The sequence below is a fragment of the Streptococcus sp. FSL L8-0526 genome (assembly GCF_038007145.1).
Lineage (GTDB): Bacteria > Bacillota > Bacilli > Lactobacillales > Streptococcaceae > Streptococcus > Streptococcus thermophilus.
The window spans coordinates 346,029-459,216 of record NZ_JBBOWP010000002.1; the positions used below are offsets into that span (position 1 = coordinate 346,029).

Sequence of the window (113,188 nt, forward strand, 5' to 3'; positions counted from 1 at the left end):
CAGAGAACTCGATAATACCGTCAAAACGGTTCATGAATTCAGGACTGAAGAAATCTCCAAGGTGGTTGATAACAGAATTGGTACGATTCTCACGAGCAGCTCCAAAACCTACACTTGCTTCCACTTTACCAGTACCAGCATTTGAAGTCATGATGATGATGGTATCTTTGAAACTTACAGTTCTCCCTTGACCATCAGTCAGACGACCATCGTCAAGTACCTGAAGGAACATGTGAAGCACATCTGGGTGAGCTTTTTCAACCTCATCAAGGAGAATGAGTGAATAAGGGTTACGGCGGACCTTTTCGGTTAATTGCCCAGCTTCGTCGTAACCAACATAGCCTGGAGGAGCACCGACCAATTTAGCAACAGCGTGTTTTTCCATGTATTCTGACATGTCAAAACGAATCATACTATCAGATGAACCAAAGAGCTCGATGGCTAACTGTTTAGAGAGCTCAGTTTTACCGACTCCTGTAGGGCCTACAAATAGGAAGCTACCAATTGGGCGGTTTGGTGCACCAAGTCCAACACGATTACGGCGGATAGCTTTGGCAATCTTATCAACTGCGGCATCTTGGCCAATAACATGCGCCTTAAGGTCATCGGCGAGGTTGAGAAGTTGAGATTGTTCTTTTTCTTTTAAATCACCGATAGGAATATTGGTTTTTTGCTCGACAATGGCTTCGATATGTTTTTCAGTAATGATAGGCATATCTTGGTCTTTGATGGTTTGCTGTTGCATTTCCTTGTATTTAGCAATTTGGTCACGGAAATAAGCAGCTTTTTCAAAGTCTTCGTCACGAGTAGCCTGAGCTTTAAGATTCTCAGCTTCAATCAAACGTTTATCGAGGTCCTTAGGATCGATAAAGTTGAGGGTTAAATTCATCTTAGAGCCAGATTCATCGAGAAGGTCGATGGCCTTGTCTGGCAAGAAACGGTCCTGAATGTAGCGGTTGGATAATTCTGCAGCTGCAGTAATGGCTTCATCAGTGTATTTGACATGGTGGTAGTCTTGATATTTAGGCTGGATACCACGCAAAATTGTGATTGTTTCCTCAACTGTTGGCTCATCTACCTTAACAGGTTGCATACGACGTTCGAGTGCCGCATCTTTCTCAATGATACGGTATTCGTTGAGTGTTGTTGCTCCAACAAGTTGAAGCTCTCCACGGGCAAGTGCAGGTTTTAAGATGTTTCCAGCATCCATATTGCCGTCCCCAGTATTACCAGCTCCTACAATTTCATGGATTTCATCAATAAAGAGGATAACATCCTGACGTTGGCGGATTTCCTCCATGAGCTTTTGCATGCGTTCTTCGAACTGGCCGCGGATACCAGTCCCTTGAACTAGGCTTACAACATCAAGACGGATAACTTGCTTGCTTTGGAGTTTTTGTGGCACATCTCCATCAACGATTTTTTGGGCAAGTCCTTCGACTACTGCGGTCTTACCAACACCAGGTTCACCGATAAGAACAGGATTGTTCTTGGTACGGCGGTTCAGAATTTCGATGACGCGAATGATTTCTTCGTCACGACCAATGACAGGATCAATGTCTCCACGACGAGCAATATCTGTGATATTAATTCCAAATTCTTCGAGAAGGCCTTGAGGTTGTTGAGGGGATTGTTGACGTGGTCCTCCAGGACGGCCTGGACCACCGTTTCCACGGTTACCTCCCTCTTGTGTTGGAGGTGTATTAGGAAGGTCTCCGTTAGAAGAACGGAAGTTGTTTAGGTCACTGAAGAAATCGTCGAAGAAGTTGGAACCTCCTGCTTGATTGAATTGGTTAAGGGGGTTCTCTGGATCAGATTTTATGATTTTATAACAATGTTGACAGAGGTCAACTTGTTGCTGATTACCATTTACGTTGGTATACAAATGGATACTAGCTTCATTAAGGTTACAGTTTTGGCAGAGCATATCAGTACCTCTTTCTATCTGAGTTGGGAAAGACCTTTATTTGAAAATATATTGGTCAAAAAAGGTCAAATCTATGATTCTATTATAGCATGCAGTAGTTATATTGCAAGTAAAAAGCATCTATTTTTGGTACTTGAGAAACACGATTGCTAAAAATGAATTTTAATACAAAATTACTTGTTAAACATACATAAATATAATATAATATTTTATATTATTCAAAATGAAAGAGAGATACCTATGACACAAACTAAATCCTTCTTGAAAGAAATCGACTTTACTAAACAGGAACTAGAGGAGTTGATTGATTTATCTATAAAATTTAAACAGTTAAAGAAAAATAGAATTCCGCATAAATATTTAGATAGTTTAAATATTGCATTGATTTTTGAAAAAACATCGACAAGAACCCGTTCAGCCTTCACTGTGGCTGGTCAGGATCTAGGAATGAATGTAACCTATCTTGGTGCTGGAGACATTCAGCTGGGTAAGAAGGAATCGGTTGTTGATACGGCCAAGGTCCTTGGTTCTATGTTTGATGGAATCGAATACCGTGGTTTTAAACAAGAGGATGTTGAGGACTTGGCTAAGTACTCTGGTGTTCCGGTTTGGAACGGTTTGACAGATACTTGGCATCCAACTCAGATGATTGCGGATTTCATGACCTTGAAGGAGCACTTTGGTAGTCTAGAGGACTTGACCATTGCTTATATTGGAGATGGTCGTAACAATATTGCTAATTCTCTCTTGGTGACATCGGCTATCTTGGGCGTTAATGTTAAGATTATTTCGCCAGAAATACTTCAGCCAGAGGCTGATATTGTAGAGCTAGCTCAGAAACATAATAATGGGGCTGACTTAACCATTTCAGATGATATCTCAGAGGTTAAAGGAGTGGATATACTCTATACTGATGTCTGGGTTTCTATGGGCGAAGAGGTAGATTTTAAATCAAGGATAGATTTACTATTGCCTTATCAAATTAACGTAGGCTTACTTGCTAAGGTCGAAAATCCAGATGTCATCGTTATGCATTGTCTCCCAGCATTTCATGATCTTAATACTCAAATCGGACAAGAAATTTATGAAAAATATTGTCTGGCTGAGTTAGAAATTACAGATGAAGTATTTCATAAATACAGTGAAATCATCTTCCAAGAAGCTGAGAATCGTATGCATTCAATCAAGGCTATTATGTACAATTCCTTGAAAAATATTTAAAATTCCCCCATTTTTCCCGTAAGTGTGATAAAATAAGTAGGAAATACACAATTTATAGGAGAGATAACATGGAATCACATTTGGTGAGAATCATTAACCGTCTGGAAATGATGGCGGCTGATGGTGGTAATTCGAAACGTAATTTTGAACGTGAAGGAGTAGTTGTTGCTGAAGTATCATTTAGTAACGATCCTGAAAATGGTCCAGTGTACATATTGCGTGACGTTGAAGCTCGCGAGTCATACTCATTTGATAGCATCGACTTGATTGCAATGGAAATCTACGATTTGCTTTACTAATAATTAATTTGGATCCTCAGATAGGGGTCCAAAAATTCAAAATGCCTGGGACTCAATAGTTTCAGGTGTTTTTTTAGGGCGAGAGTTTCGGTTTATGCTTGTTTTAATTGCAAAAAAAAAAATGGAGTCACTTCAAAAGTTTTCGTAGAGTTTTTGATTGCTATGTCAATCATTATTTTTTTATACCGAAATATCGCATTTATAAGAAAAATACTTTATTATTATACAGTCTTCTGATATAATATTGAAGAATATTAGTAAGGAGTATCTTGATGAATTTTTCATTTCTACCACAGTTTTGGTCTTACTTTAACTATGGTGTCTTAGTAACAATTATGATTTCAGTCTGCGTGGTCTTCTTTGGAACCATCCTTGGTGTCTTGGTATCCTTGGCCAAACGTTCTGGAATCAAACCATTGGAGTGGTTAGTAAGCCTTTATGTTTGGGTTTTCCGTGGAACACCTATGGTTGTACAGATTATGATTGCTTTTAACCTTATCCATATGAATCTTCCAACTGTTCAGTTTGGGATTTTGAATCTTGATTTATCACGTATCGTTCCAGGTATTATCGTCCTTTCTTTGAACAGTGGTGCTTATATTTCTGAGAGTGTGCGTGCAGGTATTGAGTCTATTCCTAAAGGTCAGATTGAAGCAGCTTACTCACTTGGTATCCGACCATGGAATACCATGCGTTATGTGGTCTTGCCTCAAGCTATTAAAAATATCTTGCCTGCCTTGGGTAACGAGTTTGTTACTATTATCAAGGATAGTTCACTCTTGCAAACTATCGGGGTTATGGAGTTGTGGAATGGTGCACAAACTGTTGCAACGACAACCTACTTGACTTTGACACCACTCTTGTTCGCAGCCTTCTATTATTTGATTGTGACAACGGCTATGACTGCACTTTTGAAACAAATGGAAAAACGACTTGGGAAGGGACGTAAATAATGGCAGAAACAATTATTGAGATTAAAAATCTCCACAAGTATTTTGGTAAAAACAAAGTTCTCAAAGGGATTGATTTAGATATTAAAAAAGGTGAAGTAGTGGTTATCATTGGTCCTTCAGGATCTGGTAAATCAACTTTCCTACGCTCAATGAACTTACTTGAAACGCCTACAAAAGGGGTGATTTCCTTTGAAGGTGTAGATATTACAGACAAGAGCAACGATATTTTCAAAATGCGTGAAAAGATGGGAATGGTTTTCCAACAGTTCAACCTCTTCCCGAATATGACGGTTAAAGAAAACATCACTTTGTCACCGATTAAAACTAAGGGTGTTTCTAAAGCTGATGCTGAAGCTAAGGCTATGGAGCTTTTAGAAAAGGTTGGGTTGAAAGATAAGGCAGATACCTACCCAACGAGTCTATCAGGTGGTCAGCAACAACGTATTGCGATTGCTCGTGGTTTGGCTATGGATCCAGACGTTCTCTTGTTTGACGAACCCACATCAGCCCTTGACCCAGAAATGGTTGGTGAAGTTCTTGCAGTTATGAAAGACCTCGCTAAATCAGGGATGACAATGGCAATTGTTACCCACGAAATGGGCTTTGCCTATGAGGTAGCTGACCGTGTCATCTTTATGGATGGCGGTGTTATTGTCGAAGAAGGCACGCCACGAGAAATTTTCGACAATACCAAGGAAGAGCGTACTAAGGATTTCTTGAGTAAGGTTTTGTAAGATATCTATTAAGCATATAAACATTGTCTGTGAAGACTGGAAGCTTTCCAGTCTTTTTCTGTTTGTATTTTTTCTTTTCTAGAATAATTCTTGTTTAGGATAATATTACGGAAAAGATGGATAAATATGCTATAATGATGTCATATCAAAACTAATTAAGTAGGTAAAGAAAGATGTTCATATATGATGCGGCCTTAAAAACACCTTACCGAATTCTTGGCATTAACCTCCCTAAGGATAGTCTTTTGCATTTATCTAACCTAGGGCTGGCTGCCGGTGAAACTATTGAGGTGGTAACTAAGACCAAGAACAGTGCTATTATTATTGTTAAAGGTAGTCGCTTAGCCTTTGATGCTTCGATTCTGGATAAAATTGATTTGGCTCCTGCAGAGGAGGACCAGAAAAAAATCCCTCTTTCTGAACTACCAGTTGGACGTTCTGCCATAGTTACGGATATCTTCTCAGCAAATGAAACCAAACGACGTCTTATGGATATGGGAATTACAAAGCGTACACGTGTTTTGTTGCGTAAAGTAGCTCCTTTTGGAGACCCTCTAGAGATTAGTTTGAGAGGATATGAATTAACCTTACGCAAGTCAGAAGCGCAAATGATTAGTGTAGTCATGTTGGACGAGGGAGAGGAAAAATGACAGAAATTGCATTAATAGGTAATCCTAATAGTGGTAAAACCAGTTTATTCAACCTAATAACAGGACATAATCAGCGTGTTGGGAACTGGCCAGGGGTTACTGTTGAGCGAAAGAGTGGTTTGGTCAAAAAGAATAAGGATTTAGAAATCCAAGATTTGCCAGGAATTTACTCAATGTCACCCTACAGTCCTGAAGAAAAGGTGGCTCGTGATTATTTGTTAAGCCAAAGGGCTGACAGCATTTTAAATGTGGTTGATGCGACAAATTTGGAGCGTAACCTTTATCTGACAACGCAGTTGATTGAGACAGGTATTCCAGTCACTATTGCCCTCAATATGATTGATGTTTTGGATGGTCAGGGAAAAAAGATTAATGTAGATAAATTGTCTTACCATCTAGGTGTGCCAGTAGTGGCCACCAGTGCCCTCAAACAAACTGGTGTGGATCAGGTAGTGAAAAAGGCAGCTCATACAACGACTTCTACGGTTGGTGACCTTGCCTTTCCAATATACAACAATAGGTTGGAAGCTGCCATTTCGCAAATTTTAGAAGTCTTGGGGAATTCGGTGCCACAAAGGTCTGCGCGTTTTTATGCCATTAAACTCTTTGAACAGGATTCTTTAGTTGAGGCTGAGCTAGACTTGTCCCAATTCCAACGAAAAGAAATCGAAGATATCATTCGTATCACTGAAGAAATTTTCACAGAAGATGCGGAGTCAATTGTCATTAACGAGCGCTATGCTTTTATCGAGCGTGTTTGTCAGATGGCTGAGAGTCATACAGAAGATTTCGCTTTAACCTTGTCGGATAAGATTGATAGGATTGTTACCAATCGTATTTTGGCTTTGCCAATTTTTGCAGTAGTCATGTATTTGGTCTACTTCTTATCTATCCAGACCGTTGGAACCATGTGGACAGACTGGGCTAATGATGTCCTCTTTGGTAAGTATGTTCCTGATTTGGTATCTTCTGGTCTTGATTATCTCCAAGTTCAGGATTGGCTTAAGTCTCTGATTGTTGATGGTATTGTAGCTGGGATTGGGACGGTACTTGGTTTCCTTCCTCAAATCTTCGTGCTATTTATCTGTTTAGGTGTGCTTGAAGATATTGGTTATATGAGTCGTATAGCCTTTGTTATGGATCGTATTTTCCGTCGTTTTGGACTATCTGGAAAATCCTTTATTCCCATGCTGATTTCAACAGGATGCGGTGTTCCAGCAGTTATGTCTAGCCGGACTATTGAAAATGAAAGGGATCGTCGGATTACCATTATGACAGCAACCTTCATGCCTTGTTCGGCCAAGTTGGAAATTATTGCTTTAATTGCAGGGGCCTTCTTCCCTGGTAATTCTTTTGTGGCACCAAGTACCTATTTTATTGGGATAGCTACCATCATCTTATCAGGTATCGCTCTCAAAAAGACTAGTTTTTTAGGTGGTTTGACAAGTCCTTTTATCATGGAATTACCTGCTTACCACTGGCCAAAAGTCCTATCAGTCTTACGTTATGCTTTTGGTAAGGCCATGAGTTTTGTTAAACGTGCGGGAACAATTATTTTCAGTTTGACTGTCCTGATTTGGTTCATGTCCAACTACAACTTTATGTTACAGAACGTTGATACGGAAGTGAGTATCTTAGCAACTTTGGGTAAAGGCTTGTCCTGGATTTTTGAGCCTCTTGGCTTTGGGAATTGGCAGGCAACAGTTGCTGCTCTCGCAGGTTTAGCAGCCAAGGAGACAGTTGTTGCCACCTTCGGGATTCTCTATCATAACAGTAGTGAAGCTGGTTTGGCTACGGCTCTGCAAGCAGATTATTCAGCTCTAGCTGCTTATTCTTTCTTGATTTTTAACCTACTTTGTGCACCATGTTTTGCAGCTATCGGGGCTATTAAGCGTGAAATGGCTAATCTGAGATGGACGGTTGGAGCTATTGGTTTTCAAACAGGTTTGGCTTATTGTGTCAGCTTGATTTTATATCAATTTGGTCAAGTTCTCCTTTATGGTAATCCAATATCGCTTTGGACACTTGTAGCAGTCTTATTTTTAGTGACTATGATTTACTTCGTTGTTCGTAAACCGCGTCAAATTAAGGATAAGATTATTACCTTGGAAAATCTTCAAGAAGCTAATAGTTAGGAGAAGTTGTTATGTCTACATTTATCATTGCTTTTATTATTTTCGCTTTGACTGGTTTAGGTATTCGTTACTATATTAAAGGAAAAGGATCTTGTGGAGATTGTGAGTGCTCTTGCCCGGTCAAAGAAGAAATGCATAAAGCTAATCACTAATGGAATATAAGAAAATGATCTCTAATTTGGATAAGGGGTCATTTTTTCTTACAATGCAACTTGTGTAAATTTGAATATTATAATACAATTAAATGTTAATAAGGAGGCTTTATGATTTTAAAAAGTAATAATATGTCAACTTCGACTTCTGAGATTGATGGACTCTATATTATCCAACCAAAGACAGTGACAGACGAGAGAGGAACCGTACGCGAACTGTTTCGTTTTAGTGCTTATTCTGATATTTTACCCTCTACAACTTGGTCTCAGATTAATCTAACTCAAACGAAAAAAGGTGCTGTAAGAGGGTTACATGCTGAGTCAATGTCTAAATTAGTAACTGTAGCCAAAGGATCAGCTTTCGGTGTCTATGTTGATATCAGAAATGACAGTACCAGTTTTGGTAAAATTGTAACAGTGGATTTATATCCTGGAGTTCAAGTTTTTGTTCCTAACGGCGTTTGTAACGGTTTCCAAGCTTTAGAAAACAATACAGAATACCTTTACTTTTTTGATAGCGAATGGATTCCTGGTATGTCAGGGCAAGCACTTTCTCCTTTAGCATCTGACCTTAAAATTGAGTGGCCAATACCAATTAATCCAAATAACCTTGAACAAATTTCTGAGAAGGACTTAAAGGCTCCAACCTTACAGGATATTATTGATCAAAATAATCAATCTACCTAAAATTATTTACTGTATTTTGTTTTATTTGATTTACTATACTATATTTCATTTCCTTTTGATTGATAATGGTCTTGCGTCCCAAATCTGACATAATATCGTTCACTACAAACACATTATATCTCTTTGTCAACTGTAGTGGGTGATGAAAAGCTAACATCTAGAGAGGACCGGATAGGTCCTCTTTTTATGTATGTTCAGAGTGATGAAGACACGTTTCTTAAAGTTAATGAAGTTTCTAGTGCGTTTTTGATGTATTGCTTGTGTCTAAGGAAAGTCCTAAAGACCGAAAGTATAAGTCTTTAGAGTATCTAGAGACTTATGTGTACACCTAAGCATTTTAACCACCGATAATGATATCCAATACCAGCCAGAAAATTGGGCAAATTTTTGAAATCTTCTTCATAAACTTCCTTTCCGTTTTTATTTATTGTACAATAAATAAAAACTAAGTCATCTTTTTGTTAGGAAAATGGAAAATCATGAAATCAAAACTTGGTACCACACTTAGAAAAGTTCGCAAAGGAAAGCAAGTCAGTCTCTGTTCTGTTGCAGATGAGCACCTTTCTAAGTCTCAAATATCGCGATTTGAACGCGGAGAATCAGAGATATCGTGTATTCGACTCATCAATATTTTAGACAAGTTACACATTACTTTAGATGAGTTACTTATTTTACATGATAAGGACTATATCAATACCGAATCGTTTGCTAACCTCGTTCAGTACATTCGTAAACAATACTCGTCTCAAAGTATCGATAATATATCTCGTCTGTGAGGAATGTATAAAGGTTGCCTAAGAGAAAGTATGATATGATGACATTGAAAGAATCTAGCGTGACTTAATAAAGGCGAAATGAAAGAAATGGGTTTAAACAGAGAGATTGTCCTAATTCATGAGACCTGATGTGCTGGTAATATCTAGAGAGAATTTGCGACAGGTCTCCGTCAGATGGAGTATACGGTGCATACACCTAGCTTTCGTTACTATGACTTACCATATCAAGACTGTCTGAATAAAGTTGGTACCGTAACTTTGCAGGATTATCGAGATGATTTGGTGGCTTTGATTGAAAGTTTAAATCAGCCACTGCTTCTTTTGGGACACTCTTTAGGTTTTCTAGTGGCACAAATGGCTGCTAAAAAGATAGAGATTGATGGTATGATTTTCATGTGACCAGCTCTGATAGATAATATTTTTGCCTTTTATCCAACCATGCTAGCTTGTTTCGGCAAACACTTTTTACGTTGGTTTTTTTGGAAAAAAGCCATTCCGCCTTATAAAAAAGAATTTTTTCAAGTATTGTATGAATGAGCAAGAGGAGTCTTTGAAAGAAGAAGTCTTTGCGACACTAGTGTCTGAGTCGGGTAAAGTTTACACTCAGATGGCCCTTCATTGATTTGAAAAGAGAAAGGCGGCTTACGTGGATTTTAGTAACACTTCATGTCTTGTTCTTGTGATTGCGGGGACTAAGAATAAAATGACTCATCCTAATATTGCTAGAAGAACAGCTAAGAACTACCGTGACTCAGTTCTTGTTTCACTAACGGGTGCAGATCACATGTATGAAAGTGGTAAATTCCAGCAAAAGACCTTAAGAGTTATTGAGGGGTAGAGTCAGCAAAATGGTTTTGTAAATTAATTATGAAGAATAATCAGACGAAATTTGGACAAGTTCCCAGCTTTTTGTGTTTCATCTTAAATGTCTTTTTGAAAATTTTGAAAATTAAGTCACAAAGAGGCCTTCCTATGGTATAATTGAAAAAAAGTATGTATTGGAGAACACCATGGCGATTATAATGGACGGTAAGGCCCTAGCTGTTAACATGCAGGAGCAATTGCAAGAAAAGGTAGTACGTCTAAAAGAAAAGGAATGGACTGTTCCAGGACTAGTGGTAATTATGGTTGGAGAAAACCCTGCCAGTCAAGTTTATGTGCGTAATAAGGAACGAGCTGCTAAAAAAGCTGGCTTCCATAGTAAGACAGTCAATCTTTCTGAGAGTATCAGCGAGGAAGAATTGATTGAGGTCATTGAAAAGTACAATCAGGATCCGTTTTTCCATGGGATTTTGGTTCAATTGCCATTGCCAAATCATATTAATGAAATGCGTATCCTTTTGGCTATTGATCCTAAAAAGGATGTGGATGGTTTCCATCCTATGAATACAGGGAACCTCTGGAATGGACGTCCTCAAATGGTGCCTTGTACACCAGCGGGAATTATGGAAATTCTCCGTGAGTACAATGTTGAATTGGAAGGTAAGACAGCAGTTATCATTGGACGCAGTAATATTGTAGGTAAGCCTATGGCACAGCTTCTCTTGGAGAAAAATGCCACAGTTACTTTGACCCACTCACGCACGCCACATTTGGCTAAAGTTTGTAACAAGGCCGACGTTTTGATAGTGGCTATTGGCCGTGCAAAATTTGTAACAGAAGAATTTATCAAAGAGGGTGCTGTTGTCATTGATGTGGGAATCAACCGCGATGAAGAAGGTAAACTCTGTGGTGATGTTGATTTTGATCAAGTGAAAGAGAAGGTTAGCATGATCACGCCTGTCCCAGGAGGTGTAGGACCTATGACTATTACCATGCTGATGGAACAGACCTACCAAGCTGCTCTTCGTAGTTTGAAAGGATAGCTTATGAAAGTTGATGATGACTTAGTTAGGCAAGTGATAAGACCTAGATTGAGAGAGTCTCACAAGGGCTCTTATGGTCGAGTGCTTTTGGTTGGTGGACTTTATCCTTATGGTGGCGCCATCATTATGGCTGCTATTGCCTGTGTCAACAGTGGTGCGGGCTTGGTTACAGTTGCTACAGATCGTGAAAACATCATAGCTCTTCATGCTCACCTTCCTGAAGCTATGGCCTTTGACCTAAGGGAGACTGAAAGATTTCTTGTTAACCTTAGAGCAGCAGATGTTATTTTAATCGGCTCTGGTCTAGGTGAGGAGGAGACAGCTGATTGGGCTTTGGAGTTGGTCTTGGCAAATATTAGGTCAAACCAGAACTTGGTTGTTGATGGTTCTGCTCTTAACCTTTTGGCAAAGAAAAATCGGAGCAGCTTGCCAAGGTGTCACCTTATACTAACTCCCCATCAAAAGGAATGGGAAAGACTGTCTGGTTTAGCTATTTCAGAGCAGTCGGTTTCCAATACTAAAAGAGCCTTAGAGGAGTTTCAAAGTGGGACAATTCTAGTTGCCAAGAGCCATAAGACAGCTGTTTATCAGGGAGCAGAAGTAGCCCATTTAGAGGTCGGTGGACCCTATCAGGCAACGGGTGGAATGGGAGATACCTTGGCTGGTATGATTGCTGGATTTCTTGCCCAATTTGCCTCAACTGACTCTTACAAGGCGGTCATCATTGCGACCTGGCTCCACTCAGCTATTGCGGATAATATCGCTGAAAATGCTTATGTGGTTTTGCCGACTCGCATTAGCAAGGCTATTCCTAGCTGGATGAAAAAATTGTCATTATAAATCTGAAAATATGTCTCAAATTGAGGCAAGTTTTTTTAAATTTCGATATTTTTTTAAGTTTGCTGAAGATGATTTGTGATAAAATATAATAAAATTCTTATAAGAACATAGAGGAGATAAAGTGACATCATTTTGGGAAAAAAATAGTCAAAAATGGAAAAAATGGCGTCAGAAGAGAAAAGAAAAACGAGCGAATAAACCTAGAAAGCCAGTAAACATCTCGCGTCGTGTTTACTTGCTTTTTGGTGTCGTCTTTGTTCTTTTTTTGTTACTTTTTGCGCGTTTGACCTATATGCAGGTTTATAACAAATCTTTTTATACTAAAAAATTAGAGGATAACTCCAAGTATACGGTTAGGATTGCAAGCGAACGTGGGCAAATCTTTGATGCCAAGGGGATTGCTCTTACGACCAATCAGAGTAAGGATGTTATCACCTTTACGCGTAATAATCTAGTGTCATCAGATACCATGAAGAGTGTTGCGGAAAGATTGGCAACTTTGGTGACACTGACAGAGACTAAGGTGACAGATCGCCAGAAACGTGAATTTTATTTAGCTGATTCTGCTAACTATAAGCGTGTGGTTAATGATCTTCCTAATGACAAGAAGACAGATAAATTTGGTAATAAATTAGCAGAAGCTACTATCTACAATAATGCTATTAATGCGGTTCCTGATGAAGCTGTTGATTATTCTGAGGACGAGCTAAAGATAGTCTACATTTATTCTCAGATGAATGCTGTTTCTAATTTCTCAACAGTCATACTGAAGACGGCGGACTTGACTCCTGATCAGATTGCGATTGTGGCAGCTAAGCAGAAGGAACTTAATGGAATTAGAGTTGCTAAGGATTGGGAACGTCACACGTCTGATTCGTCCTTGTCCCCTCTTATCGGTAGGGTTTCAAGTTCAGAAGCAGGACTGCCTCAGGAGGATGCTAAGGATTATCTAAAAAAAGGGTATGCCCTAAATGACCGTGTAGGTACCTCTTATTTGGAAAAAGAGTACGAAGAGGAGCTCCAAGGAAAACATACTGTTCGTGAGATTACTGTGGACAAGGAAGGTAAGGTTGATAGTGATAAAATCATTCAGAAAGGTAGCAAGGGGAACAACCTGAAGTTGACCATCGACCTTGATTTCCAAAAGGGAGTTGAAGATATCCTTGGCCAACAACTATCTTCAGAGATTTCAGAGAATAAAGCGACCTATTCTGAAGGTATGTACGCAGTAGTTATGAATGCGGATACTGGTGCTGTCCTTGCTATGGCAGGACAAAAACACGAGCAAGGGGCACAGGATTTTAAGGCTGATGCCTTAGGAACCATCACCGATGTCTTCACTCCAGGTTCTGTAATTAAGGGGGCTACTTTAACCGCAGGTTGGCGCTCGGGTGCTATCTATGGGGACCAGGTATTAACTGACCAACCTATTAATATTGCTGGTTCGCCCCCAATTACCTCTTGGTTTACAGATAAAGGTAGTCGTGCTATTACCGCAACTCAGGCCTTAGAATATTCCTCAAATACCTATATGGTTCAGGTTGCTATCAAACTTCTTGGGCAACAGTATGTTCCAGGAATGTCCTTGTCGACTGATAATATGGAAAAGGCGATGACGACGCTTCGTGATACTTATGCTGAGTTTGGAATGGGTGTGTCTACGGGACTTGATTTACCAGGAGAATCAGAAGGTTACATTCCCAAGAATTATAATGTTGCCAATGTCTTGACAGAGGCTTTTGGACAATATGACTCTTATACAACTATCCAGTTGGCTCAGTATGTTGCCTCAATCGCAAATGGTGGAAAACGTGTAGCACCTCACATCGTCGGAGGTATCTATGATGCTGGTGAAAATGGTAGTCTAGGAACTTTATCTTCAACTGTAGACACGCGCGTCCTTAACAAGCTATCCTTAGATTCTGAGCAATTTGGGATTATCCAACAAGGGTTTCATGACGTGGTTAACTCAGGTTCTAGTCTTGCAACCGGTAAAGCCATGGCAAGTTCTATTATTCCAATTAGTGGTAAAACAGGGACAGCCGAAACCTATGCAACAGATGATTCAGGAAATTTAGTAACGACAGTTAACCTTAATGCTGTCGCCTATGCGACAGCCAAAGATGGTACTAAGTTGGCGGTTGGGATTATGTACCCACATGCTTTAGACTCGAAGAGTACGGCCCATCAAAATGCCGTTAAAGCTATCATGGAACTTTATCAAAATACTCACTAATAATATAAAATCTCTTGTGCCTTGCATGAGAGATTTTTCTGTGATATAGTGTTTGAGTATTTGTTCTTTAAGATATGAGTTGAGAAATATAAAAGAAATGGAGGACCTCATGCTTTATCCTACTCCAATTGCTAAACTGATTGATAGTTTTTCAAAACTTCCAGGAATTGGGGCTAAGACGGCGACACGTCTGGCTTTCTATACCATTAGCATGTCTGATGAAGATGTCAATGATTTTGCAAAAAATCTTTTAGCAGCAAAACGTGAGTTGACCTATTGTTCAGTTTGTGGTCGCTTGACTGATGATGACCCATGTATTATTTGTACGGATGAAACTAGAGACCGTACTAAGATTTTGGTTGTTGAGGACTCCAAAGATGTTTCTGCTATGGAAAAGATTCAGGAATATCGTGGTCTCTACCATGTGCTTCAAGGGCTTATCTCCCCTATGAATGGTGTTGGACCAGATGATATTAATTTAAAAAGTTTGATTACCCGTCTTATGGATAGCGAGGTTGACGAGGTCATCATCGCAACTAATGCAACGGCCGATGGTGAGGCAACCTCTATGTATATTTCACGGGTCCTCAAACCTGCAGGTATTAAGGTGACCCGCCTAGCGCGTGGGCTGGCTGTTGGTTCTGACATCGAGTACGCTGATGAAGTAACCTTGCTAAGAGCCATCGAGAATCGAACAGAACTGTAGAAAAAGTGTTGGTATAGCCAACCCTTTTTGTTTATTGTCATTAGGTTTCTCATTAAAAACTTTGTAAAATAAAAAAAGGCTTAAATGATGAGGGATTATGATGTAAATTGAAAAAATTAAATAACAATGTTGTCCAAGCCATGGATAATGACGTAGAATACATCGTTATGGGTAAGGGACTTGGCTTTCAAAAAAAGATCGGAGAGACGGTTAATAAAGAGAAGATTGAAAAGACCTTTGTCTTGGAAAATCCGGAGACAGTGGCCAAATGGACTCGTGTTTATGTAGATTTGCCTGATGGTGAAATGCAGGTCTTTTTGAATATCATCACTTTTGCTGAAGCTGTTCTGCAAACCAAGTTTGATCCCTCTTTTTTTATTGCTCTTGCAGACCATCTTCATTATGCTATTGAACGCAGTAGAGAAGAAATATCCCTACAAAATCCTTTGGCTTGGGAAGTTAGAAATTTTACCCTCGGGAGTATGAAATTGGAAAACAAGTCCTTCGTTTGATTGCCAATGATTTAGAAGTGGAATTGGTAGATGATGAGGCAGCCTCAGTCGCTTTGCACTTTGTCAATGCATAAAAGGATGCGGGTCTCCATGAAAAAGACTGACAGATGACTCAAATTGTGGTTTGCATTAGTGAGATTGTCCGTCTTCATTTTGCTTGTGACTTGGAGCAAGATAGTTTTTCTTTTAACCGTTTTATTACTCATCTTCGGTATTTAGCGCAACGTATTGTGAGTGGGGTTAGTGGTGGTAAAAACGATGCTTTCCTATATGAACAAGTCAAGACTAACTACCCAAAATCTTTTATCTGTACCCAAAAGATTGTCACCTATATCAAGTCAAGTTATGCTTTTGAACTTAGTTTAGACGAATAGGTCTATTTGACCATTCATATCCAACGCTTTAGAGATAATATCGATAAGTAAGCGATTCTCATAGATACTATATAAAAAGCAGACAATTAGGCTCAAGTCTGCTTTTTCTGTGTCCTTGTGATATAATGAATTGGTCGATATTGTACTGAAATTATTCGGTGAAAGTATTGAATGCAATTTAGTATTCGTCATAAAAAGCTAATTTGTTAGTGAAAGGAAGGGAGCAGCTCTGTCCTTTAAGTAGGCTCAACTGTTCCGAAAAAGCATGCTATGTACGTTGAAATGATTGATGAGACTGGACAAGTTTCAGAAGAAATAAAAAAACAAACCTTGGAATTACTTGATTTTGCAGCGCAAAAACTTGGCAAGAAAGACAAGGAAATGGCGGTTACATTTGTAACTAACGAACGTAGTCACGAATTGAATTTGGAGTATCGTGATACGGATCGTCCAACCGATGTTATTAGCTTGGAGTATAAGCCAGAGTTAGATATTACCTTTGATGAAGAAGATTTGGCTGAAAATCCTGAATTGGCTGAAATGATGGGGGAATTTGATAGTTATATCGGCGAACTCTTTATTTCTATTGATAAGGCTCGCGAACAAGCTGAGGAATATGGGCATAGCTACGAGCGTGAGATGGGATTTTTGGCTGTTCACGGATTTCTTCATATCAACGGGTATGATCACTACACCCCAGAAGAAGAAGCGGAAATGTTTGGATTACAGGAAGAAATTTTGACTGCTTATGGACTTACGCGACAATAACCCACAAAAAAAGTGGAAAAACAGAGAATTTACGACCAGTTTCGAGTTTGCTCTGACAGGGATAATAACGGCTGTTAAAGAAGAACGCAACATGCGTAAACATTTGGTATCGGCTATCTTAGTGGTATTGGCTGGCTTGGTTTTTCGTGTGTCAGCGATAGAATGGATTTTTCTCCTGCAGGCAGTTTTTCTAGTAATTGCCCTAGAGATTGTTAATTCTGCCATTGAAAATGTTGTTGATTTAGCCAGCAATTATCACTTTTCCATGCTAGCTAAAAATGCTAAGGATATGGCTGCAGGAGCGGTTCTGGTTGTCTCTTGTTACGCACTCATTACTGGTATGATTGTTTTCATACCTAAAATTTGGGATTTGATTTTTAACTAAAAAATAGAAAGAAGATATATGACTTTTAAATCAGGATTTGTGGCCATTCTTGGTCGACCTAATGTAGGAAAATCAACTTTTTTGAACCATGTTATGGGGCAAAAAATTGCTATCATGAGTGATAAGGCTCAAACAACCCGTAATAAAATTATGGGGATTTACACAACAGATAAAGAACAGATTGTTTTTATTGATACACCGGGTATTCACAAGCCCAAGACAGCACTTGGAGATTTCATGGTGGAATCTGCTTATTCAACCCTTCGTGAAGTGGATACAGTCCTCTTCATGGTTCCAGCCGATGAACCGCGTGGTAAGGGCGATGATATGATTATCGAACGTCTTAAGCAAGCCAAGGTTCCGGTTATATTGGTGGTTAATAAGATTGATAAGGTCCATCCAGACCAGCTCCTTGAGCAGATTGATGATTTCCGTAAACAAATGGATTTCAAGGAGATTATCCCAATCTCAGCTCTTCAAGGAAATAATGTTTCCCACCTTGTAGATGTTTTAAGTGATAATCTTGAAGAAGGTTTCCAGTATTTCCCATCGGATCAAATCACAGACCATCCAGAGCGTTTCTTGGTATCTGAGATGATTCGTGAAAAAGTACTACAGTTGACGCGTGAAGAAATTCCGCACTCAGTTGCTGTTGTCATTGATTCTATGAAGCGTGATGAAGAGACTGATACGGTTCACATTCGTGCGACCATCATGGTTGAGCGTGATAGCCAAAAAGGTATTGTCATCGGTAAAAAAGGTGCTATGCTTAAGAAAATTGGTACTCTTGCTCGTAAAGATATTGAGCTCATGCTTGGGGACAAGGTCTTCCTTGAAACCTGGGTGAAGGTTAAGAAAAATTGGAGGGATAAAAAACTTGATTTGGCCGATTTTGGTTATAATGAAAAAGAATACTAAGAAAAGCTGGGCATTTGCTCGGCTTTCTTACTAGAAGGAGGGACATATGCCTGAGTTACCTGAGGTAGAAACAGTTAGACGAGGTTTAGAAAAACTGTTACTAGGAAGGACTTTTTTGTCACTTGAAGTTAAGGTCCCGAAAATGATCAAGACATCATACGATAGTTTTTTACATGATTTGCCTGGTCAGACGATTCAAGCCATGCGACGTAGGGGAAAGTATCTCATTTTTGATTTTGGTCAGTTGATAATAATTTCTCACTTGCGCATGGAGGGAAAATATCTGCTGTTCACAGACCAGGTTCCAGACAACAAACATTTTCACCTCTTTTTTAAGCTAGATGATGGCTCAACTCTGGTTTATCAGGATGTACGCAAGTTTGGGACTTTTGATTTATTGGATAGGAAACAAGAAGAGGCCTATTTTACAAGGAAAAAACTTGGCCCTGAGCCTACCAAGAAGACCTTTAAATATGTACCGTTTGAGAGAGCCTTAATGCATTCTGGTAAGTCTATTAAGCCCTTACTCTTGGAGCAGAAGTTAGTGGCTGGTCTAGGAAATATCTACGTTGATGAGGTGCTTTGGGCAGCCAAGGTTCATCCTGAGACACCAGCAAATAAACTTAGCAAGGCAGCCATGAAACGGGTTCACGATCAAACAATTGCCATTTTACAGCTGGGGATTGCTAAGGGTGGTTCCACTATAAGGACCTATCGTAACGCCCTTGGTGAGGATGGGACCATGCAGAACTATCTACAGGTTTATGGAAAGACAGGTCAACCTTGTCCACGTTGCGCAAGCATGATTGTGAAAATCAAGTTAGGAGGAAGAGGAACACATTTGTGTCCTCATTGTCAAAAACGATGATTATAGGATTAACTGGAGGCATTGCTTCAGGGAAATCAACCGTAGCTGAAATAATTAAAGATGCAGGTTATAAGGTCATTGATGCTGATCAACTGGTGCACGACATGCAGGTCAAAGGGGGAAGATTGTATCAAGCCTTGCTTGATTGGTTGGGAGATGGGATTCTTCTTCCTAATGGGGAATTGAACCGTCCTAAGTTAGGGGAACTGATTTTTTCAAGTGAAGAAATGCGACATCAATCTGCTGAAATTCAGGGAAAGATTATTCGAGAAGAACTGGCAGCAAAAAGAGACTGCTTGGCTAAAGAAGAAGACGTCTTTTTTATGGATATTCCTTTACTTATTGAAAATGATTATCAGGATTGGTTCGATCAGATTTGGTTGGTGGCGGTGTCACCTCAAGTGCAAGGCCGACGCTTGATGAAACGGAATCACTTAAGTGCTGAGGAAGCAGGCATGCGTATTGCTAGTCAAATACCTTTAGCCGAAAAACTGCCCTATGCTAGTTTAGTTATCGACAACAACGGGAACATCGATGATTTGAAGAAGAAGGTGAAGGGTGCCATAAAAGATTTAGTTAACCTCGTATAGTTAGTCATTGTGTTATAATGGATAGTAAATTTTAGAAAGAAGATGATTATTTGCGCCAAAAAGAGCTTGAAACCGCTGATTGGCAACGAAATCTTAAAATTGCTTGGATAGGAACTTTTTTTACTGGGGCTAGTTTTTCTATTGTCATGCCCTTCATGGCTCTCTATGTAGAAGAACTAGGGGTTAAAGGTGCTATGGTAGAATGGTATACTGGTTTATCTGTTGCCTTATCTGCTTTAGCTTCAGCCTTGGTTTCACCAGTTTGGGGACACTTGGCGGACCGTTATGGTCGAAAGCCCATGATGATTAGAGCCAGTATGGTCATGACCTTTACAATGGGAGGCTTAGCCTTTGTGCCTAATGTCTTCTGGATGCTTTTTTTGAGAATCTTGAATGGATTGTTTGCAGGTTATGTGCCAAATGCAACAGCTTTGATTGCCAGTCAGGCTCCTCGGCAACATTCTGGCTATGCCTTGGGCACATTATCAACTGGTCTCACAGCTGGTGTTTTGATTGGCCCTTTGCTAGGTGGTGCCATATCTGAGGCCTTTGGTATGCGAGGGACCTTTCTATTAGTTGGGTTGATTTTATTTATCTGTTGTCTCTTGACTATCTTTGGTTTGCGAGAGGACTTCCAATTGATTGAAAAAGGAGAGATAATGAGTCTTTCGCAAGTATTTGCTAAAATTCCTAGCAAATCGCTTTTAATTGGCCTCTTTGTGACTAGTATGATTATCCAGATTTCTGCCCAATCAATTGCTCCAATCTTGGCGCTTTATATTCGTTATTTGGGTCAAAGTGATAATATCCTTTTTTACTCAGGGCTAATTGTGTCCACTATGGGCTTTTCAAGTCTTTTAAGCACTCCTTATTTAGGACAACTTGGTGATCGCATTGGGAATCATCGTTTGCTCTTAATGGGCTTATTCTATAGTTCTCTCTTGTATTTCCTTTGTGGTTTTGCAGGTTCAGCCTTGCAACTTGGCCTTTTACGCTTTGCCTATGGTTTTGGTGTAGGTGCCTTGACGCCTAGTGTCAATTCCTTATTGACCAAGATGACCCCAAAAGAAGGAATTTCAAGAATCTTTAGCCTTAATCAAAGTTTTTCATACATTGGACAAGTTTTAGGACCCTTTGTGGGTTCAGCTGTTGCAACAGGATTGGGCTATCGTTGGGTTTTCTTTGTGACAGCAGCCATCGTCTTTGGAAATTTTGTTTGTTCCTTAATCATCTTTAGAAAATCGCTAGGAGTTAAGAATATAGGTGAGAGTTAAAATCAATTTAAAGTGTAGTGAATGTGGGAGCCTCAATTATCTCACAAGTAAAAATAAACAGAATCATCCCGAGAAAATTCAGGTACCTAAATTCTGCCCCAAGGATAGAAAAGTAAACTTACATGTTGAATCTTAAGGGATTCTATGGTAGAATGAAAGGGACTTTTTCGGAGGAATAACTATGTACAACTTATTATTAACGCTGCTCTTGGTTATGTCAGCTATTATTGTGATTGCGGTATTCATGCAGCCACAAAAAAATCCAAGTAGCAATGTCTTTGATGGTGGGGGGTCAGAAGCACTATTTGAACGTAGTAAACCACGTGGCTTTGAAGCCTTTATGCAACGCTTTACAGGAATCATGGTTTTTCTATGGATTGTAGATGCAATCGTCCTTTCCATTCTCTCAAGTAAGTAATGAGTTGACTGAGGTTGACTCATTTTTTGCGTTATAGTCAATAAAAGTAAAGGAAAATTATGAAAGAATCTATTATAAATTATTTGAAAGAACATGGGAAATCCAGTGTAAATGACATTGCCCACGCTCTTAATCACACTGGCGGTGAAAAGTTCCCACAGCTTATCAAAGTCATATCAGCTATGGAAAGGAAGAGACAGTTGCGCTTTAATCGAGACGGCTCTGTATCCTTACGTCCTAAGAAAGAACATCCCAATCAGGTTACTGTAGAGGGTGTTTTTCATGCCAATAAGAATGGTTTTGGTTTCTTACATGTCGATGACAGTGAGGACGACATGTTTATTGGTCGTAATGACGTTGGCCATGCCATTGATGGTGACACTGTTGCCGCAGTCATTAAGAAGCCAGCAGATCATTTGCGTGGGATAGCGGCAGAAGCAAGAGTTGTTGAAATTGTCGAACGCTCTCTTAAAACGGTTGTCGGGAAATTTATCCTCAATGACGAGAAAGAACCTTATGTAGGTTACATTAAGGCTAAGAATCAAAAAATTCAGCAACCAATCTATATCAAGAAAGGACCAGTTGCTCTTGAGGGGACTGAGATTATTAAGGTTGATATTGAAAAATACCCTAACCGCCATCACGATTATTTTGTAGGAAGTGTTCGAGATATTATTGGTCATCAAAGAGATGCTGGTATTGATGTCTTGGAAGTTTTGGAATCAATGGATATTGTTTCGGAGTTTCCAGAAGATGTTATGGCTGAAGCAGAGGCTGTGCCGGATGCACCTAGTCAAGAAGATCTAATTGGTCGTGTTGACCTTCGTCAAGAAGTGACCTTCACCATTGATGGAGCTGATGCCAAGGACTTGGATGATGCAGTTCATATTAAACGTTTACCAAATGGTAACTATGAGCTAGGTGTCCACATTGCAGATGTGTCTTATTATGTCAAAGAGGGTTCTGCCCTCAACCGTGAGGCTGCAGCGCGTGGGACTTCTGTTTATGTGACAGACCGCGTGGTTCCAATGTTGCCTGAGCGTCTTTCAAATGGTATTTGTTCTCTAAATCCCAATGTTGACCGCTTGACTCTGTCAGCTATTATGGAGATTACTCCTAAAGGCAAGGTGATTAATCATAAGATTTGCCAATCTGTAATTAAGACAACCTTCCGTATGACCTATAGTGATGTCAACGAAATGTTGGCTGGAAATCCAGAAAAGATTGAACAGTTTAAGCCTATCATGGATTCTGTGTCAGCTATGGCAGAACTTCATAAGATTTTAGAAGATATGCGCGAACGTCGTGGTGCCCTTAACTTTGATACATCTGAAGCTCGTATCTTGGTTAATGATAAGGGGATGCCAGTTGATATCGTGGTGCGTGAACGTGGGACGGCTGAGCGAATGATTGAGTCCTTTATGTTGGCTGCCAATGAATGTGTGGCAGAGCATTTCGCTAAGGCTAAGTTGCCATTTATTTACCGTATTCACGAAGAGCCTAAGGCGGAGAAATTGCAACGCTTTATGGATTATGCTTCTATCTTTGGTATTCAAATCAAAGGAACAGCTAATAAGATGGATCAGCTAGACTTACAAGATTTCATGGCGCGAGTTCAAGGCAAACCTGGAGCAGAAGTCATGAATATGATGTTACTTCGTTCAATGCAACAAGCTCGTTATTCAGAACAGAATCATGGGCACTATGGACTTGCGGCTCAGTATTATACTCACTTCACCAGTCCAATCCGTCGTTACCCAGACCTTTTGGTTCACCGAATGATTCGTGAGTACACCAACAATATGTCTCAAGAAACGCGTGAACACTTTGAAGAGGTTATTCCAGAGTTAGCTACTTCATCTTCAAACCTTGAGCGTCGTGCTATTGAAGCTGAACGTGTCGTTGAAGCTATGAAAAAAGCAGAGTACATGGAAGAGTTTGTTGGTCAAGAATTCGATGGTATTGTCGGAAGTGTGGTTAAATTCGGTATGTTTGTGGAATTGCCAAATACCATCGAAGGTTTGGTTCATGTCACAACACTTCCAGAATTCTACAATTACAATGAACGCACCATGACCTTTCAGGGTGAAAAATCTGGTAAGACTTTCCGTGTTGGCCAACCTATTCGAGTTAAGTTAATTCGTGCAGATAAGGAGACTGGAGACATTGATTTTCAATACCTTCCAAGTGAGTACGATATCATTGAAAAAGTAGATCACAAGGCTCGTCAGGAACGTGAAGAGAAGGCTAAGTTCTTCCGTAATAGAGGACCACGTCGCGATCGTCAGAATGGTGATTTCGAAAGTCGTGGTAAACGTGTAAATAAGAGTAGCGGTCAAGATAGTAGTGGTTACAAAGGCTCTTATGATGAAAAGCGTAAGTCATCTAAGAAACCAGACAAGCATAAGAATCAAAACCGTCCTCATAATGATAATAAGGGACGTGAGAGTGGTCGTCGTTAGAAAAAAGGAAACAAACCTTTCTACAAGAACGTTGCAAAAAAAACGAAAATAGGATGAGAATGGAGGGACTGCTATGCCAAAAGGTGAAGGCAATGTTGTTGCTCAGAATAAAAAGGCGAGACATGACTATAGTATTGTAGATACTATTGAAGCAGGTATCGTGCTGACAGGGACAGAGATTAAGTCTGTTCGTGCGGCTCGCATCCAGCTAAAGGATGGTTACGCCCAAATAAAAAATGGGGAAGCTTGGTTAATCAATGTTCATATTGCTCCTTTTGAGCAAGGGAACATCTGGAATCAAGATCCAGAACGTACTCGGAAATTATTGCTCAAGAAAAAGCAAATCACCAAACTTCAAAATGATCTTAAAGGAACAGGGATGACCCTAGTCCCACTTAAGGTTTACCTAAAAAATGGTTTCGCCAAGGTTCTACTGGGTATCGCCAAAGGGAAGCACGATTACGATAAACGTGAGTCAATCAAACGTCGCGAACAAGAGCGTGACATTAAACGTATTATCAAGAGTGTTAACCGTTAGAACACCTATCAACTAAGACTGACCTGGTATTAGATGATTTTTTGCTTTTTAGCTTTAAGAAATGATATAATGGAAACATCGTATGAGATCTTTCGTTAGGGCTGTCTTGAATAGTACCTAGCGCTAGATTTTGATACTGTAAAGGAGATTTACGATGCCAGTAGATGCAAAAACAAAATATAAGGCTAAGAAGATTAAGATTGTTTTCTTTGATATTGATGACACCCTTCGTGTCAAAAAAACAGGTTATATCCCAGAGTCTATTAAGGCTGTTTTCAAAGGACTTAAAGAAAAAGGAATCTTGACAGGGATCGCTACAGGACGTGGCTACTATGGTGTAGTTGAGGAAATTCTGGACCTAGAACCTGATTATTTTGTAACAATCAATGGAACTTATGTCATTAACCGAAAAGGGGAAGAAATTTATAATCAGCCCCTTGCTCGTGAAGTTACTGAAGCTTTTGTTGCTTGGTGCAAAGAGATTGGTATTGCTTGGGGCTTCGCTGGTAAGGATAAGCCAGTTGTCTCAGAACGTTCAGAATTGATTGATGATGCTATGGTGCCTATCTATGGTATTTGTGACGTTGAGCCAGACTTCCATTTGACTAATGATGTTTATCAGATGTGGACTTTTGCAGAAAATGATGGTGACCTTGAGTTGCCGGAGGAACTCGCAGCCCACGTTCGCTTGGTGCCATGGCACGAACACTCATCTGATGTGGTAGCAACTGGTATCTCAAAGGCTTCAGGTGTCGGTCATGTCTTGGAGCATGAGAATCTTACACCAGTCAATGCTATGATGTTTGGTGATGGGCCAAATGATATGGAAATTTTTGACTATGTTGGTCTTAAAATTGCCATGGGGAACGCCATACCAGAACTTAAAGCCAAAGCTGATTATGTAACTGGAACAGTAGAAGAAGATGGCATTTTCAATGCCTTGGAGGAACTCGGATTGGTAGAAAAAGAACTTCATTTCCCACAACTTGACTTGGATACAGTAGAAGGTCCAGTCGCAACAATTAAAACAAATCATGGTGATTTGGTCATCAAGCTTTTCCCTGACCATGCGCCATTGACTGTCACTAACTTTGTCAATTTGGCCAAGAGCGGCTATTATGATGGTGTGATTTTCCACCGTATTATCAAGGACTTTATGATTCAAGGTGGTGACCCAACTGGTACTGGTATGGGTGGTGAATCAAGCTTTGGTGGTAGCTTCCAGGACGAGTTTTCTGAAGAACTCTATAACCTCCGTGGTGCACTTTCAATGGCAAATGCTGGACCAGATACTAATGGTAGCCAGTTCTTCATTGTTCAAGCACCTGAGATTCCTTATGCTAAAAAGGAACTTGAACGTGGTGGATGGCCAGCACCAATTGCAGAAGCTTATGCTGAAAATGGTGGTACACCTCACCTAGATCGTCGTCACACTGTTTTTGGTCATTTGGTAGATGAAGCCTCTTACAAGGTGCTTGATGAGATTGCCAATGTTGAGGTTGGAACTCAAGATAAGCCGCTTGAGGAAGTTGTTATTGAAACGATTGAGGTAACAGACTAAGATGAAAATTGGAGACAAGCTTAGGGGGATTATCACGGGTATCAAGCCTTACGGTGCCTTTGTTTCATTGGATAATGGTACCACAGGCTTGATTCATATCTCGGAGATTAAGACAGGTTATATCGACAACATCTACAACACACTAAAGGTAGGCCAGGAAGTCTTGGTTCAGGTAATTGATTTTGATGAATTTACTCAAAAGGCCAGTCTTTCTTTGAGAACACTTGAGGAAGAAAAAAATAAAATCCCTCACCGTCATCGTTTCTCAGATAGTCGTTTGAACTATGGCTTTAAACCTTTGGCAGAAGCGATGCCAGGATGGATTGAAGAAGGGCTTGACTATCTTAGACAAGAGCATGAAGGAGATAAATAGCAAAAGCTGACACATGATGGGTTAGCTTTTTAAATGGCATTTGAATTTTAGTGTAAACGAAATGGCCCTCAACTTAATTGAAGGCCATTCTGGATTAATTAAACATCAAAATAGAGAAGTTCTTTTGGTGTGTGTGTAAAGACTTCGAAGCCATCTTTTGTAACGTAGCCACAGTCTTCGATACGAACACCAACTTTTTCAGGAATGTAAATTCCTGGTTCAACAGAGAAGCACATACCTTCTTCGATAACCAAGTCATTTCCTTCCATGATTGACGGAAACTCATGGACATCCATACCAAGACCATGTCCCAAACGGTGGTTGAAGTATTCGCCGTAACCAGCCTTTTCAATAACATTACGAGCTGCAGCATCAATTTCACTGGCTGTTACGCCTGGTTTGATAAAATCAAGGGCAGTGAGTTGAGCTTCCAAACAGATATTGTAGATATCTTTCTTGAATTGGTCAGGTTGACCGACAGCTACAGTACGTGTCATATCTGAAACATAGCCTTGACTGACAACACCTAAGTCAAAGAGGAGTAGGCTATCATTTTCAATGCGGTTAGTTCCTGGAATACCATGTGGGTTTGCTGCATTGTTACCTGTAAGGACCATAGTTTCAAAGGCCATTTGATTGATGCCAATTTTCTTCATACCAAATTCGATTTGAGCAATGATATCTGTCTCAGTCACATCAAGAGAGATATTGTCGAAACCGATATTAACAGCTTTATCAGCATAATCACCAGCAACAATCATTTTTTGAATTTCATCAGCTGACTTGATGACGCGCATTTTGTGGATGAATGGTGTTAGGTTCTCGAAGCGACCCTCAAAGACTGTTTGCAATCCTTGAAATTTAGTCACATTGAGATTATCAAACTCTGCATAAATTATAGGACTATCAGTACTTGCTAGACCGGCCTTAATTTTTTGCCATGGATTTTCAGAGTCCACATAACCGAAGACTGGGAAATCGAGAATAGAAGAGGCACGTGCGATCTCCAACACTGGAACAAAGAGGGCTGGCTCACGATTCTCGTAGACGAAAAGAAACATTTGGCGTTCATGCGGGTCACAATCAAAACCAGTAAGATAATTGATAGTCACAGGATCCGAGACAATAGCTAGTCCCGCTTTATTTTCATTTAAGAAATAACGAATGCGATCAAGTTTAGACATAGAAAAAAACTCCTTTGTTTTTCTGATACTCATTCTGTCACTTTTATAGGGAAAATGCAAGCTGTTTTTGGATTTTCATTAAATCATTTGCTTTCATTTAGTTTTTTCAATCTTATAGGTTGTAAGCGATGAATAATCATGAAAATGCGAAATGATAGCCCAATATTTGAAACGGCTTTCTTTACCTTAGCTATCGAAAGAGAGTCCTTTTCATTTTTTTGTAAAGGATCAGTTAAAAACATTTGAAAGTGTTTTCAAATTTTGCTATAATTATTATGAAGAACTGTGCGTTAAATTTAGAAAGGAAGTGTTTCTTATGAATACTGATGAAACAATCACAATTTATGATGTAGCGCGTGAAGCTGGAGTATCGATGGCAACTGTTTCTCGTGTTGTAAATGGTAACAAAAACGTAAAAGAAAACACCCGAAAAAAAGTGCTCGAAGTCATTGATCGTTTGAATTACCGTCCAAATGCGGTTGCGCGTGGCTTGGCGAGTAAAAAAACAACTACTGTAGGAGTTGTCATTCCAAATATTGCAAATAGCTATTTTGCTACTCTAGCTAAAGGTATTGATGACATTGCAACCATGTATAAGTATAATATTGTTCTTGCTTCCAGTGATGATAATGAGGATCATGAAGTTACAGTCATTCATTCTCTAATTTCTAAACAAGTTGATGGTATTATTTTTATGGGACACCATCTGACAGAAAAAATCCGTGCAGAATTCTCTCGTACCCGTACACCGATTGTTCTAGCAGGAACAGTTGATCTCGAACACCAATTACCAAGTGTTAACATCGACTATAAAGCTGCCGTTGAGGATTGTGTAACGCAACTTGCTAAAAATAATGAAAAGGTTGCCTTTGTATCAGGACCACTAATCGATGATATTAATGGCAAACTACGTTTGGCTGGGTATAAGGCTGGACTTGAAAAGAATGATTTGCGTTACAACGAAGGACTTGTCTTTGAAGCCAAATATAGCTATAAAGATGGCTTTGAGTTAGCACAACGTGTCTTGAACTCTGGTGCTACTGCTGCCTACGTTGGAGAAGATGAATTGGCTGCAGGTCTCTTAAATGGCCTCTTTGCTGCTGGCAAATCAGTTCCAGAAGATTTCGAAATCATCACAAGCAATGATTCACCGATTACAAGCTATACACGTCCAAACCTTTCTAGTATAAACCTTCCTCTCTATGATTTAGGGGCAGTTAGCATGCGTATGTTGACTAAAATTATGAATAAGGAAGAACTTGAAAATAAAGACATTATTCTTAATTATGGTCTAACTTTACGCCAATCAACAAAATAAAAAAGGAGTTGGGACATTAGTTTGTCTCAACTTCTCTTTTTTTAGAAAAAGGGAGAATGAATGACTTTTGAGGATGCTTATTTTAAACAGAAAGTCCTAAAACATGATAGCCTAGAGCCTTTTGGTTTTATAACTAGTGAGAAAGGCTACGAGTTCAGAAAACCACTAATGGCTGAAGGACTTGAGGCTCGACTATTCATTGATTTTGAAGGTAAATTGACAGGGCAGGTTGTTGATGTTGATTTTGATGAGTCTTATGACACTTTCCGAAGCCCTCACGCAACTGGAACCTATGTTGGTCAAGTCAGAGAAGCTTATGGAGATCTGCTGTCGCAAGTAGCTGAGTTTTGTTATGATGATCAATTGTTTTCATCCCCGCAAGCTAATCGTCTGGCTAATTTTATAGTTAAGGAATTTTCAGACCAAGCTGACCATCCTTTTGAAAAATATCCAGACTATCTTTCCTTTCGGGTTGATGGTAAGTGGTATGCCTTATTTTTCCCTCTCAAGGGTGAGAAACTAGCACTTAGTGGAGAAAAGGCGAATTTAGTCTATGATGTGGTTAACATTAAGGTCGATCCAAGGCGGATGGATAAGCTCTTAGACTTAGATGGAATCTATCCTAGTTACCATATGTCCAAGAAGACTTGGATAAGCCTTGTTTTAGATAAGACAATTCCAGACCAAACGATTTTTGAGCTTATTAGAGGGAGTCGTTCTCTGGTTGCTCCTAAACATCTTAGGAAGGCTTCAGAGCCACACTACTGGATTGTTCCAGTAAATCTAAAATACTACGATATTGGGGAGGAGTTCTCAGCAAGTGAGGATATTCTTTGGACTCAGAAAGCCAGTATGCAAAAAGGGGACTTTGCTGCAATCTATATTACGGCACCTACCAAGGCCATCCGTTATCTCTGTCAGGTTTTAGAAGTTAATATAGCTAATCAAGGTTATCGTGATGATGAGAGTATTAAGGAATTGATGCGAATTAAACCTTTATACAGCTTTAATGATAGTGATTTTGATAGTGAAAGGCTAAAGTGCTTTGGTATCAAAACTGTCCGAGGTCCACGATATATGACAGATGACTTGGTTCAGGCCCTGTCCCCTTACTTGAAAGGAAAATAAAGGGAGTAAATGATGCGAATTCTGATTGCACCTGATTCGTTTAAAGAAAGTTTGTCTGCAAAAGAGGTTGCCCTAGCTCTTAAATCGGGCCTTGAAAAGGCCTTACCAGACGCTGATTTTGACCTCAAGCCAATAGGCGATGGTGGCGAAGGTACCTTAGATGCTCTTGCTGAAAATCTAAATTTTGAGAAGAAAACTGTTAAGATTCCACATGCTTATACTGGTGATGGCTCTGTCTCCTATGCTAGTAATGGGCAGACTGCCATTTTTGAAATGGCTGCGATTTGTGGCTTGGAACAGGTACCTAAGGATAAACGCAACCCCCTTTGTATAACAACCCAGGGAGTCGGTGAACTGATTGTTCACTTGGTTAAATCTGGTATTAGTGATTTTATTATAGGTGTAGGTGGATCAGCTACTAATGATGGCGGAATTGGTATGGCTTATGGATTAGGTTATCGTTTTTATGATTCTGAGGGGCAGGAGCTAGAGCCAATAGGTGCCAATCTTGGTAACGTTAAAAAGGTGTCTTCTAAAAATAAACTTGATTTATCTAATGTAACTATTCGTCTTATCACCGATGTAGATAATCCCTTGTGTGGTCTAAATGGGGCAACCTATATTTTTGGTGGTCAAAAGGGCTTGGCGCCTTCACAAGTTAAAAAGGTTGACCAAGACATGGCTCAATTCTACCAAGGATTTGGTCCTGAGGTTCCAAAAATAGCTGGTTCGGGTGCTGGAGGGGGAATGGCAGCAGGAATGGCAGCCTTTGCAGGAGCAGAAATTAAGTCAGGGATTGATTTTGTACTGGATTGTGTCGATTTTGACCAGCGTGTAAAAACAGCTGATTTGGTTATTGTTGGGGAAGGACGTATGGATAATCAGTCCTTATCTGGTAAAGCACCGGTAGGTGTAGCTAAACGAACACCATCGGCTATCTTAGTTATCGCTATTTGCGGCAGTTTGAAGGATGACTTACCTGATTCTCCAGTAGGTGGCATTTCAGCCGCTTTTCCAATCATTGGTCAATTAGGTGACTTAGATCAAATCCTGTCTTCGGCTAAAGAAAATCTCTATCGAACAGGACTCAATATTGGAAACCTCATCAAATTGAGTAAGTCATTGTGAAACAAGAAAAAGCTGACCAGGGGCCAGCTCAGATGTTATTATTTTCCAAATAGCTTAGCAAAACATCCCCTTTTTTCAACGATTTGCTCAGTTTGCTTGGGAGCAAGAATATCAGGATAGAGCTCTGAGAATAGTATCTTATCAAGGTTTTCGGCCCTATCACTATGCACAACAATACCATATGGTGAGTGTGCTTTTGCTTCATCAACAATAGTTGCAGAGATATTTAGTATTTGAGCGTCCTTGATATAGGTGAACTGTGTCTGATCAGATAGGTTAGGTGAAAGCTTTAGACTAAGGTTAGGGTACACTGCTAATAACTTCTTTAAAATCAATGGAAAGTGTTCTATTACAGATTTCTTTTCAGCATTTTCCAATAGAACAGCTAAGACTACACGTTCTGCATAGGTGCCAAAATACTGACGAAGTTCATCGGGATTCAGGCGTTTTTCGCCACTGGCGCATTGGAGCACTTTGTTTTCAAGTGAAGTCATAGGGGATCTCCTTTCTCTTTTCTATTTACTATTATACAATATTATTTTGAATTCCTTTTCATTTGCCTTATTTTTTCTGAGATTTTCAAAAATAATTGAAATAAAAAAATAGATAATCGCAAGAAAATTCTGGTTTTAATTTGCTTAAGCCTTGATATTATGGTAATATAAGTGTGTAAAAAAATTTAACTCATAAGGAGAGTATTGTAATGCCAATTATTACTGATGTTTACGCACGTGAAGTCCTTGACTCACGCGGTAACCCAACACTTGAAGTAGAAGTTTACACTGAATCTGGTGCATTCGGTCGCGGTATGGTTCCTTCAGGAGCATCAACTGGTGAACACGAAGCAGTAGAACTTCGTGATGGTGACAAAGCTCGTTACGGTGGTCTTGGTACTCAAAAAGCAGTTGATAACGTAAACAACGTTATTGCTGAGCACATTATCGGATTCGACGTACGTGATCAACAAGGTATTGACCGCGCAATGATCGCTCTTGACGGTACTCCAAACAAAGGTAAACTTGGTGCCAACGCTATTCTTGGTGTGTCTATCGCTGTAGCACGCGCAGCTGCTGACTACCTTGAAGTTCCACTTTACAGCTACCTTGGCGGATTCAACACTAAAGTTCTTCCAACTCCAATGATGAATATCATCAACGGTGGTTCTCACTCAGACGCTCCAATCGCTTTCCAAGAATTTATGATTGTACCTGCTGGTGCACCAACATTCAAAGAAGCGCTTCGTTGGGGTGCTGAAATCTTCCACGCGCTTAAGAAAATTCTTAAAGAACGTGGACTTGAAACAGCCGTAGGTGACGAAGGTGGTTTCGCACCTCGTTTCGACGGAACTGAAGATGGTGTTGAAACTATTATCAAAGCTATCGAAGCTGCTGGATATGTACCAGGTAAAGACGTATTTATCGGATTAGACTGTGCATCATCTGAATTCTATGATGCAGAACGTAAAGTTTACGACTACACTAAATTTGAAGGTGAAGGCGCTGCTGTTCGTACTGCTGCAGAACAAATCGACTACCTTGAAGAATTGGTTAACAAATACCCAATCATCACTATCGAAGATGGTATGGACGAAAATGACTGGGACGGTTGGAAAGCTCTTACTGAACGTCTTGGTGATAAAGTTCAATTGGTTGGTGACGACTTCTTCGTAACTAACACTGCTTACCTTGAAAAAGGTATTGCAGAACACGCTGCTAACTCAATCCTTATCAAATTTAACCAAATCGGTACTTTGACTGAGACTTTTGACGCTATCGAAATGGCGAAAGAAGCTGGATACACAGCAGTAGTATCACACCGTTCAGGTGAAACTGAAGATTCAACAATCGCTGATATTGCAGTTGCAACTAACGCTGGTCAAATCAAGACAGGTTCATTGTCACGTACTGACCGTATTGCTAAATACAACCAATTGCTTCGTATCGAAGACCAACTTGGTGAAGTTGCAGAATACCGTGGTTTGAAATCATTCTACAACTTGAAAAAATAATTCTATAGTAATATAGAATGGAAAGAGGTTCCTTGAGGAATCTCTTTTTGTCTTCTCACAAATAAAATATCACACTATAATATTTCTGATTCTCAATTAGTCATCTGAATAAAAAAATCCCCTCAATCCTATTGATTGGGGAATTTAGGCTTAGAATAGGCCTTTAATCTTGTCTAAAGCTCCACTTACCATTTCATTGCCTGAAACGAGAGATTTAGCTTGGTTGAAGTACTCACCTAGATCATCTTTGTTTTCCTTTACAAACTTTTTAGCTGCTTCAAAATCTTTTTTTCGATCATTTCTTTCACTTGGTTAAATAATTCCATTGGATTCATATCAGATCTCCTATATATGTTTTTATTATGTTTCTTATCTAATCATGGTTGGAGAAAACTAGCAAGAAATATATCTGAGCCAGGTCGTTGAAGAGTTGATTATGTAGAGATATGGTTGATTTAATCTAAAAAGACAGCCCGATGAGAACTGTCTTTTTAGGGTTATTCTTGTGGAGCTGTAGTTTCTTGACTAGATGAGCTTTCTTCTGTTGAGTTTGAGCTTGATTCAGGTTCAACAGGATGTAATTCCTTGTAAGATGGTGTCTTGAATAGGTCAGCTGTTGATTTATTGCCTTTTTGTTTGTAAAGACTTGTTGATTTATCTTTCAGCTTTTTATTGATTTTTTTTAGTTGATCCGTCTGTTTAGTGTAGGAAATTGTGCTAGAATCAAGAGGATTTAAACCATCTGGCGTGTAGAATCGAAGGAGGTCACCTGTTTGGACTGCATCACTCATTGACAACTGGGTTGCAACCGCGTTACGAATAGCCTCATTTTCCTTTTTAGTAGTCTCATCAGGGTTAGTAATTTCTTCTCCTGTTTGAGTGTTATAGAGTTTACCAGAGTAGCTTGTGTATTGAGGTGTAACATATTGACCTGAGGTTCTAAATGCGACAGTTTGCTTATTATCAGGAGATAGGAGGTCTTGTCCCATCTGGATATAAGATCTAGTGTCAACACCAAGAATGTGAAGGAGGGTTGGGAGGGCATCAACTTCAGCACCAAATGTGTTAGAGATGCCACCTCCAGTATATCCTGGGATGTGAATCATGTAAGGGACACGTTGAAGCATGGCTTCATCATAATTTGACCAAGTCTCAGGGTTCTTCCCGAGCAGTTCCGCTAGATTACTGCTTCGCATATCAGAGATACCGTAGTGGTCACCATACATAACAATAATCGAATTATCATAAAGGCCAGTTTCCTTAAGGTAATCAAAGAAGTCTTTGATTGCAGAGTCAAGATAGTTGGCTGTTGCAAAATACCCGTTAACAGTTTCGTCTTTTGTGTTAGCGAGTGGGAAACCTTGTTCATTTTTGTTGCCTGACAGGGAAGTGTATGGGTAGTGGTTAGATACGGTTAGGTATTTAACATAGAAAGGCTGTTGCATTTGTTCCAGATATTTGATGGAATCTGAAAACATGTACTTATCATTAAGACCGTACTGGAAGGAATTTTCATCGGTTTTCTCAGTGAAAGCTGATGAGTCAAAGAAGTAGTTATAACCCCACTTTTTATAGGTATTATTGCGGTTCCAGAAGGATCCAGTGTTTCCATGGAAAACAGCTGAAGTATAGCCACCCGTTTGAGCTAGGATAGATGGTGCAGCGTAGGCTGTATTGGTACCACCGTAGTTTACCATATATGACCCTGTACTTAGTCCGAAGAGTGATGTTTCCATCAAGGTTTCAGCATCAGAAGTTTTTCCTGATTTAACTTGGTGGAAGAAGTTTGAAAAGGCTAGGGTTTCATTTGAGTGGTAAATGGAATTGAGGAATGGTGTTACTTCATAAGACTGACCATTTACTTGGAGCTTATAATCAATAAGAAACTGTTGGAAACTCTCCAAGTGAATAACGATAACGTTTCTTCCTTTAGCAATTCCGTAGTACTTAGGATCAGGTGCTGCATAGTGCTCCTTAACATAAGCTTCAACCTTTTTCATGTCGTCTGCTGTTGCGGATGAACGAGCTTGTGAAGCTTGATACGTTAAGTTACCGGAATAAGCTGTAAAGAAAGGAATCCCCATAGCACGAACAATATAGTTGTTGGAGAAACCACGTGTCAGTAACTCACCACGGTTAACTTCCGCTAGAAATAGGTTAGCTGAGAGAAGGAGTGTCGATAGTGCGGTGATGGCAAAACTAGCTCGTTTATTAAATGGCTTACTATCCGTTTTTAGTTTTTTCCTAAAAACACCATAAATGAAGAAAGGAACATCAATCAAATAAAAGATATAACTTGGTTCAAGAAGGTTCTTAGCTGAGTCTCCCAGCCCGGCTGCTGAACTAGAACTTGCCAGGATGGTATTTACAGTTATGAAGTCTGTAAACTCTCCAAAGTAAATGACATTAGCAATAAGCAGGAGATTAAGGATGACATAAATAGCAATTGTTATGCCATAAAAAAAACGTCTTTTCTTGAAGTAAAGTCCTAAACCTAGCAGCATTAATCCCAGTGGAATAGGGTTAATCAGTGAAAGCATAACCTGATATTTGCTTTCCCACTCAAGATTAATGTTGACGAAATAAGCGTATATGTTTTTTAGCCAGTAAAAGAAGAGTAACAAGAAGACGAATCCGAGTCTTGATGAAACTCCTTTCCAAAAAGCTTCGTTTATTTTTTTCAAAGCAATACTTCCTTTGATTTTATATTATCTTAGCTATTATACCAAATAACAAAATGACTCTCAAAAATTTACTGTCATAGAGTGTCATAGAATGTCATATTCCTTGACATATATAATTGACAAAATCTAGTTACGAAACAGAAATTATAACATTTTTTTGGTATAATAGTAGCATGAATATATTGACGGTAAGTCCCTTTGCGGAGAAAAAAATCAAACAAGGGAAACAGCTTCTTTTGGCTGAAGATTTTCCAAATATAGCTGAAAATAATCAGTTGATTTATCTTTATAGCCAATCCAAAGAATTTTTAGGAACAGGCTATTTGTCGAGTCAAAATAAGGGGATAGGTTGGTTTTTGTCCCCTAAAAAGCAAAAATTGACAGTGACTTATTTTCAGGGGCTTTTTGAGAAGGCAAAAGCCAGACGTCAATCCTATTATGCTAATGATTTAACGACGGCTTTTCGTCTTTTTAACCAAGATGGTGATGATTTTGGTGGTCTAACGATTGATTTGTATGGAGACTATGCCCTCTTTTCATGGTACAATGTCTTTATTTATTCCCTGAAGGATATTATTGTAGAGGCTTTCCAAACGGTCTTTCCTGAGGTTTTGGGAGGCTATGAAAAAATTCGCTTCAAGGGCCTTGATTTTGAGTCAGACCATCTTTATGGACAAGAGGCAGCTGATACCTTCACTATCTTGGAGAACGGGGTAACTTATGAAGTTTTTCTAAATGATGGGCTAATGACAGGGATTTTTCTTGACCAGCATGAGGTGCGTGATGGTTTGGTTAATGGATTGGCCTTGGGCAAATCAGTTTTGAATATGTTCTCCTATACGGCAGCTTTTTCAGTCGCTGCAGCTATGGGGGGAGCGGTTGAAACGACATCGGTGGATTTGGCAAAACGTTCACGTGAGTTATCCACGGCTCATTTTGAAGCTAATGGCTTCATTATGGAAAATCATCGTTTAGTTGTGATGGATGTTTTTGATTATTTTAAATATGCCAAGAAAAAGGGATTATTTTATGACCTTATCGTTATTGATCCGCCTAGCTTTGCTCGAAATAAGAAACGCACTTTCTCAGCAAATAAGGATTACCACAAGTTGATTACGCAGAGTCTTGATATTCTATCAGAGTATGGGACAATTATTGCAAGTACCAATGCAGCTAATATGACAGTGCAACAGTTTAAAAAGCAACTGCGTAAGGGATTGGGAGATATTTCAGCGGACTTTGTTAATTTGCAACAATTACCAGTGGATTTTGCCGTCAATCCTAATGATCCAACATCAAATTACTTGAAAGTATACACAATAAAGGTAAATAAATGAAAATTGTAGTTCCGATTATGCCGACGAGTTTAGAGGAAGCACAAGCGCTTGAGCTGTCTCGTTTTGAGGGGGCGGACATTATTGAATGGCGTGCAGATTTTTTAGATAAGCATAGTATCTTAACAGTTGCTCCAGCTATTTTTGAGAAATTCGCAGGCTTTGAAATTGTTTTTACCATTCGTACGACACGTGAAGGTGGTAAGATTGAGTTAACTGATGGGGAATATGTCAAACTGATTAAGGATGTAGCTGCTATCTATTCACCAGATTATATTGATTTTGAGTATTTCACACGCAAGGAAGTCTTTGACCAAATGCTTGAATTTTCAAACTTGGTTTTGTCTTATCATAACTTTGAGGAGACACCTGAAAACCTTATGGAACTTTTATCTGAGATGACCAACTTGACGCCAAGAGTTGTTAAAGTAGCCGTTATGCCTAAGAATGAACAAGATGTCCTTGATCTTATGAATTTCACACGCGGCTTTAAGGCCTTTAACCCTGAACAAGAGTTTGTAACTATGTCAATGGGTAAGTTAGGTCGTTTGTCACGTTTGGCGGGAGACTTGGTGGGGTCATCATGGACTTTTGCTAGTCTTGACAATACCAGCGCACCGGGTCAAGTTGCTCTTGCGGACATGTGTAGGATTAGGGAGGTTTTGGATGCGGATTGATGGACACACACGCTTAGCAGCTGTTGTTGCCAGTCCTATCAAGCATTCAATTTCTCCTTTCATTCATAATTTAGCTTTCGAAAAAACACATGTTAATGGGGTTTATGTAGCTTGGGAAATTCCAGAGTCAGACCTGGCTGAGACAGTTGAAAATATTAGACGTTATAATATGTTCGGTATCAACTTGTCTATGCCATATAAGGAAAAGGTAATTCCATTTTTGGATGGTCTTAGTCCTGAAGCTCAACTGATTGGTGCAGTTAATACGGTTGTCAATCGTGATGGTCGTTTGATTGGCCATAATACAGATGGCTTTGGCTTTTTTGCTAGTTTAAAAAATTTTAATCCTAAGGATACTCATATTATGATTTTGGGGGCTGGTGGTGCGGCTAAATCTATTGTGACACAGGCAGTTCTTGATGGTGCAAAAAAAGTTAGTATCTATGTTCGGCCCCAATCCTTGGTCAAGGCAAAAGAAAGCTTTAGAACCTTGCTTGATCAAACCGATTGCTATTTAGAATTTCATGATTTAACTGATGCTGACCACTTCCAAAAGGAATTAAAGCAAACCGATTTATTGGTCAATGCGACTAGTGTGGGTATGGATGGTGAGTCATTGCCCATTTCTATAGATACAAGATTTCCTAAGGAACTCTTAGTTGCGGATATCATTTACCAGCCTTTTGAAACACCTTTCTTGGCCTTGGCAAGGAAAAAAGAGATAGAGGCTGTGAATGGACTAGGCATGTTACTTTATCAAGCAGCAGGTGCCTTTAAATTATGGACAGGCGAGAATATGCCAACAGGTGCTATTTGGCAGGAATTAGAAAACATATACAATAGCTAGGAGGGGTCGACGATGAAACTAGAGGTAAACTTAAAACAAAAACCTTATGACATTATCATTGAAAAGGGCGCTCTTAAAGGGGTAGGACAATGGGTCAAGACACTTTGGGAACCACAAAAGATTGCGCTTATTACAGACAATCATGTGGGAGGCCTATATGCAGAAAAAGTTAAGTTTAGCTTAGAACACGAAGGTTTTGAGGTTGTCGTTTTTGACTTTCTAGAAGGTGAAGCGAGTAAAAATCTTAAGACTGTTAATAAGGCTTATGAGTTTTTGATTAAGAATGGCATGACTCGTAGTGATGGTATTGTTGCTCTTGGTGGTGGCGTTGTCGGAGACTTAGCAGGATTTGTCGCTTCAACTTATATGCGTGGAATTCATTTCGTTCAAGTTCCAACCAGTCTAACCGCCCAAGTAGATTCATCTATTGGTGGAAAGACAGGTGTGAATACTCCTTTTGCCAAAAATATCGTAGGAACTTTTGCTCAGCCTGATGGGGTTTTAATTGATCCTAATGTCCTTGAGACACTTGGTAAACGTGAATTGATTGAAGGTATGGGTGAGGTTGTCAAATATGGTTTGATTGACGATCCTGAACTTTGGCAGCTCCTTGATAACATTGATGGTTCGGTTCATAGTGTTTTGGAAAACTCAGAGACCATCATTTACCGTTCATGTAACGTTAAGCGTAAAATTGTGGTTGAAGATGAGTTTGAAGGTGGCGTCCGTATGTACCTAAACTTTGGTCATACGATTGGGCATGCCGTCGAACAAACAGCTGGTTATGGTAAAGTTATGCATGGTGAAGCTGTGGCTATTGGAATGGTTCAGATTTCTCGTGTTGCTGAGAAAAAAAAACTAATGCCTCAGGGAATCACACGTCAAATTGCTGAGATGTGTGTGAAATTTGGTTTGCCAGTGGACTATGAGCCATGGCGTGTTGAGGAGCTCTATACAGCCCTCACACATGACAAGAAAGCCCGTGGTAATAGTATTAAGACAGTTATCGTTCCAGAAATTGGTAAGGCAGCTATCAATCAGATTCCTTTAGTTGAAATGAAAGAGTATTTGGAGAAATAAATGAGATATTTAACAGCAGGTGAGTCTCACGGCCCACGTTTAACGGCAATTATCGAAGGTGTTCCAGCTGGTCTTCCCTTGACTGCTGAAGATATCAATGGGGATTTGAAACGCCGCCAAGGTGGTTATGGTCGTGGTGGCCGCATGAAAATTGAGTCTGATAAGGTTGAAATCACTTCTGGTGTTCGTCATGGGAAAACAACAGGTGCTCCAATCACCCTCCATGTCATCAATAAGGACCATCAAAAATGGTTGGACATTATGGCTGTTGAAGATATTGAAGATCGTTTGAAAACCAAACGTAAAATCACCCATCCACGTCCAGGACATGCTGACTTGGTTGGTGGTATGAAATACCGTTTTGATGATTTGCGTAATTCGTTGGAGCGTTCCAGTGCGCGTGAAACAACTATGCGTGTGGCAGTGGGTGCTGTCGCTAAACGAATCTTGGCTGAGCTTGATATTGAAATTGCTAATCATGTGGTTGTCTTTGGTGGTAAGGAAATTGATGTGCCAGAGAATTTGACAGTTGCTCAAATCAAGGAATTGGCCCAACAGTCAGAAATTTCAGTTGTTAACCAAGAGCGTGAGCAAGAAATTAAAGATTACATTGACCAAATCAAAAAAGAGGGTGACACCATCGGTGGTGTCGTTGAAACGGTCGTTGGTGGTGTACCTGTAGGACTTGGTTCTTATGTGCAATGGGATACCAAGTTGGATGCCAAGATTGCTCAAGCAGTTGTTTCCATCAATGCCTTCAAGGGGGTCGAGTTTGGTCTTGGATTCAAAGATGGCTATCTCAGGGGCTCTCAAGTGATGGATGAGATCCTTTGGAATGAAGAGGATGGCTATACGCGTAGAACCAATAATCTCGGTGGTTTTGAAGGTGGAATGACAAATGGTCAACCAATTGTAGTCCGTGGGGTTATGAAGCCAATTCCAACTCTTTATAAACCACTAATGTCAGTAGATATTGAGACCCATGAGCCATACAAGGCAACGGTTGAGCGTTCAGATCCAACGGCCTTGCCTGCAGCAGGTGTCGTTATGGAATCAGTAGTCGCTACTGTCGTAGCTAATGAAATCTTGGATAAATTCTCTTCTGATAATTTGGAAGAGTTGAAAGAAGCGGTAGCACATCACCGTGACTATGTGAAAAACTTTTAAGCAGCATCAGTGAAAAGACGGGAGTAGAAATGAGTAAAAAAACTATTTATATTGCAGGATTGGGTCTGATTGGTGGCTCCCTGGCCTTAGGGATTAAAAGGGATCACCCTGATTATGAGATTCTTGGATATAATCGCTCTGACTATTCTCGAAATATTGCACTAGAACGTGGGATTGTTGACCGAGCAACAGGTGATTTTAAAGAGTTTACTCCCCTTGCGGACGTCATTATCTTAGCAGTGCCAATCAAGCAAACGGTGTCCTACTTGAAGGAGTTGGCTGATCTGGACCTTAAAGATAATGTCATCATAACAGATGCGGGCTCAACCAAGCGTGAAATCGTTGAGGCAGCGGAGCGTTATCTAACAGGCAAAAATGTTCAGTTTGTAGGTTCTCACCCGATGGCTGGTTCTCATAAATCAGGGGCTATTGCGGCTGACGTGACACTTTTTGAAAATGCCTATTATATTTTCACACCGACAAGTCTGACAAAAGAGACAACGATCCCTGAGCTTAAGGATACCTTGTCTGGCCTTAAGTCACGTTATGTTGAGATTGATGCAGCTGAACATGACCGGGTAACAAGTCAAATCAGTCATTTTCCACATCTTTTGGCTTCTGGTCTTATGGAGCAGGCAGCTGATTATGCTCAGGCTCACGAGATGACCAATCACTTTGCGGCTGGGGGGTTCCGAGATATGACCCGTATTGCTGAGAGTGAACCTGGGATGTGGGCTTCCATTCTTATGACTAATGGGCCTGCTGTTTTGGATCGTATTGAAGATTTCAAAAAACGTTTGGACCATGTGGCTGATTTGATTAAGGCTGAGGATGAGAGTGCCATTTGGGAGTTTTTTGACAACGGTCGTAATAAGCGTAAAGAGATGGAAATTCATAAAAAGGGTGGCGTGGAAAGTGCCTTCGATATTTTTGTGGATGTACCTGACCGTGAGGACGTTATCCTTAGCATCATGGAATTGTTGCGAGGAACGTCTTTGGTTAACCTTCGTATCAATGAAGAAAATCGTGAGGATATTCATGGTATCCTTCAAATCACTTTTAAAAATGAAAAAGATCGTAAACATGCTAAGACTGTTATTGAAGCCAATACAGACTATCATGTGGTGATCGCATAGGAGAATAAAATGACAAATATTTATGATTTAGCAAATGAGTTGGAACGTGGCATCCGTGCCCTTCCTGAGTACAAAAACTTGTTAGAGAAAAAAGAAGCGATTGCAACTGATACTGAGGCCAGCGCTCTTTTCAAAGAGTTTACGGATTTCCAAGAGGATTTCTATGCTAAAATGCAGGCTGGTACAATGCCAACAGCAGAAGAACAAGCAACTGTTCAAGAATTGGGTCAAAAGGTAGAAGCTAACGCCCTTTTGAAAGAATACTTGACTGCGCAACAAAGTCTGTCTGTTTATTTGAATGATATTGAACGTATCATCTTCAAACCTTTGCAAGAATTGAATAACTAATAAGGGAGGCTTTGTCAATTGGCAGGGTTTTTTTCTGCATTAAAGGAGGTAAATTATGGCTCGTAAAATTGGAATTATTGGAATGGGGAATGTTGGTGCAGCGGTAGCTCATGGGGCTATTACTCAGGGCTTAGCCGATAGTTATGTTTTTATTGATATTAATGAGAGGAAAGCTGAAGCAGATGCCCAGGATTTTAAGGATGCCATGGCCAATCTGGCCAACTATGCAAACATCGTGGTTAATGATTATGAAGCACTTGAAGATGCTGATGTTATCATCTCAGCTCTTGGAAATATTCAGCTACAGCACAATGCTGGTGAGGACCGTTTTGCTGAATTCCCATTTACCCGAGAGGCTGTTTATCAGGTTGCTCAGGAGCTAAAACAGTTGGATTTTAAAGGTATACTCTTGGTCATCTCAAATCCTGTAGATGCGGTGACAGCTCTCTATCAAGAATTCACAGGTTGGCCAAAGGAACGCGTGATTGGGACAGGAACTTTACTTGATACGGCTAGAATGAAGACAGCAGTGGGAGAGGTTCTGAAAGTTAATCCCAAATCAGTATCAGGCTACAATCTTGGGGAACATGGCAACTCTCAATTTACAGCATGGAGTCAGGTTAAGGTGAAAGGTCAAGATATTACAGCTTTAACAAGTGAAGAGGAGCGTCAAAATCTCTTTATGGCTTCCATGAAGGGGGGGCACAAGGTTTTTTATGGTAAAGGCTATACTTCATACGGTATTGCCAGTGCTGCCCTTCGTTTGGTGGCCATTATCCTCTCTGACGCTCAAGAAGAGGTGGCAGTATCTAGCTATCAAGAAATCTATCAGACTTATCTTGGCTATCCAGTTATTTTAGGACGTAAAGGTGTGGAAGCCCCTGTTCACTTGACTTTGTCGGCTGAGGAAAAACATCTTTTGCAGGGCTCCGCTGACTTAATTCGGAACCGTGTTCAAGAGGCAGTTGCCTTTTTGAAAGAAAAGTATGGCAATACAAGCGAGTGAATATTTTGACAATTCAGTATATGGTTGGGCTTTCAAATATGGTATAATGAGAGTAACAATAAAATTTTTAGGAGTAACCTATGAAACTAGAAACCAAGGCTCAAGGTCTTCGTGGCAGCTTGCGTATCCCTGGTGACAAGTCCATCAGTCACCGTTCGATTATGTTCGGTAGTCTTGCCAAAGGTGTGACAACTGTTCGTGATATTTTACGAGGTGAAGACGTCCTCTCAACTATGCAGGTCTTTCGTGATTTAGGTGTGACTATTGAAAATGATGGTGATGTGGTACACATTCACGGTGTTGGTTTTGACGGTCTCAAGGCTCCTCAAAACAAGCTGGATATGGGCAACTCTGGAACATCGATTCGTTTGATTTCTGGTGTGCTTGCCGGTCAAGATTTTGATGTGGAAATGTTTGGGGATGACTCCCTTTCAAAACGCCCTATGGACCGTGTCACTATTCCTTTACGTCGGATGGGGGTAGAGGTGTCAGGACAAACTGACCGTGATTTGCCACCATTGAAAATGCACGGCAGCAAGTCCCTTAAACCTATTTATTACGAATTACCAGTGGCCTCTGCTCAGGTTAAGTCTGCCCTTATTTTTGCGGCCCTTCAAGCTAATGGTGAGTCTGTCATCATTGAAAAGGAAAAAACACGTAATCATACGGAAGATATGATTCAGCAGTTTGGTGGTCAGCTTCAAGTAGAAGGCAAGGAAATTCGTATTTCTGGTGGGCAGACCTTTACTGCTCAAGAAGTTGTGGTTCCAGGGGATATTTCTTCAGCCGCTTTTTGGTTGGTAGCAGGACTCGTGGTGCCAAACTCTAAGATTGTCTTGAAAAATGTTGGTATTAATGAGACACGTACCGGAATCATCGATGTTATCAAGGATATGGGTGGCAAGATAAGACTTTCAGATATTGACCAAGTTGCTAAATCTGCGACCATTACGGTTGAAACTTCAGAACTTAAAGGAACCGAAATTGGTGGTGACATCATTCCACGTTTGATTGATGAACTTCCGATTATCACACTCTTGGCGACACAAGCTCAAGGTAAGACGGTGATTCGTGATGCTGAAGAGCTTAAGGTCAAAGAAACTGATCGTATTCAGGTGGTAGCAGATGCCTTGAATGCTATGGGTGCTGATATTGTTCCAACTGAGGATGGTATGATTATCACTGGTAAGACGCCTCTTCACGGGGCAGAGGTCAATACCTTTGGTGACCACAGGATTGGTATGATGACAGCCATTGCTGCCCTCTTGGTTCAAGATGGCGAAGTTGACTTGCAACGTGCGGAAGCTATCAATACGAGCTATCCAAGCTTCTTTAGTGATTTGGAAGGATTACTGCATGGCTAAGGTTTTATTGGGCTTTATGGGAGTTGGTAAGAGTTCCGTCGCCCCATACCTGAATGGTCGTTTCGTAGATATGGATCAGGTCATCGAAGATAAAATTGGAATGTCCATTACTGATTTCTTTGCCAAAGAAGGCGAAGCAAGTTTTCGTCAGATTGAGTCTGAGACTCTGGAAGAACTCCTTCAAGAGGGAGATGATGTTATCATCTCTACTGGTGGTGGTGTCGTTGTGACGGAGTGCAATCGTAAACTTTTGAAGAAAAATCGTAAGCATAACGTATGGCTTCACGCTTCTTTTGATGTGGTCTATAATCGTATTAAAAAGGATATCAAAAATCAACGCCCCCTCTTTCTCAATCATTCTAAAGAGGAATTCAAGGCCATTTATGATGGTCGAATGGTCCTCTATAAAGGTTTGGCAGATCTGGTTATCACTGTTGATAATCGGACGCCAGAAGAAGTAGCAAGGTTTATCAAATGTATGTAGGTTATTTGGGCCCCAGTGGGTCGTTTACGCATAATGCAGCCTTAAAGGCATTTCCTGAGGCAAGCTTGGTTTCTCTAGGTACCATTACTGAAGTTATCAAGTCATATGAAGAGGGACGTGTGGATTACGCAGTTATTCCTGTGGAAAATTCCATTGAGGGATCTGTTCATGAGAGTTTAGACTATCTCTTCCACCAGGCAGACATTCGTGCTGTGGCCGAGATTGTTCAACCCATCAAGCAACAGTTAATGGCTAGCAAACACCATACAAAGATTGAGAAAATTTTCTCACATCCACAAGCGATTGCTCAAGGGAAAAAGTATATTAAAGATCATTTTCCACATGCTAAAATTGAGACAACAGCCAGTACAGCCTTTGCGGCTCGCTATGTCGCAGATAATCCTGACCAGCCTTATGCTGCAATCGCTCCGCATGCAGCTGCCAAGGAATACGGTCTCGAAATTTTAGCTAAGGATATACAGGAAATTGAGAAGAATTATACCCGTTTCTGGTTATTAGGGAGCACTGTTCCTGAAATTCCACTCAATCAGATTAATTGTAAATTAACGCTGGCCTTAACTCTACCTGACAATATGCCAGGTGCACTTTACAAGGCTTTATCGACCTTTGCCTGGCGAGGCATTGACTTGACCAAGATTGAAAGCCGTCCTTTAAAGACGGTACTTGGCGAGTACTTCTTCATTATTGATTGTGATTATACAAAGAAAAAGTTGGCTCATTTCGCTCTTGAAGAGCTAACTACAGTTGGAATTGGATATAAAATCTTGGGAGCTTACCAAGTCTATCAAATTTAAAGGGAAATCTTATGACCAAATCTAACGATGTGCCATTTACGTATCATGAACGGTTACGTTACAGCTATCTTTTAAAAAATCTTGCCCGCCTTAATGGACAGCAGGCTTCGGAATTCAATTATCTACAAGGAAAGTTGGATGCCTATGAAGCTGAACGTTCCTACGAGAGGTATCAAGGTCAAATAGCTGACTATCAAGAAGCATGGCGCCAACCTTATGATAATCGTTCAAATTATTATCAGGAGCCTGATTATGAGGATGTCAACCAGCTAACAGAGGAAGGTCTGCCTGTCTATCGAGAGGAAGCGCCTCAACTAAAACCTAAGCGAAAAAAGGTTCAAAGACGAGTACCACCTTCAGCAATATCGGAACCAAAGTCCAATCCGCATTCAACAAAGAAAACGCGACATAAGAAAAAAAGAAAACTCAAGAAGGTTGTTAAACTGGTATTCAGATGCTTGAGTCTTGGGATTGTGTTCTTAGTGCTAACAATGGCCTATCAATTTTACAAAGGAACTGACCTTTCTGCTGCTGGTAACAATGGTAAAGCCTATCGACCGGCCTTAGTCGAAACCTTTAACGGTAAAGACACTAAGGATGGGGTGAATATCCTTATTTTGGGTTCTGACCAACGAGTCAGCCAAAAATCTACTGATGCCAGAACAGACTCTATTATAGTTGTCAATGTGGGCAATAAGGAAGGCAAAATCAAGATGGTAAGCTTTATGCGTGACACCTTGGTTAATATTAAGGGCGCTTCAGAGACAGACTATTCTCATGATCTGAAACTCAATACTGCCTTCAATATTGGTGAGCAAAACAATCATCAAGGGGCAGAGCTTATGCGACAGACGCTCAAACGAAATTTTGACATTGATATCAAGTACTATGCCATGGTCGACTTTGAGACCTTTGCGACAGGTATTGATACCCTGTTCCCAGATGGCGTGAAAATCAATGCCAAATTCTCCACTATTGATGGTAAAAAAGTATCTTCGGTCCAAGTTCCAGATGATTTGAGGATGGACAAGGATGGGAATGTTCCGAATCAAACCATTAAAGTCGGTAAGCAACAGATGGATGGACGAACTCTTCTTAATTACGCTCGTTTCCGTAAGGACGATGAAGGGGATTATGGGCGTACCAAGCGGCAACAACAAGTGATGCAAGCTATTATGAAGCAAGTTAAAAATCCTATTAGTCTTTTCAAGGGTCCTGAGGCTTTAGGAAAAGTATACTCACTGACTTCAACCAATATGAGCATGACGGAAATGTTGGATTTGGGTCTTTCAAATGCTGGTAGTTTTAAACATGGGATCAATTCTCAAACCATTCCTTCAGATGGTGATTGGATTGACAGCTATGATTTATATGGTGGTCAAGGAATCGAAATTGATTTTGACAGTTACCAGGATAAATTAAAAGAACTAGGATTTAGATAAATAAAAAACAAGCATGTTCTGTGAATGTGCTTGTTTTTTAGCGTTTAGCTTGTATAAAATGATTATACAAAAGCTTAATAAAATGATAGAGCAAATAGGTCATGATGACAAGAACGAAGACGAACTCTACCTTATAAACCAATTGGGTAGCTGGATTGACTAGTCCAAGACTAGTAGTGGCTGCCTTAAAAGCATTGACACTATTGACCAAGGGAAAGCTGAAAGCTGCAAAAAGTGGCATAAAGCCTTTTTTAACCAGTCTTACGAAGAGATTAAGAGCATAGAAAAAGAATGCTTGCGAGAATAAGAGTAGGGCAAGTAAAATAATAGTTGCAGGTCTTTGATTACTCTTGATTGAGCTGGTAATGAGAAGGGCCAGAGGTGCTGCTAAAATGGCAAGTATAGGTCGATAGAGGTGAGGGATGGCTATCTGTCTCATTCTCCACAAAACAAGTGGAAAGAGGGCCAGAGTCGCTAATGCCGTTACTCCCAGAATAAGTCCCTTGATGCTAGTTGGAACACTAGCTGGTACTGTCACAAGACTGATAGCAGGTCCAACGTAGATCACGAACCAGCTTGGAAAGACTTGGTTCAAAGATAGTGGGTGCATAAAACGCAGACTGAAAAAAATAATATAGGCAATATAAAGTCCAAGGAGCCCAACCCAAGTCACACTTAAGCCTATTTGAGCTAGTGGAAGGCGGCTGGCAAAGAGAAAGGCAGCCATAAAGTAGCTAGCAAAGGCCGAAGCAATGACTGGATTGTGCAAATCTTCCCTTACTTTTTCAAAGCCAAGAATCAAGCGTCCTAGTATAAGCATAAAACCTATACTTGCCAGAAACCAAATGCCCTGAGCAATCAGGGCATAGTGGTTTATTTGATTGGATAAACTAAATAAGGCAAGTACCAGACTAGATAGGGCCAAGGGAATTTTATTGAAAAATACCTTCATTGGTCCACAGCCTTTCTAGCTAGCTGCAAGGATATGACGAAGCTGAACTGCACTCGGAGATACAATTGGAAGGAAGACGCCTTCATTCCAACGACGGATAAAGCTTGACTCAGATTCTTTCAAATAGCCACGACCTCCACTAGCCTGAAGTTCGAGGAGCAGGCTGTTGGCTACGACATCGACGATATCGATACGCAATTGGAAAAGTTCACGTGGTCTTTTGATAAAGTAGTTAGTATCATTAAGACCTTTAAAGAGTTGGTCTTGAATAGCAAGAAGGTTGTCACGTGTAGCTTCAAATTCGCCACGGAGAACACTGCGGTTACTGTTTAAACTAGCTTCAACCTCATCAAGAGAACGTTGTGCCAAACCAAAGGCAAGACCAAATTGGAAACCAAGGAAGTTCGGACGTGTTTTGGCAATATAGTCTGCACCTTCTTTTGAAAGGACCCAATTAGGATCTAACTTAACGTGATCAAAAGTAAGAGAGGCAGTGTTAGCACCTTGAAGGGAAACAAATTTCAAATCTTCAGAACGGCTGAGGCCTTCAGCTTCAGATGGAATGGTGATAATCCAAGGTTGGCTACCGTCTTTAAAGTCAGCAGCAAAGAGAGCAGCGAATTTATCAGAACGAAGGTTAGTTACCCAAGGCAAACGACCATCGAGATAGTAGTCATCACCTTCTTGGCTGATAGTAACATTCAATTCTTCAATATCAGACAAGAATTTGACCGCATTTGACAAGCCAGTTCCACCAGCACGCTCACCGGTATATAATTCTTTCAACCAGGTTTCACGAGAGTAAGCATTGTCGCTAGCTAAGATATACTCGATGAAAGTACGGTGTCCCCAAGAAATAAAGGAAGCTGTCAAAGAGTGTTGTGCCAATTCATTAAGCAAATCAACAACGTGAGTAGGACCACCACCTAGGCCATTAAACTCAGCAGGTACGCCGATCTTAAAGACGTCGTTTTCAGCAATTTTTTCAAGAAGTTGGTCCGCAATTGGTCCAGACTTTTGGTCAATATGGTCAGCGTTGGTGTCCAACCAAGTAAGGAATTCTTTTGAAAAACGTGACATAGGCTTATGTCCTCCTCTAGTTTATCGTTTGGTTTTGAATTAAGCGAATTCTTGAAGTTCAGGGTTAATCGGTGTTTGTGCGAGATTGTTAGCGTAGTTACACAAGCTAGCAAGGCTGACACCCAAGATAACGTCAAGGGCATTTTGAGCAGTGTAGCCAGCTTCCAAGAAGTCATTGTAGGCTTCGTCACCAACAGCACCTTTAGTATTGATTACGGCAATAGTGAATTTAGCAAGGGTATCAAGTTTTGGATCGTCTTCGATTGGTGTACGGTTACGAAGGGCTTCCAAAAGTTGAGGTGCCATTTGGATTTGCTTGATTGAAAAGGCTGTGTGACCTGCCACACAGAAGGCACATCCGTTAGTAACAGCAGCTGTAATTTGAACAACCTCACGTTCAGTTGGTGTCAATGAATTGCGACGGTTGATTTCACCGACAGTACGGTAAGTTTCAAGCGCAGTTGGCGCATTAGCAAGGAGACCAATCAAGTTTGGAATGAATCCCCCATTGGCATCTTTGACTGTTTGAAGGACGTCTTTAACTTCTTCTGGTGCAGTTTCGATTGTATGAATGGTAATATCTGGCATGATTTCTATTCTCCTTTAGATAGAAACGACATCTAGCAAGTTGCTGAGTCGTTTAGTTTTTTGTCATGGACCTATGATAGCACTGTATGACTTTTCTGTAAAATTTATATTATTTATGGCTAGTCATAAATTTGATTTATATGTGCTATAATGGAGGGTAGTAAAAGGCCTTTGAAGGTATATTTAGGCCCCCTAAAAGTAAAGAAAGTTGAATTATGTTAAATAAAAACGATATTGTAGAAGTTGAAATTGTCGATTTGACACATGAAGGATCAGGTGTAGCCAAGGTCGACGGCTTTGTCTTTTTCGTGGATAATGCCCTACCGGGTGAAGTCATCAGAATGCGCGTGCTTAAGCTTAAGAAGAATATCGGCTTTGGTAAGGTTGAGGAGTATGTGACCCTTTCACCAAGTCGTAATCAGGATATTAATGCTACTTATCTTCGTTCAGGGATTGCTGATTTTGGTCATATGACTTACACTGAGCAGCTTAAGTTCAAGCGTAAACAAGTCGTCGATAACCTCTATAAGACAGCCGGTATCTCGGACGTAGAAGTTGCTGAAACACTAGGTATGGAAACACCTTACGCCTACCGTAATAAGGCGCAGGTGCCCGTTCGCCGTGTTAAAGGTCAGCTTGAAACAGGTTTCTACCGCAAGAATTCGCACGACTTGATTCCAATTGAAGATTTCCTCATTCAAGACAAGGAAATTGATAAACTCATTGTCTTTGTCCGTGACCTTCTTCGTCGTTATGACCTCAAACCTTATGATGAGAAGGAGCAGACAGGTTTGATTCGTCATTTGGTAGTTCGTCGTGGTCATTATTCAGGTCAGATGATGTTGGTCTTTGTAACGACCAAACCAAAAGTTTTCCGTATTGACCAAGTCATTGCTAAGATTACGGAAGCCTTTCCAAGTATTGTTTCAATCATTCAAAATATCAACGATAAGAACACTAACGCCATCTTTGGTAAGGAGTTTCGCACCCTTTATGGTCAAGACACCATCACAGATAGGATGTTGGGCAATGACTATGAGATTTCTGCCCAGTCTTTCTATCAGGTTAATACTGAGATGGCTGAAAAACTCTATCAAATAGCCATTGATTTCTCAGATCTAAACAGCGACAGCATTGTTGTTGATGCCTATTCAGGAATCGGGACAATCGGTTTGTCATTTGCGAAACAGGTCAAGGAAGTCTACGGCGTTGAAGTCATCGAAACAGCTGTTGAAGATGCTAAGAAAAATGCAGAACGCAACGGCATTACAAATGCCCACTATGTGGCTAACTCAGCTGAAAATGCCATGGCTAAATGGAGCCAGGATGGTATCAAACCAGATGTCATCATTGTAGATCCACCACGCAAGGGGTTGACGGAAAGCTTCATCAAAGCCAGCGTCGCCATGCAACCTGAGAAGATTACTTATGTCTCATGTAACCCAGCAACCATGGCGCGTGATATCAAACGCTATCAAGAGTTGGGCTATGAATTGAAGAAAGTACAGCCGGTGGATCTTTTTCCGCAGACGCATCATGTTGAGGCGGTATCACTACTTGTACGAGCTGAGACTTCAGCGAAGTAGAAGTAGATGCTCCGCCCATGCGATAGCTGTCGTAGAGTAAGGAGTTTACGACGAAACGATACGGTAATAGCGAACCGCCGAGTGTGTGAGTTTTTAGTGAAACGTAGCTAATCCTCAAAAGGTTCTCCGAACCTTTTGAGTCCCACGGACGCATCATGTTGAATGCGTAACACTGCTTGTACGAGCTACGAAGTAGCATAGTAGAAACGGAAGGCCCACCATATTGAACTAATATAAGTATTAAAAATCCTGTGACCAATGCAAATTTTGGAGGTGTAGATTATGGCTTCAAGCAAAGAATATTTAGATTTCATTATTGTGAATTTATGATGATAGATTTTTAGTGAAGCCTTTTAAATCTGCAATAGCATATATGCCAAATGCAAAGTACGAGTCACCATATGATGGAGCAAATGAAATGCTGTTGGTAGATGATGTTGACAACAAAAATTATTTAACTGGCTTATTCAATGCAATGTATGATGAATTACCTGCACCTAAACCAAAGAAATGATTAGAGTGGAATTTAAGGAGAAAAAACGATTTTAGAAACGGAAAGGTTGATTCTTCGCCCATGGGAAGAAAGAGATGCCAATGATTTATTCCAATATGCCAGTAATCCAGAGGTTGGTCCGATTGCAGGTTGGCCAGTACATACTAGTGTTGAAAACAGTAGGGAAATTATAAAAAGTTATTTTTCCGCATCTGAGACATACGCTATAGTTTTAAAAGAAACAATGCAGCCAGTGGGTAGCATAGGTTTGATGATTGGCTCTGCAAGTGATAAAGGTATTCCTGATACTGAGGCGGAGATTGGTTACTGGATAGGAGTTCTGTATTGGGGTCAGGGGATTATACCAGAAGCAGTTCGTGAGATAATGAGACATGGATTTGATGACTTGAATTTGGAGAAAATGTGGTTCGGTTATTTTGACGGCAATACAAAGTCAAAGAGAGTTCAGGAAAAATATGGGTTCCGTTATCATCATATAAAAGAGAAGGTTCCATGTGCATTGGAAGGTGTTTTTAGCACAGGACACATCGCCTGTCTCTCAAAGGCAGAGTGGATTTCAATTAAGTAAATCTTAGTTTGTTGAGGTCATACCTTTAAATGATAACCTTATGCGATCGTTAAAAGCTCTATAGACCTGTTTCTACATACAGATAGGTTCACTCGTTTCATGTTGATGTAGTATCACTGCTTGTAAGATTTGAAAAATAAATTTGCGTAGCGTCGTAAAGGTTAAATGGAGGGTTATCGATGGTTATATTGGAATTGTATCAAGGTGATTATCAAAAGGATTTAGTCGCGTTTGATTCTTTAGAAGAGGGGAGAGCGTTTGTAGCTCAAATCCCGGGGTATACTTTAGAAACAGAAGATGGGTTTGGGGTGGAGTTTGTGAACCCAAAATACTTGCCGGATTATATGGAAATTGTCTTTAACGGAAATATTGTCCCTCTATCTAGATTTTCGTTTAATTCTGAAGAAAATGTGGATATTATTTGGAAAGAAATTTCGAATCTATCCGTTAAAAACGATAAAGTGATTGAAGGATATTCAAAAATCGACGCGTATGTCGTTAACAACGATGAAATGAAAGCCTATGTCGAAGCAAGAGAAGCGAACTATCGCAAGGCAAAAGACTTTCTAGAACGCTGTGGATATGAGGCCGACAGAAGCTTTTTCGGAAGTGAAGACGGCGAAGCGATCCTCTATAGAAAAAAAGGTACCGAAGATTGGAAATTCTTATGCCACTTAGACCCGCTATTTGTAGAGATTGAAGATGTAGAAGGATATGTCAAAGAAGAGATTCAATTGTTAAACTAAAGAATGTTGCGAAGGCGTGGCGTGAGTTATATTTAAAAAGACTTCTATTTTGCTAGATGGTGGAATTAAGGAGAAATTTATGACCTTAAAACAAATTAAATTTAATCCTTTTAAACACTGGGGAATCATCAGCGACTTGTATAAGCAGTCCTTCCCAAAGGAGGAGCGAATTCCCTTCTTTGGACTTGGCTCTTATCATTGAGAAAAATGGATTTACACTGTGTCCCTATCTCATTCGTGAATTAGGCGTTGACTTTGCTCTTATGAGCCAGACAGGGCAACTAATTCCATTCGACTATCAGGATATCTTTGACAATTTCTCTTTTGGACTTGGAGATGTATCGATTTGTTCGATAAATTAACAAAACGTACCTTACCAAAATTGTACTGAACTAAAAAATTATCTAATTGAGAAAAGAACAAAAGTTTTGGTCTATAATATAGATATTTTTTAGCATCACATGTGGAGGCAGTCTCACTGCTTTTACGAGCTGAGACCTCAGCGAAGTAGAAGCAGATGTTCCGCCCATGCGACAAGGTGAGACCGAAGGTCGAGAAGGTGCCCTGGGGTATAGGACTCATAGAATGAGGAGGGACATCAACGAGATGATACGGTAAGTCCGAACCGCTTAGTGTGAGTTTATTGGTAAAATGCAGCTAAACGTCTCGAATATTTCATTCACGGTGAGATGCTGTAGCTAAGAATGAGCTAATTGAGGATTTCAATTTTATAGGAATTGGCTTTAGTAACCTTAAAAAATAGATATTCATCATTATAAATATCAAAAAAGAAAGGACAACATTGGTACTGATCCTTTCTTTTTTCGATTATCGTTTTAAAATCTAATTAACAATTTTAGAGTAATGTTCGGTGTATTGCTCTTTTAACTCGTTTTCTCCTAAAAGTTCGAAAACTTGTATAGCCTGTTTCATTTTGGTCATATCATTATTTGAACCTTTCTTAAATTCAAAATATCCAGTAGCATAAAGAAATACGGTTTCTTCGTAGAAATTGAATTTATGAGTTAATAGTTTTTTTATTTCAGTGATTAAAAAACTGCAATTATCATATTAATTATTGTCGATACTTAGAAATAAACAATTAATAGCAAGTTGGGTAACTAATTTTTTATTTGTCTTGTTTAGTGATGAATAGATATGGTTCTTCACCATTTCTTTTGTTAATAGAAAAAATGAATTGTATTCAATAGTTCTTGCACAATTTCCTAGTAAGATAATTTCATAATACCCCCATTGGTCAACTTTAAAAAGGTAATCCGTTAATTGAAGTATTTCGTTATCTGTAGGTTTGATGTTATCCTTAAATCTTAGAGTCACTATTGTATAATTTAGACAAAGGACAAAAACATGAAAAAACGCTATTCAAAAGAATTTAAAGAAACCCTTATCGCCTTCTATCATTCTGGTCAATCCGTCACCCAGCTGTCTAAAGAATACGACGTGGCCCCTGCAACAATTTATAAATGGATAGACCTCTGCTCTAAATCTAATGAAAGCTCCGTCTCTAAAGCTGATTTTCTAGAATTAAAAAGACAACTGGCTAAAGTTAAGGAAGAACGAGACATCTTAAAAAAAAGTATTGACCATATTCGCCGAGAAAAAAAGTGAGTGCTGCGGATATAGCTCAAACCATACAAACTTTAGCACTCAACATCAGACTAAGCTGTCAACTCCTTGATGTTCCTGAATCCAGTTATTATGAACGGATTAACCGACATCCATCTAAAACTCAATTAAGGAGACAATACCTGTCACTCAAAATTTCTCAACTCTTCAATGCTAACCGAGGAATCTATGGTGCTCCTAAAATTCATCATCCTCTACTTAAACAAGGGGAAAAAGTCGGGTTAAAACTCGTACAGAAGCTAATGAAGCAACTTCAACTCAAGTCTGTAGTCATTAAGAAATTTAAGCCTGGATACTCACTAAGTGATCACATCAATCGAAAAAATCTCATACAGACTGAACTTACAAAGAAAAATAAGGTTTGGTCAACCGACATTACTTATATTCCTACTCAACAAGGATAGGCTTATCTCTCAACCATTATAGATCGTTATACTAAAAAAGTCATTGCTTGGGATTTGGGCAAGCGAATGACTGTAGAATTAGTGCAAAGAACTTTAAATAAGGCCATTAAATCACAAGACTATCCAGAAGCTGTTATTCTTCATTCTGACCAAGGAAGCCAGTATACGAGTCTAGAGTATGAAGAGTTGCTTAAGTATTATGGGATGACTCACTCTTTCAGTCGAAGGGGACACCCTTATCATATGCCAGTCTTGAATCTTGGCATGGACATTTAAAAAGAGAGTGGGTGTATCAATTTAAATATAAGAACTTTGAAGAAGCCTATCAGAGTATTTTCTGGTACATCGAAGCCTTTTATAATTCAAAACGAATCCATCAAAGTTTAGGGTATCTTACACCTAATCAATTTGAAAAGGTAAGTGCTTAAAATAAATAGATTAAAATTCTACGTTTGTTACTCTAAAAAATTGACTTAACGTCAGTCAAGAGTTACGTAAGATTATGACAGCCATCTTTGAAGAAAAGATGAACAAACACAAGATTAAATAATGTTGTATCAAAAGAGGTATAAGTCTACAAACTTATACCTCTTTCTTATCTTTACTTCTTATTTGATTTGGATAGGCTGATGACGACCATTGTCGCACACAGGAAAAATGAAGCTAATAAACCTTTGGTAGTGGTAGTCATAAAAGGTTTATCGAAGACATAGTAGTTATAGACAGAAAATCCCAAACCAATAAGAGTTACAATAATCGACATAACAAATAGCATCACCCATAATCTTCTTTGAGTCATCGTCAACCTCCTCTTTGTATCCGTTTTCATTCTACCTATAGTATAACATAAAAAACCTTAGCTAAATTCCATAGAGTGGTTTGGCTAAGGTTTTTCATCTTATTTCGTCAAGACAACCATATCATTTGGATTATGGTCACCATCTTCGATAGTCAACTGATTACCGTCGAGTTTATAGTATTTGGTGTCGTCACCCATTGTCAGACTTTGATTGTCAGAGTTAACAGTTACAGGCTTGCTTTCCTTCTCTCCATCTGCCTCATCCTCTTCTCAAGTTCCAGTATTTCCAGAGATGGTAAGAGTAATGCGATCATTTTCATCAGTTCCTTTATAGGTGCCGTCTAGTCCTTCAGTCTGTTTAGAGGCTTCAGAACTTTGTGAAGATAAAACCTTACTTGAACTTTGTTGGGTGCTAGCAGAGCTTTCAGGTGTTTGAGCTTTTTGGTTTGAGCAGGCTGCTAATAGACCAAGAACTGCCACAGAGGCAAGAGAAAGTGTGAGTTTTTTTGGACAATGTCATAGGCTCGTCTCCTTTCTTTGATGCCTTAAATATGGAAAACGCTTACATAGAGGGCAAGCGAAACCTCTTTTCTGAAAATATTTGAAGATTAATCGTCGGATTCTCAAAGGCATAATCTGTTATCTCTATTTAAACTATGCTATACTGATAAAAAAAGCAAGAAGGAAGGTCCCTAATGACAACAACTAATCCACGTCACCAGTGCGAGCGACTTTGGGCAGCCAATAAGTACCTGGTACTCAGCCATTCAAACAAGATTTACTTAGAAATCCGTAACTATCTCAAGAATGATAAGGTTCGTTTGGATCAGGTTCAAGCCTACATTGATCAAGCCCTAGCCCTTCCTGAAAATCCTGGTCAGGTCGTCAATACCTTCCAACATATTTGGGGGTATTTTAAGAAAAAGGCGACTGCTAACGAGAAGGAAATGTTCATGGCCCAATTGGATAGCTATGCGACAGGCCAAATTCCTCAGACCCGTTTGGTGGAATCCGTCAAAGAGCTCCTCATCACGTATCCTAATCGCTATCTGGAGGAGTCAACCTTAATTAATGGGGGTTCAAAATGAGACTGTGGCATCAAGAGTTGATTGCAAAACTACCTCGTCAGCAATTATTAGGGCAGCACCGAGAATGTTGTGCCCTTCGTGGCAAGGGATGGCAACGAAAACATGCGACGGTTAACTATGTTTTTGATTATTCTCCATATCGCCTGTTTAAATACCATGAGCTTATTATGCAAGAAATGACGAAACGTGGCTATCGTGTTAGCCCTGAGTGGCTAGACAAGGAGTATCGAGGCAAGCAAATGCCAGCCTACGACAAGCTTGAAGTGGAGAAACTACCAGCCATTATTTATCCAGAGCATGATGCCACCTATTTACAGGAATGTCTGGACAATCTCAAGCAAAAAGGAATCATCATCTAAAGGAGGAAAACGATGAGTTTGTTTAAGTGGCTTGCACCTAAAAAGAAAGTAGCAGAAGGCTTTGTCATACGTATATCGACAGCGGATCAGGTAGACTAAGCGACGATTACAAACCCAAGTGACAGTGACATCTGGGATGCCTTGGTACAACTTCCAGTATCCTACGATAGTCTCTATCTCACTTATAGCGAAAAAGGGTCAACGAGTTTTATCTTTGTTGAATCCGAGGATGACAAGTATCGTTTGGAACACGACACACCTGAGCTAGGATTAGAATTGACAAATGTCGCACGTGTATCCCAACAAGTTGCCAGAGATATCCGTATTCGCTTTTCAAAAGAGCACTCAGTGATTTTGGACGATTATTGGAAACAAGAGAAAGTCAGGTAGTCCTATTGCCTACCTCACCCCAGAAACCAGACGTAAGAGACTAAAAGGCTTTTGCTTAATCATTGAAATCATTTGTCTGGTTCATTTTGCTATTATCATCCCTCGTGATAGGGTATTTACTCCTGAAAAATGGGCTCATACACCTGATTACATGCGCCATAAACTCATGTGGAGTTTTCATCGGCAGTATCAGCTTGAGGGCATGACGAGAGAAGAAGTAGAGAAACTCTTGGGCAAGGGCGATGACCTTCAAGGAAGTGTTGAGTACAAGCTGGCCGACGATTGGATTGGTGGCTGGCGTGTTTACCATATTGACTATAAGCAAGACCGGGTGATTCGTGCCAAAGAAACCTGGCAAGACTGGTGAAAATGAGCTTTTTCTTCCCCTAAAAAGTAGTATAATCAAGGTGTAAAGGTAATCGTTTTCAAAAGAACGAAGCTGTCTTTTGATTAGAAATGGAGGACAAACTCATGACCCTATTTATGTCTAAACTGATGAGCGGTATTATGGAACTGCTCATAGTCTCTGTCATTCCTTTTATCACTTGGTTAATTAGGAGCAGGAAAAAGGTCGGTTTCTTTGACTGGATTGGGTTGAAGAAAGTTGAGAGTCAGAAGAAGAGACAATTAGTACTGACCATTTTGGGTATTAGTCTACTTTTTCTTATTTTCTCGATTGTGGTCTTTAGTTAGTTCGCCTCTAGCAAAACGGCCACAGCAGATTTTTCTGGGAAGGGAATTGGAGCACTTCCTGCCATTCTAGCCTTCGCTATCTTAGGGACTGCCTTGCCAGAAGAAATCTTCTTTAGAGGTTTTCTTTTGAAAATGGTGCAGGGAAAACTGGGATTTCTAGGAGCCAATCTCGTTCAGTCTCTCTTATTTGGGCTCATCCATGCGCTTATGTTTATCCAACTAACTGGCTACCTTAGGGCTTTTGCCATCTTGGTCTTTATCAGTCTCATAGCTTACGTTTTGGGTGCTATCAATGAGAAGAAAGCAGATGGCTCCATTCTTCCAAGTGTCTTTATCCACGCCTTGGCCAATACGGTTGTAGGGTTGCTCTTTGCCTTCTCCCTCATTTAGATAAAATTATATAGAAGAAAGTTAACATGGATGAATTAAAAGAAATCAAACTTAAAAACTATCAGTATCTAAATAAGGTTGCTATCAAGGGGGAGACACTCTTCACGGGCTCCTCTCTCATGGAGATTTTTACCCAGCTAATCTTCATCTGCCTTGGCAGACCAAGGCCTCAATTCAGTGGATGAAACTGCGGACACCTGAAAATCTTGACCGTTGCAACCAGGCTCTTGAGGAAATCGCCAAAACCTATGGTTACCACTTCATTAATTGTAATGCTGAGCTGTTCGACGATATAAAAGAGCAGAAAGCAGAGCATAACTATGACGGCGTTCACCTATATGCCAATGCCTACTTAAAGGTCTATGAATCTCTTGAACCCTACCTATTGGATTAAAAAAATATGAGAGAATTTCCAGTTCTTACTCGCTTTTTTCCCTTGATTACAGTACAATAGACGTCAAAAGTGAAAAATTGAAATGAGGTATCCCTATGTGGAAATGGTTTAAGCGACTCCTTATCCTCGTCATTGTGCTCTTTTTGGCAGTGGTGGCTCTACTTATTCCGGACAATATCGATAGTCAAGACCAATTAAAAAATGTATCAACACAAACATCTCTTGTTGATTTAGCCCAGGCTGGTATCGGTGGGGCATCCCTCTCATCAGGTGGCCTTTCAACCGAGATTAATCTTGATAGTAATCAGTTTCGTCAAGTCCTAAAAGCAAGTATAGCTGAATCTAATGATGAGACCTTGCAAAACAGTACCGTAGAGTTGAATGATTCCTATCTAACAGCTAAGGTTCCCGTATCTCTTGGCCCTATCGAATCAACATTTAGCCTTGATTTTACGGTCAGCACTAACAAGGAAGTCATCCTACTAGATTTGGTAGGTGCCCACTTGGGTCGTCTTCCAGTTCCAAAATCACTGGTTCTGCCTTATCTCAAGAAGAGCATTGCCCAGTCTAGTAGTGGTGTTCGCATGGTTAACAACCAGATCCAGATCAAGCTTCCTGAAATAGGATACGAGATTGACCAAGCCACAGTTACCAACGGTAAGATGAAGGTGAAGCTTAATATTCCGATTTCCTTGCCAACAAGTTAGTAGTTTAAAATCATTTGTTCAAAAATAAAATCCAAAACCAAGTCTAAACTGACTTGGTTTTTTACATGAGCAAAGTCGTTAGAGGGAGGACTACTTATATTTTTTCTAGGTTTCGGAATGAAGTGAATAACGTTGTTTAGATAAAAATGATATTAAATTGATTTTTTAAAACATAGATTATAGCGTTTACAAAAAAGTTGCGAATTTTCAGATACTAGTTTATAATATTAGAAAAAAGCATAAGGGGATTATTAAATGAGTGACTTAGTTTTAGGACTTGATATCGGTATAGGTTCTGTTGGTGTAGGTATCCTTAACAAAGTGACAGGAGAAATTATCCATAAAAACTCACGCATCTTCCCAGCAGCTCAAGCGGAAAATAACCTAGTACGTAGAACGAATCGTCAAGGAAGACGCTTGACACGACGTAAAAAACATCGTAGAGTTCGTTTAAATCGTCTATTTGAGGAAAGTGGATTAATCACCGATTTTACGAAGATTTCAATTAATCTTAACCCATATCAATTACGAGTTAAGGGCTTGACCGATGAATTGTCTAATGAAGAACTGTTTATCGCTCTTAAAAATATGGTGAAACACCGTGGGATTAGTTACCTCGATGATGCTAGTGATGACGGAAATTCATCAATAGGAGACTATGCACAAATTGTTAAGGAAAATAGTAAACAATTAGAAACTAAGACACCGGGACAGATACAGTTGGAACGCTACCAAACATATGGTCAATTACGTGGTGATTTTACTGTTGAGAAAGATGGCAAAAACATCGCTTGATTAATGTCTTTCCAACATCAGCTTATCGTTCAGAGGCCTTAAGGATACTGCAAACTCAACAAGAATTTAATCCACAGATTACAGATGAATTTGTTAATCGTTATCTCGAAATTTTAACTGGAAAACGGAAATATTATCATGGACCCGGAAATGAAAAGTCACGGACTGATTATGGTCGTTACAGAACGAGTGGAGAAACTTTAGACAATATTTTTGGAATTCTAATTGGGAAATGTACATTTTATCCAGACGAGTTTAGAGCAGCAAAAGCTTCCTACACGGCTCAAGAATTCAATTTGCTAAATGATTTGAACAATCTAACAGTTCCTACTGAAACCAAAAAGTTGAGCAAAGAACAGAAGAATCAAATCATTAATTATGTCAAAAATGAAAAGGCAATGGGGCCAGCGAAACTTTTTAAATATATCGCTAAGTTACTTTCTTGTGATGTTGCAGATATCAAGGGATACCGTATCGACAAATCAGGTAAGGCTGAGATTCATACTTTCGAAGCCTATCGAAAAATGAAAACGCTTGAAACCTTAGATATTGAGCAAATGGATAGAGAAACGCTTGATAAATTAGCCTATGTCTTAACATTAAACACTGAGAGGGAAGGTATTCAAGAAGCCTTAGAACATGAATTTGCTGATGGTAGCTTTAGCCAGAAGCAAGTTGACGAATTGGTTCAATTCCGCAAAGCAAATAGTTCCATTTTTGGAAAAGGATGGCATAATTTTTCTGTCAAACTGATGATGGAGTTAATTCCAGAATTGTATGAGACGTCAGAAGAGCAAATGACTATCCTGACACGACTTGGAAAACAAAAAACGACTTCGTCTTCAAATAAAACAAAATATATAGATGAAAAACTATTAACTGAAGAAATCTATAATCCTGTTGTTGCTAAGTCTGTTCGCCAGGCTATAAAAATCGTAAATGCGGCGATTAAAGAATACGGAGACTTTGACAATATTGTCATCGAAATGGCTCGTGAAACAAATGAAGATGATGAAAAGAAAGCTATTCAAAAGATTCAAAAAGCCAACAAAGATGAAAAAGATGCAGCAATGCTTAAGGCTGCTAACCAATATAATGGAAAGGCTGAATTACCACATAGTGTTTTCCACGGTCATAAGCAATTAGCGACTAAAATCCGCCTTTGGCATCAGCAAGGAGAACGTTGCCTTTATACTGGTAAGACAATCTCAATCCATGATTTGATAAATAATTCTAATCAGTTTGAAGTAGATCATATTTTACCTCTTTCTATCACATTCGATGATAGCCTTGCAAATAAGGTTTTGGTTTATGCAACTGCTAACCAAGAAAAAGGACAACGAACACCTTATCAGGCTTTAGATAGTATGGATGATGCGTGGTCTTTCCGTGAATTAAAAGCTTTTGTACGTGAGTCAAAAACACTTTCGAACAAGAAAAAAGAATACCTCCTTACAGAAGAAGATATTTCAAAGTTTGATGTTCGAAAGAAATTTATTGAACGAAATCTTGTAGATACAAGATACGCTTCAAGAGTTGTCCTCAATGCCCTTCAAGAACACTTTAGAGCTCACAAGATTGATACAAAAGTTTCCGTGGTTCGTGGCCAATTTACATCTCAATTGAGACGCCATTGGGGAATTGAGAAGACTCGTGATACTTATCATCACCATGCTGTCGATGCATTGATTATTGCCGCCTCAAGTCAGTTGAATTTGTGGAAAAAACAAAAGAATACCCTTGTAAGTTATTCAGAAGACCAACTCCTTGACATTGAAACAGGTGAACTTATTAGTGATGATGAGTACAAGGAATCTGTGTTCAAAGCCCCTTATCAACATTTTGTTGATACATTGAAGAGTAAAGAATTTGAAGACAGTATCTTATTCTCTTATCAAGTGGATTCTAAGTTTAATCGTAAAATATCAGATGCCACTATTTATGCGACAAGACAGGCTAAAGTAGGAAAAGATAAGGCGGATGAAACTTATGTCTTAGGGAAAATCAAAGATATTTATACTCAGGATGGTTATGATGCCTTTATGAAGATTTATAAGAAGGATAAGTCAAAATTCCTCATGTATCGTCACGACCCACAAACCTTTGAGAAAGTTATCGAGCCAATTTTAGAGAACTATCCTAATAAGCAAATGAATGAAAAAGGGAAAGAGGTACCATGTAATCCTTTCCTAAAATATAAAGAAGAACATGGCTATATTCGTAAATATAGTAAAAAAGGCAATGGTCCTGAAATCAAGAGTCTTAAATACTATGATAGTAAGCTAGGCAATCATATTGATATTACTCCGAAGGATAGTAAAAATAAAGTTGTCTTACAGTCATTAAAACCTTGGAGAGCGGATGTCTATTTCAATAAGACTACTGGTAAATATGAAATTTTAGGACTGAAATATGCTGATTTACAATTTGAAAAGAAGACAGGAACATATAAGATTTCCCAGGAAAAATACAATGGCATTATGAAAGAAGAGGGTGTAGATTCTGATTCAGAATTCAAGTTTACACTTTATAAAAATGATTTGTTACTCATTAAAGATACAGAAACAAAAGAACAACAGCTTTTCCGTTTTCTTTCTCGAACTATGCCTAATGTGAAATATTATGTAGAGTTAAAGCCTTATTCAAAAGATAAATTTGAGAAGAATGAGTCACTTATTGAAATTTTAGGTTCTGCAGATAAGTCAGGACGATGTATAAAAGGGCTAGGAAAATCAAATATTTCTATTTATAAGGTAAGAACAGATGTCCTAGGAAATCAGCATATCATCAAAAATGAGGGTGATAAGCCTAAGCTAGATTTTTAATATTAATTGTTAGAAAGTGTTGCAATTATAGTTATCATATACTATAATAATAGTGTAAGGGACGCCTTACACAGTTACTTAAATCTTGCAGAAGCTACAAAGATAAGGCTTCATGCCGAAATCAACACCCTGTCATTTTATGGCAGGGTGTTTTCGTTATTTAAAGAGGAGAAGAAATGACTTGGAGAGTTGTACATGTCAGTCAAAGTGAGAAGATGCGCTTAAAGCTTGATAACTTATTAGTGCAAAAGATGGGACAAGAGTTTACGGTGCCACTAAGTGATATTTCGATAATCGTTGCAGAAGGTGGGGATACAGTTGTTACCCTTCGTCTATTAAGTGCCTTAAGCAAGTATAATATTGCTTTGGTCGTTTGTGATAATGAACATTTACCAACAGGAATTTATCACTCACAAAATGGGCACTTTAGAGCGTACAAGCGCTTGAAAGAACAGCTGGATTGGTCTCAGAAACAAAAGGACAAGGCATGGCAGATTGTAACTTATTATAAAATCAATAACCAAGAGGATGTCCTAACCATGTTTGAAAAAAGTCTGGACAACATTAGATTACTTTCAGACTATAAAGAGCAGATAGAACCTGGTGATAGAACGAATAGAGAGGGACATGCTGCCAAGGTCTACTTTAATGAGCTCTTTGGTAAACAATTTGTCAGAGTAACTCAGCAAGAAGCTGATGTCATCAATGCTGGTTTAAACTATGGCTATGCTATCATGAGGGCTCAGATGGCTAGAATAGTGGCGGGTTATGGTTTAAATGGCCTATTAGGAATCTTCCATAAAAATGAATACAATCAGTTTAATTTGGTTGACGATTTGATGGAGCTATTTAGACAGATTGTAGATGTTTGGGTATATGATAATCTACGAGATCAGGAATTCCTTAAGTATGAGTATAGGTTGGGATTGACAGATTTACTCAATGCTAAAATCAAATATGGCAAAGAGACCTGTTCAGTGACAGTTGCTATGGACAAATATGTCAAAGGCTTTATCAAATATATTTCGGAAAAAGATAGCAGTAAATTCCACTGCCCAGTGGTATCAAGTTTAGAGTGGAGAAAATAAGATGAGGTATGAAGCGTTGAGATTATTATGTTTTTTTGATTTACCAATGGAATCCAAGGATGAAAAAAGAATTTATCGTAATTTTCGTAAAGAATTAATTTCAAATGGGTTTGAAATGTTACAATTTTCGGTCTACTATCGCACTTGTCCTAATAGAAGCTTTGCAAATAAATTTTATAAGAAGTTAAAGATGAGCAATCTGCCTGCTGGAAATGTGAGACTTTTGGCGGTTACTGAAAAGCAATTTTCAGAGATGACATTAATTATAGGTGGCAAAACTAAGCAAGAGGAAATAATCAGTGATAATAAGTTGGTGGTCATATGAATTTTTTTGTACAACATCCTTACAAAGAACGTATTGAATTGAATATCGGTGCAATCACACAAATTGTTGGTCAAAATAATGAACTCAAATATTATATTTGGCAGATTTTGAGCTGGTTTTTTGGTGGAAAAAAATACTCAAGTGAGGACTTAAGTATTTTTGATTATGAGGAGCCTACCATACTTGATGAGTCTGGAGAAATAGTGAAGCGAAGTAGCTATCACTATATCGACATTTCAAGTTTTAAGGATTTACTGGAGCAGATGGAGTACAAGAAAGGAACACTTGCTCACGGTTACCTTCGTAAAATTGTCAATCAAGTTGATATTGTAGGCCATTTGGAGAAAATTAATGAACAAGTAGAGCTTATTGAAGAAGCTATGAATCGGCATATAAACTTAAACTGTGGTCAGGTGGAGTACCATTTGGAGAATCACCCTCTAACACTAGACCAACTACTCACAAAAAATTTTAGTCCCTTTTTTGCTATCGAGAACAAGAATCTATCTTTTGAATGGGTTTCAAATACTGATAAACTTTCTCTCTTTCTAGAAATGTTAGACGGTCTACTTTCACAAACAACAGAGAAGTATCTCATTGTGCTAAAAAATATTGATGGCTTTATCTCAGAAGAATCTTATACTATTTTTTATAGGCAAATCTGTCATCTGGTCAAGAAGTATCCAAATCTAACCTTTATTTTGTTTCCTAGTGACCAAGGCTATTTAAAAATTGATGAAGAAAATAGTAGGTTCGTCAATATTTTATCTGACCAGGTGGAGCATTTGTATGATGTTGAGTTTATGTATGAAAGGGTAATGAAATATTATCCAAGTAATGATTTCCCGACGGGAGAAGGTTTTAGGATGTCTTTAGAAACTGTGACACCTTATTTATTGATAAAAATGCTGAGACAACCTAGTCTCTCACTTGTTGATTCAGTAATATTGAATATCCTAAATCAGCTGTTTCATTTTAGTTACCGTATAAGATATTCTCAGACACCTGATAAGGAACTATTACATAAATTTTTAGAAAGTAAGGATTGACAAGGACAGTTATTGATTTTATAATCACTATGTGGGTATAAAAACGTCAAAATTTCATTTGAGGTTTTTGTACTCTCAAGATTTAAGTAACTGTACAACTGTATAAAGCCGATAATGCCGCTGTAATGCGTTTTTGTACTCTCAAGATTTAAGTAACTGTACAACTTCCACCTCTTCCATTTCAACCGTGTAAAGGTTTTTGTACTCTCAAGATTTAAGTAACTGTACAACTATTGGCGGAGGGTATCCCGAAGCTGTTATGTTTTTGTACTCTCAAGATTTAAGTAACTGTACAACTCATTAGAGGATAAGCATACTGCTTGATTGTGTTTTTGTACTCTCAAGATTTAAGTAACTGTACAACAACCACATACATGGGGCAAGTTGGTAAGTAGTTTTTGTACTCTCAAGATTTAAGTAACTGTACAACTGGTGTTGTGGATAGGTTTTCCAGTGTTTGGTTTTTGTACTCTCAAGATTTAAGTAACTGTACAACTAAATTCAATGAAAGCACTACATGAGTACAGTTTTTGTACTCTCAAGATTTAAGTAACTGTACAACTCGTGTTCTTGCGAGAATTCATTGTGCTTTGTTTTTGTACTCTCAAGATTTAAGTAACTGTACAACTTCCTTCGTCCGTATAACTTTCCTTTATATGTTTTTGTACTCTCAAGATTTAAGTAACTGTACAACTCGTCAATATTGAGGCAAACAAAAAAGCCCGTTTTTGTACTCTCAAGATTTAAGTAACTGTACAACTGGTGTTGAAGCTGGCATGGACTCGAACGGGTTTTTGTACTCTCAAGATTTAAGTAACTGTACAACAAGTGTATCTTCAGAGGGGACATCATTGCGGTTTTTGTACTCTCAAGATTTAAGTAACTGTACAACAAAGTATTTTACTAACTCTTTAACTTGATTGTTTTTGTACTCTCAAGATTTAAGTAACTGTACAACTGAAATAAGTTGGAAGGAGCGCTTTGTTTAGTTTTTGTACTCTCAAGATTTAAGTAACTGTACAACAACAATCTGCAAAGAATTATTAAAAGGAGCGTTTTTGTACTCTCAAGATTTAAGTAACTGTACAGTTTGATTCAACATAAAAAGCCAGTTCAATTGAACTTGGCTTTTTAAAATACACGATAAACATAAGGATTGTCAGGCTGACTAACCTCTTTAATCTCAGTCAAATTAAGGATAGGGAGGCTCTGTTTAAGGTTTTGATAATAATTCACAGTGATGGTACCAGTGACTGTTACCCAGGTATTATCCTTAAAGGTTTGGTCGCTTCCTGTCGTTGCCAGTCCGTAAACACCTGAATCGGCGATACAGTGGATAATACCGAAACGGAAGATGAACTGATATCCCTTGGTCTGTGGGTCATTGTAAACAAAGCCGGTATAGGTGACCTTCTTTCCCACGAAATCGTTTGGATAGAGATAGATGAGCTCCATGACTTCCATGTAATTTTCCGTGGTAATCTGGATGGTCTCACGTCCCTTGTACTTGGCTAGCTCCTTGGTCATTTCCTTTTCATAAGCTGAGGAGGTGAAGTAAGAGCTGGTGTCCGGCCTTAAGTACTGGATAGTCGTTCCCTCTTGATCGGCCTGGTTAGGATCGCTCCCTGCGGCCAGTGGAAAATGATAACCTTTAGCTGATACAGTATTGGCATCCAGGGTCACCGTTGGCACTAAGAGCCCAGTGAGAACTGGAAAAGCCAAGAGAACGATGCTGGCTCCCTTGGCCACTCGACCTGACAAATGCGAGTGAACCTTCATTTTCTTCATCCAAACGATGAGTTGAACCAAAGCGAGGATGAAGGAAAGCACCATGGAAATGTAAGCCAGGTAGGAGTAGTGGATATTAATGTACTGGTTGAGCTTGCCAGAAATTTGCAAGTACATGACGAGCTCAAAATACCCAGATAAGATGAGAAAACGTAACATTAAATCACCCCCAATACTAGACAGTAAATGACTGTTACCAGACTTGTGGTTCCCACAAAGAGCCCGACAAAGCGTGTCTTAAACTGGTGTTTCATCATGATCAAGTTCTTGATATCAACCATAGGACCGATGATGAGGAAGGCCACTGTTGGTGCCACTCCAAAACTAGAGAGTAGTGAAGCTCCGATAAAGGCATCTGCCTCAGAACAAAGTGAGAGGATAAAGGCCAGGAGCATCATGATGAGGATGGCTGTCACCGAATTATGACCGATGGTCGTTAGGATTCGGGTGGGTAGGTAGATCTGCATCCCTGCAGCCACAAAGCTCCCGAAAATCAGGTAACGACCAGTGTCGAAAAATTCATCGACAGCATGAACCAAGGCCTGAAAGATTTTCTTACCAGCTGATAACCCACTATAATCATGAACATGATTAAACTTACGCTTGTCCTTGAGTATCTGGTCATCCACCACAAAGCCGAGCAGAATTCCCAAAATCATGGCAATCAAGAAAGCTCCGAGAAAACGTAAAATCACGTAGTACCAAGAGTTTCCAAAGGCCGTATAGGTCGCAAAGAGAACGACTGGATTGATGATAGGAGCCGTTGCCATAAAAGGAATAGCCGTATAGCTAGGCACTTTTTTCTCTAAAAAGCGCGTGATAATGGGAACTATCCCACATTCACAAGAAGGAAAAATAAAGCCGACTAGGGTTCCAAAGAGAATAGCCAGGACCTTGTTTTTCGGCAGGAAGTTTTGGACCTTTTCAGGAGTCAAGAAGACTTCGATAAAGCCAGACACGATACTTCCCAGTAAAACAAAGGGCAGAGCTTCGATAATAATAGATAGAAAAACTGCCAGAAGCTGCAAAACGCTATCTGGTAGTTGATGAAAAATAGCCATAACTTTTACTTTTTCTTATCTTCTTGAAGACGTTTGTCCTTCTTAGGATCAGTTCCCGCCTTTTCAAAATCAGGGATAGCCGCAAAAGATGCCATCATGCTTTCAAGTTCATTTGTTTTTTTCTGAATAACCGCCATAAAAAGCCTCCGAGTTAATTAAGATACTAAGGGCGTCATTTCTGACGGAAAATTAGGGAATCAGCAGAAGAAGCTTTGCTTCAAGGAAAATGCATCTATTTTCCGAAAGAAATAGCCTTAAGAATAGGTTTACTCTCTTATTATACTACCTCTTGCTCAAAAAATCTCGCTTCATCTACAAGGTTTTCTGCCCAAGCATACCTCCTATCATGGTATAATAGAGTTTATGGAAAATCGAAATTTAGAGACATTGGCTCAAGAGTTGGGCCTAAAAAAACAACAAGTTGAAACCGTTTTGGAATTGATCGCAGATGGTAATACCATTCCCTTCATCGCCCGTTACCGTAAGGAGAAAACCGGAAATTTGGATGAAACGCAAATCAAGGCTATCATTGATATGGATAAGTCTTTGACAGCCCTCCAAGACCGCAAGGAGACGGTTCTGGCAAAGATTGAGGCTCAGGGCAAATTGACTGACCAACTCAAGGCAGCCATCGAAGCGGCTAAAAAGTTGGCAGACGTGGAAGAACTCTACCTTCCCTATAAGGAAAAACGTCGCACTAAAGCGACTATTGCTCGTGAAGCAGGTCTCTTTCCACTGGCTCGTCTTATTTTGCAAAATAGTTCAAACCTCAAAGATGAAGCTGAAAAGTTGACATCCGAAGCCTTTCCAACAGCTGACAAGGCCCTTGCGGGTGCTGTGGATATTTTGGTTGAGGCCTTTTCTGAAGACAATAGCTTGCGCTCTTGGACCTACAACGAAATCTGGAACAACAGTGAGATCACTTCGATCCTAAAGGATCAATCTCTGGATGAAAAAGAAATCTTCAAGATTTACTATGATTTTGCGGATAAGGTGTCAAAACTCCAAGGTTACCGTACTCTGGCCCTTAACCGTGGTGAGAAATTAGGCGTTATCAAGGTAAACTTTAAGCACAATCTTGAGAAAATGCATCGTTTTTACAGTGCCCGTTTCAAGCAAAAAAATGATTATATTGAGGAAGTCCTCAACCAGTCGCTCAAGAAGAAAATCATTCCAGCTATGGAGCGTCGTATCCGTAGTGAGTTGACTGAAGCAGCAGAAGATGGAGCTATTAATCTTTTCTCTCAAAATCTTCGAAGCCTTCTCCTAGTCTCACCACTTAAAGGAAAGATGGTACTTGGATTTGACCCAGCCTTTCGTACAGGAGCTAAATTGGCCGTCGTTGACCAAACAGGGAAACTGATTACAACTCAGGTCATCTATCCGGTTGCTCCAGCAAGTCAAGCTAAGATTGCTCAAGCTAAGAAAGACTTGGCTGACCTCATCAAAGAGCATGCTATTGAGATTATTGCTATCGGAAATGGAACAGCCAGCCGTGAAAGTGAAATCTTTGTGGCAGAAGTCCTCAAAGATTTCCCAGAGACCTCTTATGTCATTGTCAATGAAAGTGGTGCCTCAGTCTACTCTGCTTCAGAGTTGGCCCGTCATGAGTTCCCAGACTTGACGGTCGAAAAGCGCTCTGCTATTTCCATTGCCCGTCGTCTTCAAGACCCTCTGGCGGAATTGGTTAAGATTGACCCCAAATCAATCGGAGTAGGCCAATACCAGCACGATGTTAGCCAGAAGAAACTCTCTGAAAATCTTGATTTCGTCGTTGATACCGTGGTTAACCAGGTTGGTGTCAATATCAATACGGCAAGTAGTACTCTCTTGTCACATGTCTCAGGTCTCAACAAGACTATCTCAGAAAATATTGTTGCCTACCGTGAGGAAAATGGGGAGTTTACATCACGTGATGAAATTAAGAAGGTCCCACGTCTTGGTGCCAAAGCCTTTGAACAAGCCGCCGGTTTCCTCCGTATTCCAAACGCTAAAAATATCCTGGATAATACGGGAGTCCACCCAGAGTCTTATCCAGCGGTGAAGGCTCTCTTCAAGCAGTTAGACATCACAGATTTGGACGACTCTGCTAAGGCAAAATTGAAGGGTCTTAATCTCAAAGACACAGCAGAAGAGCTAGAGATTGGTCAGGAAACCCTTAAAGATATCATTGCTGACCTTTTAAAACCAGGTCGAGACTTGCGTGATGATTTTGAAGCACCAGTACTTCGCCAGGATGTTCTTGAGCTCAAAGACTTGTCGGTGGGGCAAAAACTTGAAGGAACAGTCCGTAACGTTGTGGACTTTGGTGCTTTTGTGGATATCGGTGTCCATGAGGATGGTCTTATCCATATCTCTAAGATGAGTAAGAGTTTCGTTAACCATCCAAGCCAAGTGGTTTCTGTTGGGGATTTAGTTACCGTATGGGTGTCAAAAATTGACTTAGAACACGAAAAGCTTAATCTTTCCTTGGTGAATCCACGTGAATCTAACTGATTATGTTAAGACAGTTTCTATCGAAGATTTCGGTTGGAAATTTAATCATCAAGCCTTGTGGAACAAGCGCCTGAGGACCACTGGAGGTCGTTTCTTCCCCAAGGATGGACACTTAGATTTCAATCCAAAACTTTATGAAGAATACGGCCTCGAGACCTTTCGGAAAATCGTCCGTCATGAACTCTGTCACTACCACCTTTATTTTCAAGGGAAGGGCTGCAAACATGGGGATAGAGATTTCAAGGACCTACTAGCTAGGGTGGACGGCCTTAGGTACGCCCCCAAAATGCGAAACCAGGCAGAAAATTACTTCCTTTATCAGTGCCAATCTTGTGGTCACACTTACCGTCGCAAACGCCGTGTCAATACACAGAAATTTGGATGCGGTTTGTGCCGAGCCAAACTCATTTTTCTAAATCAGTCCTAGGTCTGATTTTTTTAGTCTCAAAAAATCATACAATTATATCAATGAAATGATAGGAGAAGAAAACCATGCCAAATCGCTTTTATAAGATACGAAAAAATAGACTCGTCGCCGGTGTTATTGCAGGTTTGGCAGATAAATTTGGCTGGAACCTCACTTTGGCTCGTGTCTTAGCTATTATTCTCATGGTTTCCACGCAGTTTGGAATCTTCTTATACTTAGTTTTAGCCTTCCTCCTTCCTTATAAAGAGGATATTTATCCCGAAATAAAACTTAAGGATGGAAGAAAACGCAAAAACGCTGAACCTGTAGAAGACGAGTGGAAATGGTGAGTAAATGATAACATAAAAGATCTATGATTGACCTTAGTGTTAGTCATAGGTCTTTTTTTACTTTGCGAACCGCATTGAAAACCTTTTTATGATACAATGAAACTAGTAAATAATCGGAGGAAATAACATGACAGTAACTGTTAAAATGTTGGTTGATAAGCTTAAACTTAAGGTTGTCTATGGGAATGAGGAGCTTTTGGCAAAAGCGATAACAACGGCTGATATCTCTCGTCCTGGTTTAGAAATGGCGGGTTATTTTGACTATTATTCACCAGAACGACTTCAGTTGGTTGGGATGAAGGAGTGGACCTACCTTAAAACCATGACTGCTAATAACCGTTATTCTGTTTTTGCTAATATATTTAGAGAGGAAACTCCAGCTGTTGTCGTGGCGCGTGGTCTTGAGATTCCAGAAGAGATGCTTCAAGCTGCTAAGGAAAATGGTGTAGCAGTTCTTCAAGGACGCAACTCTACATCATCACTTTCAGGTGACATGTCTTGGTATCTCAACTCTCAATTAGCTGAACGTACTAGTGTCCATGGTGTTCTGGTAGATATCTACGGGATGGGTGTTCTTATTCAAGGGGACTCTGGTATCGGTAAGAGTGAGACAGCGCTCGAGTTGGTGAAACGTGGCCACCGTCTAGTTGCTGATGACCGTGTAGATGTCTATGCTAAGGATGAGGGAACTCTCTGGGGGGAACCTGCAGAAATTCTTCTCCATCTTCTTGAAATCCGTGGGGTTGGTATCATTGACGTTATGAGTCTTTACGGAGCTAGTGCTGTCCGTGATTCATCTCAAGTTCAGTTGTGCATATATCTTGAGAATTTTGAAAATGACGAGGTCTTTGACCGTCTTGGAAATAGCAATGAAGAGATTGAATTACAGGGCGTTAAGATTCCACGTATCCGCATTCCTGTTAAGACAGGACGTAACGTGTCAGTCGTTATAGAAGCTGCAGCAATGAACTATCGTGCTAAGCAAATGGGATATGATGCAACCAAAACTTTTATGGACCGTTTGACTGACCTCATTAGTAATAATGGTGAAGACTAATGTTAGCTACTATTGATCCAATTGCTCTAAGACTTGGTCCAATCAGTATTCATTGGTATGCTATCTGTATTGTATCTGGTCTTTTGCTTGCAGTTTATCTGGCTCAGCGTTGGGCTCCTGAAAAGGGAATCAATCCTGAGCATATCTTAGATTTCATTCTCTTAGCCTTTCCTATAGCCATTGTTGGTGCTAGGCTCTACTATGTGATTTTCCAGTGGTCTTATTACAGCCAAAATCCATCGGAAATTTTTGCGATTTGGAATGGTGGAATTGCTATCTATGGTGGCTTGATTGCTGGTGCAGCTGTCCTTTATTGGTTCGCCAAACGTCATGCTATAGCGGTTTTAGATTTTCTAGATATTGCGGCCCCTGGGGTCATGATAGCTCAGAGTATCGGTCGCTGGGGAAATTTTGTCAATCAAGAGGCCTATGGAAAAGCAGTTAGTCAACTGAATTATCTTCCAGAAATTATCCGTCAGCAGATGTTTATTGATGGAAGCTACCGTGTACCTACCTTCCTTTATGAAAGCCTATGGAATTTAGTTGGTTTTAGCATTATTCTGGGACTACGATGTTTTAATAAGGAATTGCGACAGGGAGATGTGACTTCATTTTACCTTATCTGGTATGGCATTGGACGCTTTGTCATTGAAGGCATGCGTACGGATAGTCTTATGTTTGCCGGCTTGCGCGTCTCACAATGGGTCAGCATTTCCATCATTATGCTTGGAGCTGTCCTCTTATATTTCCGTAAACAACGTCAAAAAGCAGATTATAAAATGAAAAACTAGTCATACTGTTCAGACTTTGTTATAATGAAATGAAAATTATAATAACAAAGGTCATACGAGGCAGAGTCAAACATTCAGTTTTTTTGTTAACCTTTTAAACAGGTCAAAGGAGTCTAAAACTATGGCAGAAATTGCATTTCTTATTATCGCAATCGCACTTGCTGCGTTTCTAATTGCATTAATCCCAACTTTACTTCGCACACGTCATGTTGTCAAAGAAGTTGAAGAAACAGTTGCGGTTCTTCGTACAGATATTAACATAACACTTCACCAAACAAATGAAATTTTGGCTAAGGCTAATGTCTTGGTTGAAGATGTTAATAAAAAAGTTCAAACGATTGATCCTCTCTTTGTAGCAGTAGCTGAGCTTTCAGAAAGTGTTTCTGACTTGAATACCCGAGCTCGTCACCTCGGCGCTAAGGCAAGTGTAGCAGGAGCAAGTGTCGGTAAAGCAGGATCAGCCTTTGCTATCGGCAAGGTTGCTTCAAAACTATTTGGTAAAAAAGACAAGAAAAAATAAGGAGGTCTTTTCATGAGTAAATTTCTAAACACCCTAATTATTGGTGCAGCATCTGGAGCTGTAGCAGCGTATTTCTTCACAACTGAAAAAGGTAAAGCAGTTAAAGCACGTATTGATGAAGAAATCGCTTCATTCAAAGAAGATCCTAAAGCTTACCAAAATCAAGTAGTGGAGAAAGCTAGCGACTATAAAGAATTGGCAGTCGATACTTTCCAAGATTATAAAACAAAATTTGAAAATGGCGACATCACTGCAACTGATTTGACAAAAGCCGTTCAAAAAAAAACAGCTCAAGTTGCTGACTTTGCAAAAGAGAGCTTTAAACTCATCAAGGAAAAAACAGCTCAAGTAACACCTGAGCAAGCCAATGTTAAAGCAGAAACAGAAGCTATCGTTGATGATATTTTCATTGATATCAAAGATATCTCTGAAGAAGTAGCAGAATCAAACTAAAAAGAACGTTGACTCCTTAGTCAACGTTCTTTTGCTTTAAGATATTCGATTAGGACATAAATGCCTAACTGACCAATGGCGCTAATGGTAATTGCCCAGAATAAGGCCCAGAAGGTAGCCACCTGTGCTACCAAGAAAAGGAAGGCAACTAGGACTATTGAAACACAGAAGCTTGAGATACGTCCGAAGAAAATCATATCTTGTAGTTTAATACTATTACTATTTAGACCTTGATCGTCTTGATAATTGGTCGTTTGACGACGTTCAATCTCGAAATCTTCGATGTGATCAAATTGACGGTGTAAGTTGTCAGCCATGTCTGCCTCCTTTCTATATAAAGTACCTAAATCACTATTTTGTGTAGTCTGAAAGACTGAGTCAGTATTTCACTAACTACAATCTTTTTAATAATACCATAAAAAGTTTATATTGCAAAGTTTTTTTTGAAATTTTAGTATCGCAAAACTATATTTGAATATCAAAATACGACCTAACAAAACCTAAAAGTTCTAAAAAAAATCAATTAATTTGTGCTATAATGTAAGTTATGAAAAAAATAGTGATTACAGCGACAGCTGAGAGCTACGAGCAGACACGTGAGCTCCTAGAACTTGGAGTAGATCGTATTTACATCGGCGAAAAAACTTTTGGCCTTCGTTTGCCTAAGCCTTTTTCATTCGCAGAAATGAGAAAAACCGCAGAGCTGGTACATGAGTCAGGTAAAGAGTTAACTGTTGCAGTTAACGCCCTCATGCACCAAAGTATGATGGATGCTCTTCCTGACTACCTTGATTTTCTTGAAGAAATTAAGGCAGATTATATCACGGTTGGTGATGCAGGAGTTTTCTACATCTGTAACCGTGATAAACGTCCCTTCAAAATGATTTATGATGCTTCAACCATGGTAACCTCTAGCCGTCAGATTAATTTCTGGGGCAAACAGGCAGGAGCATCTGAAGCTGTTTTGGCACGTGAGATTCCATCTGCGGAACTCTTCATCATGGCTGAAAATCTTCAAATTCCAGCTGAGGTTTTGGTTTACGGGGCAAGTATCATTCACCACTCAAAACGACCACTTCTTCAAAATTACTACAACTTTATCAAAACGGATGAAGCTGTTACCAAAGAACGTGACCTCTTTCTTTCTGAACCTGGAGATCCAGATTCTCACTACTCAGTCTATGAGGACTTGCATGGAACACATATCTTTGCAAATAATGACCTGGATATGATGACTAAGCTTTCAGAACTCGTTGAGCATGGTTTTGACCACTGGAAGTTGGATGGTGTTTATTGCCCAGGTGAAAACTTCGTAAAAATTACCAAATATTTTGTGAAGGCTCGTGACCTCATCGAGGCTGGAGAATTTTTACAGGATCAAGCCTTCCTCTTTGATGAAGCCATTCATAAATTACACCCAGCCAACCGTGGTTTGGACACAGGTTTCTATGATTATGAACCTGACCGTGTAAAATAAAATTATGTCCTCCTTCGTTTGAGAGTTTTCCATTTTCAGGGAACGAAGGAGCTGTCCTAAAACTAATATCGACAATCTTGCAAATTGGAGAAATTATGACTACAACTAAAAAACGCCCAGAGGTACTGGTACCTGCTGGGACTTTGGAAAAATTGAAAGTTGCTGTAAATTACGGCGCAGATGCTGTTTTCGTTGGTGGACAAGCCTATGGTTTGCGTAGCCGTGCTGGAAATTTTACCATGGATGAACTTCGTGAAGGTATCGAATACGCTCACGCTCGTGGAGTTGACGTGCACGTTGCTTCTAACATGGTTACCCATGAAGGAAATGAAAAAGGTGCAGGTGAGTGGTTCCGTGAATTGCGTGATATGGGACTCGATGCCGTTATTGCATCTGATCCAGCCTTGATTGAAATCTGTTCAACCTATGCTCCAGGCCTTAACATCCACTTGTCAACGCAAGCATCTGCGACAAACGTTGAAACTTTTCATTTTTGGAAACAGTATGGCTTGACACGTGTTGTTTTAGCACGTGAGGTTACTATGGAAGAATTAGCTGAAATCCGTAAACGTACGGACCTTGAAATTGAGGCCTTTGTCCATGGTGCTATGTGTATCTCATACTCAGGTCGCTGTACCCTTTCTAACCACATGTCAGACCGTGATGCTAACCGTGGTGGTTGTTCACAGTCATGCCGTTGGAAATATGACCTTTACGACATGCCATTCGGCCAAGAGCGAAAGAGTATTCACGGTGAAGTTCCTGAAGAATACTCAATGTCAGCTGTTGACATGTGTATGATCGAAAACATCCCGGACCTTATCGACAATGGTGTTGATAGCCTGAAAATCGAAGGTCGTATGAAATCTGTCCATTACGTATCAACAGTTGCCAACTGTTACAAGGCGGCCTGTGATGCTTACATGGAAAGTGCAGAAGCCTTTTATGCTATTAAAGATGATTTGGTTAACGAGCTTTGGAAAGTTGCCCAACGTGAATTGGCAACAGGTTTTTATTACAAGACTCCAACAGAAAACGAGCAACTCTTTGGTGCCCGTCGTAAGATTCCACAATACAAATTTGTTGGTGAAGTAGTAGATTTTGACCCAGTAACTATGACAGCTACGATCCGTCAACGTAATGTTATCCTCGAAGGTGACCACGTTGAATTCTACGGACCAGGCTTCCGTCATCTCGAGTGTGAGATCAAAGATCTTCACGATGCTAATGGTAATAAGATTGATCGTGCACCAAACCCAATGGAACTTCTTACTATTACCGTGCCACAAGAAGTTAAACCTGGTGATATGATTCGTTCAACTAAAGAAGGTTTGATTAATCTCTACCAAAAAGACGGTTCAAGTAAGACTGTTCGTGCCTAATGACGAGAAAAATATATGGTCTCTTTGTAGATAATGAGAGCAGGTGCCAGCATTATCACACAGAGCTAGACATTGTTGCCCTAAAATGCTTTGATTGTCTGAAGTATTATGCTTGTTATCAGTGTCATAATAGCTTGGAGGAACATAGCTTTCGAGCTTATCCTTGTCATCTCAAGCAGGACAAGGTCCTTATCTGTGGTGTTTGTCAGCATGAGATGGTTATTGAGGAGCATCAAGAGGTAATAGCTTGTCCTAATTGTCACAGTGCTTTCAACCCAGCTTGTTCAAAGCATTACGATATTTATTTTGAAAAATAAAAAGATTGAAGATTCTGTTCACAGGAACAAAGTCTTCAATCTTTTTTTCTTTAGTTAAAGTAGCTATGATTTTTTAGAGCTTTTAATACTGGCTGAGTCACCAAAGTAACGATCGGACCTTTAATGAGGTCAGGAATAATAAAGGGTGTCAAACCGATCGCTACAGCTGCAGACCAACCCATCTTTCCAAGAAAGTGCAGGCCAAGGATCCCACCGACAAAGACAAGCGCATCTCCCAAAACAAAAGCAAAAAATCTTTTCCAGATAGGAGTCTTAGCATGGGTTAGTGCTGATGTGACAAGAGCAAAAAAAGGATAGGCAAGAAGATAGCCAGCTGAAGGACCAAAGAAGGATTGAAGCCCACCGCCACCTCCTGCGAAAACGGGTAAACCAATAGCGCCAAGAATAAGATAGAGGATAGCAGAAAGAGTAGCTTCCCTCGGTTTAAAAACAGCAGCCACAAGTCCTACAGCAAAGGTCTGTAGAGTAATGGGAACTGCCCCAATCGGAATGATGATTTGAGCCAGTGCAGCAATAATAGCAGCACCAAAAGCTGGAAGAATAAGGGATAGTGTACGATTTTTTGTCATTTGAGTTAACTTATAGAAATTTTATAGTTAACTTATTATACCAAGACCTACTATATTAGTCAACTTAAAAATAAAACGAGGTTAACTAATATACTTAACCTCGTTGAGATATGATTTTTAGACGTTTAATGTCTTTTAGTTCAATCATACTGATAACTTTGTCCTGCTCGATAAAGATAGCTTGACGTTGGCTGTCATAACGATTGATGTAGCCCTTATAGGTCCTCTGATTAGAAGTCAGCATGACCATTTGTTTATTATCAATAGCATGATAGATATCATTAATAAGATAATTTTGCATTAGGTGGACAGGTTTACTGTGACCTGTTTCCACAAACAGAAGAAGGTGATGCTTTACCGCTTCTATAAAGTTTATCATAGTCATTTCCTTCGTTTCTTGATAAAATAATTATAGCATGAAAAGTAAAATTTTGTGGATAACTTTTTGCTAAATCCTGAAATTTTCACTGGAAAAAACGAATAAAGTTAGTGGAGGTAAGCAAATGGCAGAATTTTCATTTGAAATTGAAGAAAAACTCTTGGTATTGTCTGAGAATGATAAGGGATGGACTAAGGAGCTTAATCGTGTGAGCTTTAACGGAGCACCAGCCAAGTACGATATCCGCACTTGGAGTCCAGACCACACCAAGATGGGCAAGGGAATTACCCTTAGTAACGAAGAATTCCAAGTTCTCGTTGACGCCTTCAAAAACTAAAACAAGGTCAGCATGGTGCTAGCCTTGTTTTTTTTAAAACGTATCAAAGATAAGTTTGAGATTGAGAATGGTTAGGACAATAGCGATGGCATAACCGAGGTAGGTATTCCACTTGGCATTGACGTGTTTTCCCATGAGTGATTTTTTAGAAGTGTAGTAAATCAAAGGGAAAATAGAGAATGGCAAGGCAATTGAAAGGAATACTTGTGAATACACCAAGAGTTGATCCAGTGTCTTTTCTTGATCGCCGTAGAGAATAGCTACAATGATAACAGGTAGCAGGGCGAAGAGACGTGTGAACAAACGAATTACCCACTTTGGTAACCTCATGTGGAGGAAACCTTCCATGACAATTTGACCACTCAAAGTACCAGTGATAGTAGAGTTTTGACCACTAGCTAAGAGAGCCAAGGCGAAGAGAGTTGAAAGTGTTGAACTAGCTAACGCACCGGCAATCTTAGAGTCCTGAAGAGCATTGTACATTTGTGAGAAGGCTGAAATATCAGAAGCGTGACCAAAGAAGAGGGAAGCCCCCAAAATCAAGAGGAGGGAGTTAACCACAAAGGCCAAAGACAATTGAATGTTGGAGTCCCAGGTCATGAAACGGACAGCCTTGGTCACGTCTTTATCATCTGAATAGTCAACCTTACGAGTCTGTGACAAGGATGAGTGCAAGTAGAGGTTATGTGGCATAACGGTTGCCCCCACAATCCCAAGTGCCAAAGTCAATTGGTTGGTGTCCCCAGCAGCATGTGGCTCGAAGAGTGCTGGCGTAGGAAGATAACCCTCGAGGATTTCCGCAACACTAGGCTCAGACAAGGCTACTAGATAGGCAAAGATAACCAAGATGGTCAAAATTAAGGTTGAAACAATAGCCTCGATTTTCCTGAATCCCAGCTTCATGATGAGCAGGAGTAGGAAGACGTCAAGGACTGTCACCAGAATAGCAACCATGATTGGAATACCAAAGAGTAGGTTAAGAGCGATGCCAGAACCAAGTACCTCAGCCAAGTCCGTCGCCATTAAGGCTAGCTCAAGAATCACCCAAAGCGTGTATCGCAACCATTTAGGTGAGTGGTAGGCAGTCGCTTGAGCTAGGTCCATTTGGGTCACAACCCCTAATTTTCCGGCCATTTGTTGCAACTGCATAGCGATTAATGATGAAATTAAGATGACAAAGAGTAGGCTGTACTTGTAGGTCGCCCCACCGACGACACTTGTTATCCAGTTCCCTGGATCCATGTAACCCACGGCCACAAGAGCCCCAGGTCCCAAGAAAGCCTTAAGATTTTGCCAAAAACGATTATTATTAGGTGTATCTACGGATTGGTTTACCTCAGAAAGGGAAACCTTTTTTGAAAATGTCATAAATACCTCTTTCTAAGTCGCATCTGCCTAAAAGTGTATTATTTCTAGACAGACGGACAGTTCTATTATAACACTATGAGCTAGATATGCAAGGTTTTCGAAAGGTTTTGACTTTTTAATCATTAATGTTGTATCCCTACTTTTTATACTAAAGTATAGGAGTACATATATTACTATATTGGGAAGAAAAATAATTGAAAGCATTTCAACTAACAGCCAAGAAAAAGATTGCTTTGAAACTCTTAGCTGTCATTGCGGATGTTTTGGTGATTTATATCATTAACATACAAACGAATCAACCAGACAATTTATCTGCAAATTACATGGAGTGCCTTAAAAATCCTGAAATAACAGAAAATTACATCGGTCTCTGGAAGTCTCATTGGTATGAAGAAAATAAAGCATAGCTTTATCCTGCTAAACAATACGCGATTTATGCAGAAGTAGCCCTAGCTTGTTTATCAGCTTGGATCGCAGCATCAAAAGCAAAATTTTGGAAATAAGAAAATGTTTCTCTCATTTCGAGAGAAGCGTTATTTCATATTACCCGATGTGAGTCTTATATTGACTGAAGATTTCGTTAATATCATCTTCAACCAAGTGATAGATTTTCCAGTCAAATTCAGTTCTAGCAACATAACCAAGACTGTGTAACAAAAAATCATATAATCTTCATAAAAATCAGAGATGCAGGGGAGGAGTAGTTCACTGATATCAGATGAACAGAGTTTTTCTTAAGGAATGTTATTTTCTTCACAATAAAATGCAAGTGCTTGGTCGAGAAAATAATCTGTGCGATCTCTGGAAAAGTCAAATTGACTTTCTTCTGTCTTTGTCTTAGGATGCTCGACCACAGTTTATTCTTTCTTAAAAAAAGGTACTTCAGTTTTTAAACACGTTTACACTTCATATAAAAATATCCCATTATTTGACTAATGGGATATCATTATTATTTCATCGTTGGGAAAAGAAACCTGGTTCTACGTTATTTCACGCAAGTTTCTAAAGCCCATTATACCAAGGTTTAGAAACTTTGCTAGGTTTTATATTTTCCCCTAACTTTGTACAAAATTGGTAAATCAGTGGTAAATCTTTGGTAAGTTATTGGTAAGTTTCTTCAAGGTTTGATAGGCTATTTTGGAGGTTTTCTCCGAACTTTTCCATCTCTTTTTCTTTGAGTTCTTTTGTAGCTTCGGCGTAGATATTCATAGTGGTTGAAATATCAGAGTGTCCAAGAATTTCTTGCATCGCCTTCAAATTGGTTCCAGCTTCTACCATACGGGTAGTGAAGGTATGACGGAGAGAGTGGTTGCTGAAATTCGGAAGTGTTACCTCACTTTGTATTTTACCATCAAGAACAGCAAAATTGCAATCACGAATAATTCGTTTCAGTGCTTTATTGAGTGTTCCTTGGTGGAAGACATTACCAAAACGATTGAGAAAGATGAAATTGGTGTAGCCGTCAATTTTACTTTTGCAGACGATTTCAAGTTCTTCTTGACGTTTCTTTTCTAAAATCAGCGCCTCCTTAACTCTAGGAAGTAGTGGAACAGTACGCTCCCCTGCCTTGGTCTTTGGACTGTTGATTGTAAAAGTGACACCACGATTCGTTCTTGTATCATAATAAACAAGGGTATGATTGACACTAATAGTGTTGCTTTCAAAATCAATGTCTTCCCAACGTAAACCTGTTACTTCACCAACTCGAAGTCCAGTCCATAACATGGTAATAAATACTGGGTACCAACCTTTATAACGGCTCGTATTCTCTAGAAAATTTTCGAAAAGTTGTTGTTCCTTGAGCGTCAAAGCCCTGTGTCCTTTTTTCCCAGAAGTACGAGACTGCTTTAGCTCCTTCAAGGCATTGTCTGAGGGATTGTTGAAAATATATTCATCATCGACAGCAACTTGAAGAACTTGATGTAGTACGGTATGGATGCTGTCAATGGTGCTTACCTTAACGTTCCGTTCTTCGGCTAAGTAATTATAGAAGGAGCGAACATCGCTCTTCTTGAGATTAGTGATGATGACATTTCCTAATTGACCAGATACGAAATATTCGTATAGGTACTGATAGTTTTTGAAGGTATTATCCTTGAGACCTCGTTTCAAGAGTTTCCACTTCTGGTACAAGTCATCTATAGAAACTTTTTTGGTAACGTTCAATCCGTTGAGAGAATCTTTAATAATTTGCTTTTCTTTTTCTCGTAGCTCAACTAATGACTTGGCATAGATGCTATTCATCTTTCTTCGCTTATCACGCCAGCGGTATTCGTAACTACCATTTGGACGTTGATATTCTCCGTCTTTGAGGATGCGATTTTTATTGTCTTTCCGTTTTTTGTTTATCATAGATTTCCTCCATAAAAAAAGGGGGGCATAAGCTATTTGATTAGCCTATGCCCTCTGAGTGATTATTAAATTGAATATTGGTTTTCTAGGAATTTCTCAAATTTTGCTCGTTTGATTAGGCGTTTGCTGCCACACCAGAGGACGAAATCGCAATCATCTTCATTGCTGATTTCACGAAGTTTATTAACTCCGATACTGAAATATGAGGCAGCTTCCTCAACAGTTAGGTTTGATTTTTCCCAGAATGGAATTTCTTTTTTCATGTGTTTTCCTCCGTTATTTTTGATAAAACGAAAACAAGCCCATTTCTGAGCTTGCTTCCAAGGAGATTATGAAAAAGAAAAGTTATTTAGGATGGTTATAGTATAACTAGTAATCCATAAAGTAATCTTAACTGTTCTTCATAATCAATAGTAAATAATTTATATTTGATTGCCATGATTCTTCTTAGAGATTTTTGATAGTTACAAGCAAATCAGTCATCTCTGTCAGAACATCGTTAAATGTAATACCTTTAGTGTAACTATACTTTTTAGAGTAGTTTTCCCACTGATGGTTTTGGGTTGAATCTGTTTTGAATGTTTCTAGCAGATTGATGAATTTATCGAAGTCTAATTCAGTACCTCGATAATCGAAGGTATACTGACAAGCAGTGAGAAGTTGTTGCGAATCAATTTCTGATTTCTTCAATTTTGACAAGATATAGACGTCATAGAAGTCTTTGCTTCGACTATTCAAGAAGCTGCGAGAATAAATAGTTTGTAGTTTCTCTGCTAAGATAGTCTCAATCGTGTAGGCAATGATAGGAAACTGTTCTGATGTGAAGATTGGCTTGTAGTCGTAAGTGATGGGCTGCGGAGTGACAATGTCCCCAGTCGCAATATCTAGGTGGATGACCTGTCTGATGTTCTCAAGCTGGCAAAGGATACTTGCACGATAACCTCCGTAATCATCACTTTCCTTAATTGCTGTGACCGACTGAATAGTGAAAGAAATATCTTCATCAGATTTTCCAAGGATATCCTCCAATTGCTGATACACGGTCTCTTCTGATAGATTCATTTTACTAAAGAGAAAGTCAATGTCAACGGTACTACGGGAAGCAACCCCGACGACATTTGAGAGCAGAAAACCTCCTTTGAAAATGTAATTTTGAGCATAAGCGCTTTGGCTCAATTTTTTCAGAATAATTTCCAGGAAGTAGTAGGTCATCACAGAATTAAACGTTAAGCCTGTTTCTTTTGAAACTTTATGGCAGAGTGCTGTTAATTTTGCTTTGTTCACATTAGCACCTCAAGTGTTTGTTTTGTTTGATTGATAATTTTCATTTTTTCAGCATATTGGTAAAGGTTTGTCAGGTTTTTATTTGGATAGTTGACATAAGCCTTAAGAGTTTTGACGAAAAGTTCATTATCAATTTTTTTACGATTTTGAATAAAGTCACAGATGATACGCTCAAAGTCGTAGGTCTTAACGGTCTGTCCCCAGGGTGTCTTTACAGAGATAACACCAAGGTCAACAATTTCCTTTGGGACGGTATGAACCGCAAGGTTTTGAGGCGGATTATTGAAACGATACCCTCTTGGTACGGTGACTTCAAAATATTGAGGGATTTCATCCGTGAACCCTTGAAGATAAAGAGCGGAAACATAGGAGTAAATAGCTCTTGAAAATCTGTATTGGAAGAAGTAGTATTCGTCATAGTCACCATCGGTTGAAAGATAGATGCCCTTGTCCACTCGGAATATTTTCTCTTCATTTTCAAGTCGTGAGAGATAGACAGCAGGAACCCCAAGATCTTTACAGTCTTTATATGTAATGATACCGTTATTTTGTTTGAGATAATTCAGAACGGTTTCTTTATTAGACATACGAACTCTCCTCTTTTGTTATGTTTATACTACAATTTTAACTCTTTTGTCGTATAGACGCAACACTTAACAATCGTAAAAACTATAAAGAATCGTAAAAATTCGTAAATCTTATTGTGCAACCGCAAAGCTCGCAAAGCTGTAGTAGCTTTGGTTGCTGAGAACGGCATAGTGTGGTTTGTTTTGAACCCCACCCACATTACATTCAGAAATTAGGAAGGTTCCATCCTGATTGACGGCTTCCACAAATGCGACGTGACCATATTCTGCATAGGTGCCTCCGTAGCCACCTTGAACGGACATGACAGCGCCAACTTGAGGCTCTAATACTTGTCTCCAGCCACGAGAGACTAGACTAGCTACCCAATCTTGACCGTTCCCGTTGTAATTGTAGATAGCTGAGTTGGTACAGATGCCTGTCTCAATCAATCTATTGCAAACATACCAGGTACATTGTCCAACAGGATAGGTGTTGTTTCCTTGAGTTGTGACCGAGTTCTCACTAGGGACTCCGTATTTGAGTTTTCCAAGGTATTCTGGTGGTAAGTCAAAGGTAGAAGTTAGAGTGCCAGTAGCCAGCCCTGTATCGCCTGAGAAAGCAACAGAGGAGTCTGAGGTGGTTGTTCCATCGAATACCTTAAACCACTTGTCAGCATCCGTTTGGAGCTTCTCAGCCTTTGTCTGACCGTCTGAGAGGGCAACACCTTCATAATGTTCTGACCAATACAAAGCAGCATCTCCAGGGTCAGTTGCTTTTTGCATTTCAGTTTTGACTTTTTTGTAGGCACCGTTTAACTCGGTTGACATGAGTTGGAGTTCAACATCAGCATCCAGCGTTCGACTAGAAGCCTGTGCCCAGCGGTCACCGTTGACGGTGTTAGACCAGCCCGACCATTGGAAGTAACCAGCTACCCCACCGCCAGTGTTGATGGCTTTGGGGTCAAATCCTGATTCACGTTCTGCAACGGCTAAATTACCAGATGAACCAGCCAGAGTAAATCCTTCTTTGGTTAGCTGGTAGTTGAGGATTTTGATGACATCTTCTGCCCGTTCTTCTGTGATTGAGGCTTTTTGAGCCACCTCTTTAGCTGTTAGTGTCGTTCGCTTCCCAGTTGAACTACCATTACTTGATGTATTAGACGAGTCACCAGTTATCGCAGCTGCACAAATGATGACAAGTAATAGGGGCAACAGAAGCGAAGAGAGAAGACTCAGTTTGAATAGTTTTTTCATGTGTCCCTATCACCTCCTTTAGTGTTTAAGATAGGCTTTGAAGATAACTGTTCCAAAGAGCCATTTAGCATCTAGGACAGCTGGAATAGCACGGCAGAGTTCGATAATCCGTTTGGCTTCTTGGTCATTAACGGGATAAAGGACAGTTACCTTGATAGCCTTTAAGTCATTTTCATAGGCTTGGTAAATGTACTTTTCAAGGATTGGTTGAATCTGACTTCTCGTATATATCCTAATAATGTCCATTTTGTTCACCTCGCAATCTGTTGAGTTCTTGAGTGAGACGGTTCTTACGCTCGATATTGGCTTTGATTTTGTCGTCCCTGGTCAGTGTTTGACGGAAGCTTCGGGTAAAGGCGTTTGAGCCTTGGGCTTGATACATGGCACCTGCATCATCATAGGCGCTAAGTTCCCTTTCCAAGCGTTCCATTTTCCGTTGTTTGCGTGGAGATACCCAATGCTCCTTGAGTTCCTGAAACTCCATTTCAGGTGATGGAGGAATTGTTGGTTGAGTAGGGATAGCTTCAGGAGTTGGTGTTTTCTCTTGGCTAGGATTATCTGTTGGAATATCCTGTTTTGGAATGTGTGGCTCAGAGGATGTTGATGGCAGTTGGTCAGGAGTTGGAGAAGGTTGGTCAGTCGGAACGTTTGGTTCCTCAGCTGGCTCAGAACCTGGTTTTGACCGTCTAAAGAAGTTGCCAACTTCCTTTATATGAGAAGATGCGTTCATGGCACTTCCAGCTACAAAACCAGTACCAGCCATGGCAAAGTTGCCCAAGTGTTGCGCAGTCTCAAAGCTACGTGACGGCATCTGTTGGATAAGGTCTTTGCCTTGGCTAACTTTGTTTTCAACCTGGTTTCCAATGTCTTCCATCTTGATGCGTGCCCGTGAGCCCATGATGAACTCAATGAGTTCACCTTTATAAATCCAGAGGAAATAATAGACAGCAGCTTTAGCAACGACTGAAAGAATGAGCTTGAAGAGGAGAGCGAATGTTCCTAAAGATGGGAACGATTCGATGACCCCATCAAAACCAGAGGTAATCAGCGTCTCAATGACTTTTTCAATGTAGAAGATAATGAGTGTGATGAGTGTCGTAATCGTAGGGAAAACGAGACCACCAAACATGACTTTGAAAATCCCAAAGATGATGTCTTGCATGGCAGGGACAAAGGAAATGAGAAGAGCGATAGGGAACAGGAGAATCATGACCAGGACTAAGAGTTGAGCAATCAGATTCAGGAGTTGCACCAGGATAATAGGAACCGCAATGACAATAGCTTCAATAATTTTGAAGATGACGTAGAAGGTCTTGATGAAAAGATAATCCCAAACGGCTGATACCCAGCGATTCTTTTCCTTCCCATCATCAGCCTTGTCACCAAGTTTATCCAGATAATCTTTTCTATCTTTGTTTTTGACCGCTACAAATTTTCCTGAGTCATCCACGCTTCCCAAGACTTTAGCATCATCGAAGGCTTCCTCTTCACCTGTTTGGTTATTGACGTATTTTCCGTTTTCTTGACCCGTGTTGACAAAGATATAGGCAGTGTAGGAAGTTTGTGCGATATAGCTATCAGCCATGGATTTTCCTACCTTGATTGACTTATTCTCGCCATAAGAAACGGAGATATTGGAAATCTTAGAGGTGACAGTATCCGCAAGGTTATCAACCGTATCAAGGATGTAGAGCCCACCAGAGGTAGAAGCGACGGTTCCAAAGTAACCAAATCCAAGCAGTACGACGAGCAGCACATGAAGGACTTTTCGCATGAAGTTTCCACGAGAAAAGAAATACTGGTAGAAGAGGTAAAAGGCTCCGATGGTCAGAAGCATGGAAACTAGGGAACCACTTGATAATCCGCCAGAAGTTGAACCTGTTAGTCCCTGCCAGATGGATTTAGCAGCGTTATAGACATAGGTTTTGTAAGAGTCGTAGAGGTCAACGTTCTCCATGATACGAATCATGAGGGAGAAGAAACCGACCACTAGATTGAGCAGAAAGAAAAAGAGATTGACGAAAATCTCATTCATTGCCACGATAATGGAGGTCTCAATTTTTGACGTCTTTTCCAGATACGATTTTAAGGCGAAGATGTCCACGCCTTTTAGTTTCTCAAAGGCTTCTTGCATGTGAGCCCTCCTTTCTAACTAGCATATTTATTTTCAAGGCTAGATGATACCGTTGCTTTCATTGGTTTTAGAAGCATGTCGATGTCTTCAAAGATGTTGTGAATGGAAATCATGTTTAGATTGCCATAGACGTCATAGTAGAGGCATTGCCCTGAAATCATGTTGTCAATCCATTCCAGGTTGCTTTCTGTTGGTTCCAGATTGACGTGCTTGAGAATATCTTCTCGTTCTGATTTTTCGTAGAAGGCAAAGATAGTTCCAAAGCCAGTGGTGTCATCATCATTTTCAGCATCGTGGACAGATTGTGTAATGAGTGCCAGAGTGTTATTTTTCGAGCGGCCAATACGGCGCATATTCTTGATAACGGCTTGACCTTCGGCAGACTTCATAAGAATCCAAGCTTCGTCAAAGAACTCAATGGTATCTTCACTTTCATCACGTTCTCCAAAGTGGGTACAGAAAGCACCAAGGGCAAACATAAGAGCGATAGAGTTTCGTTCGTGGTCTGAAATCTTCGTTGCGTCTGTCTTAGGCAATTTCAGGTTCGTAACTTCAAGTACAGTGGCTTGTGACTCATAATTGAGCCCTTGCGTTGTTCCATCAGAGAAGGCAAGTTCCAAGATGGAATTGGTCACAATAGAAGTGAGGTAGCGACCAACTGATGCGATTTGGTCATTATCACTGTCTTTGAGTGCTTCCAGAACGTGCTTAAAGCCAACGGTTTGACCTGTTTGTCTCTTGTCGACTATGTCGTTGATGGTTTCGGTAATGGCTGTCTTCTGATCCATGGTGACGTTGTCAACCGCTTGGAGCAAGAATTCCAGCATATTTTTAGCGACTTCAACGGCTTGTTCTTTATCCAGAACGACAATCGGGTCAAGCACTCCATGGTTAGAGGTGAGTGAGCTATCAAGAGTGACAAAGTTAAAGGCTTCAATTTGTTTCTTGCGTTCAGGATAGAGGCGGGCAAACTCAGGACTATTGATGATTTCTTGGTAGTGATAGCGGAGTTCTCGTTTGGGGTCAATGTAGAGTGTCTTCACGTTTTGAAGGGCAACAGATAAGAAGATAATCTGTGCTAGGAAGGATTTCCCTTGACCTGTAGCGCCCGTAATGATGATGTGTGGGTTCTTGGTAATTTTGCCTGCAATGTCTTCTTTATTACCGACAGTCGCATTAAAGAGGACAATGTTTTTGGAGGCGTTGATGGCTTTTTCGATATTGTCCCAGCGACCTGTCCAGTTATCGACTCGTCCGATATACCAGCCAATACGGTTACCAGCGGATGTGTTGGTAAAAGGCATGAGCTCCGCAAATCCACGACTGGTGACCATGTGTGTCCAGGTTCGAGTTTTCTTCTGCAAGTCTTGACCGTAGAGTAAAGCTTGGAAGAGATAAGGAGTGTCATGGCTAGCCTCACTGATTTCAACGCCCATGTCATCAAAGTAGTTGAGGACGACTTGACGGCAACTTCTCAGCTGACTAAGGGAAGAACCAGAGACAATGAGATAAGCACCATATTCAATAATTTCTTCTTTATTCCCTACTTTCTTCATCAGGTCTTTCAGAGAGAAAGAACCCATGATAATTTCGTCTTGTTGGACGGTATCGGTATTCTCAGTTTCTTCCATGATGTTTTTGTAGCGAGTGTTAGAACGTCCCATGTCATGCTTTCTCAAACGGACACCGACTAGCCAGTCAAACTGATAAGGGATTTCCATTTCATCTGTCAGCTTATCCACAGTGTAGAGTAGCAGGTTTTTACCGAGTGCTTGATTGTTTGGTGAGAGAGCATCCATAAAGTCACGCATCTTTTCTTCTAGGAGGTAATCCTTGGGAATGAGAGAAATGTCAAAGTACTGGTTTTTAGCCAACTTTTTGAGCATTTGGCTGACTGTGATTTTGTGCTTTCCTTTTTTCTCATTATCAGTAATGGTGATAGGCGTATTAGGAATACGGTAGTAAGCCATGACTTGCTTGTCTTTGCGAAAAGCTAAGTTTTCATGCGTGGCTTTAATGGGGTATTGTAGTTTTAGTGCCATAGTGCCTCCTTTCTAAAGGTGTGTTTGTTCAAAGACAATGTCTTCATCGTCATAAGGTTCCACTCGTTCATTGTGGTAGATGGCTTTCTTGTTCCAACGAAATTCATAGAGGTAACGGAAGTAATCAGCCAGAAAGATGTGCATTTTCTTACCGTGTGGTTCATACTCTGTGTAGAATTTGGCGAGTTTGTAAGGAACGTAAGCATAGAGCAACATGGAGATAGAGTGGGTGATTTGGGCTAATGGGACAAGGATGAAAGAAAGTCCCAGAAGCATGATGACAAAGACGAGAATGAAAACAACAAAAAAGGACAGCTGCATCGGTGTTGCGAAGTACCAGATACGTGCCCCTTTTTGTGTCTTGATTTCTTGAATCCAGTAAGGAGCATTTAGCCCCCTAGCGTAGTCATAGAGTGGTTCTTTCTCATTGTTCATATCAGAGCCCCGTTTCAATACCGATGAGGCGTAGGAACCAACCAATGACAGAGAGAATCTGTTGTCCTTTGGTCATGGACACGATAATCCCCCAAAATCCGATAACGGAAAAAAGTTGGAGCCAGGAGCTATTTTTCCAAGCCTTGATGGCTAGCAGGATTGCCACAGCAGTGATAATCCAAGCACCATCACCTTGGAGGAATTGTTGTAGTGAGCTTGTGTTCATAGATGTTATTCTCCTTCATGTTTTGCATAATCTTTTGGAATGGTATGAGCTACCTTAGTGACGTAGTAGGAATTCCCTTTAGGTGTAAGGGTCAGAGTGAAATTCTCTGAACGAGTGTTAGCGGTAACTTCAAAGGTGACTTGAACGTAGGCGGTAATGGCATCACCATCTTCTACCAGGTAGACATAATCAAGTGACTTGAAAGTTGTGTTTTCAAGGACAGCTAAATCTTTACCAACCAAATCCAGGTTGTCTTGGTCTGTGGTATAGTTGGTAAAGAAGACATTGAGGAACTTTTTGACTTTCTTGTGTGTCTTGTCAGGGAGATTGTCAGAAGCTGTTAGATTAAGCGCTGATTCCTTGTCAAAGCCTTTGGCTTGGCTGTCACTGAGGCTAGAATACCAGGGAAGTCCAGAAACGTAGTAGGAGCTATTTTTAGAAGCGTAGGGGATATTAAACCCTGTGGTAATTTCTTCCTCCCTATCACCGACTTTTTGTTTGTAGGTCACTTGATAAGTGGCGGTATTATCCGTCAGCAATAATAACCTAGCTAAGACCAAAGACATCGGTGTTCGCTTTTGACCCTGTGACTTAATCTCAGGTTTAACGTCATAGAAGCTATTGAGCTTTTCGATTTGCGCTTCTTGTTCTTCGGCTTTATCAGAGAAAGAGAAGTAGGCAGCGACAAAGTCGTTGAGGTAGTAGGTCAAGCGGTAGTCGGTGTCAGTTGATGTAGTCACCACTTGGGACGATTGAGCTTTTTTGACCTCCTTTTCAAGTGAGGTGACTTTACTTGATAGTGTGATGGCACGCAGGGAACCAGTGGCTCCGATAAAAACTAAACATCCTAATCCCGTAAGGACTATGATATTCACGTTTTTCCGTGTTGTCTTGATGAGTTTTGGTGAGCCACGCTTCTTATCTTGTTTCTTGAAACGAGACAAGTAATGAGTGACTTGTTGGATGACTGTTTTCAGTTTGTTCATAATCCCTCCTTATCAGGCGCTAGCCAGTTCAATCAATTTATTACCTTTGGCATAGAGCTGTTTGTGGAGTTTATTGATTTCTCCGTTGACATAGTAGTAGCCACGAAGTTCCAGGCGGATTTTTTCGAGAAGGTCAGCAGGTAGCTTTTCGGGTTCTTCATTTTTAAGCAGGTGATTCAGTTCACCAGCTTTTGTCCAGGCTTCCTTGTCTTTATGGGCTTTCATGAGTTCGCCTAGTTCAAGGGAAGCAGCTTTGATTTTCTTTTCAATGAGTGATTGTTTTGCCATGATTATTTCCTCCATGAATTGTTCTTGTTGGTCTAAGATGACTTGTCGAAAGAGAGTGACCAGTTTGGTGTCCATGTTTCGGTTAAAGTCTAGGACTTGACCATCAGTGGTAAAGTAAGCGTGTTGGTATTTAGCGGGAGAGTCGAGGTCAACGGTCTCACGAGCAAAGGCATCAAAGAAGAAGTCTTTTTCCTTCATGAGTACGATATAGAGATTCCAGAACTCATTAATATCAGGAAAGCAGGTGATGCCTTCGTAGATTTTTTTGACAAGCATGACTCAGAGATACCTCCTTATCATTCTTCGATTAGGTCATGATAGCCTAGGGCTTGATAAATGTAGTCATCATCAAACCAGAGCCAGTCATTGATTTGTCCCTCAGTTGGTGTACTTCCTGAGAAGACATCTTCACAGAGGCTGGTGAGTTGGTCAATTCCGCCACGTTCACGGACGGTGTCTAGGGTTTCTCTAGCACCAGACCAAGCTTTGAAATTGTCGATGCTAGATAGTTCAACTTTGTATTCCATGATTTTCCTCCTTTTTCTTTAGGTTATAGGATGCTTGCAAGTCTTGAAGAATGCTTTCGGCTCTATCTGTGATTTCACCATTTTCCTGAATCATCTTGATAAAGTCAGTCTCCATGATTTTGTCAGCTTCTTCCACCAGTTTGAGCGAATTGGCGACTTGGTACATGAGCCATTTGATTGTTCTGTCGATAGAGTATGGTTCTGGTTTCATCCTGAGTTTCAAGGGTTCTGTACCACCAAACATGCGTTGCCAATTCTGGTCAGGAACAAAAGCACCAAATTTATTGGTGCCATCGTAAACCTGCATTTCATGATTGATGACGCCACGGGCGATTTCTGCCAGGTCAATACCGCTAATATATTCTTCAATGGCAAGTTGGGCTTTTTCCTGAGCGAAGCGCAATTCATAACGGTTCCAGATACCAAAAATCTCCAAGGATTCTTCTACGGAGATTTGTTCACTTTTGGCGAGCTCATAGCGCTTTTCATAGAAGTTGAAGTAGAGGTTACTTTGGCGACTTCCAAAATAAAGGGAAATACCCTGACTGCCTTCTACCTCATCCATGTTTCTGAGGTTACCACCGCCAATGTGACTCCACGTTCTGATATTCTTAAAGCTAACCTCGTCCTTATAGACTTTCGCAATCATGTCTGAAAGAAGAAATTGCTCATCTTCTCTATCGTGACCGAGATAGCGTTCATCCATGGCAATGTCTAGCCGAGTTACCCGACTACCTGTGAGGTCAAAGAGCAGGTCTTGGAGAAATTCTTGCCAGCTCAGGTCAACACTTTCCAGAATCAGTTCCATTTCACGGCAACCTTGACCAGACAGTTGCAAGGTCACTTGGTAATTTCCTGTTTCGATTTTGTCAAAAAAATCAAATAACCAAATGTTTCCTCGCTTCCAGAGCCTTGTGTAATTCAGAAGCCTGGTTTCAAATTCTTTAAACTCAGTGAAGGAACAGTGAAGATAGGTCTGACAGAAGTGGGACAGGTCACGGATAGACATGAAGGTCATGCGGAGGTAGTCGATATGAACATCAATTAAGTCATCGGCATTCTCTTGATGATAGCCAAGCTCTGCTTTGAACTGACCGAATTTTTCTAGGCTCAAACCTCGTGAGCCATCTTCATAGCTGCGGTAGGTACGAGTTGAAATCCCAACAGACTCCGCAAATTGTTTCTGCGTCATGCCTGTTTGTTTTCGGAATTTCTTGAGATTGAGTGGGCTAAGTTTATCCATTCATAGGGTAGAACTCCTTTCTAGTGAGTGACACAGTTTTTTAGCGAAAGTGACACACTAAGTAAGTCTTTGAAAAACTTGGTACTATTGGTGTGTTGGGGGTCGGACGTTGTCATTTTGACAAATGTTACCCCCCTATTAGAAATCGGGGGTTGAATCACAATCATGGGCAGTAGGAACTGCGAGCTACGGTCTGCGCCTGACGCTGTCAGGCTTGCCCTTGCTCTTGTCCTAGCCCATGATTTGCGAGACAGCTTTCAACCGCCTTTGGATAAGACTTCCGTCCTTCCTCCTCAAAGAGGGCCAAGGTTTCAAGAAGTAGCTGTTCTTGAAAAGATGTCACCACAAGTGAGTTATCCTCTTTGTCAAAAGGAACTCCTCGCTCATCCATGAGATAGATAACTTTGCGGAGTGTCTTGACAGTCAGGTCATGTTCCTTGGCAAAATCTGTCAGAAGACGTTTTTCTTCCAAGACTTCCATAACGTCATCCTCCATTGGTTCGTAATCCTTCTCAATAGGTTCCATATCTTCCATGATGTTCTCATGAGTGATTAGTTGCTCATCTTCTAGGACAGGCAATTTCATAAATTCCTCCTCGAAAGAGAAGCCTTTGTTAAAAGGAACGTAAGGTGAGAAGAACTCACCAGCCAGCTCACCGTTATTGGCAATATAACCACGCCCGTGAACCTTTTTACCATTGATTTTGTCCAGCTTTTTGAACTCTTTATTGCGGTTAGCATCGCCAAACATCATGTTATAACCCGTGTCTTCCAAGTGTCCGACAGAGAGTCGTTTCATGAAGTTATCCCGAAGAGCGGTCTTGATATACTCGCCATCGGGACGTTGCATGGCTTGGATGACGAAAACTCCAGCTTGGCGTCCTTCTAGGACTATCTGGGTCAGGTATTCCGTAGCTTCTGCCTGCAGGCGATAGTCATTTTCAATCTTAGCGATGAAAGCTGCCCACTCATCAATGACGATGAATTTGGGCTTTAATCCATACTGGGCAAAGTTTTTTCCTATCTTGTAGTCAGGGTGATTTTGCATGGTCTCGTAGCGATTTTCCATTTTGGTGACGTTATCCTTGAGGCAAGTGATGATATCGTCTTTGGATATGAAGACATGTCTCTTGAAGACAGGAACATTTTTAAGACCTGATAAGTCTGCGTTCTTCGGATCGCACAGGTCTATAAAACCAATCTTTGCCAAAGCCAACACAATGGTCATAAGGACAACCGTTTTACCGCCACCAGTTCCCCCACCAATCAGTAAGTGTGGCTCAGCAACATAATCCCAAAAGACATCTTCCATGAGGCGGATGCCCTGGTCAGTCAGGGTAACTTCTGAAACGTTAATACGGGAAGCAATACGATTGATGGCAATTTCATACTGGACAAAACGCTCATCAAAAGTTTTGTTTCTAAAGTCGCCATTATACATGACTTCAAGGGTAGCCCCAAGATTGATAAAACGGTCTTGGAATTTATTTCCTTCTAGGATAAAGGAAGCAAGCAGCTGATACTTACCACGTTTGACATAAACTTTTGGGAGAGAAATCTTCTCAATCGTTTTGCCATCACGTTTAACTGTCTTTGAGAGATAATACCTATTTTCAAGGAGAAAGTTAGTCATAATCCTCAGCGAATTAAGGCGCTGAAAGAAGAGGACTTTCTGGTAGAGAATGAGATTGACAATCGGAATTATCACGATAGGTGGCAGAGTAGTTAGTAGGATTTTAGGCAGGTAAAATAAAGGGTCAGCGATAATCAAGTCATAGATGGGATAGTAGTAAAAGGCATTACCAATCAAAAAGGGCGATAACATGAGGAGACTTGTTATCACCCTGATATGACGGTAGAATATTTATGGACACGAAGTCCCCGATAGGTAAAGAGGTGCATGATTACCTCCTAGCATCATTTTTTATTTTCTGCTTTTGGTTCAGATTTTGGAGTAGTTTGTGTCCCTTTTTTCTTGATAGCAGAAGCGTAGAGACGGTAGTTGTCGTTTCGACCGATAGCAGAGTAGGTCACAACAATATCAGTGAGTTCCACTTCCTCACGATAATTGAGCCCAAGGTCATTGAGCTGTTGTTCAGACATATCCACGATAGTGAAGAAGAGTGTTTCGTGTTGGTTAGCTGAGTGAATCCCAACGGTGATACCACGAATTTCACCAGTCGGAACTTGGACGTAGGTGCCGTCTTCATTACGCTGGTTACGGTCTGCTTCATAGATGAGTTCAGCTCCTTCGAAGGAGCGGAAGGTCAGTTTCCCAAAGACCTCATCGAGTTTTAGAGCATCAGTGATGACACGGTAGCTTTTATCAACAATTTGGAGTTTTTCTCCGAAGTTCAATCCAGTTTTAGCCATAATTTTTGAGTTCCTTTCTTATTTGACGATTTCGAGTTTTTCCGCAAAGACATTGAGAGTAGGCGCAACGTTTGAGCCGTTGACCGCACGGTCTGGGAAGAAAATAGGGTTGACCACTTTGACAAGCGTATCCTCATCAAAGACGGTGTTAGTTGCAGGAGTGATGACATGGAAAGAACCATGTTCTTGATTGTTCAGGACATGACGTTGGTATTTGCCTTCTTTACCAAAGACGGTACGTGGGGCATGACCAAGTTTTTCATAATAAGCAGTTCCAATAAATTCAGGTATCATAGCAAGTGTTTCAGGTATCATAAGTATTCTCCGTTTCTATATTTGAGTAATAAAAAATCAGCACATAACAGGGCTGACTTGAGCAAAGTAAAAGCGATTGATTTTGTTTTTGTAGATTTGACTATAATAAGTCAATTCAGCAAGCGGATAGCCAGTTGCCTTGAATTTCTTGACGAGCGTATCAATTTCTTCTTTGGCAGAGCTAAAGAGACTTGCCTGTAAGTCTAGGCTGTTAGCGTATATCTTATGCGTAAAGAGATAATTTTGATAGTGACGCTCTAAACATTGTTCAAAATATGAGGTCATAAATGCCTCCTTTCTTCATTGTAAAAACAAAAGCTACTAGAATAAGCCAGTAGCTTGAGATAGACTACTCCCGTAAAATAAAGAGAAGTAGTCCGTTTGAAAAAGAGTTATTTGGTTGAAAGACCTATCTAGGAACTAGACAAACCTTTCACGGTGGCAACGTTTAGCAAGGTGCTTTGCGTCAATTACCATCGCTTTCCCAGCCAATCATCCAGGTAGTCATTGTCATGCCTGTCACGATTCTCTTACGCCCTTTGGCGAAGCCAGTTCACTTTACTATTCGGAAAAGTGCGAAAGTCCGAAATGCGTGTGAGCCCACAATTTTTTTAGAATTGTTTTACTATCTCAACTTCAACCACAAACGGACTTGACTTTCTTTTTCAAACAAGATACAATAAAGGTACGAAGTTTAGTGTAGTTTGATGGTCAGTCCTCTGGTTGTCAGACGCACTTTTTATTTAATTTGCAATGAACATTAGTGATTCCAAAAGAAGAACTAAATTTTTTTGAAATCAGATACATCAACCTTGATGTACTTGTAGTTTACATCATATGTGATGTAATGTCAAGAGTTTTTTGTAAAAAACTTAAATATTTTGAGGAACAGAAAATGACATTACCATATCGCTTAAAAGAATTACGTCAACAAAAGAATTTAACTCAAGCCAAAGTGGCAGATTCTCTAGGCATTACTCAACAGAGTTATGCTCGTTGGGAAAATGGAAAAGTTACCCCAACACCAGAAAAACTATCAAAAATTGCTAAATTTTACGGAGTAACTACGGATTATCTATTAGAAGGACAAAAAGACGACATTGATTTATCAAATGTCGAAGTATTGTTCCGTATGGCTTCCGATGGATTAACAGAGGAAGAAAAGGTAATCTTTCGTGATGAGCTGATTGAATTCATGAAAGAGCGTAAAAAACTTTTTGATGAGGATAAAAAATGAGACTTAAAGAACTTAGACAACAGCGTGGAATGGTTCGTGCGGAACTGGCAAAAGAAATCGGAACTACTGTCCGCAGTATCAGCCGTTGGGAAAATGGTGAAACCGATATGTTATTGGGCACAGCTATTCAGTTGGCTAAGTTTTTTGAAGTAAGTTTGGATGAGTTTGTGGGGTAAAAATAGTGGAAAAATTGAGTGGTGACAAAGAAAACAAAATTGTAGTTTTAGTTGGAAATGGGTTTGATATTCAAATACTAAAACATTTTAAATCAACCATAGACACCTCATATCCTTCTTTTTATAATTTTTTAAACTGGAAGTATGCAGCTAAAGTCCAGAATAATGTTATTATCCAAAAAATGAAAGGCGATAAAGAACTTGGAAAAGAGAGCTGGTCAGATTTTGAAAATACAATTAAGGAAATAATAAAAAGAGAATATGAAACCAAGGAAGAGATTTTTGATAATGAGCAGTATATCAGTGCTTTGTCGGAACTTCAAAATTGTTTTACAGATTTTCTGAATACAATTGTTACTTCTGAATTATTATCAAAAGTCGATAAGTTAGGAAAAATATTCAAAGCACCCGAATTTGGAGGAAGAGAGAGTTTACCACTAAATACGATGCAGTCATTTATTGGTGATTTAACTAAAAAGGAAAGGGAAAAACTGCAATTTAAGTTAAAAATTTCTCATCACAATATTATTGATTTTACGTTTATTAACTTTAATTATACTCCTTTATTTGATAACTATATCACTCTTGATAAAAAAAATTTTGATCCACACGGTTATAAAAATTCCCCTAATAATTTCCACCCACAGCTTGCTTTTGATGGTACAAAACAAGAAATATATACACAATTAGTTACTCGAATTTTCCACCCACACGGTTACCAACATACTCCGCGTTCAATGTTATTTGGGTTCGATAATCCTGGGCAGATTATTAGCAATTATAAGGGCGATTTATATACCAACAAGGAAGTTCAAGACTATGTCAAATATTTTTTAAAACCTTACTGGGCAGAAAATGACAGAAACTATAAAAAATATTTAGATGAGGCGGAATTATTTATTGTTTTTGGACACTCAATTGGCGATAGTGACAGATATTGGTGGCAATCTATTGCTCAAAACTTGATACAAGGAAATTCAGAGTTGATTATTTATAACTATTCACGAAATGACACCAAAGAAGAAAAAACTAGGATTGCAACGGGATTTTTAAATTCTGCAGGTGTCATAGACTATAATGAACGCTACAAAGCGTTAGATAAGATATTTGTAGTAAACTTCAACGAGGAAAAGAGGAGATACGCCTTTAATGTAGATAGTAAGAACACTGTAGAATAAGCTCAGAGAACTTTCTCTGAGCCTTTTTCTATTCTTCTTCCGTTACCATTAAACTTTTTAAGTTCTTCTTTATATGCCTCACTACCTTTCTTGAAGTACTGGCGTTCGGAACCAGTGATATTTGCAGTGATAACATCATCTTTGTATTCAAATTTGACCGTTGGATTGACGAATCCTGAGATTTCAAAAGTTTGTGTATCAGTATCAATGGTCATGCTGCTGGTTGAACCTTCGGCATCAACCGTTCCTTTGTCACCTTTAATGATGATGACCAGGTCAGTTCCGTAATCTCCGATTTCATAGTATTCTCCGTCCATATTAGGTTTACTTGAGCAAGCGACCAGGACGATAGTAGTAAAAACAAGGGTAATAAGGCTAAGTAATCTTTTTATAAAGGTTTCCTCCTAGATTGATTTTATTTTACAGTAATCGTGTTACAAACGTGTTAATGATAGGGTTTCAATCTGGTTGCAAGACAAATGTGTTATTTGTTAAACTAATTTTCAGTGGACAATCGTCTGCTTTTTTTATATAATTCTAGTCAACCGAATAGTTGACCGATAAATTTGTGAGGAAGTGTTCTGTGAAAAACGTTTATACAAAAGTAATCCAAATTGCAAGAGAACAACTATATCAATTTATGAAGGATAATCAGGTGTCACCCTTGAATTATCACTTTCATTACTATTTTGATGATTGCATCCAGAAATTCGGTATAAAGGTAATGGAGCATCACTTTACCAATCGGAAGATTGAAGGACTTACTATGATTGATGAGGATGGTATTTCAATCTCATATGAAAGTCAGAACCCGCAAGTAAAGCAGAACTTCAGCAAGTGTCATGAACTAGGTCACTATATCTTGGGACATTCAGGTAAGCAGTTTACAAAAAGATACTATTGAAGAAAGCCAAGCCAATATTTTCTCTGCTTATATTCTCATGCCCGATATTGTCCTACTGTCAAAAATTTATTATCGCTTGGATAGTTTCAAGCGAGTAATGACAGAGCTATCCGTATCAGCGGATGCCTTGAAATTTCGATTACAAGATTTATTTCGCTATCGTTTGAAACTAGACAATCAAGAGATTAGCTCAGCTATTTATCAATATCAAACGGGTCAAAGCAAGTCTGTTCTCAGTCTTTTTGAGGAACTCCATACTGAGATTGAAGACGAGTACCGAGCGGTGGAAGAGGATGTTCTTGCTAAAGTTCTGAATCGCCTGAGAGAGTGTTATTTTGTGGCAAGTACAGAGTTTCCCGAGTTGCTAGAAAATAGCTTTCGCAAGGAATTAGAGCAAGAAGATGATATTGATACTTGGTTAGAATATGATTTTGGACAATCAGTAGGTTACGCCTGGCGTACAGATATGTTGACCGCAAAGCAAGCTAAATCAAGAGCAAAAACAATACTCCTATTAGAAAAGAGGTAGTTATGTATCAACCTGACAAATTAAAACAAAAACGACAAGAACTAGGCTTAGAGCAACAAGAATTGGCTGAGCTCATCGGTGTTTCAAAGCAGGCTTACTTCAAGTGGGAAAAAGGCTTGTCAAAGCCTACTAAAGCCAATATTGCTAAGTTGGAAAAAGTCTTAAAGGTTCCAGAAGGCTATTTGAGTGAAGATGAAATTTCATCCCTCTATAAGCAGCTGACAGAACCAAACCAAGAGAAGGCCATTACCTATGTTCGTGACCTGGTATCGTCACAGAAGGTTATCAGCATTGCAGAGAAGCGTTCAGAGTATCGTGTTTACGAGAAACTTTCTGCAGGTGTTGGTGCTTCTGTTTATGGTGACCTGGACTATGACGTGGTTTATTACAATGAAGAGTTGCCACATGATTTTGCCTCTTGGGTTGATGGAAATTCAATGGAACCCACTTATCAAAACGGAGAAGTAGCTCTTATCAGAGAAACAGACTTCGATTATGATGGGGCAGTTTATGCTGTTGTTTGGGATTCACAGACCTACATCAAGAAAGTCTATCGAGAAGAAGAAGGGCTCCGCTTAGTGTCAATCAATAAGGATTACCCTGATAAGTTTGCGCCATTTGATGAGAATCCACGAGTGATAGGAAAGATTGTCGGTCACTTCATGCCTTTGGAGGACTAACTATGGGCTACTTTGATTATTCACGAGAACCTAAAAGTGATATAGCTTTTGTGGATATGAAATCCTTCTATGCTAGTGTTGAATGTGTAGAGCGTGGACTGCATCCGTTGAAAACCTCTCTTTGCGTCATGAGCAGAGCGGATAATTCAAACGGCTTAATTCTTGCCTCGTCACCTATGTTCAAAAAGGTCTTTGGTAAGCAGAATGTTGGAAGGGTTTATGACTTACCCTTTGACATTCATACCAGAAAGTTTTCTTACTATAATGCCAAACGTCAAGGGATTAAAATGACACCTGAATATGTCAAATTCATTGAAGAATGGGCAAAGGTGACCTTTATTGTCCCACCAAGAATGAGCTTATATATTGAAAAGAACCTAAAAATCCAACGTATTCTACAAAATTATGGCAGTCCAGAAGATATTCTTCCTTATTCCATTGATGAGGGATTTATTGACCTGACAGGCTCTCTAAACTACTTTATTCCTGATAAAAACTTGTCCAGAAAAGAAAAGCTGGATGTGATTTCAAGTAAGATTCAACATGATATTTTCAGGCAAACAGGAGTTTATTCAACGGTAGGTATGTCCAACAGTAACCCACTTTTGGCTAAGCTGGCGTTGGATAATGAAGCCAAGAAGACTAAAACCATGCGTGCCAATTGGTCTTATGAAGACGTAGAAACCAAGGTCTGGGGTATTCAGGAAATGACAGACTTTTGGGGAATTGGCAGTCGTATGAAAAAACGTCTCAATGCTCTGGGGATTATGTCTATCAAAGAACTAGCCAATAGTAACCCTAATGTCCTCAAGGCTCATTTAGGAGTCAATGGTGTTGACCTGTTCTTTCATGCCAATGGTATTGACGAAAGTAACGTCCATAAACCTTATAAACCAAAATCTAATGGTATAGGCAATTCTCAGGTATTACCAAGGGACTATTTTAGACAAAAGGAGATTGAGATAGTCCTTTCGGAAATGGCAGAGCAGGTAGCCGTCCGTCTCAGAAAAGTAGGCAAGAAGACGACTTGTGTCTCTATTGGCGTAGGTTATTCTCGGAGTGAAGGCAAGAAGAGTATTCATGCTCAGATGAAGGTTGAACCAACCAATCAAACGGTAACCTTGAAGAACCATGTGCTAGCCCTCTTTCATAAGAAGTATAGTTCAGGGGCAGTTAGAAGTATTAGCGTCTATTATTCTCAGTTAGTAGACGAATCATTCGGGCTATTATCCCTTTTTGATGATGTGGAACAAATCGAAAAAGAAGAAAGGCTCCAATCAGCCATTGATACCATCAGACAACAATTTGGATTTACCTCGGTTTTGAAAGCAAATGCCTTATCAGAAGGTTCACGGGTTATTGCCAGAAGCAAGCTAGTCGGTGGACATTCAGCAGGTGGATTGGAAGGACTAAGCTAATGATAGATAGAAGCTATTTGCCTTTTCAATCTGCTAGAGACCATCAAGACCGTGGTATGATGAAATGGATGGGCTTTTTCCTATCTGAACACACCACATCATTAGATGAGGAAAAGCATAAGGTAATCTTTTCAGAAGAACTTAACTTACTGGATAAGCTGACCCTTATCTCACAACTCTATGCAGGACAACTTAAAGGGCAATTCATCGTCAAAGCAGACAAGCAAAAAGTCACCTATCAAGGACAGGTGACAGAACTATCAAAAGATGAGATTGTGGTCAAATCAAGGGATAAATATCATCTTATCGAGGTCAAACATATTTTAGCCATTCACCTAGTGGAAGGAGGAGTAGATGATGAATAGGAAAGAACTTTACAAAGATAAGTTACAGATAGACTATTTTTCAGAGAGTTATATCAAGTTTGAAGAAGATTTTTACCGTTACTCAGCTGATGGAACACCCTTGACTTTTATCATTGATGATATCCTGCTTTCCATGGCACTCTCTCATAAAAATTACTTCAAACTCAACAAAGAAAAGTCGGTTGATGGACGAGACCATTATTTCCAATTTCAAGTTACCTTGGAAGCTGATAATAAGAATGTCAGGACGTTTCAATATGTCGGTCAACGTACAACTCAAAAAGTTGGTTAAGATGAATTTAAGGTCCCATTTATATACTATAAACAATCCTAAATTTTTTCTTTTTCATAATTTCCTTGAGGCAGTTAATGTTTAACATGGCTGCTTCTTTTTGTTGAACAGATAGTTTCCGTAAAAATGGACTATTTCAAAAAAGTCTCTTTCAATGGACTTTGATATTTATTTCCAGAAAATATATCTTTTTCGGAAATACATAAATGACAGTAGAAATTCTGCTGTCATTTTTTGCTGCACAGAAACTAAAAATGCTTCCCTTGGAATAATCCAAGAGAAGCTGTAAGTCGTTATAAGTTTTTACAACTACTTGTATAAGTTGTGGTAAATTTTTGGTAAGTTGTACCAATTACTCTCTAGAAACGTTGATATGACAACGTTTCTGAGACGTCTTATTTCATCGTTGGGAACAACAAGATATCACGAATTGTTGTTGTATCAGTAAGAAGCATGCAGAGGCGGTCGATACCGATTCCGAGTCCACCTGTTGGTGGCATACCGTATTCGAGAGCTTCGATGTAGTCGTAGTCGATACCTGTTGCTTCGTCATCACCGAGTTCTTTAGCAGCAGCTTGTGATTCGAAACGTGACAATTGATCGATTGGGTCGTTCAATTCGGTGAAGGCGTTTCCGTACTCTTTAGTCATGATGAAGAGTTCGAAACGATCAGTGAAGCGTGGGTCTTCTGGGTTTTTCTTAGCTAGTGGTGATACAGCAACTGGGTGACCGTAAACGAATGTTGGTTGAATCAAAGTTTCTTCAACGAATTCTTCGAAGAAGGCGTTGATGATGTGACCAACCTCAGTGTAGTGTTCTTCAACTGGAACATTCTTTTCAGCAGCGATAGCTTTAGCTTCTTCTAAAGTCATATCTTGCCAGAAGTCAACACCGGTGATTTCCTTGATAGCGTCAACCATGTGGATGCGTTTGAATGGTTCGTTAATCTTGATTTCAGTTCCTTGATAGTTGATAGGTCCGTCACCTTTAACGGCTTTAGTAGTATGTTGTATGATACCTTCAGTCAAGTTCATGATATCATGGAAGTCAGCATAAGCTTGGTAAACTTCGATAGTTGTGAATTCAGGGTTGTGAGTGGCATCCATGCCTTCGTTACGGAAGATACGTCCGATTTCGTAGACACGTTCCATACCACCAACGATGAGGCGTTTGAGGTGAAGCTCAGTTGCAATACGAAGTACCATATCCATATTCTGAGCGTTGTGGTGAGTGATGAAAGGTTTAGCAGCAGCACCACCAGCTTCGTTGTGAAGAACAGGAGTTTCTACTTCAAGGAAGCCTTGAGAATCGAGATAGCGACGGATTTCAGAGATGATTTTTGAACGTGTGACAAAGCGGTCAAAGCTTTCACGATTAGAAATCAAATCAAGGTAACGTTTACGGTAAATCGTTTCAATGTCTGAAAGTCCGTGGAATTTCTCAGGCAATGGACGAAGGGCTTTAGACAAGTGCGTGATATGAGTAGCCTTGATAGAGAGTTCTCCCATATCTGTACGCATGACTTCACCTTCGACACCGAGGAAGTCACCAAGGTCAGCTTTCTTGAAGATTTTGTAGTTTTCTTCACCGACAGCATCTTTACGCACATAGATTTGGATTTGACCATCGCGATCTTGGATGTGAGCAAAGCCAACTTTACCTTTACCACGCTTAGTCATCAAACGGCCTGCGATAGTAGCAGTTTCATTGATTTCGTGCAATTCTTCCTTTGTTTTATCAGCGTATTTTTCTTTTAATTGACCAGATGTAGCTGTGCGTTCAAATCGCTTACCAAAAGGATCGATTCCTTGTTCAGCCAAGGCCGCCATTTTTTCACGACGGACAATCTGTTGATCGTTTAATTCTTCCATGTGTTGATTTGACATGTTAGTCCTCCATAAAATAGTCGTTAATATTGTATCATAAATCATCCTCTAAAGATAGGACAAATGACTAAATGTCAGATAAATAAAGGGGCTAGTTAAGATTAGTGTGAAATTAAGGAGAATACACAATGAAAAAGAAAAATTATGTTGGTAAAGCCATGATGCTTGGCGCTTTACTAGCGCCTATTGGGCTATCTACGATATTTGTGTTAGCAGATAGCTTTTATCAAAATCAAACAAGTGCCTACGCTGCAGATATTACAAACTAGATTGCCAGCACACCGCAACAAATTACAAATAATTTGATAACTCAGAACATCAATCCACAACAGTTAGATGGTCAACAATATGTGATTCAATGGGGAGATACCATGTGGGAGATCTCTCAAGCGACGGAAATCTCTATTGAAAAATTAGCCTACGATAACAATATTCAGAATATTAATCTTATCTTTTCTGGTGATTTCCTTATTCTAAAACGTGATGGTGATGTACCAGCAGGTTATCATGTGACAGGTAATGGTCACCGTTGTGCACATTCTAAGATTGTTATCAGCAACTATTATGGCGATAATAACCGAGTGATTATCAATAATACTACTTTTGTATCTGATAACCACTCTAAAAATACAATGATTTACGCTCCAGATAATTCTGATAACAGCATTTCATAATCTCTAATACCAATAACAACAATAATATAGATAAAGATAAAGATTCTAAAGAAAGTAAGGAGTCATCTTCTTCATCATCAGAATCTAAAGACGCTTCATCAAGTTCAACAAGTTCTTCTACATCTTCTACATCAAGCTCAACAGCAAGCAGCAGTGAAAGTAAAGCAAGTACAGATACTTCTAAAGAAAAAGAATTGACTGAGGATGCTTTCCAAGACAAGGTTCAGGAAGAAGTTTCAAATATTTATCAACAAAAACGCTCAGGTAGACCTGAATGGAAATTCTTCTCACATGTAGATGATAAGAATGGTCTGAATGCTGACGCTAAGAAGGACAATGAAAGAACAGCGCTTTACCATCAAGGTGAAACTGCTAAAGATGAACATATTGCTAATGGTCCTAAAGATGGTGCCAGAACTGAAGCCAATGCCAGAGCACTCGCTAAAAAGATTTACGACACCCTTAACAATGGGGGTAAAATGTCAGGGCTTGTCAAGGCAAAATATGCCCAAATTAAGGTAACTTACAAGGGTGATAAGTGTGCCTTCAACGTTGATGTCTATAAAGAAAAAGAAAGTTCATCATCAAGCACTAAAACATCATCTGAATTAAAAGCTTCATCAAGTGATGATTCTCAAACAGAAACACGCATGAGTTCAAGTTCATCATCAAGTTCTTCAAGTCATACTGAAACAGACTCAGAGGCAAATTCCTCTGATCTAACTGGTGACGAATAGAGAGAGGCCAATCATGTCAAAGAGAAATATCATTATTAGTGTTGTACTTGCTTGCCTTTTGGTTACGGGAACTGGTTTCAGTGTCTTCATTACTGGGGGTCACATCATTTGGATAGTGTTGTACCTGGTAAGGTTTACCAATATTCAAGTTCTTTAAATGGTGAGGGCAACAATCGTGTCATGCGTGTGCCTTCCAAAAGGGTGGTAACAAGGCACTAGTGAGTCAGGACTGTACGACAGTGGTTAATGCCGCTAAGAGCCAGACTGATTTTGACAAAGCTTATAGTGACCAAATAGCTAAATGGGAATATAATGTGACAAAAACAACTTTGACTCTCGGTAAAAAAGAGGATGATCAATTGTCACAATGGCAGTACAATAAGGTCTTTACTTATGGCGACCATTTCACATCAAAAGATTTCTATTACTAGGTTGACAAAGGTGGTCAGGATGAAGTGAAACAGAAAATGACTTTTAAAGAAATTAAATAATCATCTGATGATAAAAAAATCCCTAAGGTTTGGAATGTCATGTTTCAAACCTTTTTTCTATCTGAAATACTGGAAATCATGAATAATATTTTCCCAATTTTGGTCAAAAATTGAAATAAGAGGGCAAAAACGGTATAATAAAAATGTTTGGGCATTTCATGCTGATCAAAAAACAGATATGCATGACTGCTTATAGACAGTTGACTTAAAGCAACTTTTGCAAGACTTAGGCTTAGGGGATGACTGCTTCATCAGTTTAGTTATCGGACATTCTAGTTTGCTAAGTCTCTGGCAAGAGAGCGATATAAGAAAGAACGGACAGATGATTACTTCTATTGTTTTTGACGTTGACGATACTATTTACGACCAACAGGCACCTTATCGTATTGCCATGGAAAAATGTTTCCCTGACTTTGATATGAGTAACATGAATCAAGCCTACATTCGTTTCCGCCACTATTCTGACATCGGTTTTCCACGTGTAATGACCGGTGAGTGGACAACCGAATATTTCCGTTTTTGGCGCTGTAAAGAGACACTTTTGGAGTTTGGTTACCATGAAATCGATGAAGAAATGGGGAACCATTTCCAAGAGGTTTACGAGCATGAGTTGGAAAACATTACTATGCTTGATGAAATGCGCATGACCCTTGATTTCCTCAAAGAAAAAAATGTTCGTATGGGGATTATTACTAATGGACCAACAGAGCATCAGCTTAAGAAAGTCAAGAAGTTAGGATTATACGATTACGTGGATCCCAAACGTGTCATCGTCAGTCAGGCGACAGGATTCCAAAAGCCTGAAAAGGAAATTTTCAATCTTGCTGCTGAACAATTTGATATGAATCCATCGACGACTCTCTACGTCGGAGATTCATACGACAATGACGTTATGGGTGCCTTTAACAGTGGCTGGCATTCTATGTGGTTTAACCACCGTGGACGTAGTCTTAAACCAGGTACGAAACCAGTCTTTGACTTGGAAATAGATAGTTTCGAGCAACTCTTTGGAGCTGTGAAAGTCCTTTTCGACCTTCCAAATAACAAATTTATCTTTGATATTAACGATAAAGAAAATCCAGTTCTTCAACTGGGTATTAACAATGGTCTTATGATGGCAGCTGAACGTCTTCTTGAGAGCAATATGAGTATTGATAAGGTGGTTATTCTCCTTCGTTTGGATGCTAACCAGGAAAAAATTCTTCGTATGAAGTATGGAAAATAAAAAAACGGCCTAACGAGGCCGTTTTATTGTCTAGAATGTGATAAAGGGGGAAGTGAAATGGTGGGAACAGATAACTTAAAATATGATATTGAAGCACTAAGTACTGAGCGTGATGCTTTTAGAAAATAGGTAGAAGAGCTCAACGATAAATGTGGTGATCTCTTTGTGGGTGTTAGAGATGCGGAGCAGATGAAGTGTGTTGCCTGAGATTCCTATTATGCCTTGGCGGACCATCTTAATGCTGAAGAAAAGCAAAGAGGGTTTTCTGATAACTATTGGGAACATGTTCATAGAATTGTCAAAGATGAACCGAGTCGGAAACAATTGCCAAGTAGCCCTAAAAAGTAATAGTTTTATGGGTTTTTTCATGCAAAATAAGCGATCCTGTTAAGGACCGCTTATTTCACGATATAAGATGATGACTTAGCTAATTTTGTTGACTTGAGTCCTATAGGATGTGTCATTCCAAGATTTGAGAGTGAAGTGCTCACAATCATCTGTCTCGAGAATTGTGACAGATGCATTGTCAAGACCACCGGTTTTACGAAGAAGACCAGGTTCAAAGCCAAGTAGACTACGAATAGAAGCTGTTAGATTAGCTCCATGTCCGACGAGGAGGACGTTCTTCATACTACTATCTTTCAGTGTTCGGACTAAGTCAGCTACACGTTTGGTTGTGTGATAGACGGACTCCGCTTGAAAGTTGTTGGCACGGAAGTTGGCCAGGTTATGACGAAAGGCATCCATTTCTTTGGGATAGATCGCTTGAATGATAGAAAGTTTTTGTCCCTCTAGTTTCCCCAATTGCCACTCACGCAGATCCTTGGTATAGGTAATGTTAGCTTTAGTTTTTTGAGACTCCATGATGAGTTCAGTCGTTTTTTTAGCGCGTGGTAAGTCACTTGATAAGACCAAGTCGAAATGAGTATCACTGAGGTAATGGCCAAGCTCACTGACTTGCTCAATAGATTCTTTAAGAAGGGGGGAGTCTCCCTTGGAACCTTGGAGGCGTCCTTCCAAATTCCATTGAGTTTTACCGTGGCGTACAAAATATAGTCTCATGATTACTCCTTAATATCAGCAAACTCGGCATTAACGAAATCAGCAAGTTCTTGACTGTTGATGCGGATAGAACGCCCAATCTCTCCAGCTGAGACAATAAGAAAACCTGCTTCCTGGGCAGACTGATCGATATAAATGGGAAAATTGTGTTTTTGACGAATTCCCACAGGATTGTTGGCCCCGTGTACATAGCCAGTTGTTTTTTGGAGATCCTTTTGTGGAATCATTTGAACTTTCTTGTTGCCTGAAATTTTAGCTAATTTCTTTTCGGATAGATGCTCAGTGATAGGGATAATACCAATGACTGGTCCTGTCTTATCCCCTTTAAGGGCAAGGGTTTTATAGATGCTCTCACGCGCCACATTCTCTGGAAGCTCTCCTTCTAAACCGTTGAAGGATAAGCTATCATGGTCTATTTTAGCCTTATCAAGAATTTGGTCGACCAAAGTTTTCTTGACTTTGCTTTTTTTAGCCATTACTTATCTCCTTTTCAAAGTTGTACATTTCTACTTTCCATTATAACACATTTGTCCAAACACGCCTAAGTCAATTTGGGCAAGAAGAAAACCAGTGTCTGAAACACTGGTTTTTACTCACTAGTATACGACTTTGAGGAACGAGATGAGCTGGTTACAGTTGCTGAGCTAGTTGAACTTGTCGAAGTAGTTTTCTTATTTTTAGTTGATTTCTTCTTAATCTTTCCAAAGAGTTTTTCAAAGGTTTTACGCTTGTTTTTCTCAGGGTTGATTTGATTAAGATCTAGGGTATTGTCGAAACCAGGAAGCCTTCCTTGTGACGTATACTGGTGAAGATCATAGTCGATTTCAGTATTTGGCAAAGCCTCATAATAGCCCGAGTCGGTACCATAGGCTGGAATCCAAACGGCATCGAAGTTTTTGGTTGAAACTTCTTGCTCAAGCATGAAATAGGCACCAATATAGAGGCCAATTTTCTCAGCTCCTAGACGTTTGAGTTCAGCACGAAAGGCTTGGACACCTTCCTCCATGTTAGACATAGTCTCCTCTTCAACGTCAATCCAGTAATAGGTAGGTTTGTATGGAGAAGCATTATTGTAGAAAATACGAGCTTCTTCCTTCATCTCTTTGACAGAAGTACCTTGGGCGTAGGAATAGACGGCAACGGGAACGTCACGTTTTTTGAGTTCTTTGATATGTGTTTTAAAAGATTTGTCAACTCCATTTGAGCTGGCGGCATTACTATCCTTACTAATCTGTGAACCACCAAAGACGCGGATGATAGCACCAGAAATATAATTTGACAAGACATCGTAGTCTATATCTTGAGGAAGTTGCCAACCCGAAAGGTCGATAATGGGATTGAGTATCAGCTCCTCATCGGAACTGTCAGATGTACTACTGGTTGTTGTTTTTGGTGTAGTAGTAGAAGGAATAGCTGATTTCACTTTCTCGAGATGCGCCTGCTGTTTAGACGTATTGTGAGTGTTTGCAATCACTAATGCTAATCCTAAAAGAGCTAGAAACACGTAAACAACGATCGGTTTAATTCTTCTTCTCATCGCTTCCCATTCTACATTAAATAGCGTAAAAATGCAAAACACTAAATAGCGTAAAAATGCAAAACACTCGGCATATAAATTATGTGAGATATATTACTACAGTAACTTATTTTTATTCTTCTTCTCATCGCTTCCCATTCTACATTAAATAGCGTAAAAATGCAAAACACTAAATAGCGTAAAAATGCAAAACACTCGGCATATAAATTATGTGAGATATATTACTACAGTAACTTATTTTTTTAAAGTTTAGTGATACTAGCTCAAACTGATTTAATGAAGGTGTTACTAGGGGATTAGTTGTGAATTAAGTGAATATTTCGTTTATTTAAGAAGGATTTTTAGCCTTATTTGTCAGATTTTTCCTTAAAACTAGCACCACTAGTGGCATCAGACCAAGCTACTAGAGCTTGAGCAGAGCTATCCAGATAAGTCTTGAGAGGTTGTTTCAAATCATAAATGGTTTCCCAAAATCCAAGGACATTTCCTTCTTTATCGAGAGCAGCCTGATAGGTCTGGATAAGGATTTGATCAAAACTATCTGTGGGAATTTGATAACTCATTTCTTTGTTAGGAGAAGCCAAAATCTCAGACAGAATCCAATCGGGCAAATTTTCAGGCTCACGGGGAAAGAAGCTACCGTCAGCCCCACCATTGTCATAGAGAAAGTTTCCTGTAGCATCATAGGCTGCTAGTTTATAGGGCAAATGATTCAGTAATGTTTTTAAATCGTTCATATTTTCATGATAACTTCTTTCATGCGAAATAGCAATGCTTTGGATTGAGAAGAATACAATCAATCTTAGGATAGTATCAGTTTGTATAAGGATAATAGTAGCTCTGAAATCACTATAAGGCTATAATAAGGAAAAAATATTTGAGGTAATATCATGTCAAAGCTTATTTTTTTGATGTTGATGGCCTCTATAAGGCTTTTGATAGATTAGGATTATTGAAATAGAAAAACTGAGTTCCTTTTGGAGCTCAGTTTGTATTTTATGCCGGTTTACGACCGATAAATTTTTTCAAGAGGAATAAGAGATAGCCAACAGCAATGTAGCCAGCACTGATGACCAGGACGTTTATCATGACCTTATTCCAACCAAATTTATTGACATTAATAAAGAAGTAGGCGAAAGGACTATCTTTGGCACCTGGAATTGACAGTTTTAGAACCAGTCCGTTTAGAAGGGCAAAGGCGAAGTAAGACAGTGGGAATAGAGTCCAGTAAAGTGGTTCGCGCAGACGAAAGGCTTTCTTAGCATCGAAAATGAGAGTATCAATTACCAAGCCCCAAGGTACAATATAATGAACCAAGAAATTCCGTATTGTCCAGTATTTTTCAGGTTCTGTAATAGGTGCTAGCAGGATGTGATAAATAACTCCTGTGATGAGGATGGCCATGGCTATGCCACCCTTGTAGCGCAGGAGTTTGATATTAGTTGTAGCATCTCCTTTTTTGAAGTCATGGATGATAAAGAAAATCAAACTAGAGAAGGCCAGAATATTGGACAAAACGGTGTAGTAGAGCAGCATACCCCAACCATCGTCATGGATTTGGATAGAGACTCCCACAAGTCCACAAAGAGCTAGTAAGATACGGTAAAATCGTGAAATAGTCATAAGTTTCCTTTTCTTAAT

Annotated in this window: 118 protein-coding genes, 12 pseudogenes and 1 CRISPR repeat array (1 of these 131 running past the window's edge); of the genes and pseudogenes, 87 read left to right on the plus strand and 43 right to left on the minus strand. The window is 39.7% G+C overall.

Annotated elements, in window-relative coordinates; all coding sequences use genetic code 11:
* Positions 1-1,927 carry the 5' portion of an ATP-dependent Clp protease ATP-binding subunit gene (locus NSQ85_RS09010; RefSeq protein ID WP_014621345.1) on the minus strand. Its footprint begins 332 nt before the window's first position, so the window shows 1,927 of its 2,259 coding nt (coding positions 1-1,927); it begins with the start codon at positions 1,925-1,927; its stop codon lies beyond the left edge, outside the window.
* Positions 1,928-2,167: 240 nt separating this feature from the next.
* Between NSQ85_RS09010 and argF the strand changes: the two genes are divergently transcribed.
* From argF to NSQ85_RS09050, 8 genes are all read left to right on the plus strand, one after another.
* Complete coding sequence (gene argF / locus NSQ85_RS09015; RefSeq protein ID WP_179974352.1) at positions 2,168-3,148, plus strand: ornithine carbamoyltransferase; 981 nt, start codon at positions 2,168-2,170, stop codon at positions 3,146-3,148.
* A 68-nt stretch (positions 3,149-3,216) separates the two neighbouring features.
* The gene (locus NSQ85_RS09020; RefSeq protein ID WP_011225686.1) at positions 3,217-3,447 is read left to right on the plus strand and encodes a DUF1797 family protein; all 231 of its coding nucleotides are present in this window, start codon (positions 3,217-3,219) and stop codon (positions 3,445-3,447) included.
* 272 nt (positions 3,448-3,719) lie between these two features.
* Complete coding sequence (locus tag NSQ85_RS09025) at positions 3,720-4,400, plus strand: amino acid ABC transporter permease (protein WP_014608117.1); 681 nt, start codon at positions 3,720-3,722, stop codon at positions 4,398-4,400.
* A complete protein-coding gene (locus NSQ85_RS09030) occupies positions 4,400-5,134 on the plus strand; it encodes an amino acid ABC transporter ATP-binding protein (RefSeq protein ID WP_011225688.1) in 735 nt (244 codons plus the stop codon). The genes NSQ85_RS09025 and NSQ85_RS09030 overlap by 1 nt, the downstream gene beginning before the upstream one ends.
* A gap of 173 nt (positions 5,135-5,307) precedes the next feature.
* Positions 5,308-5,784: a ferrous iron transport protein A gene (locus NSQ85_RS09035; protein WP_179974353.1), complete on the plus strand. Its 477-nt coding sequence runs from the start codon at positions 5,308-5,310 to the stop codon at positions 5,782-5,784.
* Positions 5,781-7,919, plus strand: a complete 2,139-nt coding sequence (feoB, locus tag NSQ85_RS09040; protein ID WP_179974354.1) for a ferrous iron transport protein B — start codon at positions 5,781-5,783, stop codon at positions 7,917-7,919. Before NSQ85_RS09035 ends, feoB begins: the two co-directional genes overlap by 4 nt.
* Positions 7,920-7,930: 11 nt before the next feature.
* Positions 7,931-8,071 carry a FeoB-associated Cys-rich membrane protein gene (locus NSQ85_RS09045; RefSeq protein ID WP_002950212.1) on the plus strand — a complete coding sequence of 47 codons (141 nt, stop codon included), beginning with the start codon at positions 7,931-7,933 and terminating at the stop codon, positions 8,069-8,071.
* Between the two features lie 111 nt (positions 8,072-8,182).
* Complete coding sequence (locus tag NSQ85_RS09050) at positions 8,183-8,758, plus strand: dTDP-4-dehydrorhamnose 3,5-epimerase family protein (RefSeq protein ID WP_011680922.1); 576 nt, start codon at positions 8,183-8,185, stop codon at positions 8,756-8,758.
* A gap of 157 nt (positions 8,759-8,915) precedes the next feature.
* Here NSQ85_RS09050 and NSQ85_RS09055 read toward each other — a convergent pair.
* Positions 8,916-9,042: pseudogene (locus tag NSQ85_RS09055) on the minus strand (ISL3 family transposase); the annotation flags it as partial.
* Positions 9,043-9,237: 195 nt separating this feature from the next.
* Here NSQ85_RS09055 and NSQ85_RS09060 point away from each other — a divergent pair.
* The 20 genes and pseudogenes from NSQ85_RS09060 to NSQ85_RS09155 form a co-directional block, all read left to right on the plus strand.
* Positions 9,238-9,531: pseudogene (locus NSQ85_RS09060) on the plus strand (helix-turn-helix domain-containing protein); the annotation flags it as partial.
* Between the two features lie 189 nt (positions 9,532-9,720).
* On the plus strand, positions 9,721-9,933 hold the full coding sequence (locus tag NSQ85_RS09065) for an alpha/beta fold hydrolase (protein ID WP_071417397.1): 213 nt from the start codon (positions 9,721-9,723) through the stop codon (positions 9,931-9,933).
* A gap of 247 nt (positions 9,934-10,180) precedes the next feature.
* Positions 10,181-10,372: an alpha/beta fold hydrolase gene (locus NSQ85_RS09070; protein WP_141326392.1), complete on the plus strand. Its 192-nt coding sequence runs from the start codon at positions 10,181-10,183 to the stop codon at positions 10,370-10,372.
* 172 nt (positions 10,373-10,544) lie between these two features.
* Positions 10,545-11,399 (plus strand): bifunctional methylenetetrahydrofolate dehydrogenase/methenyltetrahydrofolate cyclohydrolase, encoded by an 855-nt coding sequence (locus NSQ85_RS09075; protein ID WP_340781707.1) that lies wholly within the window; start codon positions 10,545-10,547, stop codon positions 11,397-11,399.
* A gap of 3 nt (positions 11,400-11,402) precedes the next feature.
* Positions 11,403-12,239 (plus strand): NAD(P)H-hydrate dehydratase, encoded by an 837-nt coding sequence (locus tag NSQ85_RS09080; protein WP_340781708.1) that lies wholly within the window; start codon positions 11,403-11,405, stop codon positions 12,237-12,239.
* 121 nt (positions 12,240-12,360) lie between these two features.
* Positions 12,361-14,475, plus strand: coding sequence for a penicillin-binding protein PBP2B (pbp2b, locus tag NSQ85_RS09085; RefSeq protein ID WP_340781709.1), 2,115 nt, complete (start codon positions 12,361-12,363; stop codon positions 14,473-14,475).
* A gap of 109 nt (positions 14,476-14,584) precedes the next feature.
* Positions 14,585-15,181, plus strand: a complete 597-nt coding sequence (gene recR, locus NSQ85_RS09090) for a recombination mediator RecR (RefSeq protein WP_011225694.1) — start codon at positions 14,585-14,587, stop codon at positions 15,179-15,181.
* Between the two features lie 140 nt (positions 15,182-15,321).
* Positions 15,322-16,067: pseudogene (locus NSQ85_RS09095) on the plus strand (PRD domain-containing protein).
* Positions 16,068-16,337: 270 nt separating this feature from the next.
* Entirely contained in the window at positions 16,338-16,835 is a 498-nt protein-coding gene (ybeY, locus tag NSQ85_RS09100; protein WP_002950224.1) for an rRNA maturation RNase YbeY, read from the plus strand.
* Positions 16,816-17,220, plus strand: coding sequence for a diacylglycerol kinase family protein (locus NSQ85_RS09105; protein WP_179974359.1), 405 nt, complete (start codon positions 16,816-16,818; stop codon positions 17,218-17,220). Before ybeY ends, NSQ85_RS09105 begins: the two co-directional genes overlap by 20 nt.
* An 18-nt stretch (positions 17,221-17,238) precedes the next feature.
* Positions 17,239-18,138 (plus strand): GTPase Era, encoded by a 900-nt coding sequence (gene era, locus NSQ85_RS09110; protein ID WP_002950226.1) that lies wholly within the window; start codon positions 17,239-17,241, stop codon positions 18,136-18,138.
* A 46-nt stretch (positions 18,139-18,184) separates the two neighbouring features.
* Positions 18,185-19,006 (plus strand): DNA-formamidopyrimidine glycosylase, encoded by an 822-nt coding sequence (gene mutM / locus NSQ85_RS09115; RefSeq protein WP_179974360.1) that lies wholly within the window; start codon positions 18,185-18,187, stop codon positions 19,004-19,006.
* Complete coding sequence (gene coaE, locus NSQ85_RS09120) at positions 19,003-19,596, plus strand: dephospho-CoA kinase (RefSeq protein ID WP_179974519.1); 594 nt, start codon at positions 19,003-19,005, stop codon at positions 19,594-19,596. Before mutM ends, coaE begins: the two co-directional genes overlap by 4 nt.
* Positions 19,597-19,694: 98 nt before the next feature.
* Positions 19,695-20,870 (plus strand): multidrug efflux MFS transporter, encoded by a 1,176-nt coding sequence (locus NSQ85_RS09125; protein ID WP_332068343.1) that lies wholly within the window; start codon positions 19,695-19,697, stop codon positions 20,868-20,870.
* Positions 20,860-21,006 (plus strand): 50S ribosomal protein L33, encoded by a 147-nt coding sequence (gene rpmG, locus NSQ85_RS09130; protein ID WP_179974362.1) that lies wholly within the window; start codon positions 20,860-20,862, stop codon positions 21,004-21,006. The genes NSQ85_RS09125 and rpmG overlap by 11 nt, the downstream gene beginning before the upstream one ends.
* A gap of 45 nt (positions 21,007-21,051) precedes the next feature.
* Positions 21,052-21,288 (plus strand): preprotein translocase subunit SecG, encoded by a 237-nt coding sequence (gene secG / locus NSQ85_RS09135; protein ID WP_011680932.1) that lies wholly within the window; start codon positions 21,052-21,054, stop codon positions 21,286-21,288.
* 59 nt (positions 21,289-21,347) lie between these two features.
* Positions 21,348-23,750, plus strand: coding sequence for a ribonuclease R (gene rnr, locus NSQ85_RS09140; RefSeq protein ID WP_179974363.1), 2,403 nt, complete (start codon positions 21,348-21,350; stop codon positions 23,748-23,750).
* A 73-nt stretch (positions 23,751-23,823) separates the two neighbouring features.
* The gene (gene smpB, locus NSQ85_RS09145) at positions 23,824-24,288 is read left to right on the plus strand and encodes an SsrA-binding protein SmpB (protein WP_002950240.1); all 465 of its coding nucleotides are present in this window, start codon (positions 23,824-23,826) and stop codon (positions 24,286-24,288) included.
* Between the two features lie 154 nt (positions 24,289-24,442).
* Positions 24,443-25,849, plus strand: coding sequence for a Cof-type HAD-IIB family hydrolase (locus NSQ85_RS09150; protein ID WP_179974364.1), 1,407 nt, complete (start codon positions 24,443-24,445; stop codon positions 25,847-25,849).
* A 1-nt stretch (position 25,850) separates the two neighbouring features.
* Complete coding sequence (locus tag NSQ85_RS09155; protein WP_179972800.1) at positions 25,851-26,222, plus strand: S1 RNA-binding domain-containing protein; 372 nt, start codon at positions 25,851-25,853, stop codon at positions 26,220-26,222.
* 98 nt (positions 26,223-26,320) lie between these two features.
* Here the strand turns inward: NSQ85_RS09155 and NSQ85_RS09160 are convergent, their stop codons facing one another.
* Positions 26,321-27,406, minus strand: a complete 1,086-nt coding sequence (locus NSQ85_RS09160; RefSeq protein ID WP_340781710.1) for a M24 family metallopeptidase — start codon at positions 27,404-27,406, stop codon at positions 26,321-26,323.
* A gap of 316 nt (positions 27,407-27,722) precedes the next feature.
* Here NSQ85_RS09160 and ccpA point away from each other — a divergent pair, with 316 nt between their 5' ends.
* The 3 genes from ccpA to NSQ85_RS09175 are packed head-to-tail and all read left to right on the plus strand — an operon-like array spanning position 27,723 to position 30,980.
* Positions 27,723-28,724, plus strand: coding sequence for a catabolite control protein A (gene ccpA / locus NSQ85_RS09165; protein ID WP_179972802.1), 1,002 nt, complete (start codon positions 27,723-27,725; stop codon positions 28,722-28,724).
* 60 nt (positions 28,725-28,784) lie between these two features.
* Entirely contained in the window at positions 28,785-29,852 is a 1,068-nt protein-coding gene (locus NSQ85_RS09170) for an MmcQ/YjbR family DNA-binding protein (RefSeq protein WP_179972803.1), read from the plus strand.
* Positions 29,853-29,864: 12 nt separating this feature from the next.
* Entirely contained in the window at positions 29,865-30,980 is a 1,116-nt protein-coding gene (locus NSQ85_RS09175; protein ID WP_179972985.1) for a glycerate kinase, read from the plus strand.
* Positions 30,981-31,018: 38 nt separating this feature from the next.
* Here the strand turns inward: NSQ85_RS09175 and NSQ85_RS09180 are convergent, their stop codons facing one another.
* The gene (locus NSQ85_RS09180) at positions 31,019-31,474 is read right to left on the minus strand and encodes a YueI family protein (RefSeq protein WP_179974365.1); all 456 of its coding nucleotides are present in this window, start codon (positions 31,472-31,474) and stop codon (positions 31,019-31,021) included.
* Positions 31,475-31,683: 209 nt separating this feature from the next.
* On the opposite strand from NSQ85_RS09180, the gene eno reads away from it, so the two are divergent.
* Positions 31,684-32,988 carry a surface-displayed alpha-enolase gene (gene eno / locus NSQ85_RS09185; RefSeq protein ID WP_179973189.1) on the plus strand — a complete coding sequence of 435 codons (1,305 nt, stop codon included), beginning with the start codon at positions 31,684-31,686 and terminating at the stop codon, positions 32,986-32,988.
* A 150-nt stretch (positions 32,989-33,138) separates the two neighbouring features.
* On the opposite strand, the pseudogene NSQ85_RS09190 reads toward eno, so the two are convergent.
* A pseudogene (locus NSQ85_RS09190) lies at positions 33,139-33,323 on the minus strand (hypothetical protein).
* Between the two features lie 162 nt (positions 33,324-33,485).
* Entirely contained in the window at positions 33,486-35,672 is a 2,187-nt protein-coding gene (locus NSQ85_RS09195; protein WP_179974366.1) for an LTA synthase family protein, read from the minus strand.
* A 173-nt stretch (positions 35,673-35,845) separates the two neighbouring features.
* On the opposite strand from NSQ85_RS09195, the gene NSQ85_RS09200 reads away from it, so the two are divergent.
* From NSQ85_RS09200 to NSQ85_RS09255, 12 genes are all read left to right on the plus strand, one after another.
* A complete protein-coding gene (locus tag NSQ85_RS09200; protein WP_179974367.1) occupies positions 35,846-37,009 on the plus strand; it encodes a class I SAM-dependent rRNA methyltransferase in 1,164 nt (387 codons plus the stop codon).
* Positions 37,006-37,683: a type I 3-dehydroquinate dehydratase gene (gene aroD, locus NSQ85_RS09205; protein WP_179974368.1), complete on the plus strand. Its 678-nt coding sequence runs from the start codon at positions 37,006-37,008 to the stop codon at positions 37,681-37,683. The genes NSQ85_RS09200 and aroD overlap by 4 nt, the downstream gene beginning before the upstream one ends.
* Positions 37,673-38,530, plus strand: coding sequence for a shikimate dehydrogenase (locus tag NSQ85_RS09210; protein WP_179974369.1), 858 nt, complete (start codon positions 37,673-37,675; stop codon positions 38,528-38,530). The genes aroD and NSQ85_RS09210 overlap by 11 nt, the downstream gene beginning before the upstream one ends.
* 12 nt (positions 38,531-38,542) lie before the next feature.
* On the plus strand, positions 38,543-39,610 hold the full coding sequence (aroB, locus tag NSQ85_RS09215; RefSeq protein ID WP_179974370.1) for a 3-dehydroquinate synthase: 1,068 nt from the start codon (positions 38,543-38,545) through the stop codon (positions 39,608-39,610).
* Entirely contained in the window at positions 39,611-40,777 is a 1,167-nt protein-coding gene (gene aroC / locus NSQ85_RS09220) for a chorismate synthase (RefSeq protein WP_011225712.1), read from the plus strand. It abuts the gene before it with no gap.
* A gap of 29 nt (positions 40,778-40,806) precedes the next feature.
* Positions 40,807-41,913 (plus strand): prephenate dehydrogenase, encoded by a 1,107-nt coding sequence (locus tag NSQ85_RS09225; protein WP_179974371.1) that lies wholly within the window; start codon positions 40,807-40,809, stop codon positions 41,911-41,913.
* A gap of 9 nt (positions 41,914-41,922) precedes the next feature.
* A complete protein-coding gene (locus NSQ85_RS09230) occupies positions 41,923-42,261 on the plus strand; it encodes a YlbF/YmcA family competence regulator (protein WP_179974372.1) in 339 nt (112 codons plus the stop codon).
* Positions 42,262-42,316: 55 nt separating this feature from the next.
* Entirely contained in the window at positions 42,317-43,267 is a 951-nt protein-coding gene (locus NSQ85_RS09235; protein ID WP_179974373.1) for an L-lactate dehydrogenase, read from the plus strand.
* Between the two features lie 80 nt (positions 43,268-43,347).
* Positions 43,348-44,631: a 3-phosphoshikimate 1-carboxyvinyltransferase gene (gene aroA / locus NSQ85_RS09240; protein ID WP_340781711.1), complete on the plus strand. Its 1,284-nt coding sequence runs from the start codon at positions 43,348-43,350 to the stop codon at positions 44,629-44,631.
* Positions 44,624-45,115 carry a shikimate kinase gene (locus NSQ85_RS09245; protein WP_179972812.1) on the plus strand — a complete coding sequence of 164 codons (492 nt, stop codon included), beginning with the start codon at positions 44,624-44,626 and terminating at the stop codon, positions 45,113-45,115. The genes aroA and NSQ85_RS09245 overlap by 8 nt, the downstream gene beginning before the upstream one ends.
* On the plus strand, positions 45,106-45,930 hold the full coding sequence (gene pheA / locus NSQ85_RS09250; RefSeq protein WP_179974375.1) for a prephenate dehydratase: 825 nt from the start codon (positions 45,106-45,108) through the stop codon (positions 45,928-45,930). The genes NSQ85_RS09245 and pheA overlap by 10 nt, the downstream gene beginning before the upstream one ends.
* Before the next feature lie 11 nt (positions 45,931-45,941).
* On the plus strand, positions 45,942-47,372 hold the full coding sequence (locus NSQ85_RS09255) for an LCP family protein (protein ID WP_179974376.1): 1,431 nt from the start codon (positions 45,942-45,944) through the stop codon (positions 47,370-47,372).
* Between the two features lie 37 nt (positions 47,373-47,409).
* Here the strand turns inward: NSQ85_RS09255 and NSQ85_RS09260 are convergent, their stop codons facing one another.
* Genes NSQ85_RS09260 through NSQ85_RS09270 form a run of 3 tightly spaced genes read right to left on the minus strand, consistent with a single transcriptional unit; the run spans position 47,410 to position 49,992 of the window.
* Positions 47,410-48,324: an SLAC1 family transporter gene (locus NSQ85_RS09260; RefSeq protein WP_179973182.1), complete on the minus strand. Its 915-nt coding sequence runs from the start codon at positions 48,322-48,324 to the stop codon at positions 47,410-47,412.
* A 15-nt stretch (positions 48,325-48,339) separates the two neighbouring features.
* Positions 48,340-49,404 (minus strand): acyl-CoA dehydrogenase family protein, encoded by a 1,065-nt coding sequence (locus NSQ85_RS09265; protein ID WP_179974377.1) that lies wholly within the window; start codon positions 49,402-49,404, stop codon positions 48,340-48,342.
* A 39-nt stretch (positions 49,405-49,443) separates the two neighbouring features.
* On the minus strand, positions 49,444-49,992 hold the full coding sequence (locus tag NSQ85_RS09270) for a carboxymuconolactone decarboxylase family protein (RefSeq protein WP_179973180.1): 549 nt from the start codon (positions 49,990-49,992) through the stop codon (positions 49,444-49,446).
* Between the two features lie 215 nt (positions 49,993-50,207).
* Between NSQ85_RS09270 and rlmD the strand changes: the two genes are divergently transcribed.
* The 5 genes and pseudogenes from rlmD to NSQ85_RS09295 all read left to right on the plus strand — a co-directional run bounded on the left by rlmD (position 50,208) and on the right by NSQ85_RS09295 (position 53,608).
* Complete coding sequence (gene rlmD, locus NSQ85_RS09275; protein ID WP_179973179.1) at positions 50,208-51,578, plus strand: 23S rRNA (uracil(1939)-C(5))-methyltransferase RlmD; 1,371 nt, start codon at positions 50,208-50,210, stop codon at positions 51,576-51,578.
* Between the two features lie 322 nt (positions 51,579-51,900).
* A pseudogene (locus NSQ85_RS09280) lies at positions 51,901-52,092 on the plus strand (TfoX/Sxy family protein); the annotation flags it as partial.
* A gap of 46 nt (positions 52,093-52,138) precedes the next feature.
* Positions 52,139-52,660: a GNAT family N-acetyltransferase gene (locus NSQ85_RS09285; protein WP_232086920.1), complete on the plus strand. Its 522-nt coding sequence runs from the start codon at positions 52,139-52,141 to the stop codon at positions 52,658-52,660.
* A 179-nt stretch (positions 52,661-52,839) separates the two neighbouring features.
* Entirely contained in the window at positions 52,840-53,406 is a 567-nt protein-coding gene (locus tag NSQ85_RS09290; protein WP_179974378.1) for a hypothetical protein, read from the plus strand.
* Positions 53,407-53,485: 79 nt separating this feature from the next.
* Positions 53,486-53,608, plus strand: a complete 123-nt coding sequence (locus tag NSQ85_RS09295; RefSeq protein ID WP_255408482.1) for a hypothetical protein — start codon at positions 53,486-53,488, stop codon at positions 53,606-53,608.
* A gap of 641 nt (positions 53,609-54,249) precedes the next feature.
* Here NSQ85_RS09295 and NSQ85_RS09300 read toward each other — a convergent pair.
* Positions 54,250-54,723, minus strand: a pseudogene (locus tag NSQ85_RS09300) (Rgg family transcriptional regulator); the annotation flags it as partial.
* 51 nt (positions 54,724-54,774) lie between these two features.
* On the opposite strand from NSQ85_RS09300, the pseudogene NSQ85_RS09305 reads away from it, so the two are divergent.
* Positions 54,775-55,885, plus strand: a pseudogene (locus NSQ85_RS09305) (IS3 family transposase).
* A 173-nt stretch (positions 55,886-56,058) separates the two neighbouring features.
* Here the strand turns inward: NSQ85_RS09305 and NSQ85_RS09310 are convergent.
* Positions 56,059-56,256: a hypothetical protein gene (locus NSQ85_RS09310; protein ID WP_024704041.1), complete on the minus strand. Its 198-nt coding sequence runs from the start codon at positions 56,254-56,256 to the stop codon at positions 56,059-56,061.
* Between the two features lie 695 nt (positions 56,257-56,951).
* On the opposite strand from NSQ85_RS09310, the gene NSQ85_RS09320 reads away from it, so the two are divergent.
* The 12 genes and pseudogenes from NSQ85_RS09320 (at position 56,952) to csn2-St (ending at position 66,359) form a co-directional block, all read left to right on the plus strand.
* Positions 56,952-57,344, plus strand: coding sequence for a YbgA family protein (locus NSQ85_RS09320; RefSeq protein WP_024704042.1), 393 nt, complete (start codon positions 56,952-56,954; stop codon positions 57,342-57,344).
* Entirely contained in the window at positions 57,341-57,703 is a 363-nt protein-coding gene (locus NSQ85_RS09325; protein ID WP_024704043.1) for a TIGR02328 family protein, read from the plus strand. The genes NSQ85_RS09320 and NSQ85_RS09325 overlap by 4 nt, the downstream gene beginning before the upstream one ends.
* A gap of 141 nt (positions 57,704-57,844) precedes the next feature.
* Complete coding sequence (locus tag NSQ85_RS09330) at positions 57,845-58,093, plus strand: hypothetical protein (protein WP_223899723.1); 249 nt, start codon at positions 57,845-57,847, stop codon at positions 58,091-58,093.
* A 202-nt stretch (positions 58,094-58,295) separates the two neighbouring features.
* Entirely contained in the window at positions 58,296-58,460 is a 165-nt protein-coding gene (locus NSQ85_RS09335) for a hypothetical protein (RefSeq protein WP_223899722.1), read from the plus strand.
* A 104-nt stretch (positions 58,461-58,564) separates the two neighbouring features.
* Positions 58,565-58,786, plus strand: coding sequence for a hypothetical protein (locus tag NSQ85_RS09340; RefSeq protein WP_224107509.1), 222 nt, complete (start codon positions 58,565-58,567; stop codon positions 58,784-58,786).
* Between the two features lie 63 nt (positions 58,787-58,849).
* Positions 58,850-59,176 (plus strand): CPBP family intramembrane glutamic endopeptidase, encoded by a 327-nt coding sequence (locus tag NSQ85_RS09345; RefSeq protein WP_223899724.1) that lies wholly within the window; start codon positions 58,850-58,852, stop codon positions 59,174-59,176.
* A 181-nt stretch (positions 59,177-59,357) separates the two neighbouring features.
* Positions 59,358-59,570 carry a hypothetical protein gene (locus NSQ85_RS09350; RefSeq protein ID WP_223899721.1) on the plus strand — a complete coding sequence of 71 codons (213 nt, stop codon included), beginning with the start codon at positions 59,358-59,360 and terminating at the stop codon, positions 59,568-59,570.
* Between the two features lie 95 nt (positions 59,571-59,665).
* Positions 59,666-60,277, plus strand: coding sequence for a hypothetical protein (locus NSQ85_RS09355; RefSeq protein ID WP_024704046.1), 612 nt, complete (start codon positions 59,666-59,668; stop codon positions 60,275-60,277).
* A 255-nt stretch (positions 60,278-60,532) separates the two neighbouring features.
* Positions 60,533-63,897, plus strand: a pseudogene (gene cas9 / locus NSQ85_RS09360) (type II CRISPR RNA-guided endonuclease Cas9).
* 176 nt (positions 63,898-64,073) lie between these two features.
* Entirely contained in the window at positions 64,074-64,985 is a 912-nt protein-coding gene (gene cas1 / locus NSQ85_RS09365) for a type II CRISPR-associated endonuclease Cas1 (protein ID WP_179974381.1), read from the plus strand.
* Position 64,986: 1 nt separating this feature from the next.
* Entirely contained in the window at positions 64,987-65,310 is a 324-nt protein-coding gene (gene cas2, locus NSQ85_RS09370) for a CRISPR-associated endonuclease Cas2 (protein ID WP_179974382.1), read from the plus strand.
* Positions 65,307-66,359, plus strand: a complete 1,053-nt coding sequence (gene csn2-St / locus NSQ85_RS09375; protein WP_340781714.1) for a CRISPR-associated protein Csn2-St — start codon at positions 65,307-65,309, stop codon at positions 66,357-66,359. Before cas2 ends, csn2-St begins: the two co-directional genes overlap by 4 nt.
* Before the next feature lie 63 nt (positions 66,360-66,422).
* Positions 66,423-67,450: a CRISPR direct-repeat array (repeat unit 37 nt; unit sequence GTTTTTGTACTCTCAAGATTTAAGTAACTGTACAACT).
* A 40-nt stretch (positions 67,451-67,490) separates the two neighbouring features.
* On the opposite strand, the gene NSQ85_RS09380 is transcribed toward csn2-St, so the two are convergent.
* The 3 genes from NSQ85_RS09380 to NSQ85_RS09390 are packed head-to-tail and all read right to left on the minus strand — an operon-like array spanning position 67,491 to position 69,345.
* Complete coding sequence (locus NSQ85_RS09380) at positions 67,491-68,306, minus strand: TIGR03943 family putative permease subunit (protein ID WP_179974384.1); 816 nt, start codon at positions 68,304-68,306, stop codon at positions 67,491-67,493.
* Complete coding sequence (locus tag NSQ85_RS09385; protein ID WP_340781716.1) at positions 68,306-69,208, minus strand: permease; 903 nt, start codon at positions 69,206-69,208, stop codon at positions 68,306-68,308. The genes NSQ85_RS09380 and NSQ85_RS09385 overlap by 1 nt, the downstream gene beginning before the upstream one ends.
* 5 nt (positions 69,209-69,213) lie before the next feature.
* Positions 69,214-69,345 carry an SPJ_0845 family protein gene (locus NSQ85_RS09390; RefSeq protein ID WP_002885949.1) on the minus strand — a complete coding sequence of 44 codons (132 nt, stop codon included), beginning with the start codon at positions 69,343-69,345 and terminating at the stop codon, positions 69,214-69,216.
* 226 nt (positions 69,346-69,571) lie between these two features.
* Between NSQ85_RS09390 and NSQ85_RS09395 the strand changes: the two genes are divergently transcribed.
* The 7 genes from NSQ85_RS09395 to NSQ85_RS09425 all read left to right on the plus strand — a co-directional run bounded on the left by NSQ85_RS09395 (position 69,572) and on the right by NSQ85_RS09425 (position 75,281).
* Entirely contained in the window at positions 69,572-71,704 is a 2,133-nt protein-coding gene (locus tag NSQ85_RS09395; protein ID WP_179974386.1) for a Tex family protein, read from the plus strand.
* A complete protein-coding gene (locus NSQ85_RS09400) occupies positions 71,691-72,131 on the plus strand; it encodes a SprT family protein (protein WP_179974387.1) in 441 nt (146 codons plus the stop codon). The genes NSQ85_RS09395 and NSQ85_RS09400 overlap by 14 nt, the downstream gene beginning before the upstream one ends.
* 65 nt (positions 72,132-72,196) lie before the next feature.
* On the plus strand, positions 72,197-72,460 hold the full coding sequence (locus NSQ85_RS09405; RefSeq protein WP_179974388.1) for a PspC domain-containing protein: 264 nt from the start codon (positions 72,197-72,199) through the stop codon (positions 72,458-72,460).
* Positions 72,461-72,587: 127 nt separating this feature from the next.
* Complete coding sequence (hprK, locus tag NSQ85_RS09410; RefSeq protein ID WP_179974389.1) at positions 72,588-73,517, plus strand: HPr(Ser) kinase/phosphatase; 930 nt, start codon at positions 72,588-72,590, stop codon at positions 73,515-73,517.
* A complete protein-coding gene (gene lgt / locus NSQ85_RS09415) occupies positions 73,517-74,308 on the plus strand; it encodes a prolipoprotein diacylglyceryl transferase (protein WP_179972824.1) in 792 nt (263 codons plus the stop codon). Before hprK ends, lgt begins: the two co-directional genes overlap by 1 nt.
* Before the next feature lie 121 nt (positions 74,309-74,429).
* The gene (locus NSQ85_RS09420; protein ID WP_179972825.1) at positions 74,430-74,828 is read left to right on the plus strand and encodes a DUF948 domain-containing protein; all 399 of its coding nucleotides are present in this window, start codon (positions 74,430-74,432) and stop codon (positions 74,826-74,828) included.
* A 12-nt stretch (positions 74,829-74,840) separates the two neighbouring features.
* On the plus strand, positions 74,841-75,281 hold the full coding sequence (locus tag NSQ85_RS09425) for a YtxH domain-containing protein (protein WP_179974390.1): 441 nt from the start codon (positions 74,841-74,843) through the stop codon (positions 75,279-75,281).
* 20 nt (positions 75,282-75,301) lie between these two features.
* On the opposite strand, the gene NSQ85_RS09430 is transcribed toward NSQ85_RS09425, so the two are convergent.
* On the minus strand, positions 75,302-75,598 hold the full coding sequence (locus NSQ85_RS09430; protein ID WP_179972827.1) for a DUF3270 domain-containing protein: 297 nt from the start codon (positions 75,596-75,598) through the stop codon (positions 75,302-75,304).
* Between the two features lie 230 nt (positions 75,599-75,828).
* On the opposite strand from NSQ85_RS09430, the gene NSQ85_RS09435 reads away from it, so the two are divergent.
* From NSQ85_RS09435 to NSQ85_RS09445, 3 genes are all read left to right on the plus strand, one after another.
* Positions 75,829-76,758 carry a peptidase U32 family protein gene (locus tag NSQ85_RS09435; protein ID WP_179973170.1) on the plus strand — a complete coding sequence of 310 codons (930 nt, stop codon included), beginning with the start codon at positions 75,829-75,831 and terminating at the stop codon, positions 76,756-76,758.
* A gap of 95 nt (positions 76,759-76,853) precedes the next feature.
* Entirely contained in the window at positions 76,854-78,140 is a 1,287-nt protein-coding gene (locus tag NSQ85_RS09440; RefSeq protein ID WP_179973169.1) for a peptidase U32 family protein, read from the plus strand.
* Positions 78,140-78,457 carry a CHY zinc finger protein gene (locus tag NSQ85_RS09445; RefSeq protein ID WP_179973168.1) on the plus strand — a complete coding sequence of 106 codons (318 nt, stop codon included), beginning with the start codon at positions 78,140-78,142 and terminating at the stop codon, positions 78,455-78,457. The genes NSQ85_RS09440 and NSQ85_RS09445 overlap by 1 nt, the downstream gene beginning before the upstream one ends.
* A gap of 50 nt (positions 78,458-78,507) precedes the next feature.
* Here NSQ85_RS09445 and NSQ85_RS09450 read toward each other — a convergent pair whose 3' ends face one another.
* Both NSQ85_RS09450 and NSQ85_RS09455 read right to left on the minus strand, forming a co-directional pair.
* Positions 78,508-79,047, minus strand: coding sequence for a biotin transporter BioY (locus NSQ85_RS09450; RefSeq protein WP_340781731.1), 540 nt, complete (start codon positions 79,045-79,047; stop codon positions 78,508-78,510).
* Positions 79,048-79,141: 94 nt separating this feature from the next.
* Positions 79,142-79,426 (minus strand): hypothetical protein, encoded by a 285-nt coding sequence (locus NSQ85_RS09455; RefSeq protein ID WP_179972830.1) that lies wholly within the window; start codon positions 79,424-79,426, stop codon positions 79,142-79,144.
* A gap of 124 nt (positions 79,427-79,550) precedes the next feature.
* Here NSQ85_RS09455 and NSQ85_RS09460 point away from each other — a divergent pair, with 124 nt between their 5' ends.
* Positions 79,551-79,763, plus strand: a complete 213-nt coding sequence (locus NSQ85_RS09460; RefSeq protein WP_002886106.1) for a YdbC family protein — start codon at positions 79,551-79,553, stop codon at positions 79,761-79,763.
* A 33-nt stretch (positions 79,764-79,796) separates the two neighbouring features.
* On the opposite strand, the gene NSQ85_RS09465 is transcribed toward NSQ85_RS09460, so the two are convergent.
* Complete coding sequence (locus tag NSQ85_RS09465; protein WP_179973166.1) at positions 79,797-81,131, minus strand: Nramp family divalent metal transporter; 1,335 nt, start codon at positions 81,129-81,131, stop codon at positions 79,797-79,799.
* 194 nt (positions 81,132-81,325) lie between these two features.
* On the opposite strand from NSQ85_RS09465, the gene NSQ85_RS09470 reads away from it, so the two are divergent.
* A complete protein-coding gene (locus tag NSQ85_RS09470) occupies positions 81,326-81,538 on the plus strand; it encodes a hypothetical protein (RefSeq protein ID WP_223899720.1) in 213 nt (70 codons plus the stop codon).
* A 694-nt stretch (positions 81,539-82,232) separates the two neighbouring features.
* Here NSQ85_RS09470 and NSQ85_RS09475 read toward each other — a convergent pair.
* The 18 genes and pseudogenes from NSQ85_RS09475 to NSQ85_RS09560 all read right to left on the minus strand — a co-directional run bounded on the left by NSQ85_RS09475 (position 82,233) and on the right by NSQ85_RS09560 (position 97,441).
* On the minus strand, positions 82,233-83,483 hold the full coding sequence (locus NSQ85_RS09475) for a site-specific integrase (RefSeq protein WP_179974392.1): 1,251 nt from the start codon (positions 83,481-83,483) through the stop codon (positions 82,233-82,235).
* 65 nt (positions 83,484-83,548) lie between these two features.
* Entirely contained in the window at positions 83,549-83,746 is a 198-nt protein-coding gene (locus NSQ85_RS09480; protein ID WP_006738512.1) for an excisionase, read from the minus strand.
* A gap of 184 nt (positions 83,747-83,930) precedes the next feature.
* Complete coding sequence (locus tag NSQ85_RS09485) at positions 83,931-84,767, minus strand: nucleotidyl transferase AbiEii/AbiGii toxin family protein (protein WP_179974393.1); 837 nt, start codon at positions 84,765-84,767, stop codon at positions 83,931-83,933.
* Positions 84,764-85,354, minus strand: coding sequence for a type IV toxin-antitoxin system AbiEi family antitoxin domain-containing protein (locus NSQ85_RS09490; RefSeq protein WP_179974394.1), 591 nt, complete (start codon positions 85,352-85,354; stop codon positions 84,764-84,766). The genes NSQ85_RS09485 and NSQ85_RS09490 overlap by 4 nt, the downstream gene beginning before the upstream one ends.
* A 111-nt stretch (positions 85,355-85,465) precedes the next feature.
* Entirely contained in the window at positions 85,466-86,587 is a 1,122-nt protein-coding gene (locus NSQ85_RS09495) for a phage tail tip lysozyme (RefSeq protein WP_179974395.1), read from the minus strand.
* Positions 86,588-86,605: 18 nt separating this feature from the next.
* Entirely contained in the window at positions 86,606-86,833 is a 228-nt protein-coding gene (locus NSQ85_RS09500; RefSeq protein WP_179974396.1) for a hypothetical protein, read from the minus strand.
* Entirely contained in the window at positions 86,820-88,721 is a 1,902-nt protein-coding gene (locus NSQ85_RS09505; RefSeq protein ID WP_179974397.1) for a conjugal transfer protein, read from the minus strand. The genes NSQ85_RS09500 and NSQ85_RS09505 overlap by 14 nt, the downstream gene beginning before the upstream one ends.
* 14 nt (positions 88,722-88,735) lie before the next feature.
* Positions 88,736-90,763 (minus strand): ATP-binding protein, encoded by a 2,028-nt coding sequence (locus tag NSQ85_RS09510; protein ID WP_179974398.1) that lies wholly within the window; start codon positions 90,761-90,763, stop codon positions 88,736-88,738.
* A 12-nt stretch (positions 90,764-90,775) separates the two neighbouring features.
* The gene (locus tag NSQ85_RS09515; protein ID WP_179974399.1) at positions 90,776-91,198 is read right to left on the minus strand and encodes a conjugal transfer protein; all 423 of its coding nucleotides are present in this window, start codon (positions 91,196-91,198) and stop codon (positions 90,776-90,778) included.
* Position 91,199: 1 nt separating this feature from the next.
* The gene (locus NSQ85_RS09520; protein ID WP_003104677.1) at positions 91,200-91,424 is read right to left on the minus strand and encodes a hypothetical protein; all 225 of its coding nucleotides are present in this window, start codon (positions 91,422-91,424) and stop codon (positions 91,200-91,202) included.
* A gap of 5 nt (positions 91,425-91,429) precedes the next feature.
* On the minus strand, positions 91,430-92,410 hold the full coding sequence (locus NSQ85_RS09525) for a conjugal transfer protein (protein ID WP_179974400.1): 981 nt from the start codon (positions 92,408-92,410) through the stop codon (positions 91,430-91,432).
* A 12-nt stretch (positions 92,411-92,422) separates the two neighbouring features.
* The gene (locus NSQ85_RS09530; protein ID WP_179974401.1) at positions 92,423-92,974 is read right to left on the minus strand and encodes a conjugal transfer protein; all 552 of its coding nucleotides are present in this window, start codon (positions 92,972-92,974) and stop codon (positions 92,423-92,425) included.
* A gap of 20 nt (positions 92,975-92,994) precedes the next feature.
* Positions 92,995-93,225 (minus strand): hypothetical protein, encoded by a 231-nt coding sequence (locus NSQ85_RS09535; RefSeq protein WP_017649868.1) that lies wholly within the window; start codon positions 93,223-93,225, stop codon positions 92,995-92,997.
* Entirely contained in the window at positions 93,209-94,468 is a 1,260-nt protein-coding gene (locus NSQ85_RS09540) for a replication initiation factor domain-containing protein (RefSeq protein WP_179974402.1), read from the minus strand. The genes NSQ85_RS09535 and NSQ85_RS09540 overlap by 17 nt, the downstream gene beginning before the upstream one ends.
* A gap of 208 nt (positions 94,469-94,676) precedes the next feature.
* Positions 94,677-96,370: pseudogene (locus NSQ85_RS09545) on the minus strand (FtsK/SpoIIIE domain-containing protein).
* Positions 96,371-96,385: 15 nt separating this feature from the next.
* Complete coding sequence (locus tag NSQ85_RS09550) at positions 96,386-96,841, minus strand: conjugal transfer protein (protein WP_179974404.1); 456 nt, start codon at positions 96,839-96,841, stop codon at positions 96,386-96,388.
* A gap of 18 nt (positions 96,842-96,859) precedes the next feature.
* A complete protein-coding gene (locus NSQ85_RS09555; RefSeq protein WP_179974405.1) occupies positions 96,860-97,156 on the minus strand; it encodes a cytoplasmic protein in 297 nt (98 codons plus the stop codon).
* A 36-nt stretch (positions 97,157-97,192) separates the two neighbouring features.
* A complete protein-coding gene (locus NSQ85_RS09560) occupies positions 97,193-97,441 on the minus strand; it encodes a hypothetical protein (RefSeq protein ID WP_179973157.1) in 249 nt (82 codons plus the stop codon).
* A 610-nt stretch (positions 97,442-98,051) separates the two neighbouring features.
* Here NSQ85_RS09560 and NSQ85_RS09565 point away from each other — a divergent pair.
* The 3 genes from NSQ85_RS09565 to NSQ85_RS09575 are packed head-to-tail and all read left to right on the plus strand — an operon-like array spanning position 98,052 to position 99,747.
* Positions 98,052-98,393, plus strand: a complete 342-nt coding sequence (locus tag NSQ85_RS09565; RefSeq protein WP_179974521.1) for a helix-turn-helix domain-containing protein — start codon at positions 98,052-98,054, stop codon at positions 98,391-98,393.
* Positions 98,390-98,569, plus strand: a complete 180-nt coding sequence (locus NSQ85_RS09570; RefSeq protein ID WP_179974406.1) for a helix-turn-helix domain-containing protein — start codon at positions 98,390-98,392, stop codon at positions 98,567-98,569. The genes NSQ85_RS09565 and NSQ85_RS09570 overlap by 4 nt, the downstream gene beginning before the upstream one ends.
* Before the next feature lie 5 nt (positions 98,570-98,574).
* Positions 98,575-99,747, plus strand: a complete 1,173-nt coding sequence (locus NSQ85_RS09575; RefSeq protein ID WP_179974407.1) for an AbiH family protein — start codon at positions 98,575-98,577, stop codon at positions 99,745-99,747.
* Positions 99,748-99,749: 2 nt separating this feature from the next.
* Here NSQ85_RS09575 and NSQ85_RS09580 read toward each other — a convergent pair whose 3' ends face one another.
* Positions 99,750-100,064, minus strand: a complete 315-nt coding sequence (locus tag NSQ85_RS09580) for a hypothetical protein (protein ID WP_232087362.1) — start codon at positions 100,062-100,064, stop codon at positions 99,750-99,752.
* A 266-nt stretch (positions 100,065-100,330) separates the two neighbouring features.
* On the opposite strand from NSQ85_RS09580, the gene NSQ85_RS09585 reads away from it, so the two are divergent.
* From NSQ85_RS09585 to NSQ85_RS09615, 7 genes and pseudogenes are all read left to right on the plus strand, one after another.
* On the plus strand, positions 100,331-100,651 hold the full coding sequence (locus tag NSQ85_RS09585) for an ImmA/IrrE family metallo-endopeptidase (RefSeq protein WP_232087363.1): 321 nt from the start codon (positions 100,331-100,333) through the stop codon (positions 100,649-100,651).
* 37 nt (positions 100,652-100,688) lie between these two features.
* Positions 100,689-100,733 (plus strand): annotated as a pseudogene (locus tag NSQ85_RS09590) (hypothetical protein); the annotation flags it as partial.
* A gap of 15 nt (positions 100,734-100,748) precedes the next feature.
* Positions 100,749-101,180 (plus strand): hypothetical protein, encoded by a 432-nt coding sequence (locus NSQ85_RS09595; RefSeq protein ID WP_232087364.1) that lies wholly within the window; start codon positions 100,749-100,751, stop codon positions 101,178-101,180.
* Between the two features lie 2 nt (positions 101,181-101,182).
* Positions 101,183-101,860, plus strand: a complete 678-nt coding sequence (locus tag NSQ85_RS09600; RefSeq protein WP_179974408.1) for an XRE family transcriptional regulator — start codon at positions 101,183-101,185, stop codon at positions 101,858-101,860.
* A 2-nt stretch (positions 101,861-101,862) separates the two neighbouring features.
* Positions 101,863-103,278: a Y-family DNA polymerase gene (locus NSQ85_RS09605; RefSeq protein ID WP_179974409.1), complete on the plus strand. Its 1,416-nt coding sequence runs from the start codon at positions 101,863-101,865 to the stop codon at positions 103,276-103,278.
* Positions 103,278-103,643: a hypothetical protein gene (locus tag NSQ85_RS09610; protein ID WP_100273720.1), complete on the plus strand. Its 366-nt coding sequence runs from the start codon at positions 103,278-103,280 to the stop codon at positions 103,641-103,643. Before NSQ85_RS09605 ends, NSQ85_RS09610 begins: the two co-directional genes overlap by 1 nt.
* Positions 103,636-103,935 (plus strand): DUF5960 family protein, encoded by a 300-nt coding sequence (locus tag NSQ85_RS09615; RefSeq protein ID WP_100273739.1) that lies wholly within the window; start codon positions 103,636-103,638, stop codon positions 103,933-103,935. Before NSQ85_RS09610 ends, NSQ85_RS09615 begins: the two co-directional genes overlap by 8 nt.
* Before the next feature lie 395 nt (positions 103,936-104,330).
* Here the strand turns inward: NSQ85_RS09615 and lysS are convergent, their stop codons facing one another.
* Entirely contained in the window at positions 104,331-105,821 is a 1,491-nt protein-coding gene (lysS, locus tag NSQ85_RS09620) for a lysine--tRNA ligase (protein ID WP_179974410.1), read from the minus strand.
* Positions 105,822-105,949: 128 nt separating this feature from the next.
* On the opposite strand from lysS, the pseudogene NSQ85_RS09625 reads away from it, so the two are divergent.
* The 3 genes and pseudogenes from NSQ85_RS09625 to NSQ85_RS09635 all read left to right on the plus strand — a co-directional run bounded on the left by NSQ85_RS09625 (position 105,950) and on the right by NSQ85_RS09635 (position 108,948).
* Positions 105,950-107,232: pseudogene (locus tag NSQ85_RS09625) on the plus strand (LysM peptidoglycan-binding domain-containing protein).
* A gap of 13 nt (positions 107,233-107,245) precedes the next feature.
* Positions 107,246-107,663: pseudogene (locus tag NSQ85_RS09630) on the plus strand (hypothetical protein).
* Between the two features lie 382 nt (positions 107,664-108,045).
* Complete coding sequence (locus tag NSQ85_RS09635; RefSeq protein ID WP_179974411.1) at positions 108,046-108,948, plus strand: HAD family hydrolase; 903 nt, start codon at positions 108,046-108,048, stop codon at positions 108,946-108,948.
* A 423-nt stretch (positions 108,949-109,371) separates the two neighbouring features.
* Here NSQ85_RS09635 and NSQ85_RS09640 read toward each other — a convergent pair whose 3' ends face one another.
* From NSQ85_RS09640 to NSQ85_RS09660, 5 genes are all read right to left on the minus strand, one after another.
* Positions 109,372-110,010, minus strand: coding sequence for a histidine phosphatase family protein (locus NSQ85_RS09640; protein ID WP_100273417.1), 639 nt, complete (start codon positions 110,008-110,010; stop codon positions 109,372-109,374).
* Between the two features lie 2 nt (positions 110,011-110,012).
* Positions 110,013-110,486: an aminoacyl-tRNA deacylase gene (locus NSQ85_RS09645; RefSeq protein ID WP_100273416.1), complete on the minus strand. Its 474-nt coding sequence runs from the start codon at positions 110,484-110,486 to the stop codon at positions 110,013-110,015.
* A 113-nt stretch (positions 110,487-110,599) separates the two neighbouring features.
* The gene (locus NSQ85_RS09650; RefSeq protein WP_179974412.1) at positions 110,600-111,547 is read right to left on the minus strand and encodes a glycoside hydrolase family 25 protein; all 948 of its coding nucleotides are present in this window, start codon (positions 111,545-111,547) and stop codon (positions 110,600-110,602) included.
* A 347-nt stretch (positions 111,548-111,894) separates the two neighbouring features.
* A complete protein-coding gene (locus NSQ85_RS09655) occupies positions 111,895-112,284 on the minus strand; it encodes a sodium transporter (RefSeq protein WP_179974413.1) in 390 nt (129 codons plus the stop codon).
* Positions 112,285-112,543: 259 nt separating this feature from the next.
* Complete coding sequence (locus tag NSQ85_RS09660; RefSeq protein WP_100273414.1) at positions 112,544-113,170, minus strand: Pr6Pr family membrane protein; 627 nt, start codon at positions 113,168-113,170, stop codon at positions 112,544-112,546.
* Between the last annotated feature and the right edge of the window lie 18 nt (positions 113,171-113,188).

Bases quoted from the DNA above. Each gene is read 5' to 3' on its own strand.
- argF (WP_179974352.1), top strand. From the start codon at position 2,168: ATGACACAAACTAAATCCTTCTTGAAAGAAATCGACTTTACTAAACAG.
- NSQ85_RS09020 (WP_011225686.1), top strand. From the start codon at position 3,217: ATGGAATCACATTTGGTGAGAATCATTAACCGTCTGGAAATGATGGCG.
- NSQ85_RS09025 (WP_014608117.1), top strand. From the start codon at position 3,720: ATGAATTTTTCATTTCTACCACAGTTTTGGTCTTACTTTAACTATGGT.
- NSQ85_RS09030 (WP_011225688.1), top strand. From the start codon at position 4,400: ATGGCAGAAACAATTATTGAGATTAAAAATCTCCACAAGTATTTTGGT.
- NSQ85_RS09035 (WP_179974353.1), top strand. From the start codon at position 5,308: ATGTTCATATATGATGCGGCCTTAAAAACACCTTACCGAATTCTTGGC.
- feoB (WP_179974354.1), top strand. From the start codon at position 5,781: ATGACAGAAATTGCATTAATAGGTAATCCTAATAGTGGTAAAACCAGT.
- NSQ85_RS09045 (WP_002950212.1), top strand. From the start codon at position 7,931: ATGTCTACATTTATCATTGCTTTTATTATTTTCGCTTTGACTGGTTTA.
- NSQ85_RS09050 (WP_011680922.1), top strand. From the start codon at position 8,183: ATGATTTTAAAAAGTAATAATATGTCAACTTCGACTTCTGAGATTGAT.
- NSQ85_RS09075 (WP_340781707.1), top strand. From the start codon at position 10,545: ATGGCGATTATAATGGACGGTAAGGCCCTAGCTGTTAACATGCAGGAG.
- NSQ85_RS09080 (WP_340781708.1), top strand. From the start codon at position 11,403: ATGAAAGTTGATGATGACTTAGTTAGGCAAGTGATAAGACCTAGATTG.
- recR (WP_011225694.1), top strand. From the start codon at position 14,585: ATGCTTTATCCTACTCCAATTGCTAAACTGATTGATAGTTTTTCAAAA.
- ybeY (WP_002950224.1), top strand. From the start codon at position 16,338: ATGTACGTTGAAATGATTGATGAGACTGGACAAGTTTCAGAAGAAATA.
- NSQ85_RS09105 (WP_179974359.1), top strand. From the start codon at position 16,816: ATGGACTTACGCGACAATAACCCACAAAAAAAGTGGAAAAACAGAGAA.
- era (WP_002950226.1), top strand. From the start codon at position 17,239: ATGACTTTTAAATCAGGATTTGTGGCCATTCTTGGTCGACCTAATGTA.
- mutM (WP_179974360.1), top strand. From the start codon at position 18,185: ATGCCTGAGTTACCTGAGGTAGAAACAGTTAGACGAGGTTTAGAAAAA.
- coaE (WP_179974519.1), top strand. From the start codon at position 19,003: ATGATTATAGGATTAACTGGAGGCATTGCTTCAGGGAAATCAACCGTA.
- secG (WP_011680932.1), top strand. From the start codon at position 21,052: ATGTACAACTTATTATTAACGCTGCTCTTGGTTATGTCAGCTATTATT.
- rnr (WP_179974363.1), top strand. From the start codon at position 21,348: ATGAAAGAATCTATTATAAATTATTTGAAAGAACATGGGAAATCCAGT.
- smpB (WP_002950240.1), top strand. From the start codon at position 23,824: ATGCCAAAAGGTGAAGGCAATGTTGTTGCTCAGAATAAAAAGGCGAGA.
- NSQ85_RS09150 (WP_179974364.1), top strand. From the start codon at position 24,443: ATGCCAGTAGATGCAAAAACAAAATATAAGGCTAAGAAGATTAAGATT.
- NSQ85_RS09155 (WP_179972800.1), top strand. From the start codon at position 25,851: ATGAAAATTGGAGACAAGCTTAGGGGGATTATCACGGGTATCAAGCCT.
- NSQ85_RS09160 (WP_340781710.1), bottom strand. From the start codon at position 27,406: ATGTCTAAACTTGATCGCATTCGTTATTTCTTAAATGAAAATAAAGCG.
- ccpA (WP_179972802.1), top strand. From the start codon at position 27,723: ATGAATACTGATGAAACAATCACAATTTATGATGTAGCGCGTGAAGCT.
- NSQ85_RS09170 (WP_179972803.1), top strand. From the start codon at position 28,785: ATGACTTTTGAGGATGCTTATTTTAAACAGAAAGTCCTAAAACATGAT.
- NSQ85_RS09175 (WP_179972985.1), top strand. From the start codon at position 29,865: ATGCGAATTCTGATTGCACCTGATTCGTTTAAAGAAAGTTTGTCTGCA.
- NSQ85_RS09180 (WP_179974365.1), bottom strand. From the start codon at position 31,474: ATGACTTCACTTGAAAACAAAGTGCTCCAATGCGCCAGTGGCGAAAAA.
- eno (WP_179973189.1), top strand. From the start codon at position 31,684: ATGCCAATTATTACTGATGTTTACGCACGTGAAGTCCTTGACTCACGC.
- NSQ85_RS09200 (WP_179974367.1), top strand. From the start codon at position 35,846: ATGAATATATTGACGGTAAGTCCCTTTGCGGAGAAAAAAATCAAACAA.
- aroD (WP_179974368.1), top strand. From the start codon at position 37,006: ATGAAAATTGTAGTTCCGATTATGCCGACGAGTTTAGAGGAAGCACAA.
- NSQ85_RS09210 (WP_179974369.1), top strand. From the start codon at position 37,673: ATGCGGATTGATGGACACACACGCTTAGCAGCTGTTGTTGCCAGTCCT.
- aroB (WP_179974370.1), top strand. From the start codon at position 38,543: ATGAAACTAGAGGTAAACTTAAAACAAAAACCTTATGACATTATCATT.
- aroC (WP_011225712.1), top strand. From the start codon at position 39,611: ATGAGATATTTAACAGCAGGTGAGTCTCACGGCCCACGTTTAACGGCA.
- NSQ85_RS09225 (WP_179974371.1), top strand. From the start codon at position 40,807: ATGAGTAAAAAAACTATTTATATTGCAGGATTGGGTCTGATTGGTGGC.
- NSQ85_RS09230 (WP_179974372.1), top strand. From the start codon at position 41,923: ATGACAAATATTTATGATTTAGCAAATGAGTTGGAACGTGGCATCCGT.
- NSQ85_RS09235 (WP_179974373.1), top strand. From the start codon at position 42,317: ATGGCTCGTAAAATTGGAATTATTGGAATGGGGAATGTTGGTGCAGCG.
- aroA (WP_340781711.1), top strand. From the start codon at position 43,348: ATGAAACTAGAAACCAAGGCTCAAGGTCTTCGTGGCAGCTTGCGTATC.
- NSQ85_RS09245 (WP_179972812.1), top strand. From the start codon at position 44,624: ATGGCTAAGGTTTTATTGGGCTTTATGGGAGTTGGTAAGAGTTCCGTC.
- pheA (WP_179974375.1), top strand. From the start codon at position 45,106: ATGTATGTAGGTTATTTGGGCCCCAGTGGGTCGTTTACGCATAATGCA.
- NSQ85_RS09255 (WP_179974376.1), top strand. From the start codon at position 45,942: ATGACCAAATCTAACGATGTGCCATTTACGTATCATGAACGGTTACGT.
- NSQ85_RS09260 (WP_179973182.1), bottom strand. From the start codon at position 48,324: ATGAAGGTATTTTTCAATAAAATTCCCTTGGCCCTATCTAGTCTGGTA.
- NSQ85_RS09265 (WP_179974377.1), bottom strand. From the start codon at position 49,404: ATGTCACGTTTTTCAAAAGAATTCCTTACTTGGTTGGACACCAACGCT.
- NSQ85_RS09270 (WP_179973180.1), bottom strand. From the start codon at position 49,992: ATGCCAGATATTACCATTCATACAATCGAAACTGCACCAGAAGAAGTT.
- rlmD (WP_179973179.1), top strand. From the start codon at position 50,208: ATGTTAAATAAAAACGATATTGTAGAAGTTGAAATTGTCGATTTGACA.
- NSQ85_RS09290 (WP_179974378.1), top strand. From the start codon at position 52,840: ATGGTTATATTGGAATTGTATCAAGGTGATTATCAAAAGGATTTAGTC.
- NSQ85_RS09295 (WP_255408482.1), top strand. From the start codon at position 53,486: ATGACCTTAAAACAAATTAAATTTAATCCTTTTAAACACTGGGGAATC.
- NSQ85_RS09310 (WP_024704041.1), bottom strand. From the start codon at position 56,256: ATGACTCAAAGAAGATTATGGGTGATGCTATTTGTTATGTCGATTATT.
- NSQ85_RS09320 (WP_024704042.1), top strand. From the start codon at position 56,952: ATGACAACAACTAATCCACGTCACCAGTGCGAGCGACTTTGGGCAGCC.
- NSQ85_RS09325 (WP_024704043.1), top strand. From the start codon at position 57,341: ATGAGACTGTGGCATCAAGAGTTGATTGCAAAACTACCTCGTCAGCAA.
- NSQ85_RS09335 (WP_223899722.1), top strand. From the start codon at position 58,296: ATGACGAGAGAAGAAGTAGAGAAACTCTTGGGCAAGGGCGATGACCTT.
- NSQ85_RS09340 (WP_224107509.1), top strand. From the start codon at position 58,565: ATGACCCTATTTATGTCTAAACTGATGAGCGGTATTATGGAACTGCTC.
- NSQ85_RS09350 (WP_223899721.1), top strand. From the start codon at position 59,358: ATGAAACTGCGGACACCTGAAAATCTTGACCGTTGCAACCAGGCTCTT.
- NSQ85_RS09355 (WP_024704046.1), top strand. From the start codon at position 59,666: ATGTGGAAATGGTTTAAGCGACTCCTTATCCTCGTCATTGTGCTCTTT.
- cas1 (WP_179974381.1), top strand. From the start codon at position 64,074: ATGACTTGGAGAGTTGTACATGTCAGTCAAAGTGAGAAGATGCGCTTA.
- cas2 (WP_179974382.1), top strand. From the start codon at position 64,987: ATGAGGTATGAAGCGTTGAGATTATTATGTTTTTTTGATTTACCAATG.
- csn2-St (WP_340781714.1), top strand. From the start codon at position 65,307: ATGAATTTTTTTGTACAACATCCTTACAAAGAACGTATTGAATTGAAT.
- NSQ85_RS09380 (WP_179974384.1), bottom strand. From the start codon at position 68,306: ATGTTACGTTTTCTCATCTTATCTGGGTATTTTGAGCTCGTCATGTAC.
- NSQ85_RS09385 (WP_340781716.1), bottom strand. From the start codon at position 69,208: ATGGCTATTTTTCATCAACTACCAGATAGCGTTTTGCAGCTTCTGGCA.
- NSQ85_RS09390 (WP_002885949.1), bottom strand. From the start codon at position 69,345: ATGGCGGTTATTCAGAAAAAAACAAATGAACTTGAAAGCATGATGGCA.
- NSQ85_RS09395 (WP_179974386.1), top strand. From the start codon at position 69,572: ATGGAAAATCGAAATTTAGAGACATTGGCTCAAGAGTTGGGCCTAAAA.
- NSQ85_RS09405 (WP_179974388.1), top strand. From the start codon at position 72,197: ATGCCAAATCGCTTTTATAAGATACGAAAAAATAGACTCGTCGCCGGT.
- hprK (WP_179974389.1), top strand. From the start codon at position 72,588: ATGACAGTAACTGTTAAAATGTTGGTTGATAAGCTTAAACTTAAGGTT.
- lgt (WP_179972824.1), top strand. From the start codon at position 73,517: ATGTTAGCTACTATTGATCCAATTGCTCTAAGACTTGGTCCAATCAGT.
- NSQ85_RS09420 (WP_179972825.1), top strand. From the start codon at position 74,430: ATGGCAGAAATTGCATTTCTTATTATCGCAATCGCACTTGCTGCGTTT.
- NSQ85_RS09425 (WP_179974390.1), top strand. From the start codon at position 74,841: ATGAGTAAATTTCTAAACACCCTAATTATTGGTGCAGCATCTGGAGCT.
- NSQ85_RS09430 (WP_179972827.1), bottom strand. From the start codon at position 75,598: ATGGCTGACAACTTACACCGTCAATTTGATCACATCGAAGATTTCGAG.
- NSQ85_RS09435 (WP_179973170.1), top strand. From the start codon at position 75,829: ATGAAAAAAATAGTGATTACAGCGACAGCTGAGAGCTACGAGCAGACA.
- NSQ85_RS09440 (WP_179973169.1), top strand. From the start codon at position 76,854: ATGACTACAACTAAAAAACGCCCAGAGGTACTGGTACCTGCTGGGACT.
- NSQ85_RS09445 (WP_179973168.1), top strand. From the start codon at position 78,140: ATGACGAGAAAAATATATGGTCTCTTTGTAGATAATGAGAGCAGGTGC.
- NSQ85_RS09450 (WP_340781731.1), bottom strand. From the start codon at position 79,047: ATGACAAAAAATCGTACACTATCCCTTATTCTTCCAGCTTTTGGTGCT.
- NSQ85_RS09455 (WP_179972830.1), bottom strand. From the start codon at position 79,426: ATGATAAACTTTATAGAAGCGGTAAAGCATCACCTTCTTCTGTTTGTG.
- NSQ85_RS09460 (WP_002886106.1), top strand. From the start codon at position 79,551: ATGGCAGAATTTTCATTTGAAATTGAAGAAAAACTCTTGGTATTGTCT.
- NSQ85_RS09465 (WP_179973166.1), bottom strand. From the start codon at position 81,131: ATGACATTTTCAAAAAAGGTTTCCCTTTCTGAGGTAAACCAATCCGTA.
- NSQ85_RS09475 (WP_179974392.1), bottom strand. From the start codon at position 83,483: ATGATAAACAAAAAACGGAAAGACAATAAAAATCGCATCCTCAAAGAC.
- NSQ85_RS09480 (WP_006738512.1), bottom strand. From the start codon at position 83,746: ATGAAAAAAGAAATTCCATTCTGGGAAAAATCAAACCTAACTGTTGAG.
- NSQ85_RS09490 (WP_179974394.1), bottom strand. From the start codon at position 85,354: ATGTCTAATAAAGAAACCGTTCTGAATTATCTCAAACAAAATAACGGT.
- NSQ85_RS09495 (WP_179974395.1), bottom strand. From the start codon at position 86,587: ATGAAAAAACTATTCAAACTGAGTCTTCTCTCTTCGCTTCTGTTGCCC.
- NSQ85_RS09500 (WP_179974396.1), bottom strand. From the start codon at position 86,833: ATGGACATTATTAGGATATATACGAGAAGTCAGATTCAACCAATCCTT.
- NSQ85_RS09505 (WP_179974397.1), bottom strand. From the start codon at position 88,721: ATGCAAGAAGCCTTTGAGAAACTAAAAGGCGTGGACATCTTCGCCTTA.
- NSQ85_RS09510 (WP_179974398.1), bottom strand. From the start codon at position 90,763: ATGGCACTAAAACTACAATACCCCATTAAAGCCACGCATGAAAACTTA.
- NSQ85_RS09515 (WP_179974399.1), bottom strand. From the start codon at position 91,198: ATGAACAATGAGAAAGAACCACTCTATGACTACGCTAGGGGGCTAAAT.
- NSQ85_RS09520 (WP_003104677.1), bottom strand. From the start codon at position 91,424: ATGAACACAAGCTCACTACAACAATTCCTCCAAGGTGATGGTGCTTGG.
- NSQ85_RS09525 (WP_179974400.1), bottom strand. From the start codon at position 92,410: ATGAACAAACTGAAAACAGTCATCCAACAAGTCACTCATTACTTGTCT.
- NSQ85_RS09530 (WP_179974401.1), bottom strand. From the start codon at position 92,974: ATGCTTGTCAAAAAAATCTACGAAGGCATCACCTGCTTTCCTGATATT.
- NSQ85_RS09535 (WP_017649868.1), bottom strand. From the start codon at position 93,225: ATGGAATACAAAGTTGAACTATCTAGCATCGACAATTTCAAAGCTTGG.
- NSQ85_RS09540 (WP_179974402.1), bottom strand. From the start codon at position 94,468: ATGGATAAACTTAGCCCACTCAATCTCAAGAAATTCCGAAAACAAACA.
- NSQ85_RS09550 (WP_179974404.1), bottom strand. From the start codon at position 96,841: ATGGCTAAAACTGGATTGAACTTCGGAGAAAAACTCCAAATTGTTGAT.
- NSQ85_RS09555 (WP_179974405.1), bottom strand. From the start codon at position 97,156: ATGATACCTGAAACACTTGCTATGATACCTGAATTTATTGGAACTGCT.
- NSQ85_RS09560 (WP_179973157.1), bottom strand. From the start codon at position 97,441: ATGACCTCATATTTTGAACAATGTTTAGAGCGTCACTATCAAAATTAT.
- NSQ85_RS09565 (WP_179974521.1), top strand. From the start codon at position 98,052: ATGACATTACCATATCGCTTAAAAGAATTACGTCAACAAAAGAATTTA.
- NSQ85_RS09570 (WP_179974406.1), top strand. From the start codon at position 98,390: ATGAGACTTAAAGAACTTAGACAACAGCGTGGAATGGTTCGTGCGGAA.
- NSQ85_RS09580 (WP_232087362.1), bottom strand. From the start codon at position 100,064: ATGGACGGAGAATACTATGAAATCGGAGATTACGGAACTGACCTGGTC.
- NSQ85_RS09595 (WP_232087364.1), top strand. From the start codon at position 100,749: ATGACAGAGCTATCCGTATCAGCGGATGCCTTGAAATTTCGATTACAA.
- NSQ85_RS09600 (WP_179974408.1), top strand. From the start codon at position 101,183: ATGTATCAACCTGACAAATTAAAACAAAAACGACAAGAACTAGGCTTA.
- NSQ85_RS09605 (WP_179974409.1), top strand. From the start codon at position 101,863: ATGGGCTACTTTGATTATTCACGAGAACCTAAAAGTGATATAGCTTTT.
- NSQ85_RS09610 (WP_100273720.1), top strand. From the start codon at position 103,278: ATGATAGATAGAAGCTATTTGCCTTTTCAATCTGCTAGAGACCATCAA.
- NSQ85_RS09615 (WP_100273739.1), top strand. From the start codon at position 103,636: ATGAATAGGAAAGAACTTTACAAAGATAAGTTACAGATAGACTATTTT.
- lysS (WP_179974410.1), bottom strand. From the start codon at position 105,821: ATGTCAAATCAACACATGGAAGAATTAAACGATCAACAGATTGTCCGT.
- NSQ85_RS09635 (WP_179974411.1), top strand. From the start codon at position 108,046: ATGATTACTTCTATTGTTTTTGACGTTGACGATACTATTTACGACCAA.
- NSQ85_RS09640 (WP_100273417.1), bottom strand. From the start codon at position 110,010: ATGAGACTATATTTTGTACGCCACGGTAAAACTCAATGGAATTTGGAA.
- NSQ85_RS09645 (WP_100273416.1), bottom strand. From the start codon at position 110,486: ATGGCTAAAAAAAGCAAAGTCAAGAAAACTTTGGTCGACCAAATTCTT.
- NSQ85_RS09650 (WP_179974412.1), bottom strand. From the start codon at position 111,547: ATGAGAAGAAGAATTAAACCGATCGTTGTTTACGTGTTTCTAGCTCTT.
- NSQ85_RS09655 (WP_179974413.1), bottom strand. From the start codon at position 112,284: ATGAACGATTTAAAAACATTACTGAATCATTTGCCCTATAAACTAGCA.
- NSQ85_RS09660 (WP_100273414.1), bottom strand. From the start codon at position 113,170: ATGACTATTTCACGATTTTACCGTATCTTACTAGCTCTTTGTGGACTT.